The sequence below is a fragment of the Bordetella ansorpii genome (assembly GCF_900078315.1).
Lineage (GTDB): Bacteria > Pseudomonadota > Gammaproteobacteria > Burkholderiales > Burkholderiaceae_B > Bordetella > Bordetella ansorpii.
Map to the genome: position 1 here is coordinate 167,337 of NZ_FKBS01000017.1, position 111,506 is coordinate 278,842.

Consider the following 111,506-nt stretch of genomic DNA (forward strand, 5'->3'; position numbering starts at 1 on the left):
TACCCATCCGGGGCGGATACGGGCGCGGCGCACGCGGCCGGCCTCGCCGGCCACCGGGCGCTGTTTACGGCCGTCGCTTACGCCGTCGCGAACCGTAACACCCGGGGGGGACGTCCCAGAGGGCCGAGCCGTCATCCTTCCACTATCATGACGATTCGGTTTCACCTGGTACGACGAAGGAGCCCCCATGATCCGGAAATTGATTTCCGTCGCGCTGCTGGCCGGTCTGGCCGCTTGCGGCGCCCCCGGCGCGCAGCGCACGAGCGGCACGACCGCCGCTTCCTCCAGCCCATCCGCATCCAGCGCGGCGGCAAGCAATACCCCCACCCCCAGCACAGGCTCCAGCAGCGCCCGGCAGGTATGCGATTCCCAGCGGGTCCAGAACATGGTGGGCCAGACCTACTCCGACAGCGTGGGCAAGTCGCTGCTCGACAGTTCCGGCTCCAAGACCGCCCGCGTGCTCAAGCCGGGCCAGGTCATGACGATGGAATACGACGAAAGCCGCCTGAACGTCATCCTGAACGGCAGCGGCGCCATCGACGCGCTGCGCTGCGGATAAAGCCGCTTTTCCCCTGCCCCATGCCCGCCCGACAGAATCAGGCAAGAATCAGGCAGTAATCGGCATTGCGGTGCAACACGTGGATTTCCTATCCTACCCGGACGGTCGCGGCCCCTGGCCGCCGTCCGGAAAAAGGCCCTCAGGAACAGGAAATCCGCCATGCTCACTCTCGATATCAACGGCAGGACCACGTCGCTGGACGTGCCCGCGCAAATGCCGCTGCTCTGGGCGCTGCGTGACGTCGCGGACCTGACCGGCACCAAGTACGGCTGCGGCGGCGCCCAGTGCGGCGCCTGCACCGTCCACGCGGACGGCCATCCCATCCAATCCTGCGTCACCCCCACGTCCGCCGTGCGCGGCCGGCGCATCGTCACCATCGAAGGCGTCGGCGCCGACAGGGTTGGGCAAGCCGTGCAGCACGCCTGGCGCGAACTGGACGTGGCGCAATGCGGCTTCTGCCAATCCGGCCAGATCATGTCGGCGGTCTCCTTGCTGCGCCGCCACCCCCACCCCTCCGACGCGCAGATCGACCAGGCGATGCGCGGCAATCTGTGCCGCTGCGCCACCTACGTGCGCATCCGGGCAGCCATCCACCACGCCGCCGCGGCACTGGACTGATTCCGCGGCACACCGCGCCTGGTCCGCGGCAGGCAGGTCCCCGCACAGCAGCACAGCACTGCCAGCCGCCCCAGTGGCGGCCCCACCCATTGCCCCAAGGAGCGCGCATGGACAGCGATGTCGTCTTGCCGGAACACTCGATTCACAATGTCAGCCGCCGCCGCTTCATGCCCGCGGCCGGCGGACTGGTGCTGGGCCTGAACATCGGCCAGGCCGGCCCGCGCGAGGCCGCGCAGACCGCCGCCCGCTCGCCGAATGCCTTCGTGCGCGTCGGCAAGGACGGCTGGGTCACCGTGCTGGCCAAGCACCTGGATGCCGACCAGGGCGCGCACACCGGGCTGGCCACGCTGGTGGCGGAAGAGCTGGACGCCGACTGGCGCCAGGTCCGCGTGGAGGGCTCGCCCGCCCAGGCCGGCGCCGGACGCAACGGTTCGATGGCCGAGTCGTATCTGCCGATCCGCCGCGCCGGCGCCATCGCGCGGGCGATGCTGGTGCAGGCCGCCGCGCAGCAATGGCGCGTGCCCGCCGGCGAGATCGTCATCCGCGACGGCATCGTGCGTCACCCGCACAGCCAGCGCCAGGCGGGCATCGGCCACCTGGCCGCGGCCGCCGCCGCCCTGCCCGCGCCGCAGGATCCCGTCCTGAAGGCGCCCGCCGACTTTCAGCTGATCGGCAAGGAAGGCGTCGGCCGAGCCGACAACCCCGCCAAGACCAACGGCACGGCGGTCTTCACGCAGGACTTCAAGCTGCCCGGCATGCTGGTGGCCGTGGCCGCGCGTGCGCCTCGCCCGGGCGCCCGGCTGGCCGGCTACGACGGACAGGCCGCCCGGGGCGTGGCCGGCGTACGCGCCGTGGTCGAGATCCCCGCCACGCCGCAGCATCCCGCCGTGGTCGCCGTGCTGGCCGAGAACACCTGGGCCGCGCGCCTGGGCCGCGACGCCTTGCAGGCGCGATGGCAAGAGGGCTCGCCGCACGAGCAGGCCCTGGCCGATCCGCTGGACGGCTACCGCGCCGCGGTCGGCCAGCCGGGCCTGGCCGTCACGCAGGAAGGCGACGTGGACGCCGCCTTCGCCAGTGCGGCAAGCGTCATCGAAGCCGATTTCCTCCAACCCTTGGCCGTGCAGGCCGCCATGGAGCCGCTCAGTTGCCTGGTCAGGCTGGAGGAACGCCGCTGCGACATCTGGAACGGCGAACCGGTCGACCCCGCCGACCAGGCGGCGATCGCCCGCTACCTCAAGGTACCCGTCGGCGGCGTCACCGTGACCGCGCTGCATGCGGGCGGCAACGCCGGCCCGCGCCGGGGCGCGCAGGCCGGCTACCTGATCGAGGCCGTCGCCCTGGCCAGCGCGGCGCGCCGTCAGGGACTGGACGTGCCCATCAAGCTGACGTGGACGCGGGAAGACGACTTGCATGGCGGACATGTCCGGCCCATGCGCCTGCAGCGCGCGCGCCTGGCGCTGGATGCCGCGGGAACCCCGCTGGCCTGGCATGTGCGACACGCCGGGCTGTCCCGTCAGGCCGACCCGGCGCAGGGCGCGGCTCGCGTCGACCCGCCTTACGCCGCGCCGCACCAGCGCGTCGAGCAATGCTCGCCGCCAGACGGCGACATCCCCGCCTGGTACCGATCCGACGGCCAGGCCCCCGTGGCGTTCGCCGCCGAAACCCTGATAGACCAGGCCGCCCTGGCCGCCGGACGCGATCCGGTGGCCTACCGCGCGGGGCTGCTGGCCGGGCAGCCCCGCCATGCCCGCGCGCTGGCGATGGCCGCGCAACAGGCGGATTGGGGCCGGCCGCTGCCCCGCACCATCCCGAACACCCGGCGCGGCCGTGGCGTGGCGCTGCATGCCGCCTGCGGCACCGTGATGGCGCTGGTGGCCGAGGTCACGGTGCGGCCCTGCGGCACCCTGAAGGTCGACCGCGTGGTGTGCGCGGTAGACTGCGGCGTGGCGATCAACCCCGGTGTGCTGCGCGCCCAGCTGGAAGGCGCCATTGGCGCCGGCCTGGCGAATTGCCTGCACGGACTCTCGTGGGCGGACAGCGAGGCCCAGCAGGACCGTTTCCACGACTCCCCCGTTCTGCGCATGGACGAGATGCCGAGGGTCGAGATGCATATCGTGCCCTCGTCAGAGGCCCCCGCTGCCGGCGTAGGTGCAGTCGCCGCCGCCGCCGTGGCGCCCGCCGTGGGCAACGCGCTGCATGCCGCCACCGCGCAACGCTTGCATACACTGCCCTTCAGTACCAAGATGGACATGCCCGCTCCTGGCGTGGTGCCTTTCATGCCGGCAGCCCCCGCCGTCGCGCGGCAGCAGGCGTACGGCGCCCCCTTGCCTGGCCGTACGGCAAGCCACCGCGGCGCGGACTCCGAAAAACGCCCCCAGGAACTCGAAACCGGCGCCCTCGCCGCGTAAGGACAAAGCTCGATGAGCGCCGAACTGGCCACCCTGCGGCTACCCGCCGCCCACACGCCCACGCTGCCCGCCCTCCAGGAACTGGCGGCCCTGATCGGCCGCCACATGCAGGCCGATGGCTCGTCCCTCACGCCCATCCCCGGGCTGACCTTCCATCGCGCCTCGGCGCCGGCCGAGAAAACGCACGGCGTCGCGCGGCCCGCGCTCGGCGTGCTGGCCCAAGGCGCCAAGCGCGTCGAACTGGGCGACGAGGTGCACGAATACACCACCGAGCGCTATCTGCTGACCTCGGTGGACCTGCCGGTGGCCTCGCGCGTCACCCTGGCCAGCAGCGGCACGCCGTATCTGTCGATGACGCTGGACCTGGACACGCAGCGTATCGCCGACCTGATGACGCAGTTGGGCGCCCCCACGCGCGCCGAGGGCGGACAGGCGCCGCGCGGGATGGCCACCGCACCGATAGAACAGGGCCTGATCTCCACGCTGCTGCGGCTGGTCAGCCTGCTGGATACGCCGGACGACATCCCGATACTGGCGCCGCTGATCGAGCGCGAGATCCACTATCGCCTGCTCAAGGGCGAGCTGGGCCAGCGCCTGTGCCACATCGTGTTGAACCACGGCGCGATGAGCCAGATCTCGCGCGCCATCGACTGGTTGAAGCGCAACTATTGCGAGCCGTTGCGCATCGAGGACCTGGCGCAGCGCGTGAACATGAGCGCCTCCTCGCTGCACCACCACTTCAAGTCGCTGACGGCGATGAGTCCGCTGCAGTATCAGAAGCAGTTGCGGCTGCACGAGGCGCGCCGCCTGATGCTGGCCGAAATGCTGGATGCCGGCACGGCCGCGCATCGGGTGGGATACGAAAGCGCCTCGCAGTTCAGCCGGGAATACAGCCGGCTGTATGGGGCGCCGCCCTTGCGGGACGTGGGCAGGTTGCGCCGGGCGGTATAGGCGCGGCAGCAGGCAGCCCGCTCATTCCTCGCCGCCCCGCCGCGCCTGCGACAGCGCAATGGTCAGTTGCGCCACCTTCTTCTTCAGCGCGTCGCGCTCCTGGGTCAGCTCGGCCACGCGCTGCGCCAGCTTGGTCAACGCCGCCGGATACTCCTCGGCGTTCTCGGGCAACGGCGGCAACTCGGGCGGGTCCGGCAGGGGCTTCGCCGCGGCGGCCAGGGCGCGGGCTTCGCGCGCGGCCTCGCGCAGCGACTTGGCGCCGCCCACCGCCGCCGCGGCCTGGCGCTCGGGGGGCAAGGTGGAGACGGCAGCCGCCGCATTGATCGACAATCCCCCCGACTGCACCGCGCGCAGCACCTCCGGCGCGGCCTGCTTGCGGATTTTCTCGATCTGCCCCAGCGCGATGCTGCTCAGGCGGGCTTCGCGCGCCATGGCCTGGCGCGACGGCACCGGCACGGCAGCGGCCGTGCGGGCGGCCTGCAGGGCATGGGACACGGGCGCGGGGCCGTCGCCCGCGCTCTCTTCCCAAGGGGCGGTCGGGTCGCCCACCGGAGCCTGCGCAACCTCCGCGGCCTGCCCGGCCGGATCCGCGGGCGCTGCCTGCGCCCGCATCTCGAGGATCTCTTTCTTGCGCAGCACCAGCACGCCGCGCTGGAAATCCGAGACGCTGCGGCGGCCCAGATGATTCTCGATCATCCACAGCCGCACGTCGTCCATGCTGCGAAAGCGCTCGTTCTGCACGGTGCGGTACGGGATGCCGTGCTTCGTGCAGATCTCGTAGCGGTTGTGTCCGTCGATCAGCAGGTCGCCCCACAGCACCAGGGCGTCGCGGCAGCCCTCTGCCAGGATGCTGCGCTCCAGCGTGGTGTACTCATCCGGGGTCAGCGGCTCGATATAGGCGCGCAGTTCTTCTTCGATACGTATCGTCGTCATCTTCAGCAAATCAATCGTGTAGGTTCCGCACGACGCGCGGGACCGCTCAGGCGTCGTCGGCCGCCGAGGACAGGCCCTGCAACGCATCCTGGATGGCCCGCAGGCGCGCCACCGGATCGTCCAGGCCCAGCAGGCGCGCCTTCTCGAAAGGCCGCAACTGCAGCAGTTCGGCCCAGCGGTCGGCCACCCAGCCGCACTCGTCCAGCCGGAACGGCGGCGCCAGCGGCATGGAAGCGGCCGGCACGCCGTCGCGCTGCATGCCCGCGATCAGCTGGCCCAGCGCATCGGCGCTGGGCTGCAGTTCGCGGGGCACCTCCGCTTCGGCAGGCTGGGGCAAGGGCTCGGCCTGGCCCATCCACAATCCATACTGCGCCCGCCGCGCCGACACCAGGCGAAAGCGCGTGGTGCCGGTGCATGCCAACTGCAGCAGGGCCGGCATGGGCGCCTCGCACTGGTCGATGCGCGCCATGGTGCCGACCGTGGCCAGCGTCTCGCTGCCTTCGGGCGTACGCACCTCGTTGCCGGCCAGCAGCACCACCACGCCGAATTCGGCGCCCTCGGCCATGCAGCGCCGGATCATGTCGAGGTAGCGCACCTCGAACACGCGCAGGTGCAGCACGCCAGCCGGAAACAGCGCGTTGGAAAGCGGAAACAGGGGAATCTCGGCCATCCCGGAATGATGACATGAAAGCGCCCCCGGGATGGCGTTATCGTTGCAAATCATCGGGTTGCCTTTCACGGCCATGACCCGTCCAACACAGGCAGGCGTGCGCCGCATCCCCCGGCCGCGCCGCAAGAGGGAGACAGGCATGACGCACGGCATCGAAGGCCGCAAACGCTGGTGGGCGCTGACCGTCCTGTGCCTGGGGGTGCTGATGATCGTGCTGGACACGACCATCGTCAACGTGGCCCTGCCCTCCATCCGCGACGACCTGCGCTTCACCGAAACCTCGCTGGTCTGGGTGGTCAATGCGTACATGCTCACCTTCGGCGGCTTCCTGCTGCTGGGCGGACGGCTGGGCGACCTGCTGGGACATCGCCGCGTGTTCCTGGCGGGCCTCACGCTGTTCACCGTGGCGTCGCTGGCCTGTGGCCTGGCCGGCTCGCAGCACATGCTGGTGGCCGCCCGGGCCGTGCAGGGGCTGGGCGGCGCGGTGGTGTCGGCGGTCTCGCTGTCGCTCATCATGACGCTGTTCACCGAACCCGGCGAACGCGCCCGCGCGATGGGTGTGTACGGCTTCGTCTGTGCCGGCGGCGGCAGCATCGGCGTGCTGCTGGGCGGCCTGCTGACCAGCTCGCTCAGCTGGCACTGGATCTTCCTGGTCAACCTGCCCATCGGCGTGGCCGTCTACGCGCTGAGCCTGGTCCTGTTGCCGCGTGCGCCGGGCCAGGCGGCCGGCACGCGGCTGGACGTGGGCGGGGCGATCACCGTCACCGTCGCGCTGATGCTGGCGGTGTACGCCGTGGTCGGCGGCAACGAGGCCGGCTGGACGTCTGCGCAATCCATCGGCCTGCTGGCGGCCGCCGCCGGGCTGTTCGCGGCCTTCCTGGTCATCGAATCCCGCGTGGCCGCGCCGCTGATGCCGCTGTCGCTGTTCAGGCTGCGCAACGTGGCGGCGGCCAACGTCATCGGCGTGCTGTGGGCGGCCGGCATGTTCGCCTGGTTCTTCATATCGGCCCTGTACCTGCAACAGGTGCTGGGCTATGACGCGATGGGCGTGGGCCTGGCCTTCCTGCCCGCCAACCTGATCATGGCGGTATTCTCGCTGGGCCTGTCGGCCAGGCTGGTGATGCGGCTGGGCATCCGCGTGCCCCTGGGCGGCGGGCTGCTGATCGCGGCGGTGGGCCTGCTGCTGTTTGCCCGGGCGCCGGCGGGCGGCGGCTTCGTCATGGACGTGCTGCCGGGGATGCTGCTGCTGGGCCTGGGCGGCGGCATCGCCTTCAATCCCCTGCTGCTGGCCGCGATGAGCGACGTCGACTCCCATGAGTCCGGCCTGGCTTCGGGCGTGGTGAACACCGCATTCATGATGGGCGGGGCGCTGGGCCTGGCGGTGCTGGCCAGCCTGGCCGCGGCCCGCACCGGTCAGGCGCTGGCTGGCGGCGCCGCGCAGACCGTGGCCCTGAACGCGGGCTACCAGCTGGCCTTCGGCGTGGGCGCCGCCTTTGCCGGGCTGGCCGGCGTGCTGGCCCTGGCGCTGGTGCGCACCCGCAATCACATGATGTCATCCCATTCCGGCGGGGCGGCGTAGCGCCGGCCCCGCCTCAACCAGGAGAAGCACGATGGACTACCAAGGCAGCTGTCATTGCGGCGCGATCTCGTTCGACGTCAGCGGCGACATCCAGGGCGCGATGCAATGCAATTGTTCGATCTGCGTGCGCAAGGGCGCGCTGATGTGGTTCGTGCCGAGGCAGGCGCTGCAGGTGCGCGCGGCACCGGATGCAATCGGCACCTACACGTTCAACAAACACGTCATCAAGCACAATTTCTGCAGGACGTGCGGCATCCATCCGTATGGCGAGGGCGCGATGCCGGACGGCACCGCCATGGCGGCGATCAACCTGCGCTGCCTGGAAGGCCTGGACCTGTCGAAAATTCCCGTGCAGCACTACGACGGGCGCGCCGTGTAGTACATGAGGGGCGGGAAGGGAGGCCGCTCACGCGGCGCGGCGTCCCTGCCCCGTGCCTCAACGGCCCGCGGCCTCGCGGATCTTCTTGTCGGTGTTGTACTGGCTGAGCGCATAGACGGCCCACAGCGCCGCGGGGATCCAGCCGATCAGCGTGAGCTGAAGAATCAGGCAGATGACGCCCGCGATCGGACGGCCGATCGTGAAGAAAACCAGAAAGGGCAGGAAAATCGCCAGAAGCAGTCGCATGTCGGAATATCGGCTGAGATAAGGCTGCCGGCGCGCACCGCGAGCCGGCGGGCCTGCGAGGAAGCAGGCACCGCCGCCATGATATCGGAAGGAGGATGCCCGCCAGCGGCGCCTGGACGAAACCCAGCATGGTCCGGACACGCCAGCGAACGTGGCGCCCGCTGCCGACCGCCAGGCCTCAGCGCCCCAGCGGCTCGCGCTGCATCAGGTACTCCGGGCCGACCGTCTGCAACACGCGGAAACCCAGCCGTTCGTACAGCCGGCGCGCGGGGTTGGCGTGCAGCACCGACAGGCGTACGGCCAGGCCGTCCCGGTCGGCGGATTCCAGCAGCACGCCCAGCACGCGGGCGCCCACGCCCTGCCCTTGCCATGCCGGCGCCACCTGCACCTGTTGCACGTACCAGTGATCCGGCTCGCGAAATGCCTTGAACAGGCCCGCGGGCTGGCCATCCAGAAGGATCACCTGGGCGGCGTCCCAATGCAGGCGCAAGCGCGCCAGATGCGCGTCATCGTCGTCGGGCAGGCCCGCCTGGCGCATGTGCGGTCCCATAGTGTGCTTGCGCAGTTCCAGCAGGAACGCGAGGTCTTCTTCGGTGGCCGGGCGCAGGATCAGGGTCTGGGCGGGGTCGGTCATGGGGCGCTGCTCCGGAGCGGTAACGGGGCCGGACCACCCGGACACCCCGGCCGTCATGCTACCCGAGGCGTCCATTCCCCAGGCTGAAACGCATTGCATCACCTTTGCGTGCAGCGACAGGCACAGGCGTCTCCCAGCGCGGTAAAGTGGGCTATCCGCCGGGGCAGACGCGCATTCTCGCCGCCCGCCCCGGCCCAGGAGCCACATCATGCGCACCTCGAAAATTCTCTGCCGCACCGCCATCGCGGCATTGCTCGTCTCTCTCGCCACCCCCGCCCTGGCCGATCGCGGCCATCATGGCGGCGGATGGGGCGGCCGCCATGGCGGCGGTTGGGGCCATCACGGCGGCTACGGCCATCGCTATCACGGCGGCGGCGGCGGTTCCGACGGCTGGTGGATCGGCGGCGCCCTGGCGCTGGTGGCCACGGGCCTGGTGCTGGCCGCGGCCAACAACGATACGCCCGACTATCCGCCGTCGGGCTCGTACTCGTACACGCAGCCGTCGTATGCGCAGCCCGAAACCGGCTTCTACTACGACTCGCCGCCGCCCGTCGCGTACTCGGTGCCGGAAGGCAGCTACACGCGGCCCGTACCCGTGCCGCAGGCCCCGGCGCCGGTGTACACGCCGCCTCCCGTGCAACAGCAATACCAGCAACCTCAGTATCAACAGCCGCAAACGCAGCAGCCGCGCCAACCCGTGGCGGCGCCCCGCACCGTGTCCAATGCGCCGGATCAGTACCAATGCCAGCGCTACGCGGTGAACTACAGCGGTTACGATCCGGCCAGCCCGTCGGCATGGTCGACGGGGGTCGGCGTGGACAGCTACAACCGGGCGCTGCAAAGCTGCCTGGCGGGCGGGCAGCCGGGCTGAGCCGGATTCGAATCGGCCTGGGCTGGGAGCAGATTCGTATTGGCCTGCGTCGATCACGCGCGGACTGCGCTTGAAGAAAGCCGTTCACGTTACAACGCACGGCTTGCGCACCGTCATGCGGGATCCCGCGCCATCCTCGAATGACGCGGGCCGCGTCACTTACGGCTTGCTCACGTCGAACACCTGTTTCTGCTGCGACGGCCCGAACGACAGCCACGTGCCTTGCAGGCCCTGCTGCTCGACCCCGGGCTTGCTCCAGTCGCACACTCCTTCCGGAAAGATCCCTTGCAGGCGCGTCAGTTGCGCACCCGACAGCGCGACTGCGTAATCCGCGGGATCGATCGGCTTCAACTGGCATTTGACGATGTCGTCGGCCAAAGGTCCGCCCGCCACCATGCGCGGCGTGGTGCCGGCCGGATAGAGCGTGTTGCACTGGCCGCCGCCCGAGGGCGTGGACGGCTCCTCGATCTTGGCCCCGCCGGCATCCCAGCACGCATCCACCAGATCGGCCGGCTTGGCGTCGATGATGCGTTGCGCCTTGGTGCTTTCCGGATCGCCTTCCCTGGCCGCCATCAGCCACGTATCCATGATGTCGAACAGATTGACGGGCACCGTGCCCGGTCCGAGCATGACGTGATTGTCGAAGCTGCCGTTGGCCTTCTTCAGGCGTTCCCGCACCGAGTACGAGTGGATCTTGTTGTGGATGTCGCCCCCGACCGCATTGTCGAAATAGTCGCGCCGCTCCAGAATCGCCGTGCCGGCCAGCCCGCCGCCGCCATTGGTGATGCGGCCCGACTGATAGGCGCGCCGGATGGCCGGCAGGTCGCCGGTGGTGCGCTGCGCCGTCGGTTTCAGGTCGGCATCCAGGCCGCCGATGTTCTCGTTCAGATCCAGGAACTCGTCGGCGGTGATCGCCCCCGAATTGAAGGCCAGCAGCCCGTACTGCACGCCCACGTTGTCGATGGGCCGCAGCGCGAAACCGCGCTCGTCCTTGCCGTACACGTTGACAGTGTGGTCGTACACCGTGGCGCGCGACCCCGTGGGATTGTTGACGGGGTCGTACTTCAGCTCGACCGGAAAGTTCGACGGAAAAGACACGACCGGATCCAGGCGGCCCGCGCTGCCGCTCATCGCGGCGATGTTGCCTACCTGCAGGTAGCCCGAAATGGCCTTCTTCTTGTCGTCGCTGTAGGTCAGGCCGCCTGTCCGATTGAAATAGTTGTTCAGCAGCCGGGAATCGAAGACCTTGAACAGCGTGGCCGAGGTCACGTCCGGGAACACCGAATTGACGATGATGCCGTCGAACAGGCCGGGATAGTTGTCCGAGGTCTGGAAGCTCTGGTATGCCCCGCCCGAGCCGCCCGTGCCGATGGTGTAGGTCGGCACGCCATAGGCCTCGATGAAGCGCTCCTTGGTCATGGCCACCGTCTCGGAGGACAGCAGGTCGTTGCAGTTGGAGCCGAAGATGTTCAGCGTGGACGTCACCGCGGCATAGCCGCGCTGCATCCATTGGTCGTCGATCAGCGAACCGAAGGTGGCGCCCTGCGTGTACCACCCGCCCTGGCAGCCGCCGCCCAGCGGATAGATCAGCTTGCCGTTCCAGCCCGCCGAACGCTTGTCGGGGCCGATGGGACCATCCACGAGCGGATCGTGCAACATGGCCGACTGATAGATGCCCCGGTTGATCGTGCCCGTTTCCAGCCGCACCAGATAGGCCACGCGGCGCTCGGTGGGCTTGCCCGCGTCGATGGTCAGGTAGCTCATGTCGGCGGGATGCTGAGTGGGATTGTTCCAGCGCGTATTGCCGCCCGTCGTCTTGCGGTAGAAGTAGTCGATGCGCGTGTTGGCCGAGCAATCGGCATCCAGCGGGCCATCCAGCGTGCCGCCCCCCAGGCGCCCGAACGTGGTCAGCGTGCACGAGAACGGCCGCTGGTGCGGCCCCGAGAACATCGGGCCGGTGATGGGATAGGTGGTCACGGTCAGCGTGCCCGACGCATCCCCCGCCGAGGCCTGCAGCGTGTTGTCGCCCAGGTCCATCGCCTCGACCAGTCCTTGCCAGCGGCCCTGCCCCTGATCGGTGAAGGCCTTCGAGACGTTGTTGCCATTGAGCGTCACGGTCGGCGGGCCGCTCACGCCATCGGGCAACTGCACCTGCACCAACGCGTCGCCGCCGCTGACGTACTCGGGCGGCGACGAGACCGTGGTCAGCGACAAGGACCGGCCGGCGGGCGGCGGCGTGGTCTGGTCGTCGTCATCGTCGTCGCTGCCGCCGCAGCCTGCCGCCAGCACGGCGACGACGCCGGCCAGCAGCACGTTCCTGGCCTGGCCATAGGCCCCGCGTCTTCCTTGGTTCTCGGGCATGTCTTCCTCTTTCTCGTCTTGTGGGTAAAACGGATGCCGGGAATGCGGGCATGCCTGCCGGGCGCGCATGGCGAACCGATGCGCGCGGGCGCGCGCGGCTGCGCTGCCGGCGGCGGCAATGCGCGTGAACGGGCGCATGCCTGCATGATGTCTCCTCCGCACGGCGCCTGCCTGTCGTGGCGGCGCCGGTCCCATTGGCTTGTTCGAATAGTCTGGCCTGGGGATCATGCCCCGCGCGACAGGGCGTCGAGGCGGACGGCATGCCCAGGCTGCGGTTTACTCTAGCGCAAGGTCGCGTGAGCAGATGTTCGAAAATTTTTCAGGCTGAACCAGGATGTCCCGCGCACGAGACGCTACGCGGCGCGCGCGGCCCTGCGCACGGCCTGCGGCGGCTGGCCGTACACGCGCAGGAAGGCGCGCCGCATGCGCTCGGCATCCTCGAAACCCACATGGCGGGCCACGGTTTCGATGGCGGCGCCGCCGTCCTCGATCTGCGCGCGCGCCGCTTCGGCGCGGATGCGCTCCACCGCCTTGGCGGGCGTCTGCCCGGTCTCGGCCTTGAAGGCGCGGATGAACTGGCGCGGGCTGAGGCACGCGACCTCGGCCAGCGTATCCACCGTCAGCGCCGCGGTCAGGTGCGCGCCGATGTAGTCCATCACCGCGCGCATGCGTTCGCTTTGCGGCGCCAGGTCTTGCAGCGTCGAAAACTGCGACTGCCCGCCCGTGCGGCGGTGATACACCACCATCTCGCGCGCCACCGCGCGGGCCAGCTCCGCGCCCAGGTCGGCTTCGACCATGGCCAGCGCCAGGTCGATGCCGGCGCTGATGCCGGCCGACGTCCAGATCCCGCCGTCTCGCACGAAGATGCGGTCGCTGTCCACGCGCAGCGCGGGATAACGGCGCTGCAGCTCCACGGCGTGGCGCCAATGCGTGGTGACGCGCCGCCCGTCCAGCACGCCCGCGGCGGCGAGCAGGAAGGCGCCGGTACACACGCTGCAGAGGCGGCGGCGCGCGGCCATGGCAGCCTGCAGGTGCCGCAGCAACCCTGGTGACGGCGGCGACGTGCGCGTGCCACGGCCGCCCGGCACCATCAGCGTGCCGGCCGCCGAGCCGCGCCAGGATTGCGTGGCCACCTCGACACCGCAGGTGCTGGCAACACGGCCGCCACGCTCGGACACCAGCGTGACCGCGTAGGCCGGTCCGCGCCGCGCGGGCGCCAGATCGGACGCCATGCCGAACACGGACACGGGCCCGGCCATGTCCAGTAGCTGGAAACCAGGAACCAGCAGCACATCGATTGCGCGCGTCATGTCGTTTATCGAGGGAAATATGTCATTTACGTCATAGTGTCCCTGCGTAGAGTCGAGGCTGTCAATCACACCCGGAATCATCTGGCATGTCCGCTTCCACGCTTTCTTCGTCCCCGGGGGCTCCGGGCAGTCCGGCCGGGCCGCGGTCGGCCGGGCCGCAACCGTCCGATCGCGGCCCGACCGAATCCCCCCAAGGAAGACACAATGCCTGGGTGCTGGCCATCTGCCAGGGGCTGTTCACTGCCGCCATCTCCATCGACCTGACCCTGACCGCCCTCACGGGCCACATGCTGGCGCCCGACAAGGCCTTGGCCACCCTGCCCTTCGCGCTGATCACCGTGGCGGGCGCGGTGGTCACCTGGTTCGCTGCCCAACTGATGCAGCGCATCGGGCGGCGCGCGGGTTTCGTGCTGGGCGCGGTGAGCGGCTGCGCGGGCGGCCTGATCTCGGTATGGGCCGTATTCCATTCGTTGTTCTGGGTGTTCTGCGCGGGCACGGCGCTGGTCGGCGTGTTCCAGGCTTTCGCGCAGTACTACCGCCTGGCCGCGGCCGACGCCGTGCCGGCACAGGCCAAGAGCCGCGCCATCTCCACCGTGCTGGCCGGCGGCGTGATCGCCGCGTTGGCCGGACCGGCGCTGGCCGCCTGGAGCAAGGACCTGTTTCCCGTGGCGTTGTTCGCGGGCGCATACCTCATGGTGGCGCTGCTGGGCCTGGCCTCGGCCATGCTGCTGGCGCTGGCCTATCGCGATGGGGAGGCCGCGGCAACGGCCGACGTGGCGGCCGAGCCGGCGCGGCCATTGCGTGAGGTCGCGCGCCAGCCCATCTTCGTGGCCGCCGCCGCCAACAACGTGGTCGGGTCGGTCTCGATGATGTTCATCATGACCGCCGCCCCCTTGGCCGCCGTGGCCTGCCATCACAGCATCGACGATGGCGCGGGCATCATGCAGTGGCATCTGGTCGGCATGTATGCGCCCGCCTTCTTCGCGGGCGCGCTGATCCGCCGCGTGGGACTGGCGCCGGTGCTGGGCACGGGCATGGCGCTGAACGTGGCCTGCTCGCTCATCGCCATGTCCTCGCCGTCGCTGCCGGCGTTCTACGCCGCCCTGTTCTGCCTCGGCGTGGGCTGGAACTTCATGTTCGTGGGCGGCACCACGCTGCTGGCGCAATCCTATCGCCCCGCGGAACGGGCGCGCGCGCAAGGCACGGCCGAGCTGCTGCGCTACGCCTTCACGGCCGCGGCCACGCTCGGCGCGGGGCCGTTGCTGGACCGGTATGGCTGGGAGGCGCTGAACGCCGCCATGCTGCCGGTCGTGGCATTGGCGGCAGCCATGACGGCATGGTGGGTGTGGTCCGAGCGGCGCGCAGGCAGGCGAGTGGCGGCGTAGTGCCCGCAGGCGCGCCGGCAGTCACGGCGCCTGACGCAAACCACATGCGTTGTGCGCGGCCCGGCCGCCTGCGCGAAGCCGTTCGAGGGGATAGCGGCCTCCCTTCGCGAATCATTCACGCACGAATGGAAGCGTGACAGGCCGAAGATCCCCGGAGAGACTGCGTCCGCCCCCCTTTTCAGGAGACCTCTCTTGCCGGACGCTTTCCCTTCCAATCCTTACCTGCTTCAAGATGCTATCATTGATAGCAATCTTTGGAGAACGTACATGGGCAGCCTTATCGTGCGTGGCGTCGACGACGCCCTTATCCAGACGCTGCGCGAGCAAGCCGCGGCCAACGGCCGCAGCGCAGAAGCCGAGCACCGCGACATCCTGGCCCGAGCCCTGCTGCAATCCCCGCGACGCAGCCTGGCCGACGTGCTGGCCGCCATGCCAGACGTGGGCCGAGACGCCGACTTCGCGCGCCACGAAGACCCCGACGGTGCGCCGCATGTATTTGATTGACACCAACGTCATCAGCGAGGCCCGCAAGGGGGCGCGCGCCAATGCGGGGGTCCGGACGTTCCTGAAGACGGCCGCCCAGGCCGACGCCGCGCTGTTCCTGTCGGTGGTCACGGTGGGCGAACTGCGGCGCGGCGTCGATCTGCTGCGTCATCGCGGCGATGCCCCGCAAGCGGCATCGCTCGAAAACTGGCTGGCGCGCCTGTCGGCAGACTTTGCCCGACGCATCTTGCCCGTCGATGCCGACGTGGCCCAGGTGTGGGGCCGGCTGCGCGTGCCGCAGCCTCAGCATGCCCTGGACAAGCTCATCGCCGCCACGGCCCTCATCCACGGGCTTACCGTGGTCACCCGCAACACGGCCGATTTCGACGGCCTGGGGGTGCATGTGCTCGACCCATTCAGCGCCTGAGTGCTCTGGCCGCCATCTGCGGCCAGAGCACTACCCCGCGAAGAAGTGCGGGATCGACGACGCCAGCAGCGCCACGCCCGACAGCGTCAGCAGGCTCAGTACGATGCGGCGAAAGGCCACGTCGCTGATCCCCACATACAGGCGCGCGCCCAGCACGGTCGGAATCAGCATGGCCGGCGCCACGATGGCGAACATCGGCAGCATGTCACGGGTGACCGCGCCCGAGACCAGATAGCCCAGCATCGTGAAGGCCAGGGTGGCCAGGTTGAAGTTCTGGATGATGCTGCGCTGCACGTCCTTGTCGAAGCGGCGCAGCGTGCACCACAGCGTGGGGATGACGCCCGAGAAACCGCCCAACCCGCCCATGACCCCGCCGATCACCCCGACCACGCCGTTGGCCGCCGAGCCGCCCACGGTAATGGGCGGCAGGTGTTTCGAGAACAGCATGATCGGGCACCACACCGCCAGCAATATGCCCAGCGCGGCCTTGAAGACATGCACTTCCAGCAGGGGCAGCACGGCCACGCCTATCGGTATGCCGATCAGGCCGCCCAGCAGAAACGGCCCCAGCAGCCGCATGTCGAAACCACGGCGCATCGACACCGCCGCGATGACCTGTCCCGTCAGCCCCCCGAACACCGCCAACACCGCCGCCAGCTTCGGATCGACCGTCCAGGCCCACAACGACATCGACACCATGCTGAAACCAAACCCCGACAAGCCCTGCACGAAGCCCGCCAGGACGGCGCCCGCCGCCACGGCAAAATAGACCGTATCCATCTCCACCCTACATATTGTTTTTTGCCCCGTGCGCCCAGGGCAACATGTCCGGGCTGCGCGGTGGCCAGCGGGCATTGTACGTAGCTCCGGTTCGGACGGAATCGCCCTGCTGACACACCGCCTTGCTACACTGCCCGCCGCGCGAGACCCCATCCCCAAACCCTGCACGCCCGCGAGCGCCATGAACAGGACCTGGAAAGAGCGTTTCTCGGCCGCGGGATGGATCGTGTCCGGCCTGGTGCTGCTGGCGGTCATCGTCTGGGGCCTGCAACATCGCGGCGCCAAGCCTCGCGAGGTTCGGCCGACCCTGATGGTGACGCTGACGCCGCCCCCACCTGCGCCGCCGCCCGTCCCACGCAAGCCCGAGCCTCAACGCGCCGCCCAGGCCCCCGCCGCGCCGGCGGCCCGGCCCACTGCGCAGCCGCCCAAACCCAAGACCCCGCCCGCGCCCAAGGCCCCGGCGCCCAAGGCGCAGAAGGCCATCGCCATCGACGCGCCGCCGGACACGAATCCCTTCCAGATCGCGCAGGGCCTGCCCAGCGCCGACAGTTTCACCATCGGCGGCGGTGCAGACGGGGGCAGCGGCGACGCGGATGGGGGAGGCGGAGGGGGCGGCGGCTGCAGCACCGCGCTGCAGATCCGTTCCTACCTGAACCTGATCAACGCGCAGGTCTCCGGCGCCTTCAAGAAGAGCAGCCACCTGAACACCCGCAACTTCGATGTGCGGGCACAGTTGTGGTTCGATGCCGCGGGCGGCGTGCGGCGCACGCAGCTGGAAAGATCGACCGGCGATCGCGGCCTGGATGATGACGTCTCCGAGATGCTGCTTGGCGTCAGCATCGGCGAAGGCGTCCCCTCCTGCCTGGAACCCGTGAAGGTGCGGCTGACCGCGCCGTGGACCGGCGTCAGCAAGGCCTTGGGCAAGACCGCCCGGGACAAACCCATGCAGGAAAGCGGGACGCTGATCTGGCAGCGTCCCAGGTAAGCGGACGTCAGTAGGTTTCCAGGTGCAGACGGCCCTGGGTGCGCAGGGCGGCATGCAGCGGCTCCCACGCCTGCCCGGCGGTCTCGGCCACCTCTTTCAGGGCCTGCAGCACGCCCGCTTCCATGCCCTTCAGGCCGCACACGTACAGATAGGTTTCCTCATCCGCCAGCAGCGCGGCCACGTCGGCCGCCCGTTCGCGGATGGCATCCTGCACGTAGCGCCTCGGCTGGTCCGCTTCGCGCGACAGCGCCAGGTTGATGTCGATGAAGTCGCGGGGCAGTTTCATCAACGGCCCGAAATACGGCAGTTCGCGCTCGGTGCGGGCGCCGAAGAACAGCATCAGCTTGCCGTTGACGCCCTGCTCCAGACGGCGGCGGCAGTGCTCGGTCATGGCCCGCATGGGCGCCGCGCCGGTGCCCGTGCAGATCATCACCAGATTGGCGCGGGCGTGATTCGGCATCAGGAAGGTATTGCCGAACGGGCCGATCACCTGGACCTGGTCGCCCTTGGCCACGTCGCACAGATAATTCGAGCACACGCCGCGAAACGGCCGGCCGTCGTGCGTCTCGGTGACGCGTTTCACGGTCAGCGACAGGTTGTTGTAGCCGGGCCGCTCGCCATCGCGCGGGCTGGCCAGCGAGTACTGCCGCGCATGATGCGCGCGGCCCTGCGCATCGGCGCCCGGCGGCAGGATGCCGATGGACTGGCCCTCTAGCACCGGAAACGGCAGCTTGCCGAAATCCAGCACGATGTGATGGATGTCGCTGTCGGTATCGTCGTCCGTCACGCGGTAGTTGCCCACCACCGTGGCGACGATGGGCGTCTTGTGCGAATACAGGTTCACGTAGGGATGCGCCGCCGACCAGGGCGGCACGATGGAGCCCGGGGCCACGTAAACGGCGGCGGGCTCGGCCAGCGCGGCGGCGGCCAGCACATCGGCAGCGGCGTCGGCCGCCGCGGCATCGGCCACGACGCCCTGCGCGGGCAACGGCTTCTCCCCCGGCAACTCGTCCCAGCCGAACTGTTCCTCCAGCGTGTAGGCCTCTTCGCGCACCACCATGCGCCAGTTGTCGATGGACCCGGTCGGGCACGGCGGCACACAGGCCATGCAGCCATTGCAGATGGACGCATCCACCACGTAATTGCGGCCGTCGTGCGTGATGGCGTCGATGGGGCAGGTTTCTTCGCACGTATTGCAGCGGATGCAGATCTCGGGATCGATCAGATGCTGCTTGAGCACTTGCGGCGGCAGGGGCGCGTTCATGGCGGTTTCCCAAGGCTGGGGCCTGTCTGGTCTGGACAAGCCCCGCAGCGGCGGCCGCCCGGGGGCGGCCCGCCAGCTCAGTTGAAACGGACGTACTGGAAGTCGATGGGCTGGCGGTTCACGCCCATGACGGGCGGCGCGATCCAGTTGGCGAACTTGCCCGGCTCGTTGACCCGGCCCATCAGCGACGCGACGAAGGCGCGGTCTTCGGGCGTGGGCAGCCATTTGTCGACGTTGGCCTTCCATTGATCCGGCGTCAGCACGTCGCCCTCGGGCGAGACGCGCACCCCGGCCAGCGTACCGATCTGGCGGTTGAACGCCTTGTGCGGCACGGACAGGCGGAACGGAATGCCGGCCTTCTCGATCACCTTGTTCCAGCGTCCCACGCCGGCCATCGAGTCGCGGATGAAGTCGTCGCGCAGCACCTCGTTGAGCGCATTGAGCATCGGCACCTCGATCTCGCGCAGCTTGCCGCCATCGACCGACAGGATGCGGTAGGTGCCGTCCTTCAACTGATGATCGTCGGTGCGCTTGCCCTCTTCGTAGCGCCCCTTCAGGCCGGCGCTGTAGAAGATGGCGGCATTGGAGGACTGGTCGGCGCCGAACAGGTCGATGGTCACGCTGTAGTGGAAGTTGAGATAGCGCTGGATGGTGGCCAGGTCGATCACGCCGGCCGCGCGGATCGCCGCGGGATCGTCCGTCTTCAGTTCGTTCATCACCTGGCAGGTGCGCTGGATGACGCGCGACACGCCCGATTCGCCCACGAACATGTGATGCGCCTCTTCGGTCAGCATGAACTTCGTGGTGCGGGCCAGCGGGTCGAATCCCGACTCGGCCAACGCGCACAACTGGAACTTACCGTCCCGGTCGGTGAAGTACGTGAACATGTAGAACGCCAGCCAGTCCGGCGTCTTCTCGTTGAAGGCGCCCAGGATGCGCGGATTGTCCGCGTCGCCCGAGGTGCGCTGCAGCAGCGCGTCGGCCTCTTCGCGGCCATCGCGGCCGAAATAGCGGTGCAGCAGGTACACCATGGCCCACAGGTGGCGGCCCTCTTCCACGTTGATCTGGAACAGGTTGCGCAGGTCGTACTGCGATGGCGCGGTCAGGCCCAGGTGGCGTTGCTGCTCGATCGAGGCCGGCTCGGTGTCGCCCTGCGTGACGATGATGCGGCGCAGGTTGGCGCGGTGCTCGCCGGGCACGTCCTGCCACACGTCGCGGCCCATGTTCTCGCCGAAATGGATCTTGCGCTGGCCGTCCTGCGGCGCCAGGAAGATGCCCCAGCGGTAATCGGGCATCTTCACGTGGTCGAAGTGCGCCCAGCCATCGGGCTCGACGCTGACGGCGGTGCGCAGGTAGACGTCGAAGCCATGCGAGCCATCCGGTCCCATGTCCTGCCACCATTGCAGGTAATTGGGCTGCCAGTGCTCCAGCGCGCGTTGCAGCGTGCGGTCGCTGGACAGGTTGACGTTGTTGGGTATCTTCTCGCTGTAGTTGATGCCGGACATGCGTGTCTCCTCGGGGGCCGTCAGGGGAGGCCTGCGGCGCGGGTGTCTGTGCGGATGGACGTGTGGCGACGGGGCCGCTGCGCGAGCAGCGCAGCCCCGGGGCGTCAGACGCGGTTCCAGTCGAATGCGGCCTGCTCGCCCTTGCCGTACAGCTTCAGGGCGCCCTTCTCGCCGGCCGCGTTGGGCCGGTTGAAAATCCAGTTCTGCCAGGCGGTCAGCCGGCCGAAGATGCGCGTTTCCATCGTTTCGACAGGACCGAAGCGCAGGTTGGCCTCCAGGCCCGTCAGCGCGTCGGGCGACAGCGCGCGGCGCTCTTCCAGCGCCATGCGCAATTCGTCTTCCCAGTCGATCTCGTCGGGCGCGAAAGTGACCAGGCCCAGTTGCTCGGCCTCGGCGGGCGACAACGGCTGGCCCGCGGCGCGGCGCACGGCCTCCATCGGCTCGGTTTCCTGGTAGAAACGGCGCTGCAGGCGGGTGAGGCCGTTGACCATGGGATAGGCGCCGAAATTGCACTCGCCCACCGTGATGCGGGCCGGCGTATCGGTCTGGCTGTCGTCCAGCATGTAGATGCGGTCGGCGGCCAGGGCCAGCTCCAGCAGCGTGCCGGCAAAGCACGAGCCCGGCTCGATGCACGCGAACAGCGAGCGCGAGGTCACGTCCAGCCGCGCCAGCGTGCGGCGCAGCATGCCGGCGGTCTCGCGCACGAACCAGTGCTCGCCGTGCGCCTGCAACGCCGCGTCCGCCTTCAACACGGCCTGTGCATCGCCTTCGGTCTTGAACAGCCAGGTGCCGATGTCCAGTTCATTGGTGCGCAGGTACAGGATGGCGTCGTCCAGCTCGCGCGCCATCCGCAGCGGCCACCAGTCGGCGCCCGCGGCCACGATGGCATCGATCTCGGTGGCCACGTCGTCCTGCGGCGCGCGCACCGTCCAGGTGGCCAGGCGCTTCTCGCGGTCGATGCGCACCTCGACATGGCGGTAGGCCACGCCGTCGGGACCGTCGGTGCGCTCCAGGCGCGTCAGCGCCACGCCCCGGGCCTGCGCGGGACGGCGGCTGCCCTCGCCCAGTTCTTGCGCGCGGGCTTGCACGGCGGCGTCGAACTGCGCGGGCTTGATCACATCATCGACCAGGCGCCATGCCTTGGCGCGCTCGCCGCGTACGCCCTCGACCAGGGTGCAGAAGATGTCGGCATGATCGTGCCGTACCTTGCGCTTGTCGGTCACGCGCGTCAGGCCGCCGGTGCCGGGCAGCACTCCCAGCAGCGGCACCTCGGGCAAGGCAACGGCCGATGAGCGGTCATCCACCAGCAGGATCTCGTCGCACGCCAGCGCCAGCTCGTAGCCGCCCCCGGCGCAGGCGCCATTGAGCGCCGCCACGAACTTGATGCCGCTGTGGCGGCTGGAATCTTCGATGCCGTTGCGGGTTTCGTTGGTGAACTTGCAGAAGTTCACCTTCCAGGCATGGCTGGACAGCCCCAGCATGAAGATGTTGGCGCCCGAACAGAAGATGCGCTCCTTCATGCTGGTGACGACCACCGTGCGCACCTGCGGATGCTCGAAGCGGATGCGCTGCAGCGCGTCGTGCAGCTCGATGTCCACGCCCAGGTCGTACGAATTGAGCTTGAGCTTGTAGCCGGGGCGCAGGCCGCCATCTTCGGCCACGTCCATGGCCAGGGTGGCGACGTTGCCTTCGACGCTGAGCCGCCAATGGCGGTATTGATCCGGGGCGGTGCGGAATTCCACCGGCGCGGGGGCGCTGCTGTTCATATAGGTGTCTCCTCTACCAGCAAAATACTGCATTAGATGCATAATAGTGCAGTCAAATGCATGCGTCAACGCGAAAATGCATCAAAGTGCAGTTTCCGGTGTTGCCGACGCCAGCGCAGCGGCAACACGCTTCATGCATGCAGGGAAGAAGAGACGCAGCGGCGGGCCCGCAGGCGAACCCGGACAACGGCCAGCGCGCCCACGGGGCGGGCATGCCGCCCGCGTCGAACAGCCGGGAAGCGGCTACAGCGGCAGCCCACCCGCCTTGCGCACCTGCGTGCGCAGGCCCGCGAAGCACTCCTGCAGTTCCAGGTCGCTGGTGTGCCAGGTCAGGTCGGCCTTGGCGTAGAACGCTTCCCGGCCAGCCAGGATGCGCTTCAGGTCCGCCATGGCCTCGGTGCTGCCCGACATGGGGCGGAAATCGCCCTGGGCCATGACGCGCCCCATGTGCTCTTCGGGCGTGGCGCGCAGCCATACCGTATAGCAGTGCGCCAGCAGCAGGTTGAAGGTGGCCGGTTCGGAGACCAGCCCGCCCGGCGTGGCCAGCACCATTTCGGGATACAGCTGCACGGCCTCTTCCAACGCCCGGCGCTCGTAGCGGCGGTAGGCGTTGGGGCCATACAGATTGTGGATTTCCAGGATGCCGCACCCCGCCACGCGTTCGATCTCGCGGTTCAGCTCGACGAACGGATAGCCCAGGTCTTCGGCCAGCATCTGGCCCAGCGTGGATTTGCCCGCGCCCCGCAGCCCGATCAGCGCGATGCGCTGGAAGCGGTTGGGCCGCTGCCCGCCCGCGCCGAACAACTGCGTCAGCGCCTCGCGGGCGCGCTGCAAGTCGGATTCGCCGCGGCCGCTGAGCAGTTCGCGGATCAGCAGCCATTCCGGGGATTCGGTGGTCACGTCGCCGACCAGTTCGGCCAGCGCGCAATTGAAGGCGCGCGCAATCTGCAGCAGCACCAATACCGAGGCGTTGCCCACCCCGTGTTCCAGATTGGCCAGGTGGCGTTCGGACACGCCGGTCGCCTGTGCCAGGCTTTTCCGCGTCATGCCGCGGATCGCGCGCAGGCGACGGACGCGTTCGCCCAAGGCCACCAGAAAGGCCTCGCGCGGGGGTTCGGCAGGCGCCAGATCAAGCGCTTGAGTCATGGGTGTTCGTTGCTCCGCAATAACCCTTAAATCGCGATTTCATGCACTATAGTGCTTGACGCGCATTCGTCAAAGCACTATTTTTCCATTCAACCGACGTACATCGCACGGCGGGTTGCTCGAAAAGAAGCATTGAAATTCATGCCCCGCAACCCGCGCCACAGTGTAAAGGAGACATCTGTGAGCTCGCCTGAACAGTTCCGAGCGTTGATCCGGGAAGTGACCGACCGCATCGGCGGCGCGCCGCTCGATGCCGCCCTGCAAGACCGGCTGAACCAGGCGTTCGGCCCGGACAGTCCGCAGTACCAGCACCTCTTCCAGACCTGTAAGGCCGCGATCGCCGACGGCTGGATGTGCGATCGCGAAGGCGGAGGCATCCGCTATGGCCGCGTCATCAAGCCCGCCGACGACCTGGGCGGCTATTCGGTGGACGTGGTCGACATGAACGATCTTGCCGGCCCCCACCATTCGCACCCCAATGGCGAGATCGACCTGATCATGCCGCTGGACGACGCCGCGCGCTTCGACGGCCATGGCGCCGGCTGGCTGGTCTACGGGCCCGGCTCGGCGCACCGCCCTACCGTCAGCCGGGGCCGCGCCCTGGTGCTGTACCTGCTGCCGCAAGGCGCCATCGAATTCACCCGCCACTGAGATCCGACGACGCCGCGCCGACGACGCATGACCCCACCGGCTGAACCGGGCGCGCGGGCGCCCTAGAGATAAAAGATCCGGAGACACGCATGAACCACTGCCCCGCCGAACTGAATTTCGCCAGCCACCTGGCCGCGCTGAACGCCGCGCGCGCCGCCAAGACGGCCTACATCGACGACCAGCGCCAGCTCAGCTATGGCGAACTGGCCGAACGCGTGGCGCGCTGCGCCGGCCTCTTGCGCGGCGTGGGCCTGCGCCGCGAAGAACGCGTGCTGCTGCTGCTGCACGACACCGTCGACTGGCCCGTGGCCTTCCTGGGCGCGCTGCATGCCGGCGTGGTGCCGGTGGCGGTGAACACCCTGCTGACGGCCGACGACTACGCCTACATCCTGCAGCACAGCCGTGCGCGCGCCGTGTTCGTGTCCGGCCCGCTCCTGCCGGTGCTGCAGGCGGCCATGGCCCAGGGCGGCCACGATGTCGAGCACGTGGTCGTGTCGCAGCCCGCGGGCACGCCGCCCGCCGACGCGCTGCACCTCGACACCCAACTGGCCGCCTCGCCCACCGTGCCCGCGGTGCGCACGCTGGCCGACGAGATCGCGTTCTGGCTGTACTCGTCGGGGTCCACCGGCAAGCCCAAGGGCGTGGTGCATACGCACGGCAACCTGTGGCATACGGCCGAGCTGTACGCCAAGCCCGTGCTGGGCATCCGCGAGGAGGACGTGGTGTTCTCGGCGGCCAAGCTGTTCTTCGCCTACGGCCTGGGCAATGGCCTGACCTTCCCGCTGTCGGTGGGCGCCACCACCGTGCTGATGGGCGAGCGCCCCACGCCGCAGGCCGTGTTCCAGCGGCTGACCACCCACCGCCCCACCATCTTCTATGGCGTGCCCACGCTGTACGCCGGCATGCTGGCCGCCGCCGACCTGCCGCCGCGCCACCAGGTGGCGCTGCGCGTCTGTACGTCGGCGGGCGAGGCCCTGCCGCGCGACATCGGCGACCGCTTCACGCGCCATTTCGGCTGCGAGATCCTGGACGGCATCGGGTCGACCGAGATGCTGCACATCTTCCTGTCCAACCGCAGCGGCGACCTGCGCTACGGCACCACCGGCAAGCCCGTGCCGGGCTACGAGGTGCAACTGCGCGACGACACCGGCCTGCCCGTGCCCGCCGGCGCCATCGGCGACCTGTACATCAAGGGCCCCAGCACCGCGCTGATGTACTGGAACAACCGCGACAAGACGCGGCAGTGCTTCCAGGGCGACTGGCTGAAAAGCGGCGACAAGTACGTCTGCGATGCCGACGGCTACTACACCTACGCCGGCCGCAGCGACGACATGATAAAGGTCAGCGGCCAGTACGTGTCGCCGGTGGAAGTCGAGAACGTGCTGATCCAGCACGAGGCGGTGCTGGAGGCCGCCGTGATCGGGGTGCCGGACCACGATGGCCTGGTCAAGACCAAGGCCTACGTGGTGCTGCGCCCCGGCTACGAGCCCGACGACCGCACGGGCGCGGCGCTGCAGCAGTACGTCAAGCAACACCTGGCGCCCTTCAAGTATCCGCGCCAGATCGATTTCACCGAAGAGCTGCCCAAGACCGCCACCGGCAAGATCCAGCGGTTCCGCCTGCGGCAGCTGGAAGAGGCTTCGCTATAGACCGCGCCGCCCGGCGCATTCATGAAGAACCCCGCGCAAGACCCGGCCAGAAGTGCCGGCAGCCATACATAAAAACCAGGAGACAACCATGCAACACGCCATACTGCGCGGCGCCATCACCGGCGCCCTGCTCTGCCTCGCGGCAGGGGCCTCGGCCGCCGACAAGATCAAGGTGGGCTTCATGCTGCCCTACAGCGGCACCTACGCCGCCCTGGGCAACGCCATCGAGAACGGCTTCAAGCTGTACGTGGCCGAACAGGGCGGCAAGCTGGGCGGCCGCGAGATCGAGTACTTCAAGGTCGACGACGAATCCAATCCCGCCAAGGCTTCCGAGAACGCCAACCGCCTGATCAAGCGCGACCAGGTCGACGTGCTGGTGGGCACCGTGCATTCAGGCGTGGCCATGGCCCTGGCCAAGGCCGCCAGGGACAGCAACACCACGCTGATCGTGCCCAATGCGGGCGCCGACGCCATCACCGGCCCCATGTGCGGCCCCGGCATCTTCCGCACCTCGTTCACCAACTGGCAGCCGGCCTACGCCATGGGCCCGGTGGCCGCGGCAAAGGGCCACAAGACCGCCATCACCGTCACGTGGAAATACGCGGCGGGCGACGAGGCCGTCAACGGCTTCCAGGAAGGCTTCGAGAAGGCCGGCGGCAAGGTGCAGAAGCACCTGAACGTGCCCTTCCCCAACGTGGAATTCCAGTCGCTGCTGACCGAGATCGCCGCGTCCAGGCCCGACATGGTGTTCGCTTTCTTCGCGGGCGGCGGCGCGGTGAAGTTCGTGCAGGACTACCACGCGGCGGGCCTGGGCAAGACCATTCCGCTATACGGCTCGGGCTTCCTGACCGACGGCACGCTCAAGGCGCAAGGCGATTCCGCGCAGGGCCTGCTGACCACCCTGCACTACGCCGACGGCCTGAACACCCCGCGCGACAACGCCTTCCGCGCGGCCTACAACAAGGCCTACGCCATGCCGCCGGACGTGTACGCCGTGCAGGGCTATGACGCCGCGCAGATGATGCAGGCGGGCCTGGCCGCGGTGAAGGGCGATATCGGCAAGAAAGACGACTTCCGCAAAGCCATGCGCGGCGCCACCATCGACAGCCCGCGTGGCCCGTTCACGCTGTCGGCCGCCGGCAACCCGGTGCAGGACATCTACCTACGCAAAGTCAACGGCCTGGACAACGTGGTGCAGGAAGTGGCCGTGCGCAAGCTGGCCGATCCCGCGCGCGGCTGCCGCCTGTAAGCCGGAGCCAGGATGGATCCCGCCGTCTTCCTCATCCAGTGCCTGAACGCGCTGCAATATGGCCTGCTGCTATTCCTGGTGGCCAGCGGCCTGACGCTGATCTTCGGCATCATGGGCATCATCAACCTGGCCCATGGCAGCTTCTACATGATCGGCGCCTACATGGCGTTCGCGCTGGGACCGTGGGTCGACCGCACGCTGGGCGGCGGGTTCTTCGCCACCGTGATCGTCTGCGTGGCGGCCGCGGCCCTGCTGGGTTACGTGCTGGAAGCCGCGTTCTTCAGCTACCTGTACCGGCGCGACCACCTGCAGCAGGTGCTGATGACGTACGGCCTGATCCTGGTGTTCGAGGAGCTGCGCAGCATCCTGGTGGGCAACGACGTGCACGGCGTGCCGATGCCCGCCTGGCTGCAGGGCTCCCTCTCGCTGGGCGGGGTGATGACCTACCCGGTGTACCGGCTGTTCATCTCGGCCGTCGGGCTGGGCGTGGGGCTGCTGCTGTACCTGGTCATCACCCGCACGCGGCTGGGCATGATGGTGCGCGCCGGCGCCAGCAACCGCGAGATGATCGGCTCGCTGGGCATCGACATCAACCGGCTCTACCGCATGGTGTTCGCCGCGGGCGTGGCGCTGGCCGCGCTGGCGGGCACCATCGCCGCCCCCGTGTCCTCGGTGTATCCGGGCATGGGCCACGGCGTGCTGATCGTGTGTTTCGTGGTGGTGGTGATCGGCGGCATCGGCTCGATCCGCGGCGCCTTCCTGGCCGCGATGCTGGTGGGCGTCGTCGAGACCTTCGGCCAGGTGCTGTTCCCGGCGGCCGCGGGCGTGCTGGTGTACGTGCTGATGGCCGGCATCCTGCTGTGCAAGCCCGAAGGGCTGTTCAAACAAGGCTGAATTCCTTATGCGCAAGGCTGTTTCGCTTTCGTTGTTCGTGCCTGTGCTGGTCCTGCTGGCATTGGCCGTGGTGCCGTCGCTGGCGGGCGGCTACGCCACGGGACTGGCGCTGAAGATCATGATCTACGCGCTGTTCGCCCTCAGCCTGCAGCTGCTGGTGGGCGGCGCGGGCCTGGTCAGCCTGGGGCACGCGGCGTTCTTCGGTATCGGCGCCTACGGCGCCGCGCTGCTGACGCCACAGGCCGGCCCGGCGCTGCTGTGGTGGCTGCTGCCCGCCGCGGTGCTGGGCGCGGGCGTCTACGCGCTGGTCACCGGCGCGCTGGCGCTGCGCACGCGCGGCATCTACTTCATCATGGTCACGCTGGCCTTCTCGCAGATGGCGTACTACGTGTTCCACGACACCAAGGTCGGCGGCGGCAGCGACGGCATCTACCTGTATTTCCGTCCGGAACCCGCGCTGGGCGGCGGGCTGCTGTTCGACCTGTCCAGCGACACCGCCTTCTATTTCTTCGCGCTGGCCTGCCTGGCGCTGGGCTGGCTGTTCATCGGCATGCTGCGGCGCTCGCCCTTCGGCGCGGCGCTGGCCGGCATCCGCATCAGCGAGCAGCGCATGCGCGCGGCCGGCTACGACACGTATCCCTACAAGCTGATGGCCTATGTGCTGGCGGGCATGCTGGCCGGCCTGGCGGGCTTCCTGTATGCCCTGAAGGACGGCTTCGTCACGCCCGAACTGCTGGCCTGGGAGCAGTCCGGCCTGGCCTTGCTGATGGTGATCCTGGGCGGCCTGCGCCGGCCCGGCGGCGCCGTGCTGGGCGCGGCCTCGCTGGTGCTGCTGCAGGAACTGTTCCAGTCCGAGGCCGTGTTCGGCGCGTATGCGCAGCACTGGCACCTGTCGCTGGGGCTGGCCATCATCGCACTGGTGGCGCTGTTGCCGGATGGGCTGATCGGCCTGCCGGCGCGGCTGCGCGGCACGGGCAAAGCGCCGGGCACGCATGCCCTGGCGGACGCCTCCACGCCGGATGACGCGCGCGAGGAGGCGGCCTCGCCCAGCCGCGCCGAGTCCTCGCGAGACGGCGCCGCGCGAAGCGGCCGCCCTACCCTCATCGCTTCCGGAGGCCCCCATGGCTGACGTCATGCTTGCCGCCACCGGCATCACGCGCCGTTTCGGCGGTCTCGTGGCCGTGGACGGCGTCTCGCTCGAACTGCATCGGGGCGCCGTGCATGCCGTCATCGGCACCAACGGCGCGGGCAAGTCCACGCTGATCAACATCCTGTCCGGCGAACTGCCCCCCAGCGGCGGCACCGTACGGCTGGGCAACGAAGACGTCACCGCCTGGCCGCAACCGCGCCGCGCGCGTGCGGGCCTGGGCCGCACCTATCAACGCTCGACCCTCTTTCCGGAACTGACCGTGCACGAGAACTGCCGCCTGGCCGCCCAGGCCGGCCGGCAGCGCTTCTGGCACTGGTGGCGCAGCGCCGAAGGCTGCGCGCACAGCACCGATATGGCGTGCCGGGCCATGGACAGCACCGGCCTGCAGGCGGATGCCCAGCGCCCGGCGGGCCAACTGCCGCACGGCCGCAAACGCCAGTTGGAGATCGCCATGTGCCTGGCCGGGCAGCCCGACGTGCTGCTGCTGGACGAGCCGCTGGCCGGCATGGGACCTGAAGAAACCGACCGCATCCTGGACCTGCTGCAGGCGTTGAAGCGGGAGCACGCCATTCTGCTGGTCGAGCACGACATGGACGCGGTGTTCCGCGTGGCCGAAACCATCACCGTGATGGTCAACGGCTGCGCCATCGCCAGCGGCGATCCGGCCACGATCCGCGCCAACCCGGCGGTGCAGACCGCGTATCTGGGCGAGGACGACACGACCATGCCGGACGTGGCCACGTCGTTTGCCCACGCCGAACCAGGAGCCCGCACATGACCCATGCCCCCACCGTATCGGATGGCCGTAGCGCAGGGCAGCCGCTGGTGCAGGCCCGCAGCCTGCACACCTACTACGGCGCCAGCCACGTGCTGCGCGGGGTGGACCTGGACGTGTCCCCAGGCGAATCCATCGGCCTGGTCGGACGCAACGGCATGGGCAAGACCACGCTGATCCGCACCCTGCTGGGCCTGGTGCGCGCCGAACGGGGCAGCGTGCACGTCGATGGCCGGGATTGCACGCGCGCCGCGCCGCATGCCATCGCGCGGCTGGGCGTGGCCTACGTGCCCGAGGGCCGCGGCATCTTCCCCAACCTGAGCGTGCGCGAGAACCTGATCGTGGCGGCCCGCGCCGGCCGCGGCCAGCGCGCAGGCTGGACGTACGAGCGCGTGCTGGACACCTTTCCCCGCCTGCGCGAACGGCTGGACCATGGCGGCCAGCAGTTGTCCGGCGGCGAGCAACAGATGCTGGCCATCGGCCGGGCCTTGATGACCAACCCTGACCTGTTGGTGCTGGACGAGGCCACCGAGGGCCTGGCGCCGCTGATCGTGGCCGAGATCTGGAACATCGTCGGCCGCATCCGCGCCACCGGCATGTCCACGCTGATCGTCGACCGCAATTTTCGCGCGGTGCTGGCACATACAGACCGCTGCGTGGTCATGGAGAAGGGGCGACTCGTGGAAAGCGGCGACAGCGCGGCTTTCGCGGCGCGGCCGCAGCAGTTGGCGCGGTATCTGGGGGTGTAGGAATGGGGCATGCGCGGCACACGCCACGGCCGCCCGTCACTATGCCCGCCACGGGGCGGCTCGCCGTGGCCACGGCAGAAAGCGTATCCCGCCTGCCGGAAATGATGTAACGCGAACCGACTCACCGGCGCTTCGCCCCGCGTGCGCCGCCGATCCGGCACAGACCGTTTTCATCCGGCAACGGGGCGTTGCATCCACGCCAGCGCGTGGTTGATAGCATGAATGCACGGTAGCAAGGACGCGCCGGCATCCTGCCGGCGCCGCCCCCAGGACCGAGACGACGACCTCTGTCAAGGAGATCCTCCATGCCAGCCAAGTCCCAAGCCCAGCAAAAGGCCGCAGGCGCGGCCCTGTCCGCCAAGAAGGGCGACACCAAGGTCCGCGACCTGAAGGGTGCGTCCAAATCCATGTACGACTCGATGAGCAAGCCGGAACTGGAAGAAATGGCGCACACCTCGCGGGGCGGCAAGCCCCAGCACAAGCACGCTTCCCGCTCGCATCACTAGCGGGCAGGGCGGGCCGCGCCGACGATTCCGGCGCCACGTCCGCCGCTCTTGTCCGCAGTTCCGCCCGCGTCCTTGTCCGGCGGGCTACCCGATCAGCTTTCGTCGGCTGCCTTCGCCTTTTTCGCCGCGCGCGGGCGCTTCACCGCCTTGGCCGGCGCGGCGGCGTCCTTGGTCGCCTTGGCCTTGGTCGTCGCGGCCTTCCTGACAGACTTTCTGGCAGGCTTGGCGGGTGCCTGCGCGGCCTCGGTGACCGCCGCCTTTGGCGTCGCGCCCAGTGGCGAAATCGTCGGAATCGGTACGCCAGCCAAGGCCGATGAAGCGGGTTGGCGCTGGCGCTCGGCTATGGGTGACTGCCGCTCATCCTCCGATTGCGAGCGGTCGCTGACGGAGGGTGCCACGCCTTCCGCGCCCCCCTCTTTCGCAGCCTCCGCACGTGCCCTTGCGCCCCCGCCTCTGCGGGTCTTCGATTGACGATTGCCCTCAACGGCCTCGGCGGCACCACGCGGCGGCGGATTCGTATTGGTGGTTTCCGGCGCGCTTGGTGTGGAAACCGCCGCACCGTTGTCGGTCGCCCGCGTCGGCGGCCCACTGGCCGCGGGCGTCACAGCCGCCGCGTTCGGCGTCTGGCCTGACCCGTTCGGCAATGCCCGATCCTCATTTGACCGGGACTCGGCCGCGTCGGCATGAATATTGGCCTCAGCCGATCTGTTGCGCGCCGCACCGCCTCTACGCCGTCCCGACTGTCCGGCCAGGCCCTGCCGCGCCCCTCTGGGCTTTCGCTCCTCGGTCCGCACCATCAGGTCCGGCGCGGCCGCCCGGCTGACGTAGGTGCCGGACCGCTCGTCGCGTCCCAGCGTCAGCAGTCCGCGCGCCTGCGCCTCTTCCAGCAAGTGTCCGAAGGCCTTGAAGCCGTGATACGACTCGGAAAAATCCGGCTTGCGCCGCTTGATCGCATTCTTCAACGTGGAAGCCCAGATACGCTGGCTGTCGCCCTCTTCCGTCGTCAAGGCGTCGAAGGTCTGCACGATCAGTTCCAGCGCCTGCCGCTTGCGCTTCTCGGCCTCGTCCAGCGTCGGCTGCGCCACGGCCGTGGCGGCGACAGGCGGGGCGGCCACCGGATTGCGCGCTTCGGCCGCCCGGCGGCGCTCACGCTCCAGGTCGTCGTAGAAGATGAACTCGTCGCAATTGGCCACCAGCAGGTCCGACGTCGCGCGCTTGACGCCCACCCCGATCACCCGCTTGGCGTTCTCGCGCAGCTTGGACACCAGCGGCGAGAAATCCGAGTCGCCGCTGATGATGACGAAGGTGTCGACGTGGCTCTTGGTGTAGCAGAGGTCCAGCGCATCCACCACCAGGCGGATGTCGGCGGAATTCTTGCCCGACTGCCGCACGTGCGGGATCTCGATCAGCTCGAAATTGGCCTCGTGCATGCCCTCCTTGAATTCGCGGTAGCGCTCCCAGTTGCAATAGGCTTTCTTGACCACGATGCTGCCCTTGAGCAGCAACCGCTCGAGCACCAGGCGGATATCCAGGCGGGCGTAGTTGGCGTCTCGCACACCCAGCGCAAGATTCTCGAAGTCGCAGAACACCGCCATGCTGGCGCTGTCTTGGGGGGTGGGCATTCGGTGCTCCTGAAAAGAGGTCCGGCATGACGGCCACCGGAATCAATCCCCGATGATCTCACGGGTCAGGAGACCGGCAAATTCCCGCGGTGTGGCTGGCAAAAATAGTGACGCATGAATCTTGCCTCCCGGCCCCGGCGCCGATCGAGCGGCGCACCGGGCCAGCCCCATGCCTCCTCGCGGGGCAAGCCCGGCCGGACGCAACCGGAGGTTAACGGCCAGCAAATCCCAAACCTGAGGTTTTCGGCCTTTTTTCGTTCGATTGGACGCCGCCCCCCCTGGCTAGAATCCTCGGGCCGGATGTCCTCGACCGCGGCGCCCATGCCTGCCGTCCGTCCGCGCGCTTCCCTATCGGGGCTTGAACTTCATGAATCTGTCCACCCTCATCGGCCTGCTGCTGAGCGTCATCACCCTGATCCTGGTCGTCGCCTTTTCGGCGATCGACTCGGTGGCCTACCTGAACCTGCCCGGCCTGGCCATCGTGCTGGGCGGCACCTGCGCGGCCCTGTTCATCGCCTACCCGCTGGCCGAGATCCGCCGCATTCCCCCGTTGGTGCGCACCGTGTTCCATAACGACCGCGGGGACACCCAACGCGACATCGACGAACTGGTCGCCATGTCCCAATTGTGGATGAACAACGACGTGCACAAGGTCGAGGCCGCGCTGAAGAAGGTATCCAATCCCTTCCTGCGCACCGGCGTGCAGCTCATCATCGACAACACGCCCGAGGAACAGATCATCGAGCTGCTGCAGTGGCGCATCGCCCGCATGCGCGCGCGTGAACAGGCCGAGGCCCAGATGTTCCGCACCATGGCCAGCTTCGCGCCGGCCTTCGGCATGCTGGGCACGCTGGTCGGCCTCATCAACCTGATGTCGGTCCTGGGCGATGGCGCCATGGACGCCATCGCGCGCCATCTGGCCGTGGCGCTGATGACCACCTTCTACGGCCTGCTGCTGGCCAACCTGCTGTGCAAACCCGTGGCCGTGAAGCTCGAACGCCGCACCGAGCGCCGCGTCACCCTGCTGAACATGGTGCTGCAAGGCATCTCGATGATGTGCGAGCGCCGCGGCCCGGCCGTGGTGCGCGAGACGCTGAACTCCTTCATGATGCAGGTCGAGGACGAAGTCTACGACGGCGGCCAGCCCGACCTCAAGCCGGCGCCCCGCCGCGTCCCTGCCGCGCCCGCCGCGGCGCCCGTCAAGGCGGCGGCGCGGCAATGAGCGGCGCGGCACGGTCCTCGCTGGCCGACCTGATCGAAGAGCGCCGGCGCGCCGAGCGCAAGCGCGCCTCGCCCATCACGCGCGCCAACCGGAACCACGCGGACCGCTTCGCGCGCTGGCACGTACCCGAAGCGGTCGACCACGAGCCCGACAACTGGCTCATCACCTATCTCGACCTGCTGACGCTGCTGCTGGCCATGCTGGTGGTGATGCTGGGCGTGACGCGCATGTACGGCTGGCACACCACGCACGACCAGCCCATCGCCGTGGTGGGCTCGGTGGCGCGCGGCGGCCTGCCCGCCTACCAGGGCGACCTCGACCGGATCGACGGCCTGCCCACGATCCCCGCCGAATGGGCGCATCTGCCCGCCCCCGCCACCCCGCCCGCGGGCCCGGTGCACGAACCCACCGAAACCGTGGAAGACGGCCCGATGGTGCCTGCTCCCCCGCCCCCGCCGTCCATCGCCGACATGGGCCTGGACGGCCTGGGCGACTCGATCCAGGTGATGGTGAACAGCCAGTCGGTCAGCTTCCGCATCAGCACCGAACTGCTGTTCCCGTCGGGCCAGGCCTCGCTCAGTCCCTCCGGGCTGGGCCTGATCAAGAAGCTGGCCGGCGTGGTCAACCGCAGCAACCATCCCCTGTCGATCGAAGGCCATAGCGACGACGTGCCGATCCAGACGCGCCAGTTCCCGTCCAACTGGGAACTGTCCACCAGCCGCGCCACCAGCGTGCTGCGCGAACTGGTGCGCGACGGCGTGGACGGCAACCGCCTGCGGGCGGTGGGCTACGCGGATACGCATCCGCTGCAGCCCAACGACACCGCCCAGGGCCGCGCCGCGAACCGCCGCGTGGAACTGATCATGCGGACGGCGCCGAAGGAGGGCGAAAATGCCAAGGCGGCATCGGCCCCTGAACCCGCGACCACGGCGGCGTCCGACGCCCAGGCAGCCGCCCCCGCCGCGCCTCACGCCGCCGAGGCACCGCCGGCTCGCGCATCGGGCGCATCCGCGCAATGACACACGGGCTAGCATACGCCAGCCCCGTTCAGGATGCCAACAAGACGGCTCAGTCCGCCGGTACGGCGCCAGCCGCGAACTGCCCCCATTCCGCCACGAACGTATCCCTGAACTCGCGCAGCCACGCCACGCGCGTCTGCGCCAAGCGGCGCGCCGCCTCAGTCTGCATCGACGCCGGCAACCCCGCCAGCTTGCATTCGATGTGATCCAGCGCATAGGCCTGGTCGTTCAGTTCCCGGTCATGCCCCAGTGGATCCGACGGATGCGCGAACGCCGAGCCCATGCGGCCAGCCGTGTAGAACAGCCGCGCCAGGCCCACCGCCCCCAACGCATCCAGCCGATCCGCATCCTGCACGATGGCGGCTTCGATGCTGCGCGGCGCGATGCCGGCGGAGAAGCTGTGCGCCTCGATGGCATGGCACGCCACCGGCAGTTTGTCGGCGGGAAACCCGATGTCGGCCAGCTTGCGGCGGGCCAGTTCGGCGGCCATGCGCGAGGCCTGGGCACGCTCGGGGTGGTTCTTGGGCAGATTGACCAGGTCGTGCAGGTAGCAGGCGGCCTGGACCGCCAGCGCGTCGGCCCCGGGATGCTCGGCCAGCAGCATGGCGGCCACGTTCCAGACACGGTGCAGGTGGTTCAGATCGTGCGCCCCGTCGCCATCGGCCTGCTCGGCGGCGATGGCGATGAAGCGGGAGGTCCAGTCGGGGGAATCGGTGTGCATGGAAGAATTCTGGCCATCCGGACCGGCGTGCCCCATTGGGGGCCGCGCGTCGTCCAGGCCCTATGGCGGCCTGACATCTGTATAAAAACACAGCATACACCGTCCCGCCGATCGGGTTAGGCCCGGGGCCGGACACCTGACGGCGCCCCGGTTACCTCGCGCAACCGCGCCCGCTCGGCATCCAACGCCAGCGCGGTTTGCGCACGCAGCAGCGCCACCTCGGCCTGATGCAAGGCGGCAGCCTGGAAATCGGCATCCCCCATCCGTGCCAGCGCCAGCAAGGACTTGCGCAGGCGCAGTTGCACCTCGATCAACCCGGCGCCATCGCGCGCCAGCGTCAGGAAAGCATCCTCGAACAGATCGGCGGTCAGCAACGGCGCCACGTGCACGCGGGGATACGTGACGTCGGCGTCCGCGATCGTCTGGCCGCCGCTAGCCCAAGCGCCGAGCAACCGCGTGGTCCTGCCGATCACGTCGATCGCCGTCCCCGTGTCGTTGACGGCCGCGGACAAGGCCCGTGAGCCGATCTCGCTCATCACCGCCAGCCCGAAGCGCGGATCCTGGTCGAAGTCGCGCTCGTCGCCAATGGCGAAAGCGGCCAGAAGAGCGTCGTAGGCCGGCTGCGGATCGTCCCCCGCCGGATGCGGTCCCACCCATGCCAGGACGGAGTCCGGATAGACGAATGCGCCCGGATTCAACGGCACGAAAACATCGGCGTCGAGCGTCTGGCCGCACCGCGCCAGCGCCGCCATGTCGATGTGCTGGAGGTAGCCGATGGACTGGGCGTACACGGGCGTCGCCGAGGCCGGCACCTCGTGCTCGGGATCCCGGAGCGGCACGCCGCCCAGGTAGGGTTCCTGCAAGCGCTGCTCGATGGCCCGTTTCGCCGCCTGCTCCACCCGGCTGGTGGTCTCGCCCACGCGTCCGAGCCGCGTCAGGTGGTCGATCCAGCGCAGCAACGAGACGACGATCAGCACGATGATGCCGATGGTGACCACGAACAGGATCGCCCGGCCGCGATCGCCGTAGGCCCCGGTTTTCAGCACCACGATGCCCACGATGCTGAACAGGAACGAACCGATGAACGTGGACAGCACGTTCTGGGTCACCCGGTCTTCCATCAGCAACCGGGTGGCGCGCGGCGTGACGTTGCTGGTGGCCGAACCATACGCCGACACCATGACGCTGAGCGAGAATGTGGTGACGGTCAGCATGCTGGACGCGATGATGGCCAGGATGCTGTCGACCGCGTCGGCGCGGATGGTGCCGGGAATCTCCCAGGGCACATAACGCTGGATGACGGCGGCCAGCACCGCGGTCGCCACGCCCAGGATGCCGATCAGCGTGGCACGCACCCACAAGCGGCGTGTCACGCGCGCCAGCATCCATCCCCATCGCGTCGTCATGACCGGAGTCCCCCGCCTATCGTCGAGAAATGCAGGGGTCCGATGTTAGCAGCGCGCGGCGGGATCCCGGCCTGCGAGCGCTCAGGCGTGCATGTACGCCCAGCCTTCCTGCTGCCGGCGCGCCAGGTGCAGCACGGCGGCGGACACCACCGTCAGCCCTTCCGGCGCCTGCAGGCCGCCCGCGGCCAGCGTGTTCGCGCACACGGCCAGATGCGTATCGGTGGCGTCCGGCTGGGCCAGCGCCGCGGCCACCGCGCCCGCGTTCACCACGATTTCCACCTGTGCCGACGGCTCGGCCTTCAGCAGGTTGGCCGCGTTGCGGCGCGCGCGTTGCAACGCTTCCGGCGTGGAAGCATGGATCAGCAGGCGGATGGGTTGGGGTTCAGGCATTCTGCAGCAGCTCGGTAACGGTCGCGACATCGCGCGCGAAGGACGCACCGACCCGCGAACGTGGCCGCGGCTCGGCGATGTCCAGTGTACCCACCACCGAGGCCGGGTGCCCGCCCAGCACGACCACACGGTCCGCCAGGAACACGGCTTCCTCGATATCGTGCGTGACGAACAGGACGGCCGCGCCCGACGCCTCCCACACGCGGATCAGTTCGGCCTGCAGATTGCGGCGCGTGATGGCGTCGACCGCGCTGAAGGGTTCGTCCATCAGCAGCAGGTCGGGCTTGACGGCCAGGGCGCGGGCGATGCCCACGCGCTGCGCCTGTCCGCCCGACAACTGGTGCGGCCAGCGGCGCTCGAAGGCCGCCATGCCCGTCAGCGCCAGCGCCGCGCGCACGCGTTGCTGGCGGTCCGTCTTGGACAGCTCCAGCCCTTCCAGGCCATAGGCCACGTTGGCATCGACGCGGCGCCACGGCATCAGCCGGCCGTCCTGGAACACCACTGCGCGTGGCCGGCGGTCCGGCGCGCCCGTGCCATGAAAACGCACCGTGCCGCCGCCCGGCTCGGTCAGGCCAGCCGCGGCGCGCAGCAGCGTGGACTTGCCCACGCCCGAGCCGCCCACCACCGCCACGAAGCTGCCCGCCTCGATGTCCAGCGACAGCCCGCGGATCACCGGCGCCTGCGCGCCCGGGTGGGTGTACGAGAAATTCTCGAAAGCCATCACGGACGCCATTGCAGCACCCTCTTCTCGGCTTGCACGAACACCAGGTCGCACAGCGTGTACACCAGCGAAATCGCCAGCATGTAGACCACCACGACGTCATAGGCGCCCACGCCCGCCGCCGCGTTCATTTCCTGGCCCATGCCGGGCACGCCCAGCAGCTCGGCCGCGATCAGCGTCATCCAGGCCTGGCCGATGCCGGCCCGCACGCCCGCCAGCGCGCCCGGCGCGATGGCGGGCAGCGTCACCGTCCAGGCGCGGGCCGCATAGCCGCCATGGCCGAAGGCGCGCGCCAGTTCATAGAAGCGCGGCTCGACGTTGCGGACCGCGGCATAGGTGGCGAAATAGTTCAGCCAGAACACCCCGATGGCGATGACGAAGGCCGCGCCCGCGTGGCTGACCTTGAACCAGGCGATGGCGAACACGACCCAGGCCAGCGGCGGAATCGGCCGCAGCACGCGCACCAGATAGGCCTGCAGCATGTCGAAGCGGTGCAGCGTGGCAGCCGCCAGACCGAAGAAGACGCCCAGCACCGTGCCCAGCGTCAGCCCCCAGAAGTAATGCACCAGGCTGGACATGGCGGCCGGCCACAGGCGGCCCGACTGCCATTCGCGCGCCAGCGCGCCCGGCAGGGCGAAGGGATCCGGCAAGGTGCCGCGCGGGGCCCATTCCCAGGCCAGCGCGGCTTTCCAGAAGGCCACGAACAGCGCGATACCCAGCAGCCCGTAGAGCGCGCGGCGCAGGCCAGGCAGCCTGGGGGCAGCCGTGGCCGGCGCCCGGCTCGCCAGCGTGGCAGCGGCCTGGCTCATTGGACGGCCTTGGCCGCGGCCTCGTAGAAGCGGGTATCGAACAGCTGCGCGATGTCGGCGCGTTCGGCCTGGGTGCCCAGTTCGGCCTGGAAGTCCTGCAGTTGCCCGGTCGGCTTGATGATCACGCGCGGATCGGCCTCGAACTGATCGTGCGAGTTGCGGATGGCCTGCTGCACCAGCGCCGGATCCAGGCGGCCGCCGCCCACGTACTTCTGCACGTAGCCCGATGCCTTGGCTGGATCGTCACGCAGCAGCTTGCTGGCGTCGATCTGCGCGCGCACCAGTTGCTGCACCAGTTCGGGATGCTCGGCAATCAGCGTCTCGCGCACCACCAGCACGGCGCCCGGCTGCTTGGGAAACAGTTGCGAACCACGGGCCACCACGCGCGCCTCGGGCACGCGGCGCTGCACGGTGCTGGTGGTCGGCTCGAGCACCGCGCCGCCATCGATGGCGCCGGTCGTCAGCGACTGCTGGATCTGCGCCTCGCCCTGGTAGATGAAGTCGATGTCGGCCGGATTGGCCTTCAGCGCTTTGCGGATCCAGTGCTGCAGCGCCGCCTCGGGCACGGCGCCCTTGGGATAGCTGGCGATCCTGGCCTTGCGGCCCTTGTCCTTGGCGAAACGCGCAAAAGCCGTCGACGGGTCGCCCGAGGCGAAATACGGCGCCAGTTCGCCCAGCGCCACCACGCTGACCTGCTCGACGATGTTGGACGCCACCACCTTGATGTCGGCGCCCTTGGCCCGCGCCACCAGCGCGGGGCCGATGCCCACGTACGCCACGTCCAGTTGGCCGGCGATCAGGGCCTGCGTCATCGCCGGGCCGCTCTGGAACGACACCAGCCTGGGCGCGGGCGCACCGGCGGGCTGCAGCGTGCCGTTTTCCAGCGCGACGAACAACTGGGCATCCGGCAGGATGGGCAGGTAGCCGATTTCCAGCGCGGGACCGGCGGCCGACGCGGCCAGGGAGACGCTGGACAGCCCTGCGGCCAGCAGCGCGGCGGCGTACAACTTGCGCAACATGATTCTTTTCCTAGTGCGGGAGGTGAGACAGGCCAGTCATGGACGTGGCTCTTGATTTCTTATGATTCTAAGAAAGTTAGAAAAAAGAATTAATAATTTTTAGTTATATGCTTAGGTCGTGATGCTGGCGCAAACTCCCCGGCCCGCGCCGCAAACGCCTCTTGCATCCCTCAGGCCAGGCGGCGTACAACCCGGCAGAGATTCCCGCCACCTGCCGCCTTCCGGCTGGCGCCCCGTTCGTTGGAGCCTTCCATGTCGTACATGCTGCTTATCGTCGAACCCGTCGGCCAGCGCGCCGAACGCACCGAAGAACAAGGCCGCGCCGCCTACGCCGCCATGGTCGAGTATGGCGAGGCCCTGCACGAGCGCGGCAAGCTGGTCGATGCGCGTTCGCTGGCCTCGACCAGCGAGAGCGTGCGCGTGCAATCGCGCGAGGGCCGCGCCACCCTGCTGGACGGCCCCTATGCCGAGGCCAAGGAAATGATCGGCGGCTTCTTCCTGCTGCAGAACGTCACGCGCGAGGAAGCCATCGCCATCGCCCAGGAATGCCCCGCCGCCCAATGGTGCACGGTCGAGGTGCGCAAGCTCGGGCCCTGTTTCGAGTGACGGCGATTAAGGGTTTTCCCTGATTTCATTCCGCACGTGTCGATCTGGCCGCATGCCATCCGTCGTGTCCATGAAAGCCGCGATCCCGCGGCCCTTTCGGATCCCGAGGAGATTGCGACATGCGCTACCTGATCATCGTCAAGGCCAGCCCCGAAAGCGAGGCCGGTCTCATGCCCGAAGAGCCGCTGCTGGCCGCCATGGGCGTCTATCACGACGAACTGGCCCGCGCGGGCGTGCTGCTGGACGCCAGCGGCCTGCGCCGCACCGCCGAAGGCTGGCGCGTGCAATACGACGGCGAGGATCGCCGCCGCGTGATCGACGGCCCCTTCGCCGACAGCAAGGAGTTGATTGCCGGCTACACCCTGATCCAGGTCCGCACGCCCGAAGAGGCCCTGGAATGGAGCAGGCGCTATCCCAACCCGCGCGGCGCGGGCAAGGAGTGCGCCATCGAAGTCCGCCGCGTGTTCGAGCTGGAAGACTTCCTGCCCGGCCCCGCCATCGAGCCGTCCAATCAGATCGACCACGCGCGCGCCTGAGCGCTCCTTTCCTGCAAGCGAGACACACATCATGCCCAAGCAAATCTTCGTCAACCTGCCCGTGGCCGACCTGGACAAGTCCGTCGCCTTCTTCACCGAACTGGGGTTCAGCTTCAACCCGCAGTTCACCGACAAGAACGCCACCTGCATGATAATCGGCGAGAACATCCACGCCATGCTGCTGGTGCGCGACTACTTCAAGACCTTCTGCAGCAAGCCCGTCGCCGACGCCAGCAAAGCCACCGAAGTGCTGATCGCGCTGAACTGCGACAGCCGCGCCGAGGTCGAGGCCATGGTGGAAAAGGCCCTGGCCGCCGGCGCCACCGCGCCGCGCAAGGCGCAGGACCATGGCTTCATGTACCAGCACGGCTTCGACGACCTGGACGGCCATGCGTGGGAAGTGTTCTACATGAATCCGGAGGCCATGGGCGGCGCGCAATGAGCCGGGAAGCTGCCAACCGCGCCATCGAGGCGGTCTGGCGCATCGAGGCCGCGAAGGTCATCGCGGGCGTCGCACGCCTGGTGCGCGACGTCGGCCTGGCCGAGGAACTGGCGCAGGACGCGCTGGTGAGCGCGCTGGAGCACTGGCCGCAAACCGGCGTGCCCGACAACCCCGGAGCCTGGCTGATGACCACCGCCAAGAACCGTGCGCGCGACATGCTGCGCCAGCAGACGCTGCATGCGCGCAAGCACGAGGAACTGGGCCACGACCTGGCGTCGCGCAGCGAGCACGTCGAGCCGGATTTCGTCGAGGCGCTGGACGCGAAGCGGCAGGACGACATCGGCGACGACCTGTTGCGCCTGGTCTTCACCGCGTGCCACCCGGTGCTGTCGGCCGACGCGCGCGTGGCGCTGACGCTGCGGGTGCTGGGCGGGCTGTCCACCGCCGAGATCGCGCGCGCCTTCCTCGCGCCCGAGCCCACCATCGCGCAGCGCATCGTGCGCGCCAAGCGCACGCTGTCGGCCGCCCGCGTGCCTTTCGAAGTGCCGGGCCCGGATGAGCGGGCGGGACGCATGGCCTCGGTGCTGGAAGTGATCTACCTGATCTTCAATGAAGGCTATTCGGCCACGGCGGGCGAGGACTGGACGCGGCCAGCGCTGTGTACCGAGGCGCTGAGGCTGGGCCGGATATTGGCCGGGCTGGCGCCCGAAGACAGCGAGGTGCACGGGCTGTGCGCGCTGATGGAGATCCAGGCCTCGCGCCTGAATGCGCGCACGGATGCGCAAGGCAGGCCCATCCTGCTGATGGAGCAGGACCGCAGCCAGTGGGATCGCCTGCTGATCCGGCGCGGGCTGGCGGCATTGCAACGCGCCGAGGCATTGGGCGGGGCGCATGGCCCGTATGCGCTGCAGGCGGCGCTGGCGGCCTGCCACGCGCGCGCGGCGACGGCGGCGGATACCGATTGGCCGCGCATCGTGGCGCTCTACGATGCGCTGGCGCAGGTGGCGCCATCTCCCGTCGTGGCGTTGAACCGCGCGGTCGCCGTGGGCATGGCGTATGGCCCGCAAGCCGGGCTGGACTGCGTGGACGATCTGGCCGCCGATGCGGCCTTGAAGCACTATCATTGGTTGCCCAGCGTGCGCGCCGATCTGCTGGCCAAGCTGGGCCGCCGCGAGGAAGCGCGCCAGGAGTTCCTGCGCGCCGCGGGCATGACCCGCAATGCCACGGAACAGCAGATGCTGGAGCAGCGCGCGCGCCAGATGCTGCAGTAGGGCCTGTCAACGCCAAAAGGAGCCTGGCACAGGCGGGGTGCGAACGGAAACGCACGCCAGGCTCCTTTTGGCGTTGACAGGCACTAGCTCAGGCGGGCGCGGTCTTCACCGCGCCGCGCCCGCTCCTTGCCCCCGCACGCACGCGGCCCGAACGCCAGGCGATCCAGCCCAGCAACGCCGCCAATCCCAACGCGTAAAGATCGAAGGCCGCCACGGCCCATTGCCCGCGCGCAATGCTGCCGGGCAATCCCAGCCCTCCCGTCGCGGCGTTCAGCACGGGCAAGCCCGCCAGCAGCAGCGCGGCCAGCGCCAGCGGAAGGCGCCACGCCTGCCGGTACGGTCGCACCAGCGCCCACAGCACGCACAGGCCCCACGCGATGAAGAACCCCTGTTCCTCGGCCCCCGCGCGTCCGGCAATGCCGGCGGGCACCAGCCGGTTCATCCAGAAATACGCCGCCACGGCCATCGGCGCGCCGCCCAGGATGCCCGCATTGATCACCTGCACCAGCCGCTGGCCGAAGGTGGGCCGCTTGCCCGATGGCACGCGCTTGTTCACCCATAGCAGTTGGCCGCTGACGACCATCGCCGTCCCCAGCAGGCCACAGAGCCACAACAGATTGCGCAGCAAGGCATCGGCATAGCGGCCGCGGTGCACGGCCTGCAGGCTTTCATAGACGACCACCGCGGCGCCGGGTGGCGCGCCTGCGCTGGCCACGAGCCGTCCCGACGCATCGAACAGCCGTTGATCGTCCGCCTGCACCGGCCCGCCGCCGCGCCGCCGCACATCGAACCTCGCATGCGAGGTATTGGGATCGATCACGACGATGCGCGCCACGCCGTCCTCGCCCCACGCCTGGCGCGCCTGCGCCAGCACGCCCGACAGGGCCTGCTCCAGTGGCACCTGCGTGGCCGCCGCATCGGCCTGCTTCGCATCGGGCGCCGCCATGCGGCCGCGGATGTCGGTGCCGACGACGGGCCCCGGCAACGACGGGTTGGCCCAAGGCATGATGCTGGGTCCGGTCAGCAGCATGCCGCTGAACGCCATCACCAGATAGAACGGCAAGGCCAGCACCGCCGACACCGCGTGCCCGTCCATCCATGAGCGCGCGCCCTTGCCCGGCCGGAACGTGAAGAAGTCGGCGAAGATCTTCTTGTGGATGATGATCCCGCATATCAACGCCACGAACATCACCGCGGCGGCGAAGCCGATCAGCGCGCGCGCCCACAGGCGCGGCATGCCGTACAGGTGCCCATGCAGGTGATAGAAGAAGTCGCCGCCTTCGGTGGCGCGCACGGCCAGCGCCTGGCCCGATCCGGCATCCAGCGTGACGCGGGTGACGGGGCCGCGCGGTTCCTGATTGCGCCAGGCGATCTCCATGCCGCTGTCGCGCGGCCCTGGCAGGTCGATCCACCAGCGCGTGGCCTGCGCCGCCTGCTGCTGCAAGTGCGCCAGTCCCACCGACGCGGCATCGGCGGACTCGGTCACGCGATGCGCCTCGGGATGCATCCACAGCGTGATTTCTTCACGCACGTAGCTCAGCGAGCCCGTGAAGAAGATGATGAACATCAGCCAGCCCAGGATCAGGCCTGACCATGTATGCAGCCAGGCCATCGCCTGCCGCAACCCTTCGCGCTTGCCATCGGCTCTCATGCCGCTACTCGATCCATGCTGGGTCGCCCGGTGGCGATCGAACGGCCCGCACGAAGACCCGCGCAATGCTGCCGCGAGGGAGTGGCGTGCCGCTGCTAGCCGCCCCCTGGACGCTATTGAGACTCGTTGCCATTGATTATTTCATAGTTCCGGTCTTCCGCCGCAGGCAGCGGGCTGGCAAGCCGCGGCAAATCGCGGGCGTTCAGCCCCCCGACAACTCCAGCGCCATCGCCGTGGCCTCTCCGCCACCGATGCACAGCGCCGCCACGCCGCGCGTCAGGCCGCGCTGCCGCAGCGCGTGGATGAGCGTGACGAGCAGCCGCGCGCCGGTCGCGCCGATGGGATGGCCCAGGGCGCACGCCCCGCCATGCACGTTCAGCCGATCGGCGGCAATGCCCAGGTCCTGCGCCGCGGCCATCGCCACCACGGCAAAGGCCTCGTTGATCTCGAAAAGATCCACATCGCCCACCTGCCACCCCGCGCGGTCCAGCACCTTGCGGATCGCGGGAATCGGCGCGGTGGTGTACCACGCGGGTTCCTGGCTGTGCGTGGCGTGCGCCCGGATTTCGGCCAGTATCGGCAACCCATCGCGCACCGCCAGCGAGCGGCGCGTCAGCAGCAGCGCGGCCGCCCCATCGGCATTGGCGGAGGCGCTGGCGGCGGTGATCGTGCCATCGGCGCGGAACGCGGGCCTGAGCGACGGGATTCTGTCCGGTGAGACCCGCAGCGGAATCTCATCCTGCGCGACCAGCGTGTCGCCACCCTTGCCAGGCACGGGCACAGGAACGATCTCTTGCGCGAAGACATTGCCTTGGACGGCGTCACGCGCGCGTTGCAGCGTTCGCATCGCGTAAGCGTCCTGCTGGACGCGGTCGAAGCCATAGGCCTGCGCGGCGGCCTCGCCGAAATCTCCCATGGGGCGGCCAGCCTCGTAGGCATCCTCCAGGCCATCCAGCGCGGCATGGTCATACAGCCTGTCATGTCCGTAGCGATAGCCGCCCCGCGCCTTGGCCAGCAGATACGGCGCATTGCTCATCGATTCCATGCCGCCCGCAAGCACGACGTCGGCGGAGCCCGCGCGCAGCACGTCGTGGGCCAGCATGACGGCCTTCATGCCCGAGCCGCACACCTTGTTGACGGTGGTGGCGCCCGCCGCATCAGGCACGCCCGCCGCGCGCATGGCCTGGCGCGCGGGCGCCTGTCCGGTTCCGGCCGGCAACACACAACCCATGAATCCCTCATCGACCCGAGCGGCATCGATGCCCGCGCGCTGCAACACCTCGCGCAGGGCAAGGGCGCCCAGCGCGGGCGCGGGAACCGGCGCCAGCGCGCCCTGGAAACGGCCCAGCGGGGTACGCGCGGCCGCCACGATCACGATGGGATCTTCATTCGTCATGCTGCACTCCTTGTGAAAAAGGCAATGGGCGAATGCACCGCACAGGTGCGTCGCGATGCATCCCCTTGTTGGGGCGATGTCGGGCACGAAAAATGCTCGGTCCCGATAAATAAATGATGATTATCATCATAAAGACTTGGCATGTGCTCGACAAGCCGCTCGAACGTGGGCTTTGCCAGGCTCCGCACCGTTGCCGGGCATGCCCCGAAGCCGTGCGCTCCCCAGGCTGGGCAGCCCAACTGAGCCGCTCACCAACTGCGTGAAAACCGCCTGATCGCACATATGCAAAGCTTTTTTTCTTCGTTCGCATATGCGCATCGCATCCCTAGAATCGTCGAGGTGTAAGCGCACTTCATCACTTCTGTGAGCCGCTCAACGCAGCGATGAGAAAGCCCCACGGCGATGTCAGACATTCAACTTTCCGCCCTCGACGCCCATGCCGAATCCGATGATTCGGCAGCCTCCCTGAGCGCTGGCGACGATGCCTACGTACGCATCCGCCGCGACGTGCTGTCGTGCCGGTTGCCGCCCGGGGCTTTCGTCACCGAGCCCGAACTGATGGCGCGCTACGGCATCCGCAAGACCAGCTGCCGCATCGCCTTGACGCGCCTGGCGCAGGAAGGCTTCGTGCGGTCGCGGCCGCGCAAGGGGTATCAGGTCTCGCCCATCCTGCTGCGCGACGTCGAAGAGGTCTTCACGCTGCGCGTGCAGTTGGAACCCCTGGCCGCGCGGCTGGCCGCGGGCCGCGCCGACATCGCCAAACTGCGCGAGTTGGAGGCCGCCTGCCGCGTGCAGCACCCGGTGTTGCAACTCACCGACCAGATCGGCGTGTTCATGGATGCCAACAAGGCTTTTCATCTGGCGGTGGCCGAGGCCAGCGGCAATGCGCGGCTGCACCGCACGCTGGGCCAGTTGATGGACGAGATGTCGCGCCTGGTGGCGCTGGGCTTCGGCGTGCAGAAGACCAAGCCCGAGATCAAGCATGACCACAACGCGCTGATCGAGGCGTTGGCGGAGGGAGATGGCAAGCGCGCGGAAACCATTGCGCGCCGCCATATCGAGACATTCCAGGCCATGACCCTGGAAAAACTTTACGCCAGCCTGGCGGAGACCGGCGCGGCGATTCCCGTCAACGGACCAGGAAGCTGGCGATGAATGCACTAGCCGCTCATGCGCAGGCCACGCCTGCCTCCCTTCGCACCCCGACCCCGGCCATGCTGCGTGTCGAAGGCGTCTCCAAGCGTTTCGAGGGCCTCGAAGCCCTGCGCGACATCTCGTTCGATGTCGGCCGCGGCGAGGTCGTCGCCCTGCTGGGCGCATCCGGCTGCGGCAAGAGCACGCTGTTGAACATCATTTCCGGCGTACTGCCGCGTGACGAAGGCACGCTGGAGATCGACGGCCAATCCGCCGAGCGTTTCCGCGACTGGCAGCGCATGGCCTATCTCTTCCAGGAGGACCGCCTGCTGCCCTGGCGCAGCGTGCGCGACAACGTGGCCTTCGGCCTGGAGGCCCAAGGCGTCCTGACGACCGAACGTCACCGCCGGGCGGATGCCGCTCTGGCAATGGTCGGCCTGGCCGGCTTCGAGAAACACTGGCCACACCAATTGTCCGGCGGCATGCGCAGCCGCGTGGCGCTGGCGCGCAGCCTGGTCATCGACCCCGACATCCTGCTGATGGACGAACCCTTCTCCAAGCTGGATCCGCACACGCGCACGCAGATGCATGAAGAACTGCTGCGCATCCAGGCCATCAAGGGTGTGACCGTGCTGTTCGTCACGCACGACGTGGAAGAGGCCGTGGTGCTGGCCGACCGCATCGTGCTGCTGGCGCCCCGGCCGGGCCGAGTGCGCGAGATCGTACCCGTGCCGCTGCCCCGGCCCCGCGTGCCCACCGACCGCGACGTCGCCGAACAGACGCGGCTGCTTCGACTGAAGGTGCAGCCATGACCGCCGCCACGATGACCCACCATCCCGTCGCCCGCATCGGACTGCTGGTCGCCCAGCGCGCCGCTCTGGCCGCCATCTTCCTGCTGATCTGGTTGCTGGCCGCGCAACGCATGCCCGCCTTCGTGCTGCCCGGACCCGAGCGCGTGCTGCAGGCGCTCTGGAACCTGACGCGCACCGACAGCTTCCTGCACGACATCGGCGTGACCATGTCGCGCGTGGTCACCGGCTTCGTGCTGGCCGCGCTGGCCGGCACGCCGCTGGGCCTGGCGCTGGGTTCCAGCCGTGCGCTGGCGCGCTTCTTCGAACCGCTGCTGGCGGTGATGAACACGGTGTCCTCCGCCATCTGGGCCGTGTTCGCCATCATCTGGTTCGGCATCTCCAACGCCACCACGGTCTTCGTGGTGTTCATGACCGCCATGCCGCTGATCCTGACCAACGTATGGCAGGGCTCGCAGAACGTCGACCGCCAGCACGTCGAGCTGGCCCGCAGCTTCCGCATGTCGCGCTCGCAGGTGCTGCGCAAGATCTACCTGCCCAGCATCCTGCCGTACTTCTTCTCGGGCGCGCGCCTGGCCTTCGGCTTCGGCTGGCGCGTGTCGCTGGTGGCCGAGACGCTGGGCTCGTCCGATGGTATCGGCTACCGCCTGCGGCAGGCCGCCGACCTGGTGCAGACCGACCAGGTGTTCGCCTGGACGCTGCTGCTGGTGGTGCTGATGCTGCTGATCGAAAGCGGGATCTTGAAGCCCCTGGAACGCCGCCTGTTCCGCTGGAAACCTCTTTGAAAGCACTGGGAGTGCAGATCATGAAACTGAAGAAGACCCTGTCCGCGGCGCTGGTCGCCGTCGCCGCCCTCGCCTCGGGCGCCGTCCATGCCGCCGATCGCGTGCGCATCGGCTACTGGAGCAGCGGCGTCAGCCTGGGCTTCGGCGCCGTTCTCGAGGCCACCGAGTTTCTCAAGCAACAGAACCTGGACGTCGAGTTCGTGCGCTTTCCCGACGTGAACGCGCCACTGCGCGCACTGGCGTCCGACTCCATCGACCTGGCCTACGGCGCGCCGGCGGCCGGCGTTTTCAGCAGCGCAGCCGAAGGCGTGCCCATCAAGATCTTCGCGGCCACGCAACCCGCCGACGTGCAGTTCGTCGTGCCCGAGGGCTCGCCCATCAAATCGCTGGACGAATTGCGCGGCAAGAAGGTCGCCATGTCGCCCGCCGGCAGCTCGGTGGCGGTGATCGCCGGCGCCGTGCTGGCGGGCAATCACAGCATCAAGGCCGGCGACTTCTCGCTGGTGGGCGGCAATGAATCGCGCCTGGCACAGTTCCTGGCGCAGAAGCAGGTGGACGCCGCCGCCTTGCGTTCGGTCACCGTGGCCCAACTGACCGATCTGAAAGTCACGAAACTCGGCAGCTTCGCCGACGAATGGCGCCGCCTGACCCAGTCCGACTCGGTGCCCTACATCGGCATCGGCGCGGTGCGCAGCGATTTCGTGCAGGCCCACCCCCAGGTGGTCGCCCGCACGATCGCCGGCATGCGCAATGCGCTGGCCTGGGCCCAGAGCCACGACGCGGAAGTGGTGAACATTCTGCAGAAGTCAGCCAATCTGCCCGAAAGCGATGCCAGGGTGTACGCCGGGCAGTGGAACCAGATGTACCGCATTTCGTTCGAGCCGGCCGATCTCGAAACCCTCAAGCGGCAGCATCGGGTATTCGCCGAAAGCGGCCTGATCAAGGGCGAGTTGAAGAGCGACCTGTTCGCCACCGGCCCCTGGCAGCAATCCAAATCCATCAAGTAACGCCCTCACAGACAAGGAATTCCCATGAGCAAGACGATGAAAGCGCTGGTGCTCGACCAGCACGGCGACCTGGACCAACTGCGCGTCGTCACCGACAAGGCTGTGCCCGCCGTCACCGACGGCCACGTGGTGATCCGCGTGCGCGCCTCCTCGTTCAACTACCACGACGTGTTCACCGTGCAGGGCATGCCGGGCATCAAGGTGCCGCTGCCCGTGGTCATCGGCCTGGACATGGCTGGCGAGATCGTCGAGGTGGGCGCGGGCGTCGACGGCTGGAAGGCCGGCGACCGCGTGCTGGTGAATCCGCTGAACAAGGCCAAAGGCCTGATGGGCGAGATGCTGGACGGCGGCATGGCCGAGTACTGCCTGGTGTCGGCCGGCCAGTTGATCGCGCTGCCCGAGAAGGTCGGCTTCGACGACGCGGCCGCCCTGCCCGTGGCCTACGGCACGGCCCACCGCATGCTGATCACGCACAACACCGTCAAGCAGGGCGACCGCGTGCTGATCCTGGGCGCCAGTGGCGGCGTGGGCACCGCGTGCGTCATCCTGGCCAAGCTGCTGGGCGCCGAAGTCATCGCCTGCGCCGGCAGCGACGCCAAGGCGCAGGCCCTGAAGGAACTGGGCGCCGATCACGTCATCAACTATCGCGAGACCGATTTCTCGAAGTGGGCCATCGGCCAGTACGGCAAGCCGCAGCGCCGCAACTACGAGGGCGGCGTGGACGTCGTCATCAACTTCACGGGCGGCGACACCTGGGTGCCGTCGCTGAAGTGCTTGAAGCGCGGCGGCACGCTGCTGGTGTGCGGCGCCACTGCCGGCCACGACCCCAAGGAAGACCTGCGCTACGTCTGGAGCTTCGAGCTGAACATCCGCGGCTCGAACAGCTTCTACGACGACAACCTGAAGGCCCTGCTGGACATGATCGCCGAAGGCACCGTCAAGCCGCTGATCGACCGCGCCGTGCCGCTGGAAGGCGCGGCGGCCGGCCTGGCCCTGATCCGCGACCGCGAAGTCCTGGGCAAAGTCATCGTCAATCCTTGACCCCCCCGAAGCGCTGCGCGCCTCCCCCCAGGGGGCGACGCCGGAGCACCGGGCGCATGCGTCGTGCTTGCCGCTTGGCGGCATGCGTGAACCAGTAATTTATGAAGAGAATTCCATGAGCGAAAACACTGTTCCTTCCACAGAAGACATCCAGGCGCGGCTGACGCGCGGGCCCTATCACCAGTGGCTGGGCATCGAGGTGGTGTCGGTGTCCGAAGGCGAGATCGAGCTGCGCGCGAAGTGGCGCGAAGAGTGGGTGGTGAACCCGGACAAGCGGTATACGCACGGCGGCATCCTGGCGGCGCTGGTGGACCTGACGGCGGATTGGGCGCTGGTGTCGTATACGGGGCGCGGCGTGCCCACCATCGATCTGCGCGTGGATTATCACCGCGCGGCGATGCCGGGGGACCTGACGGCCCGAGGCAAGGTGGTGAAGTTCGGCTCGCAGATTTCGGTGGCCGAGGCCCAGGTGTATGACGCCGACGGCAAGCTGCTGGCCAGCGGCCGCGGCGCCTATTCCACCGCCACGCTCAAGGCCTGAGTCCCCCGGAAACCCAGCACAAGGCAGCACCATGAACCGCGCCCGGAACCTAGGCGATCTCATCGACCGTTCAGCCGACCCCCAACGGGTCGCGCTGATCGGCGTGGACGCCGACCTGAACGAGACTTCCTGCACCTACGCCGAGCTGGACGAGCTGGCCGAAGGCGTGGCGCAGGCCCTGCGGGAAGGCGGGCATCCTCCGGGGGCGCGCATCGCGCTCCTGGCCGCCAACTCGGTGCGCTATGTCGCCGCCGTGCTGGGCATCATGCGCGCCGGACTGGTCGCGGTGCCCGTCAACTTCAAGTTTCCGGCGGCGACCATCGCCTATGTGCTGGCCGACAGCGGCGCGCGTCTGGTGCTGCACGACCCGGCGCGCCAGGACAGCGTGCCGCCGGGGCTGGACGCGGTGCCGCTGGACGGCGACGGCTTCCTGCGGTTCCTGCGGCCCGGCCACCAGCCCGTCCATGCACCGGCGCCGCGGGAAGTGGCGCTGATGCTGTACACCTCGGGGTCCACCGGCAAGCCCAAGGGCGTACTGCTGTCCCATGAAAGCCATCTGTGGACCGTGGACGCGCGCCGCCAGGCCACGCCGCTGGCCGACGAACGCGCGCTGATCGCCGCGCCCCTGTATCACATGAACGCGCTGGCGCTGGCCTTCCTGTCCATCGCCAGCCATGCCACGACCGTGCTGCTGCCGCAGTTCACGGCGCAGGCGTATATCCGCTGCATCGGACGCTATCGCTGCACCTGGCTGACGGCCGTGCCGCCCATGATCGCCATGATGCTGCGCGAGCGCGACCTGCTGGCGCGGACCGACCTGTCCTCCGTCAAGGTCATCCGCATGGGCTCGGCGCCCGTCAGCGCCAGCCTGCTGGCGCAGATCCACGCCATGCTGCCCAATGCCCGCGTCATCAACGCCTATGGCACGACCGAGGGCGGGCCGGTGGTGTTCGGCCCGCATCCCGATGGCCTGCCCACCCCGCCCATGTCGATCGGTTACCCGCATCCTCAAGTATCGGTGCGGCTGTCGCGCGGCGTGGAAGACGGTCCCGGCCAGGGCATGCTGGAAATGAAAAGCCCCGGCCTGATGCTGGGCTATCACCAGCGGCCCGACCTGAAGCCGCCCTTCACCGAGGACGGCCACTACGTCACGGGCGACGTGTTCCGCCGCGACGACGACGGCTTCCATTATTTCGTGGGCCGGCGCGACGACATGTTCGTCAGCGGCGGCGAGAACATCTATCCGGGCGAGGTCGAGAAGATCATCGAGACCCACCCCGGCGTGCAGCAGGCCTGCGTCGTGCCGGTGCCCGATGACATCAAGGGGGCAAAGCCGGTGGCCTTCGTGGTGCCGCGCGCGGGCGCGCATCTGGCCGAGGACGAGATCCGCCAGTACACGCTGGCCAATGCCGCCGCCTACCAGCATCCGCGCCGCGTGTGGATCGTGGATGCGCTGCCGCTGGCTTCCACCAACAAGCTGGACCGCAAGCGCCTGCAGGACGAAGCGCTTGCCCTGGTGAGCGCATCGCCCGCGGCCCGCCCCGGAGAAACCGCATGAGCCCGGCCGGCCATCGGCGGCAACGGCCCGCGCCAGGCGCCCCGCCCGCGGCGCATGCGCATGGCGGTCCCGCGCTTATGCGAAATCCGCACATCCATACAAGCAAGCGTTCCTTCTCGCGATGTCCGCGCACGCTCATCATCGCGGGTCGGCCGCGCAGGCCGCATGCAAGCACCATCCACTGAATCCGAGCACGAACGAATCGAGGCAATCATGATCCACAAACCCTACACCCGCCGCCTGGCCACGCTGGGCGCTGCGCTGCTGCTGGCGGGCACGGGCGTCGCCGCGCAAGCGGCAGACGAGGTCACCGTCGGCCTGGCCATTCCGCTGACCGCCGACAGCGGTGGCGTCTACGCCCTGGGCAATGAACTGGGCTTCTTCAAGGAAGAGGGCCTCTCGGTCAGGACCATCGTGTTCCAGGGCGCGGGCGCGCTGCTGCCGCAGGTGGCGTCCAAGAAGATCACCGTGGGCTTCCCCCTGCCGGAACCCGTGCTGGGCTCGTACGAGACCGGCAAGACGCCGCTGCCCGTCACCTACTTCTACAACGCCACGCCGGCCAACGAGATCGAACTGGCCGTGCGGGAAGACAGCGACATCAAGACCATCGCCGACCTGAAAGGCAAAAAGATCGGCGTGGGCGCGCTGACCTGGGGCACCATCCCCAGCACCCGCGCGCTGCTGCGCACGCAGGGCCTGACGGCAGGCAAGGACGTCGACATCGTCGCCGTGGGCGTGCTGGGCTCGGGCTTCCTGGCGCTGCGCCAGGGCCGTGTCGACGCGCTGAACTACAACAGCATCTGGCACGCCATGCTGGAGCAGACCGGCACCAAGATCCGCCGCCTGCCCTACCCCGACACGTTCCGCCGCATGAACAGCAACGGTTTCGTGGCGCACCAGGACACGCTGAAGAACGATCCGCAGCTGCTGGCCCGCTTCGGCCGGGCCTACACCAAGGCGCTGGTGGCCTGCGACGCCAACCCGACCCTGTGCGTGGAAGCCTTCTGGCGCCTGCAGCCCGAGTCCAGGCCCAAGGACGGCGACGCCGCGAAGAACCTGGAACAGGCCGCCTCGCTGGCCAAGCTGCGCATGTCCAAGGTGTTGCGCACGCCCGAGGGACAGCCGCGCGTGGTGGGCCAGTTCGACCTGCCCGTCATCAAGAACTTCGTGACGGCCATGCATGAAGCGGGCGAGTTCAACACCGACCAGATTCCGGTGGAACGCATCTTCGACAACTCGCTGGTGCCGGAATTCTCGAAGTTCGACGCCGCGGCCGTGCGCGCCAAGGCACAGGCGGCCAAATGACGCAATCCGACCGCGAGGCAGGCGACGCCATGCTCGACACGCAGCGCCTGTCGCTGGTCTACCGCACGCGGCGCGGCGCCATCGAGGCGCTGCGCGACGTGGACCTGCGCATCGGCGCGGGCGAGTTCGTCACGCTGCTGGGCCCGTCGGGCTGCGGCAAGTCCACGCTGCTGAAGATCGCGGCGGGCCTGCTTGCGCCCACCTCGGGCGTCATGGAGATTGCCGGCGAGCCGGTGCGCGGGCCGCGTCCCGACATCGGCATCGCCTTCCAGAAGCCCACGCTGCTGCCCTGGAAGACCGTGCTGGCCAACGTGATCGTGCCGGCCGAGACGCTGGGGCAGGATCTGGACCAGGCCCGGCAGCGGGCCCGCGAACTGCTGGCGCTGATGGGCCTGCAGGCCTTCGCCGACAACTATCCCAACGAGCTGTCGGGCGGCATGCAGCAGCGCGTGGGCCTGGCCCGCATGCTGCTGCGCGATCCGCGCCTGCTGCTGATGGACGAGCCCTTCTCGGCCCTGGACGCGCTGACACGCGAACACCTGATGCTGGAATTGCAGCGCGTGTGGATGCGCGACCAGAAATCGGTGATGTTCATCACGCACAGCATTCCCGAGGCCGTGTTCCTGTCGGACCGCGTGCTGGTGATGTCCGCGCGCCCGGGCCGCATCGTCGAGGACTTCCGCATCCACCTGCCGCGCCCGCGCAGCATGGACACCATGGCCACGGCCGAGTTCGCCCAGGCCTGCCAGCACCTGCGGCAACATTTCTCCCACTGAATCATGCGACGCCTATTGGACCTTACCTATCCCCTGGTCACCCTGGCCGTCATCCTCGTGGTGTGGCACTACGGCGTGATCGCGTTCGACATGCCTGACTACGTGCTGCCCGGCCCCCAGGCCGTGTTCCGCGCACTGGTCGCGGGCTTTGCCGACGGCACGATCTGGCCGCACATCGGCTACACGGTCTACGCCACCCTGCTGGGCTATGCCATCGGCAGCGTGCTGGCGCTGGTCTTCGGCGCGCTGCTGGCCGAATCGCGCACCTTCGAGAAGTTCGTCTATCCCGTGCTGGTGGCGGTGCAGGCCACGCCCAAGGTGGCGCTGGCGCCGCTGATCCTGGTCTGGTTCGGCTTCGGCATCGCCTCGAAGGTGGTGTTGGTGGTGCTGATCTGCTTCTTTCCGCTGTTCGTCAACACCATCGTCGGCATCCGGCGCGTGGACCCGGACCTGATCGATGCCTGCAAGGCCTTCTCGGCCAGCCGCTGGTACCTGTTCCGCCACGTGAAGCTGCCGGCCGCATCGGGCGACATCTTCGCCGGGCTGCAGATCGGCATCTCGCTGGCTCTGATCGGCACGGTGGTGGGTGAACTGGTGTCGTCCGAGGCAGGGCTGGGCTACCTGATCGGCTCGTCGGCGGTCAACATGAACGTCAGTACGATGTTCGCGGCGGTGGTGCTGCTGGCCGTCATCGGCATCATCGGCACCGAGACCGTGCGCCTGGTGCACCGGAAAGTGGTGTTCTGGGAAGCGGAGCGCGCCGAACGGGCGCGGACCTCGCAAAGCTGAGGCTTGCGCCTGCGGGCGGCAGGCTTAGCCGGCCACGGCAAAAAGGGTCTTCAGCTCACGCATGGCCGCGGGCCTGGGCTGGTCGAGGACGTCCGTCTGAATCCGGTAGATCAACGACGCAAATGAAATCGCCCCGGGAGGTTGAACTTCCCGGGGCGATGCACGCCCAAATCCTTCCGAACAAAGTGTCTGCAGTTACGCCCTATCGGCTTGCCAAGACGGCCGCCTCACCGGTCTCGAACGGCCCAACCGCCCCGGAGACCGAGCGCCAATCGTCAGCGCGCCGCCCGCCGCTCCACCGCATCCTTCAGAAAGCGCAGCACGCCCTGCCAGGACTCGGCGTTGGCCTGCGCGTTGGCCTGCGCCGTGCCGCCGCCCGTCAGCACGATGCCGGACACCGCGTGCGGCTTGGCGATCTGTGTGGTGGGCACGTTGGGGGCCTGGATGGCATGGCCCGCTTCCGGATAGTCCAGGTGTTCGACGTGATGCGCATGCCCCGCTGCATGCAGCGACTGCGCCACCTCGCGCGAATAGGCGCTGGACGGCCAGTAACCGTCATCGCCGCCGGAGATCAGCAGCACCGGGCCGGCGATGCGCTCGACGGGAATGCGCGCGCGGGCCACGGCGGACGCATCGCGCTGCGCCTCGACGAAAGCCTGCGCCTGGCGGCGCGGCTCGGGCAGGCTGTCCACCGCCGACCAGTCCTGCGCGGCGTTGTCCTGCCAGACGTGCGCGACGGGCTCGCCGCGCAATATCCACGTGGGCGCGAAGCGGCCCTCGCCCGGACGGCCCGCGTTCAGTACGCCGTGCACCACCGAACTGGGCACGTAGCCGATCACGGCCGAGACCAGTTCAGGAAATGTGGCCCCCAGCAACAGCGACAGCTCGCCGCCGCGCGACTGGCCCGACACGGCGATGAAGCCATGCGCCGGCTTCACGTTGTCGCGCAGCCATTGCAGGCCCTTCTCGAAGTATTCCAGCGGCGTCTGCGAGATGTGCGAAGGCAGGCCCGGGGCGCCGAAATAGCCCAGCGCGAAAGCCGCGTAACCATGCGAAGCCAGCAAGGCCGCGCGGGATTCGTTGATGCCGCCGCCCGAGCCGTTCATCACCACGATGGCAGGGTGCGGTCCGGGCGTGCCCGGCGTATACAGCGAACCGACCAGGCCGTTCTCGCGCACCTCGCGCCGCGTGACGCCCTCGGCGGCATACTGCTGCGTCAGGGTGGCCTGCGCAGAGGCATCGCCCGCCACCGCCTCGATCTGCACGATCACGGCTTCGCCCGGACCGATGGCGTCGGGCAGGGGCGCGGCGGCTGCGGCACGCGTGGTGGTCAGCGGAGATTGGGACCACAGCAGGCCGTTGGTATCCACGCCCTGGTAGCTGCCCGACAGCGGCTCGGCCGCCGACAGATCCAGCGCCCCGTCGGCATCGGTACGGAACACCGCGCCGCTCTGCCACAGGCCGCCATCCGCCTGCCGCGACGTGGCCGTCACCTGGACCTCGGCGCGCGGCGGAAAGCCGGTCAGGGTGATGCGGCGGGAAACGTCTGAAAGCGCAACGGCAGGGGTGATGTGTACGGCGGGCATGATGATCCGGAAATCCTGAAGAGGCGGTGGAACGAGCCACGCCGCATACACGCCGGCAGGATCGGGCGCGCGCGGCGGCGCATCATTGTCCCGCAGCGCATGGCGCGCCACGGACGAAACATCGGACTTTCTGGCTATGAACTCATAGCCAGGAAAGAATACCGCGTACCGCCCCGCCATGACGTATCAGAGCTTTGCGACGGCCACTTCGGTCGCCTTGACGAAGGCCAGCACCTCCGTGCCGACCTGCAGGTCGAGCTCCTTCACGGAACGCGTGGTGATGACGGACGTGACAGTGCCCGCGGGCGTCTCGATGTCCAGCTCGGACAGCACGGGGCCGTGGACGATCTCGCGGATCTTGCCGCGGAACTGGTTGCGGGCGTTGATGACGGGGGTGCTCATGGTGTGCTCCGGGTAAACGTGGGAAAGATTTCAGCAATGGCGCCCTGCCCGCCGCAATGCGGACGAGGCAATGGCCATTACCTGGCCGCGCTCAGCTTGCGCTGGTCGTCGGTCTTGACGAAGCCGGCGAACGATTGCTCGGTCACGGCCAGGAACTCGCGCGAACGGTAGGCCGCCGCGATGTCCTTCACGAAGGGTTTCTCCAGATCGGCGGTGCGCACCGCCACCAGGTTCTGATAGGTGGGCGTGGTGTCTTCGAGCGCCAGGGCCGAGGTCAGCTTCAGGCCCGAGGCCAGCGCGAAGTTGCCATTGATGAACGAGAAATCGGTGTCATCCAGCGAACGCGGCAACTGCGCGGCCTCCAGCGGCACCAGCTTCACCTTCTTGGGGTTCTGCGCCACATCCTTCTCCGACACGGTGATCGGGTCATAGCCCTGGCGCAGCGTGATCCACTTCAGTTGTTCCAGCACCACCAGCGCGCGCGCCTGGTTGGTCGGGTCGTTCGGCAGGGCCACGCTGATGCCTTGCGGCGCGGCCTCGATACTCTTGTATTTCTTGCTGTAGATGGCGATGGGCGCGGTCGGCACCTTCACCAGTTCGGACAGGGCCAGGTTGTTCTTGGCGCTGAAGTTCTTCAGGTAGACCTCGTGCTGGAACGCATTGGCGTCCAGCGAACCTTGCGCCAACGCGAAATTGGGCTGCACATAGTCGTTGAACTCGACGATCTTCACCGTATAGCCCTGCTTTTCGAGAATGGGCTTGATGCCCAGCTTGATCTGGTCGCTGTACGGCCCGGCGGTGGCGCCGAACACGATCTCGCGCTTGTCGGGGTCGGCCGCCATTGCGGTGGCCGCCATCGCCGCCAGCACGCCGGCGGCCAGCAGGGTCTTCAGAAGGGATTGCATGCCATTCTCCGTAGGGCGCCGCCGTCCCGGCGGCAGGAATCATTCATCCACGCTTGTCGATGCGGCGCGCCACCGTGGTGCCGGCGAACTGGAGGATCTGCACCAGCACCACCAGCAGCGCCACGGTGATGACCATCACATCGGTCTGGAAGCGGTAATAGCCGTAGCGGATGGCCAGGTCGCCGATGCCGCCGCCGCCCACCACGCCCGCCACCGCGGAATAGGAAAGAAAACTGACCGACAGCACCGTCAGGGCCAGCACCAGGCCCGAACGCGCCTCGACCACCAGCACGCGCCACACGATCTGCCACTCTGAGGCGCCGGCCGCGTGGGCCGCCTCGATCACGCCGCGCGGCACTTCGCGCAGGCATTGTTCGACCAGCCGGGCGAAGTACGGGATGGCGGCGAACGACAGCGGCACGGCCGCCGCGGTGGGGCCGATGGAGGTGCCCGCGATGATCCGCGTGAACGGCACCAGCGCCACCAGCAGGATGATGAACGGGAAGGAACGCACCACGTTCACCACCCAGCCCACGCCGCGATGCACCAGGGGATGCGCCAGCGATTGCCCCGGGCCGGTCAGGAACAGCAGCACGCCCAGCGGCCCGCCGATCAGGAGGGAGGCCGCCAGCGCGATGCCCAGCATCAGGAAGGTCTGCCCGCAGGCCACGGCCAGTTCGGGCAGCAGTTGCACGAAAGTCTCGACCATTCAGGCCACCTCTTCGTAGGGATGCGCGGCTTCGCGGACCAGTTCCCGGCCAAGTGCGGTATGCAGCGTGACGCCGGCCCGCGAGATCTCGGCCTGCTCCACCACCCTGCCCGCTTCCATCACCGCCACATGGCGGCACAGGGCACGCACGACGGCCAGTTCATGGGTGACGATCACGATGGTCACGCCCAGCCGCTGATTGATGTCGCGCAGCACGCCCAGCACCGAGCGCGTGGTCTCGGGGTCCAGCGCCGAGGTCGGCTCGTCGCACAGCAGCACCGCGGGTTCGCTGACCAGTGCCCGCGCGATCGCCACGCGCTGTTTCTGGCCGCCCGACAACTGCGCGGGGTGGCTGCCGCGCTTGTCTATCAACCCCACGATCTCCAGGCAGCGCGCCACGCGCGCATCGATCCGCTGGCGGTCGCGCACGCCGTGCACCCGCAGCGGAAAGGCCACGTTGTCGAATACCGTCAGGTTCTGCAGCAGGTTGAACTGCTGGAAGATCATGCCGATGGATTGCCGCGCACGGCGTAGTTCGCGCTTGCGCAAGGTGGTCAACTCCGTGCCCGCCACCTGCACGCGCCCGGTGTCTGGCCGCTCCAGCAGGTTGATCAGGCGCAGCAGCGTGGACTTGCCCGCGCCGCTCTTGCCGATGATGCCGAAGGTGTCGGCCGCACGGATCGACAGCGACACGTCGCGCACCGCGTCGAAGCTGCCCTCGCGGCCGACGTAACGCTTGCTGACGCGGTCCAGTTGAATCAGGGGTGGCGGCGCGATCGGGGCGACCGACGGGGCCAGGGACAGGCCGTGTTCATGCATGGGAGGCTCCGGTCTGGGTCAGGTTCAGGAATAGGCCGTGGGCTCGGGCAGCACGCCGTCCAGCGCGTAGCGGCCCAGGTCGCGGATCTTGTAGGCCACCGGATCGTGCAGTGTGTGCACGCGGGCATTGCGCCAGTAGCGGTCGTAGCCGTAGCGGGCCGAGGTCGAGCGGGCGCCCGTGGTCTCGAACAGTTCGGCGCCGATCTTCAGCGCCGCGCGGTGCGCCCACACCTTGGCCTCGGCGCCGGCCACCGCGACCTCGCCGCGTTCCAGGGCGGTGACGGCCTCCCCGCGCGCCAGCGCCGCGTCCAGCCGCGTGCCGGCCACGTCGGCCAACACCTCGGCCGCGCGCACCGCCAGGCGGAACTCGCCGAAGCGCTCCTGCACGTAGGGGTCGTCGGCCTGCCGCGCCACGCCAGATGCGAACCAGGGCCGCGCCTCTTCCTGCACGAAACGCCGCGCCTCGGCCAGCGCGCCTTGCGCGATGCCCAGGTACAGGTTGGTGACGATCAGTTGCGCCACCTGCGAACGCAGCGTGGCCCGGGGTGCGGGCGTGGCGCCCGGCCGCTGGAACACCTGCACGGGGTCCAGGCGCACGTTGTCGAACCGCACGGTGCCGCTGTCGGTCTGGCGCTGGCCGAAGGCGTCCCAGTCCGCTTGCACGCCGATGCCCGGCGTATCGGTCGGCAAGGCGCCGATCAGCGCCGTGCCCGAGGGCTCGTGCCACGCCGACAACGTCAGCACGTCCGAGCCCACGGAACCCGAACTGAAGCGCTTCACGCCATTCAGGCGGAAACCCGCCCCGTCCTCGGACGCGGCCACGCGCCTGTCCAGCGGATTCAGCGCATTGCCCCAGAACTGGCGATCACGCACCGCGACGGGCAGGAAGTGCTGGTGCTGCCCAGGCTGGCCGTACAGCAGCACGCCGGCCACTTGAAGGTGATGGAATCCGAACAGATGCGCCAGGGCGCTGTCGGCCTGCGCCAGCCGGCGGATGGCCCACAGGATGAAGGACCACGGCGCCTCTTGGCCGCCATATTGCCGGGGCACGGACAGCGCCAGCAGGCCGCTGGCGCGGATCAGTTCGCGCTCGTGCACGGCATGGCCGCCCGCCTGGTCGCGTTCGACGGCCGTCTCGGCCAGTTGCCCGGCCAGCGTATCGACCAGAGCGCGCACGGTATCTTGGAAGTCCCGCATCATCGCGCCGCCGCGGCCTTGGGCACCAGCTCGGTCGCCATCACCTCGCCGAACGGACCGGTCAGCACGCCGCTGCCCGCCACCGCGCTCGCCTTGCCCGGCAGCAACGGAAACACCAATTCGGCGAACCGGTAAGACTCCTCCAGATGCGGATAGCCCGAGAAGATGAAGGTCTCGATGCCCAGGTCGGCATATTCCTGGATGCGGGCGGCCACGGTCTGCGGATCCCCCACCAGCGCGGTGCCGGCGCCACCACGCACCAGTCCCACGCCTGCCCACAGGTTGGGCGACACCTCGAGATGCGAGCGCCCGCCCTTGCCATCGTCCAGCTTGCCGCCGTGCAGCGCGGCCATGCGGCGCTGCCCTTCGGAGTCCATCCTGCCGAAGGCCGACTGGGCGGACCTCACGGTGTCTTCGTCCAGATGGCTGATCAGCTCGTCGGCCGCGGCCCAGGCCTGCGCCTGCGTTTCTCGCACGATCACGTGCAGGCGGATGCCGAAGCGCACCTTGCGTCCCAGGCGCTCGGCGCGTTGGCGCACGTCGTCGATCTTGGCGCGCACGGCGTCGGGCGGTTCGCCCCAGGTCAGGTACACGTCCAGTTGCTCGGCCGCCAGCTGATGCGCCGCTTCGGACGAGCCCCCGAAGTACAACGGCGGATACGGCTTCTGCACGGGCGGATACAGCACCTTGGCCCCCTTGGCCGTCAGTTGCTCGCCCTCCAGGCTGTAGTCGCCCGCATGATGGCTGGCTTCCAACACCCCGCGCCAGATGGTGAGGTAATCGCGCGTGATGGCATAGCGCTGGTCGTGATCGACGAAGACGCCGTCGCCCTCCAGCTCGCCCGGGTCGCCCCCCGTCACCACGTTGACCAGCAGGCGGCCTTCCGACAGGCGGTCGAACGTGGCCGCCATGCGCGCCGCCATCTGCGGCGAACTGACGCCCGGCCGCACCGCCACCAGGAACTTCAGCCTGCGCGTGGCGTCGATCAGGCTGGACGCGACCACCCAGGCGTCCTCGCAGGAGCGGCCCGTGGGCAACAGCACGCCGTCGTAGCCCAGCGTGTCGGCAGCCACCGCGATCTGCCGGAAGTAGTCATGGCTGCCCGCGCGCGCGCCGGCCGTTGTGCCCAGGTAGCGCGAATCGCCATGCGTGGGGATGAACCAGAGGATGTCCATGATGTCTCGCTTCTTGCCGTACGGGGCCGCGGCAACGCCGCCGGCCCGGGATTGAGAGGGATCAGATGCCCAGTTGTCCGCCCGCCACCAGGCGGCCCAGGTCGATGGCCTCCTGCGGCGCCTTGGCGGGCGCCAGGTGCAGAACGACGCGATCGACCGCCTCGTCCAGCCGCAGGCGCACGTCTTCGTCGATCAAGGTCTGCCCGTCCTCGGAAAAGTGCACCTGCTTGTCGGTGGCGTAGACCCCTGCCAGGATGTGCCGCGCGCCCAAGGCGGACAGCACGGGTTTCAGGCTGTACTCCAGCGCCAGCAGATGCGCGGGGCTGCCGCCCGTGGCGATGGGCAGCACGATCTTGTCGGCCAGCGACCGCTCGTCCAGCAGGTCCAGCACCGCCTTCAGGCCACCCGAGAAAGATGCCTTGTAGACCGGTGTGGAGACCAGCAGCACATCGGCGGCTTCCACCCGGCGGCGCAGATTGGCGGCGGCCAGGCTGGTGTAGCGGCCTTCGATCAGGTCTTCCGCGGGGATGTCGCGCAAGCCCGCCTCGCGGATCACCTGCCCCCGCTGGGACAGGCGCTCGGCGGCATGGCGCAGCAAGGCGGAGGAACGCGAACGGCTGGACGGGCTGCCGGCCAAAGTCAGGATGCTCATATCAGGAGACAACGTATGAATGGGATAGAAAGACCGGGCCCGCGCGTCAGAACGCGGGTACAAGCGAGCCCTTGAACTCGGTCTCGATGAACTGCCGGACCTCCGGCGATTGATACGCCGCCACCAGGCGCCTGACCCACGGCGCATCCTGGTCCGCGCGGCGCACGGCGATCAGGTTGGCGTACGGACCGGTGGGCGACTCGCGGCCGATGGCGTCCCGCGCAGGCACCAGGCCGGCCTGCGTGGCGTAGTCGTTGTTGATCGAGGCGGCGGTCAGGTCATCCAGAGAGCGCGGCAGTTGGGCCGCATCCAGCGGCACCAGCTTCAGGCGTCGCGGGTTCTCGATCACGTCCTGCGGGGTGGCGGTATTGCCGCTGACGGCCTCGGGCCGGAGCGTGATCAGCTTGTAGGCCTGCAGCAGCAGCAAGGCACGGTTGCCGTTGGAGGGATCGTTCTGCACGCCCACCGACGCCCCCTCGGGCAGGTCCTGCAGCGCCCTGATCTTGCGCGAATAGAAGCCCAGCGGCGCGGTCACCGTCAGGCCGGCGGGCACGATGTCGTAGCCGCGCGTCTTGATCTGGTTGTCCAGGAAAGGCTTGTGCTGGAAGGCATTGGCGTCCAGGTCGCCGGCGGCCAGCGCCGCGTTGGGCAACTGATAGTCGTTGAACACGACCACGTCGATCTTCAGGCCCTCGCGCTGCGCCACCCGCTTGACCACCTCGAAGATCTTCTCGCCCGAACCGACCGACACGCCGACCTTGATGACGGTCTTGTCTGCCGCGATGGCCGTTGCGGACAACACGGAAAAAACGGCCACCGCACCCACCATCCTGCGCATGAACTTATGCATCGAGAACCCTTCGTTCCTGGTATTGGATCGAAGGGATTCTGCACCGCGTCTTTCATGCCGAAAAATACTTAGTCGGCATGTCGTTATGTGCCGCGCGGCATCAGAAGACCTTGCCTTCCTCCAGGTGCTGCGTGGTGCCGTTCAGGTGGTAATCGCCCAGCACGCGCGTCTTGTGCGACAACGGATTGTGGCTGGCGATCGTGCGCAGATTGCGCCAATGGCGGTCGAAGTTGTACCGCTTCGCCGTCATCGACGCGCCGCCCGCATCGAACAGCCGCTCGCCCGCGCGCAGCGCCAACTGCGACACGATCAACTGCGTCTTGGCCGTTATCAGCGCGCTGTCAAGCACCAGCGCCTGGGCATCGGGCGCGTGGGCCGCGATCGCATCGGCGGAGCGGTCCAGCGCGCGGGCGTTCTCGCGCACCAGCGTGTCGATGGCCAGGCTCTGCGCCGACAGTTCGCCCACCACCTGCTGCACGAAGGCATCCTCGCGCGCCGTGGCGGCCGGGCTATGCTGCACGGGCCTGCCGTGCGCCAGCACGTAATCGCGCGCATCGCGGAAGATGCGCCGCACGATGCCCGCCGCGACCGCCACCAGATGCAATTGCCGCAATGCGCCGGTATGCCGGCCCAGCAGGCTGCCGGGCACGCGCGGCAGCACTTCATGGGCGTCCACGCGCACATTGTCCAGCTCCAGCGTGCCGCTGGCCGTCATGCGCTGGCCCATGCCGTCCCAATCGTCCAGCACGCGCACGCCCTCGCGCGCCACCGGGATGAAAGCCACCACGTTCTCGCCCTGCTCGTCACGCAGATTGATCCGCGCATAGTCGGCGAAGAGCGTGCCCGTGGAGTAGTACTTGCGGCCCGTGACGCGGTAGTGGTCGCCATCGCGGACCAGCACCGTCTCGATCACGCCCGGCCGCGCCGTGCCCAGTTCGGTGGCCGCGCCGCCGTAGACCGCGCCTTCCAGCACGCGCTGCACCTGCAGATCGGTATGCGCCGAGCGCGCGCCCAACAGCAGCGTCTCCGTCACGTCGAAGTGCAGCCGCAGCGCGTGCGCCACGTTGGACTCTTCGGCGGCCAGGGTGGCGATCACCTCGAACACGTCCTGCAACGAACCGCCCAGCCCACCCAGCTCCGCCGGGATGCGCAGCGCGCCCAGGCCCGAATCGCGGAACAGCACGAAGGCGAAATAAGGCAGTTCGCGCCGTGCCTCGCGCGCCACGGCCTCTTCGCCGATGCGGCGGGCCAGTTCGGGCAGTTGCGCCAGCGCGGCGTGCCGGCGGGTGTCGCCCTCGACGCCCAGAATCGTATCCATGTCCGTACGGCCTCCTTGCCGATGCGATGAAAACTGCGGGCAGTGTGGAGCATCGGCCGCGGCAGCACGACGAAGAAAAACGCGATTGCTTATGCCGCCCGGAAAGCGCGCATGAACCGTGCGCGGGCCGCGGCGATATGCCGCCGCGCGCGCCCAGGCCCTAGGGAAAAGCCCCTCGTCAAGTCCGGGCAATGCGCCGATAATACGGCCCGGTTCCGACCCGTCCCCGCCCATCATGCCGCTGCTGTCCCGCCTGCGCCTGCCTCCGTCGTCCCCCTCGCGACGCCGTCCGCCCGACCTGGTCTACGCGGCCGACGAGCGCCCCGGCACGGGCGCCCTGCTGGGCCTCGCACTGCAGCATGCGGCCACCGCGCTGGGCCTGATCGCCTATGTGCTGGCCAGCGCCCGCATCGCCGGCCTGTCCGTGCAGGACACCAGCAGCCTGGTCACGGCCACCGTGCTGGGCATGGGGCTGGCCACCTTCCTGCAGGCCTGGGGCAGCCGCACGGGCGCGGGCGCGCTGATCGTGCACATGCCCGACGCCATCATCGTGATGATCGCGGGCACGCTGCTGGTGCAGTACGGGCCGGGCGGCCTGGTGCTGGCCGGCATCGTCAACGGCCTGGTGGGCCTGTTCATCGGGCAGGTCATTCCCCGGCTGCGCGCCCTGTTCCCACCGACCGTGGCGGGGGTGGTGGTCTGCGTGACCGGCTTGTCGCTGATCGCGCCGGCCCTGCAGCACACCGCGGGGCTCCAGGGCGACGAATTCGACGGCGGCAGCCTGCTGGTGGGCGGCGTCACGCTGGCCGTCATCGTGGTGCTGTCGGTCTGGGGCACGCGCCGCATGAAGCTGTTCGCGCTGCTGGCGGGCGTGCTGGCCGGCGTGGCGCTGTCGGGCGCGCTGGGGCAGTTGCACGGCGGCGAAGAACTGGCCGCGGCCCCGCTGTTCGCGCTGCCCTCGCTGGTGACGCCGGTGTTCGGCGTGGACCCCGGCCTGCTGGTCGCCGTGGCGCTGCTGTCGGTGATGGTGCAGCTGGACACGCTGGGCACCGCAGTGCTGCTGGACAAGATGGACGACGCGGACTGGCGACGCGCCGACATGCGCATGGTGGGCCGCGGCATGCGCGCGGGTTCGCTGGCCAACATCGCCGCCGGCTTCTTCGGCGGCTATCCCAGCGTCACCTCGTCGGCCAACATCGCCCTGGCCCACATCAGCCGCTCCACCTCACGCTACGTCGGCCTGGCCGCCGGCGCCCTGCTGGCCCTGGCCGCGCTGGTGCCGAAATCCATGCTGGCGCTGACGCTGATCCCCACCCCGGTGATCGGGGCCGTCGAAATCTATGCCGCGGCCTACCTCATCGTCTCGGGCGTCGAACTGATCGCCTCGCGCGCCATCGACGCGCGCGGCACCTTCATGGTGGGCCTGTCCTTCGTGGCCGGCGTGGGCGTGATGCTGGTGCCCGGCCTGCCCGGCCACTTCCCGGCGTCGATGCGCTTCCTGGTGGAAAGCAGCGTCATCGTGTCGGGGCTGACCGCCATCGTGCTGAACCTGATGTTCCGCCTGGGCACCTCGCGCCGCGCCGAGCGCGATCTGGCCGCGCTGCCGGACGACACGGCCCGGCACGCGCCGCATCCCGCGGCGGGCGGGCTGGCCGGCGCCCTGGTCGATTTCGTCGAGACCCAGGGCGCGGCCTGGGGCGCGCGCCGGGACGTGGTGCGCCGCGCCGCGGCCGCCACGCTGGAAGCCGCCGAGGCCATTGCCGCCGCGGGCGGAGATCGTCACGTGGCGCGCATCCGCGGCAGCTTCGACGAATACAACCTGGACATCGAACTGCTGCACAGCGGCGCGCCGCTGCAACTGGCCGGCCACGCCCCTGCCCCGGCCGACCTGCTCGACCAGGACGACGACGCCTTCCAGGCCGCGCTGGACCGCGTCCTGCCCGGCGTTTCCGCCGTCCTGCTGCAACGCCTGGCCGACCGCCTGAGCGCGGGCCAGCGCAACGGACAGGCCTATTTCCGCCTGCATTTCGACCATTGAGCGCGCACCCGCAGCCCTGGGGCTTGCCGATACCACAGCGCACCTAGTAGAATCCCTAAGCCCATTTACCGGGCAGGTGCGCTGATTTCTTCAGGCTCCGCGCCGATTTCCTCAATTTTCACCAGGAGGCGTTTCATGCTCATCGTACGACCCGCCTCCCCACATCCCATGCCGCGGCGCTAGGTCCGACCCTACCCGGTCTTCCCCCTCCCGCCCCGCAGTCCGGGCTGCCGCGATCCACCGCGCCAGCCCATGCAATTCCAGCCTGTTTGCCCACGCCGCCCACGCGGCCGTGTTCGTTTTTTCGCTCAAGGGAACCCCAATGGCGCACAACGCCGGCCGGGGCGCAGTCATGACTCGCAAAAAACTCGATTTCCGCGGACAAGTCTTCAAGGACGTCCTTGGTTTTACCTTCCGCCACTGGCTGCGGCAGCCGCTGCGCATCGCCGCCATTGCCTCGCTGATGCTGCTGGCGGCCTTGTCCGACGTGATGACGCCGTTGTATGCCGGCCGCCTGATCGATGCGCTGGCCTCGGGCGCCAGCGGCGAAACGGTCGCCTGGAACGCCGCCATCGCCGCGTTCTGGGCGCTGACGGCGCTCGGCCTGGCCGGCACCGTGCTGCGCCAGTTCGTCTACATGAACATCATCAGCCTGACGCTGCGCATGATGAGCGACATCGCGCGCAACGCCTTCCACAAGGTGCAGCGTTTCTCCACCGACTGGCACGCCAACAGCTTCGCCGGATCGACCGTGCGCAAGATCACGCGCGGCATGTGGGCGCTGGACCTGCTCAACGACACGCTGCTGGTGGCGCTGCTGCCCTCGGTCGCCATGCTGGTCGGCGCCACCGTGCTGCTGGGCTGGCACTGGCCGGTGATGGGCCTGGTGGTGGGCATCGGTTCCGTGCTGTACATCGGCATCACCTGCGCGGTGTCGCTGGGCTTCGTCGCGCCGTCGGCGCGCCTGGCCAATGCCTGGGACACCCGCATGGGCGGCGCGCTGGCCGACGCCATCAGCTGCAATCCCGTGGTCAAGGCCTTCGGCGCCGAACAGCGCGAGGAAGAACGGCTGGACCGCGTCATCGGCAAATGGCGCAGCCGCACGCGCCGCACCTGGCGGCGCGGCACGTTGAACGGCGGCCTGCAAGGCCTGATGCTGACCGCCATGCAGGTCGCCATCCTGGGCGTGGCGCTGCTGCTGTGGGTCCGCAAGGAAGCCACGGTCGGCGACATCACCTTCGCGCTCACCATGTTTTTCATCCTCGAAGGCTATCTGCGCGAAGTCGGCATGCACATCCGCAACCTGCAGCGCTCGGTCAACGACATGGAGGAACTGGTGTCGCTGGACGCCCAGCCCCTGGGGATCGAGGATGCGCCCGGCGCGCCCGCCATCCGCATCGGGCAAGGCGAGATCCGCTTCGACCACGTCACGTTCCGCTACGGCAATCATGCGCGGCCGCTGTACGACGACTTCTCGATCCGCATCGCGCCGGGCGAGCGCGTGGGCCTGGTGGGCCATTCGGGTTCGGGAAAGACGACCTTCATCAAGCTGATCCAGCGCCTGTACGACATCAATGGCGGCGCCATCACCATCGACGGCCAGGACATCGCGCGCGTGCGCCAGGAGTCGCTGCGCAGCCAGATCGCCATCGTGCAGCAGGAGCCGGTGCTGTTCCATCGCACGCTGGCCGACAACATTGCCTATGCCCGGCCCGGCGCCTCGCGCGCCGAGATCGAAGCGGCGGCGCGGCTGGCCAGCGCCCACGAGTTCATCGAGGCGCTGCCCAAGGGCTACGACACACTGGTGGGAGAGCGCGGCATCAAGCTGTCGGGCGGCGAACGCCAACGCGTGGCGATCGCGCGCGCCTTCCTGGCCGACGCGCCCATCCTGATCCTGGACGAGGCGACCTCCAGCCTGGACAGCGAAAGCGAGGTGCTGATTCAGCAAGCCATGGAGCGGCTGATGGTCGGCCGGACCACGCTGGTCGTGGCGCACCGCCTTTCCACCGTGCGCGCGCTGGACAGGCTCTTGGTGCTGGACCACGGGGAAGTCGTCGAGGAAGGCAGCCACGAATCGCTGATCCGGCTGCCCGATGGCCTGTACCGCCGCCTGTTCGAGCGCCAGGCGCTCGAACTGACGCGCGGCCTGACGCTGGACGACGGCGCGCAGCCGGTCCCTGCCCGCGCCGAGGCCGATTACGAGGACGATACGCCGGGCCTGCCTGCGTGACGGGCGGGCGGCCTGCGCCGCGCCGAGCCGGCCCGCATGCGGGCCGGCCGACGGAAAGTCTGCGGCGCGCCACGGCTACTTGGCGCTGTCACCGACCTTCTTCTGCAGTTCACGGCCCATGTTCAGGTGCTCCTGCAGGGCCGGCAGCGTCTTGGCCGCGAAGGCCTTCACGTCGGCATCCTTGGCTTCCTTCGAGGCCTTGGTGAACAGCTCGACAGCGTCCTCGTGCGCCGACACGCCGATCGAATCGGCATAGGCCTTGTCGAAACTTTCGTCACGCACGTCCAGCGTCTTCAATTTGGCCCTCTGCATCATCGAAGGCTCCGTGGGCGGCGTGTAGCCCTTGCTCTTGGCCAGCGCATCCAGTTCCTGCCCCACCTTGCCGTGATCGGCGATCATTTTCTCGGCGAATGCCTTCACGTCCGCCGACTTGGCCTTGGTGGCGGCCAGCTTGCTGCCTTCGACTTCCAGGTGGCCGGCCTGCGCGGCGTTTTCCAGGAAGTCGCGGTCCGCGCTGTCGAGCTTCTGCGTGCCCGCGGGGCTTTCGGCGGGCGCGGGCGTGGTGGGCGCCTTCTGTGCGAAAGCGGGTTGCGCCAGGGCCAGGGTCGTGCCCGCCAGGATGCTCATCGCCAGGGTTTGCATTTTCATCGTATTTCCTCCGAAAGGTCTGCCGGAACACCATCGGGGCCGTCGGGCCACCGCAGCCGGTGATGGATTCCTAGCAACTGCCGTGCCCAGCCCCTGCGGCGCAAGCCGCCCGCGCAAGGCATGTTTTTTTGCCGCCGGGCCGCCCCAAGGCAAAAAAGCCCCCTTGGGGGGCAGCAAGCCGAAGGCGCGGCGTGGGGGCTTTTTTTGCACGCCGCGGCAGCGCGTGGCATCCTGTCGCCCTGCCCATCCCCGCCGGCCGCCGCGCGCCGGCCCTGCACCGGAGTGTTCGCTCATGCTGTCGCGCCTGGCCAAGGAAGAAACCCTGCTGTGGATCGCGGCGCTCTGCGCGGGCCTGGCCTATCTGTTCGAAGGACGAATGGTGCATGGCGGCACGGCGACGGCCGCGTTGGCCACCGTCCTGCTGGTCGCCGCCATCATCTGCGCCTCGCTGCGGGTGGCCGCGCACGCCGAGCACATCGCCCAACGCGTGGGAGATCCCTACGGCACCATGGTGCTGACGCTGTCGGCCGTGCTGGTCGAAGTGGTGGTGCTGGGCATCGTCATGTCCAGCCAGAATTCGCCCACGCTGGTGCGCGACACGATCTACGCCGCCGTCATGCTGGACATCAACGGCATCCTGGGCCTGGCCGCGCTGATGGGCGGCATCAAGTACGGCGAGCAGTCGCACAACGACGATTCCGGCCGCACCTACGGCGTGATGATCCTGACCGCCGTCACCGTCTCCATGGTCGTGCCCGAGTTCATTCCCGAGCATGCCTGGCACGTGTACTCCCTCTTCACCATCGTGGCGATGGTGACGCTGTATGCCGTCTTCCTGCGCATGCAGACCGGGCCACACAGCTATTTCTTCAGCTACAGCTATCCCGACAAGCCCCGTCGGCGCGCCAGGCCCGCCGCGGGCGGCGCGATCGATGCGCCCCAGCCGCCGCTGCCCGTGCGCGCCTCGGCGGCCATCCTGGCGGCGGGCCTGCTGGTGATCGGCGCGCTGTCGGAAGTGATGGCGCAGACGCTGGGCGCCACCCTGCAAGGCATCACCGCCCCGCCCGCCTTGCCCGCGTTGGTGGTGGCGGTCATCTCGGCCAGCCCCGAGATCCTGACCGCGCTGCGCGCCGCCCTGGCCAACCGCATGCAGTCGGTGGTCAACATCGCCATGGGGGCCTCGCTGGCGACGGTCATCCTGACCGTGCCGTTGATGGAAGCGCTGGCCCTCTACAACGGACAGCCGTTCCAGATGGCCATGTCGCCCCTGCAGACGGTCATGATGCTGGTCACCCTGATCGTGGCCGCCATCAACCTGAACGACGGCCAGACCAACGCCATCGAGGGCATGACCCATTTCATCCTGTTCGCCACCTTCGTCGTGCTGGCGCTGATGGGGCTCTAGGGCTTGACCGCCCCCGCCAGAGGGGGAAAATCAGCGGGAAAACTCCTTTCTCATTCCCGAGGCCTCGATGAATGGACAGCACCGATTCGCTCGCGGAACCGGCGGCGCGGCCCCGGATACGGCGTCACGGCCCCCCGGCAGTTGGCTACGCCTCGGGCGATTCATCATGAAGCACCGCGTCAGCCTGGCGGACCTGGGTGTGCTGGCGATGGTGATCGTGGTGCTCGGCTACTTCTGCTACGAATTCGACCTGTTCCTGGCCGAGGCGCGCACCGATCCGGCGGAACAGGTCGTCGAGCTGGACGAGGCGGTGCTGGTCGGCGGCATGCTGATGCTGGGCCTGCTGCTGTTCTCGCTGCGCCGCTACTACGAGCAGAAGCGCGAGATCGCGCGGCGCCAGCACGCCGAGCGCCAGGCCCGCGAACTGGCCTACCAGGATCCCCTGACCGGTCTGCCCAACCGCCGCCTGTTCGAGGAGGCGCTGCGCGTGGCGGTCGCCTCGCCGCCGTCGGCCGGCGCGGTGCACGCCATCCTGCTGCTGGATCTCAACGGTTTCAAACAGGTCAACGACGTGCGCGGCCACGACGTGGGCGATGCGGTGCTGGTCGTGGTGGCGCAGCGCCTGCTCGGCGCGGTGCGCGCGGACGAGATGGTGGCGCGGCTGGGCGGCGACGAGTTCGTCATCCTGGCCCAGCACCTGACCGGGCCGGACTCGGCCTCGGGCATCGCGCTGCGCGTGATCCACGGGCTGGCCGAACCGCTGGTGGCGGGCGGCAGCACGCACAGCATCGGCGTGGGCATCGGCATCACCCTGCTGCCCGGCAATGCCGCCACCGCCGAAGAGGCCGTGCGCAAGGCCGACGTGGCGCTGTATCGCGCCAAGGCCGAACGGCGCTCGGCGTTCCGCTTCTTCGAGGAAGAGATGGACCGGCTGGTGCAGGAGCGCGCGCAACTGGAACGCCTGCTCAAGGACGCCATCCTGGACGGCCGGGTGCAGCCGCGTTTCATTCCCGCCCACGACCTGCAAAGCGGCCGGATCGTGGGTTTCGAGGCCACGCCCTGCTGGATCGCGGAGGACGGCGAGGAACTGCCGCCCGAGCGCTTCCTGCCCATCGCCGAGGAAACCGGCCTGGTCCACCTGCTGGCCGAACGGCTGCTGGAGCAGGCCTGCGAAGTGGCGCTGCAATGGCCTGGCGATGTCACGCTGGCCATCAACATCCTGCCGGGCCAGTTGAAAGACCTGCAACTGGCCGATGGCATCCTGCAGCGCCTGCGCCACGCCGACCTGCCGCCTTCGCGGCTGCAGGTCGATATTGCCGAGAACATGATCGTGCAGGATCCGGGGGCCGCGCGCAACCTGATCGACCCGCTGCGGCAGGCCGGGGTCCGCATCGCGCTGGACCACTTCGGCACGGGCTATTCCAACCTGTACCACATGCGCGAATTCCGCTTCGACAAGGTCAAGATCGACCGCCGCCTGGTCGAACACATGGATGACGAGTCCAATGCCCGCCTGGTGCGCGCGCTGGTCGGCCTGGGCCAGGGCCTGGGCACGGTGGTCTGCGCGGACGGTGTCGGCGCCGCCGCGCCCGACCTGCTGGATTCCGGCGTGCAGGAAGGCCAGGCCGGCGGCCTGTCCGTCAATGCCGGACGCACGCTGGACTATTTCCGGGCCGCCTGAGGCAGACGGTGCTTTCATGGCGGGTTCAGCGCCACGCGTTATCCTGAAAAAGGATCCCCGCGCCGCGCCGGCCGGCTGCGCCTTGCCATCACGAACGGCGCGGCGCGGCGCGCGTCTTCCTTCCTCCCCTCTTCATCCGTCAGGAGTACACGCATGCAGAAGCGCCCCTTGGGAAAGACCGGCCTGGACATCGCCCCGCTGGTATTCGGCGGCAACGTCTTCGGCTGGACCATCGACGAAGCCGCCAGCTTCGATGTGCTGGACGCCTTCGTCGACCATGGGTTCAACGCCATCGACACCGCCGACGTCTATTCGCGCTGGGCCCCCGGCAACCAGGGCGGCGAATCGGAAACCATCATCGGCAGATGGCTGAAGGCGCGCCCAGGCATGCGCGACCGCGTCGTCATTTTCACCAAGGTAGGCGCCGACATGGGCCAGCCCGGCCACAAAGGCCTGAAGGCCGGGTGGATCGAACGCGCCGTGGAAGACTCGCTGGCGCGCCTGGGCATCGAGACCATCGACCTGTACTTCTCGCACTGGCCCGATCCCGGCACCCCTCACGAAGAAACCCTGGGCGCCTACGACAAACTGCTGCGCGCGGGCAAGATCCGCGCCATCGGCACGTCCAACTACGATGCCGGACTGCTGTTCAGCGCCCAGGAGACCGCGCGCCAGCACGGCCTGCCCGCCTACCAGGTGCTGCAGCCCGAGTACAACCTGTACGACCGCGCCTCGTTCGACGGCGCGCTGCGCGACCTGTGCATCCGCGAGGGCCTGGGCGTGGTCACCTACTACAGCCTGGCCTCGGGCTTCCTGTCGGGCAAATACCGCGGCAAGGAAGACCTGTCGCAAAGCGCGCGCGGCGCCGGCATCGAGAAGAAGTACCTCAACCCGCGCGGCATGGCGGTCCTGGACGCGCTGCAACAGGTAGCATCGGGCCAGAACGCCAAGCCGGCCGAAGTGGCGCTGGCCTGGCTGATGGCCCGCGAAGGCGTCACCGCCCCGATCGCCAGCGCCACGCGCCGCGACCAGGTCGAGAGCTTCGCCCGCGCCGCCGCGCTGACGCTGTCGCCCGCCGACATGGCCGCGCTGGAAAAGGCCAGCGCCCCGGCCTGATGCGAAGACGGCACTTTGACCGCTGATCGCAAGGGGCCACAATGAGGGCATTGCGCCGCTACGTCAGGAGACTGGCATGACCGCTCGCGTATCCGCTTTCTGCGCCCTGGCGCTATCCGCCTTGCTGGCCGGCTGTGCCGGCCAGGACTTCTCCCACCCTGGCCCGCCGCATCCCGGCGCGGCCAATCCCTACAGCAACGGCGGCTTCAGCGATCCCGGCCCCAATTACCCGGCCACCGGCCACTGATCCGCTTCGTCGCCACGCGGCACGATAATTGCTGGAGCCTCCGGCATCCGACGGACATGATGCCGAGCCAGGGCGGGATGGCGCTCGTCGCGCCTGCTGCCGTGCCCGACGCGACGTCTGTCGCACCCCCGCGGTGACGATTTGCCACAACCGGATGCGGCCCCTGATACTTGGGGCTGGTGCCCGCAGCGTAATCGGGCCGTCGGCTGATTTTTGCTCCACAAAAGGTTTTACTGTCTATGTCCGCCTTCCCTGTCACCGTACGTGGCACCACGCTGTTCCTGGACGACACCGCCGAGCAGCGCCGCCACAAACTGGCCCGCATCGTCCTCGATAGCCTGACCCAGTTCGCAGGCGTGCTCGATCCACAGGGCAATGTGCTGGATATCAATCCCGCCGCCATGCAGGAGGCCGGCATCGCGCTGGACGAAATCTCCGGCAAGCCCTTCTGGAATACCTGCTGGTGGCAAGGCGCGGAAGGCATCCGGGACAGCTGGCGCGACGCCATCGGGCGTGCCGCCCGGGGCGAGACCGTCCGCTGGGATACCCACCTTTGCGTCAAGGCCGGCAACACGGCCCTGCGCGACGTGGACGTCACCCTCACCCCCGTCAGCGACGACCAGGGAACGGTGCAATTGCTGATCGTCGAGGCGCGTGACATCTCGGGCCAGAAGATGCACGAGCGCGAGGCTTCGCGCCGGCAGGCGGCCCTCGCCCAGTTGCAGGACCTGGCCGCGCTGCCGGACCCCGACACCGGCCAGGTCGACCCCGACCGCGAGCACACCGCGCAGGTGCTGCAACGGGTCATCGAGCGCCAGGCCCAGATGAACCAGTCGCTGGAAGCCATGGTGGCCGAGCGCACGGCCAGCCTGGAAGCCGCCAATACCCGGCTGCGCGACGAGGCCTACGAACGCGCCCAGATGGAATACGCGCTGCGCCAGTCGCAGAAGATGGAAGCCATCGGCAAGCTGACCGGCGGCGTCGCGCACGACTTCAACAACCTGCTCCAGGTCATCGGCGGCAACCTGCAACTGCTGGTGAAGGAAATCTCCGCCAGCGGCAACGAGCGCGCCCAGACCCGCCTGCGCAATGCGCTGAACGGCGTGTCGCGCGGTTCCAAGCTGGCATCGCAACTGTTGTCCTTCGGCCGGCGCCAGCCCTTGGCTCCCACCGTGGTCAACCTGGGACGCTTCGTGCGCGGCATGGACGACATGCTGCGCCGCGCCCTGGGCGAAGGCATCGAGGTCGAAACCGCGGCCGCCGCCGGCCTGTGGAACACCCTGGCCGATACGTCGCAGATCGAGAACGCCGTGCTGAACCTGGCGATCAACGCGCGCGACGCCATGGAAGGCCACGGCAAGCTGACCATCGAGGCCGGCAATGCCTCGCTCACCGACGTCTACGCCGCGCGCCATGCCGACATCGATCCGGGCGAGTACGTGATGCTGGCCATCTCGGACACCGGCCCCGGCATGCCGCCCGAAGTGCTTGAACACGTCTTCGAGCCCTTCTTCACCACCAAGCCCGAGGGCCAGGGCACCGGCCTGGGCCTGAGCATGGTGTATGGCTTCGTCAAGCAGTCCAACGGCCACATCAAGATCTACAGCGAGCCCGGCGAAGGCACCACGGTGCGCATCTATCTGCCACGTGCCGAACAGGCCGAGGACACCACGCCAGAACCCGAGCTGGGCCCGGTGGTGGGCGGCACCGAAACCATCCTGGTGGTGGAGGACGACGAACAGGTGCGCGAGACCGTCGTGGCCATGCTGTCCGACCTGGGCTACGGCATTCTCAAGGCCAAGGACGCCGTCAGCGCCCTGGCCATCGTCGAGAGCGGCGCGCCGGTCGACCTGCTGTTCACCGACGTGGTCATGCCGGGTCCGCTGCGCAGCCCCGACCTGGCCCGCCAGACGCGCCAGCACCTGCCCGACGTGGCGGTGCTGTTCACCTCGGGCTACACCGAGAACGCCATCGTCCACGCCGGCCGGCTGGACGCGGGCGTCGAACTGCTCAGCAAGCCCTACACGCGCGAAGCGCTGGCCCGCAAGGTGCGCCATGTGCTGCGCAATCAGCAGCAGCGCAACCTGGCGCGGGGCCAGGGGCCTGCCGCCAAGGGCTGAGCCCTCCCGCGCCCCCTGTCCCGCAGCCGTGGGGCCTGATGCCGCACCGCGCGGCCTGGCCCCGCTACCTATAATGGCCGGCACTTCCCCCGATTCGCCACGCAAAGGATCACCGCGCCATGTTCGACATGCCCGCCGATGCCACGCAAGTCCTGCAGGAACACTTCACCCCGCAGCAGGTCCAGGCCGTCACCCGGGCGCTGGTGCCTGCCATCATGCTGCAACCCGCCAAACAGAACGCGGCGCAGCCTGGCGCCACCCGTCTGGGCGGCACGCCCGACATGCCCGCGGACGCCCAATGGCCGCGCCCGGCGCCCCCCGAGGATCCCGAAGCGATCGCCAAACGCGGCAACGACGCCGCCGCCGCCGAGATGCGCGCCCACCTCAAGGCCAACCTGCCCTATGCCTTCATGGGCCAGATCGACCTGGACGAAGCCCACGCGCTGGGCGACGTCGCCCGCCCGCTGCCCCCGCATGGCCGGCTGCTGTTCTTCTACGATCTGGCCGTCGGCCCCTGGGAAACCGGCATGCGGCCGGCACGCGTGCTGTGGGACCAGACCCCGAGAGAGGCCCTGAAGCCGCTGGCCATGCCGCCCGATCTCGCGCGGGCCATGCAGCAACAGCAGCGCGAACTGCGCGACATGATCGTCCGCTACCGCGATAAGCCGTCCGAAGCCCTGTCCACCAACTACGGCGCGCCCGCGCACTTCATGACGCTGAAGTACGCCCTGCGGCTTCCGCATCCTGAAGCGCTGGAAGCCGAGCCGTTGATGAAAAGCCAGAACGCGGAAGACGGCACGGATTTCTCCGACACCTACATGGACGCGCTGGACCAGTTGGGCGAGTACTACCCCGACCCCGGCTGGAAGCGCCATCAGCTGCTGGGCAGCCCGCTGCCCGAGCAGAGCGACCCGCGCTATGACGCCGTGGTCGTCACCAGCTTCGGCAAGCAGCACCTGAGCCGCGAGGAATGGCAGTCGCACGCCGAGCGCATCCAGATGCTGGCCCGGCAATGGCGCCTGCTGTGGCAGGTCGACCTGTCCGACTGGGGCGGCGAACTGAGCGAAGGCACCGTGTATTTCCTGATCCGCGACAGCGACCTGGCCGAACGGCGTTTCGACCAGGTAGTCGCGGTGTACCAGCAGACCTGAATTCCACGCCGTTCCCGGCGCCCTTTTTTCATCACCGGAAGCAACCGCTTGAACACCACCGCCTACGATCCCGCCCCCGCCGCCGAACTGCTGGCCACCGCCTGGCGCGGCGCGCCGCAACTGAAGGAACTGCCCGCCGACCAGCGCCCGGCCGACCTCGACCAGGGTTACCAACTGCAGGACCGCTTCATCGCCGCCCTGGACACCCCCACGGCCGGCTGGAAGCTCGGCCTGGGCAGCCCCGCCAGCCTGCGGGCCGCGAACCTGCGGCGTCCGCTGATCGGCCGCCTGCTGAAGGCGCGCGTGCACGCCGACGGCGCCACCGTGCGCCTGACCCGTCCCGACACGCCGTTCACCGTGGAGTTCGAGATCGCCTTCGTGCTCGCGCGCGACATCGCCCCCGGCGAGGCGCCCGCCAACGTGCTGGACGCCATCGCCAGCACGCACACGGCCTTCGAACTGGTGCAGTCTCGCTACCTCGACCGCCGCGCCGTGGGCCTGCCCAGCTTCGTGGGCGATGGCGTGGGCTTCGACGCCTTCGTGCTGGGCGCGGAAATTGCTGCCACGTCCATCGACGACGTGATTCCCAGCGCCCGCATCGAGGTCGACGGCGTCGAACACGCCGTGGCGCTCAGCGGCGACGACCTGTCGTATCCGCTGGACTCGCTGCGCTATCTGTTCGACTTCGCCCGCGAACGCGGCATCACGCTGCGCCAGGGCGAAATCGTCACCGCCGGCGCCATCGCCAAGCCCTTCGACCTGCCGCGCGCGGGTGTCACGGTGGTGGGTCACTACGCAGGCGGCGCCACGCGCGTCACGCTGGCCGCGACACGGAATATGTCCCGCTAGGCAACGACAGCGGCTGGCAACGGTGGTCAGCGCGTTGGTCTGGCGTGGATACGAGGACTACCCTTTCCCCACCCGATAGGACGTCGGCGGCGCGGTGCCGTTCACCGCGTACGCCCCCACTTGCCGCTCGCGATAGATGCGCGGATTGTGCGACGAGATCGTGCGCGCGTTGCGCCAGTACCGGTCCAGCCCCTCGGTACGCAGCGTCGCCGACGCGCCCAGGGCATCGAACAGATCGGTGCTGGCATCCAGCACGAGCCGGGTGATGACGGACACCGACTGATCGACCTCGACATGGGCCAGCGTATCCGCACGACGGCGTTGCACCTCGCCGGCGGCAGGATCCTCATGCGCATCATGGCTGCCCTGGATGGCGCGGGCCGCCTGCAAGGCAATCGCCCGGGCGGCATAAGCGGCGCTACGCGCCCGTCCCACCACTTGCAGGATCTGCGGATCCTCCGATACGCGCGCCGCGTTGCCGTGGCTGTAGACGCGGTCGCGCTGGCGCACCCGCTGCGCCACGTCATCGGCCAGCGCGCGCCCGATGCCGGCGATCGACGCCAGATGCACCAATTGATAGAACGGCACCGCGTAGGGAAACCGCTCCGCCGATGGACGCAACCAGTCCGGCTGGATCGCCACGTCCGTGAAGCGCGCCGTGCCGCTGGCCGTCAGGGCCTGGCCGAAGCCGTCCCAATCGTCCAGCACCTCCACGCCGGGCGCCGTGCGCGGCACCTGGAGATAGACTGTGGCGTCGCCTTCCTGCGCGGCCACGCCGATCCAGTCCGCGAACAGCGAACCCGTGGTGTAGAACTTCTGGCCATTCAGCCGTGCGCCGTCGGCCGTGCGCGTCAGGTGGGTGGAAAACGTGCCGACCTTGGCGCTGCCTGCTTCGGACAGCCCTGCGCCGATCAGCGTGCCCGTGGCCAGGCGGTCCAGCCAGCGCGCCCGCCACGGTGCTTCGCGTGAATTCAACACGTCCTCGACGAAGCCCAGATGGGCCCGCAGGGCGTTGACCACGTTGGTATCCGCCGCGCCCAGTTCCACGAGCAGGGCGAACAGTTCGGGCAGGGTCGCGCCCGCTCCGCCAAACTCGCGCGGCAGGCGCACGCGAGCGAAGCCGGCCTCGCGCAACCAGGCGATCTCTTCGTGCGGCAGGCGATGGTGTACATCGCGCTCGACGGCGCTTGCGCGGATGCGGGCGAAGAGGGGCCGCCACGCCTGCGCCAGGGACTCATAGCGCGCGCTGGGCGCGGCGCCCCAGGCGCCGGAATCCGCAGGACTGTCGAACGTAGCGGCGGCCGGTGCGGACAGGCCCTCCGCATGGACAGTCCCCGTCGATGTGAAAGCGCGCGTGGAATCCGTCATGCCATGCTCGCTTCTTCGGTAGGTTGCGACGCGCGCACCGGCGCCGCGTACGGCCATGCCGGCCGCTGCAATCCGAGATGCTCACGCAGGGTACGCCCCTCGTACTCCGTGCGGAACAACCCGCGCCGACGCAGTTCGGGCAGCACCAGTTCGATGAAATCGCGCAGTCCCCCCGGAAAGTACGGCGCCATGATGTTGAACCCGTCCGCCCCGCCTTCCTCGAACCACTGCTGCAGCTGATCCGCGATGCTGGCCGGCGTGCCCACTACCTGCTGATGGCCGCGCGCCCCGGCGATGTGCAGGTACAACTGCCGGATCGACAGCTTGTCCCTCCGAGCCGCTTCCACCAACAGGTTCTGCCGGCTCTTGGGACCATTGGTCTCGGGCAGTTCCGGAATCGGCCCGTCCACGTCCAGGCCCGAAAGATCCACGCCGCCCAGCACGGTGGACAGCAGCGCCACGCCCACCACCGGATCCACCAGCGATTGCAACTGCTCGAACTTCTCGTCGGCCTCGGCCTGCGTGCGCCCGACCACGGGAAAGATGCCTGGCATGATCTTCACGTCGTCCGGATGCCGTCCGTACGCGGGCAGCCGCCCCTTGATGTCGGCGTAGAACTCACGTGCTTCGTCGAAGGTCTGGTGCGCCACGAAGATGACTTCGGCCGTGCGCGCGGCCAGGTCACGGCCCGCGGGCGAGGCTCCTGCCTGCACCACCACCGGATGGCCCTGCGGCGAACGCGCCACGTTCAGCGGCCCACGCACCCGGAAGTGCTGGCCATGATGATCCAGCACGTGCAGCTTCGCCGGATCCAGATGGATGCCGCTGCCCTTGTCGCGCGGGAAGCTGTCGTCCTCCCACGAATCCCACAGGCCGCGCACCACGTCGTGGAACTCGGCCGCGCGCGCGTAACGCTGCGCATGATCCGGCAAGGCCTCGAAATTGAAGTTCTGCGCCTCGGCCGTACTGCTGGACGTCACCAGGTTCCACCCAGCGCGCCCGCCCGAGATCTGGTCCAGCGAAGCGAACTTGCGCGCCACGTTGTAGGGCTCGTGGAACGAGGTGGACACCGTGGCGATCAACCCGATGCGCTCGGTCACGGCAGCCAGTGCCGACAGCAGCGTCAGGGGCTCGAAGAAGGCGGCGCGCGAGGTGCGCGCCAGCGACGCCAGGTCGGTGCTGCGCACGCCCGACGAATCGGCCAGGAACACGGCGTCGAACTTGGCGGCCTCGGCCAACTGGGCCAGCTCGGCGAAATGACGGAAATTGGTGCCCGCGTCGGCCTGCGCATCCGGATGCCGCCAGCCGGCGATGTGGTGGCCGGTCTGCATCAGGAAGGCGCCCAGGCTGAACTGGCGTCGGGATCGTGTCATGGTCATCCTTTGTGGGCTTGGGGAACGGGCAGGCCCAGGTGCTCGCGCAGCGTGCTGCCCTCGTAATCGGTGCGGAACAGGCCGCGCTTCTGCAGAATGGGCACGACGCCATCCACGAAATCCTTCAACCCGCTGGGCAACAGGCCGGGCATCAGATTGAAGCCGTCCGCCGCGCCGCCCTTGAACCAATGCTCGATGTCGTCGGCGATCTGCTCGGGCGTGCCCACGATCTCGCGGTGCCCGCCGCCGCCGGCCATTTCGGCCAGCAGCTCGCGCAGGGTGTAGTGGTGCAGCCGCGAACGGGCCAGGATGGCGTGGAAGAACGTGTGTCCGCCATTGCCGCCATTGGGCAGCGGCAGGTCCTGCGGCAAGGGCTTGTCCAGGTCCAGCAGGTCGGGCGGCACGCCCAGCCGGCCCGCCAGCCGCCGCAGCGCATGCTCCGGGGGCACCAGCTCGATCAACTCGCGGTGCTTGCGCCGGGCCTCGGCCTCGGTGCCGCCCACGAAGGTGCCCAAACCCGGGAACACCTTGATGCCGTTCGGGTCACGACCCAGCGCCTGCGCGGCGCGCTTCAGTCCCTGGGCATACGCCACCGCCTCGTCGAACGACTGCGACGCCGAGAACACCGCCTCGGCATGCCGCGCGGCCAGCGCCTGCCCGTCCGCCGAGCCGCCCGCCTGCAACAGCACCGGATGCCCCTGCGGCGAACGTGGCTGGTTCAGCACGCCGTCCACGCGGAAGAACTCGCCGCGATGCGCCACGGCATGCAGCCGGCGGGTGTCGACGAAGCGCCCCGAGGCCGGATCGGCGATCAGCGCGTCGTCCTGCCAGCTGTTCCAAAGCGCCTTGACGATGCCGGTGAATTCACCGGCGCGCCGGTAACGCGTGGCGTGATCCGGCACGGTCTCCTGGCCGAAGGCCCGGGCCGAGCCCGCGTCGGCGGTCGTCACCACGTTCCACCCTGCCCGGCCGCCGCTGATCAGGTCCAGCGAGGCGAAACGGCGCGCGATGTTGTAGGGCTCGTTGTAGCTGGTGGATGCCGTGGCGATCAGGCCAACGCGCGAGGTCGCCATCGCCACCGCCGTCAGGATCAGCGTGGGTTCCAGCGCCGTGACCGGTCCCGTGGCCAGGCCATCGGTGGCCACCGAGTCGGCCAGGAAGATGGCATCCAGCTTGCCGGCCTCGGCCACCTGGGCCACGCGCACGTAGTGCCGCACATCGATGAAGCCCAGCGGATCGTTCTCCGGCACGCGCCAGGCCGAAGGCGCGAAGCCCTGCAGCCAGGCATTGACGTTCAGGTGCAGTCGGCGGGGAGCAGCGGCAGCCATGTCACGGCACCAGTTTGGCTTGCACCGGCACGATGAAGCCCTTGTAGTGGTCGGTGATGTATTGCGCCACCTCCGGCCCCGTCAGGTAGTCGGCCAACAGGCGCACGCGCGGATCGCCGACCAGCTCCTGCCGCGTGGTCAGCACATTGGCGTAGGGATTGTTCGCCTTGTCTTCGAGCGACAGCGCCGCGCGCGGGTCCACGTCGTTGGTCAGGGCGATGTCGCCGTTGATGAACGAGGCCTCCACGTCGGGCAGCGACTTGGCGCGCAGGCGCGTCTCCGTCGGCACGAAGCGGAATTTGCGCGGATTGGCGACGATGCTCTTCTCGTCGATCGCCACGGCCGCGGCCGACCCGTCCGACTTGCCGTGGTTCAGCTGGATCAGGCCTTCGTTCTGCAGGATGAACAACGCGCGCGGCAGGTTGGTCTGCTCGTTGGGCACCAGGAACGAGGCGCCTTCGGGAATGTCCTTCACCGACTTGTACTTGGCGGAGTACAGCCCGAACACATTGACCAGCACCGTGGCCACGTTCACCAGCTTGCCGCGGGCCTCGGGATGCGCGGCGATCCACGAATCGAAGTACGGGCGATGCTGCGTCAGGTTGGCCTCGACGTCGCCCTTGAACAGCAGCACGTTCGAGTCCAGCCCCTGGCTGCTTTCGATCACCTTCAGCTTCAGGCCACGGCCGTCCTTGTCGGCCAGCTTCTGCACGAAGCGCAGCACGTCGCCTTGCGGCGTGGGCGTGGCGTAGATGCGCAGCGGCTCGCTCGGCACGGCGGCGCCCTGCGCGGCCAGGCTGTTGCCGGCGGCCAGCACGCCCAGCGCGCAGGCGGCGGCCAGGACGAATTGCCTTTTCCGGCGGTCGGGGGCATGCGGCATGATGACTTCCTTTCTTATCTCGTTGAATGACAGGGGAAATGAAACGGATGGCGTCAGCGCTTGTGCCGCCGCAGGCGGATCCACGCGTCGCCGGAAATCTGGATGAACTGCACGATGGCCACCATCGCCACCACGGCGATCACGATCAGTTCGGTGAACCAACGCTGGTAGCCGAAGGTCATGGCGAAGTCGCCCACGCCGCCCGCGCCGATGGCGCCGGCCACCGCCGTGCCTTCCACCAGGCCCACCAGGATGATCGTGGCCGAGCCGATGATTCCGGACAGCGATTCCGGCAACAGGATGCGGAAGATGAATTGCGGCGTGGTCACGCCGATCGCCCGGGCCGCGTCGATGCGGCCCTGGTCCAGTTCACGCAGGTTCGCCTCGATCAGCCGCGAGAAGAACGGCGTGAAGCCGATGGTCAGCGGCACCAGCGCGGCGGCCGGCCCCAGCGGGGTGCCGATCACCATGCGCGTCACCGGGATCAGGATGACGATGAGAATGATGAAAGGGATCGAACGCCCGGTGTTCACCACCGTGTTCACCGCGTGGTACAGCACGGGCCGCGGCCGCCACGAGCCCGGCGCGCTCAGGTACAGCAGCAGGCCTGTCGCGATGCCCAGCGTGATCACGAACACGCCGGCCAGCGAGGTCATGTACAAGGTCTGTCCCAGCGCTTCCCAGAAGTCCGGCAGATACTGTTTCCAGTCCCGATTGCCCATCACGCCACCTTGCCCAGCACGATGCTCTTCTCGCGCAGGATGGACGACAACGCCTCGCGCGCCGTCGCGGCCTTGCCGCGCAGGTCGAAATCCACCTTGAAACGCGCCGCCTCCACACCGCCCAGCCGCTCCACGCCGCCCGACACCACTGCCGCCGTCACGTCCAGCCGCCGCGCGGCCTCGGAGAAGAACGTGCTTTGCTCGCGCACGTCGGCCAGGATCACGTCGTAGCGCACCCAGCCCTCTTGGGGCCCAAGGCCCAGGTCGGGCGCGGGCAGCAATTGCCGGCCCAGGTACGAGTCGGCGTCATGCAGCAGATCGCGCACGCGCCCCGTTTCCACGGTCCTGCCATGCTGGATCAGCGTGACCGCGTCGGCCGCGTGCCGCACCACATCCCACGAATGCGTGATCAGCACGATGGTCAGGCCCAACTGCTGCTTCAACGACAACAGCAGGTCCAGGATCACCGTCGTGGTTTCGGAGTCCAGCGCGCTGGTGGCTTCATCGCACAGCAACACCTGCGCGTCCGACACCAACGCGCGGGCGATGCCCACGCGCTGCTTCTGCCCGCCCGACAACTGCGACGGATAGGCGCCCTGCTTGCCACGCAGCCCCACCAGTTCGATCAACGCCTCGGCCTTGCGGCGGCGCGCCTGGCGCGACACGCCGCGCACCGCCAGCGGAAACTCCACGTTCTCCAGCACGGTCTTGCCATGGAACAGATTGAAGTGCTGGAAGATCGTGGCGACCTGGCTCAGGTACTGGCGCGCCGCGCCGCCCTTCAGGCCATCGAGCCGCGTGTCCCGAAACCAGATCGAACCGCGGGTCGGCGTCTCCAGCAGGTTCAGCAGGCGCAGCAACGTGCTCTTGCCCGCGCCCGATGTGCCGACGATGCCGAAGAACGCCCCCGAGGGAATATTCAGCGAGACGTTGTCCAATGCATGGATGGTGTCGGCGCCACGCGAGAACGTCTTCGATACGTTCTCCAGTTTGAAGATGGAGTTCATCGGTGCTGCAATGCCTCAGCGGCGAAACGGGCGATGAAAAATACGTTGAGGCACGGTGCCACGGCGCTTGGCGCCGGTCATGTCGAAGGGGATATTCATATTTCAGAAAGCTTGGGTTTCTCGGGGTCTTGATCAGGTTTTTTTGATTATTGGCCCGAGGCGCGTAGCGCCAAACGAATAAATTTCCATATTGATATCGCATGCGCGCCAGCGGTTTTTCGCGGCATATCGATAGTTGGAATAGGTCGTTTCTGCCGGCGAAAACGGCCGGTAGACGCGCGCGCGGAAACCCGCGGCGCTATGATTCAACGGTCAGACGAGGCATGCCCATGACGACGAAAAAAACTGCTGAGGAAGTCTGCGCGGCACAACTTATAGATGGCCGCATCCAGGAACTGGACGACTGGCGCGGCCAGGCGCTGGCGCGCGTGCGCGCGCTGATCCATCAGGCGTTGCCCGACGTGGTGGAAGAATGGAAATGGCGGGTGCCGGTGTGGTCGCACGGCGGCATCCTGTGCACCGGTGAAGCCTATAAGCGCGCGGTGAAACTGACGTTCGCGCACGGCGCGGCGCTGCCCGATCCCGCCGGGCTGTTCAATGCCAGCCTGGACGGCAACACGCGCCGCGCCATCGATATTCCCGAGGGCGGCGCGCTGGATGAAACCGCATTCAAGGCGCTGATGCAGGCCGCCGCGGCCTGGAACGCCGAAAGAAGGAAATGACGCTCGAGCGGCTTACGCGTCGGCCCGCTCGGATATCTCGATCAGATTCAGATCCGGATCGCGCAGGTAGATGGAACGGATCGGATAATTCGCGCCCGTGCGGCGCACCGGCCCCTCGATGATCGTGGCGCCACGCGCCTTCAGCGTCTCGATGACCTTGTCCAACGGCTCCGAAGCGATGAAGCACAGGTCCAGCGCGCCCGGCACCGGCAGATGCGCCTTGGGCTCGAACTCCGATCCCTTCACGTGCAGGTTGATCTTCTGCTGGCCGAACTTGAAGGCGCGGCGCCCCTGGCCGAAGGTTTCCAGCGTCATGCCCAGCAGGCCCACATAGAAATCGACGCAGGCCTGCTCGTCGGTGGTGGTCAGAACCAGGTGGTCGAGATGATCGATCATCGGAAGGCGTCCTCGTTGTCTGAAAAGCGCGCGGCAAGTATGCCGCAATCCTGCCCGCCGTGCCCAGGCAGACTCATGCGGCGATGAAGACCTCGGGGGAAGCGGCCTGGCGCGCCTTGGCCCGCATCAACTCACGGATCTTCATGGCATCCGCTTCGTCCGCGGGGTGGTAGACCAGCATCGCCAGATCCGGCCGGCCGTCCACCGAGAAGGATGAATACTCCAGCGCGATCGTGCCCAGCACGGGATGACGCAGCCGCTTCACGCCCTCGCCGAAGCTGCGCACGTCGTTGTCGCGCCACATGGCGGCGAACTCAGGACTGTCGCGGCACAGCTCGTCCACCATCGGCTGCACCATCTGCGCCGCGCCCGCACGCGCCGCATCGCCGCGAAACACGCCCACCACGAAGCGCGCCACCGCCTCCCAGTCGAAGTTGATCTCGCGCGCCCGGGGATTCAGGAAAATCTGCCGCAGCACGTTGCGGCGTTCCGGCGGCATGGCGCCGTAATCGCTCAGCACCACCGTGGCCGCCAGGTTCCAGGCCACGATGTCCCAGGTGGCGGTGCGTATCATCGCCGGGCAGGCATCCATGGCATCCAGCACGCGCTGCAGCCTGGGCGTGACGCCCTCGGCGGGCCGATACCGCACTTCGGGGGGCCGCCCCAGTCCCAGCAGGAACAGATGCTCGCGCTCGACCTCGGTCAGCATCAGCGCCTGCGCGATGCGGTCGAGCACCTGCGCAGACGGCGCGCCGCCCCGGCCCTGCTCCAGCCAGCTGTACCAGGTCGGGCTGATGTTGGCGCGCTGCGCGACCTCTTCGCGCCGCAGTCCGGGCGTACGCCGCCGTCCGGCGGGATAGCCCAATGCCGCGGGATCGAGGCGGATGCGCCGCTCGCGCAAGTAAGCGCCCAGTGTGGAATCGTGGGTCATGGGCCGATCCTGTTGAGTTTTATACCTGGATAATCTCTCGTCTTTAACAGGATGATAAACCCGCCCACACTGCCTCTGCACACAGAAACAGGAGGTGCATATGCGTGTATTCGTCACGGGCGCCACGGGCTGGGTCGGCTCGCGGGTGGTCAAGGAACTGCTAGATGCCGGACACCAGGTGCTGGGCCTGTCCCGCTCGGAAGAGAAAGCGGCGCGGCTGGCGCAGGCCGGCGCCCAGGTGCTGCGCGCCACGCTGGACGACCTGGACCAACTGGCTGACGCGGCCAGCGGGTCGGACGCCGTCATCCACACCGCGTTCAACCACGACTTCTCGACATTCGCCGACAACGCCAGGCAGGACCAGCGCGCCATCGAGGCGCTGGGCGAGGCCTTGGCGGGCACGGACAAGCCGCTGCTGGTGACCTCCGGCGTGGCGCTGCTGGCGCCCGGCCGCGTGGCGACCGAGACCGACCTGCCGCCGACATCCCACGCCGATTACCCCCGTCGCTCCGAGGCCGCGGCCATCGCTCTGGCCCAGCGCGGCCTGCGCGCGGCCGCCGTGCGGCTGGCGCCTTCGGTGCATGGCGTGGGCGACCATGGATTCATCCCCATCCTGATCGGCCTGGCGCGCCAGACAGGCGTGTCGGCCTATATCGGCGAGGGCGTCAACCGCTGGCCGGCGGTGCATGTGTCGGACGCGAGCCGCCTGTACCGCCTGGCGCTGGAAAGCGGCGTGACCGAACCCGTGTATCACGCCATCGCGGAAGAAGGCATCGCCATGCGCGACATCGCACAGGCCATCGGCAAACGCCTGGGCGTGCCGGTCGAGTCCCGCGACCGGGCGCATTTCGGCTGGTTCGCGGCGTTTGCTGGCGCGGACATGCCCGCCGCGAGCCGCCACACGCGTGACGTGCTGGGCTGGCGACCCGCGGGACCGGAACTGCTGGCGGACATCGATCATCCCGATTACTGCGGCGCCTGAAAACCGCGGGGCGGTGGTCTTTCCAGCCCCGCGCCGCAAGCGATACTCGGCTGGCGGCGATGCGTGCGCCACGGGCAATCGGCACGCAGGGCGCCCCCTTTCATCTCACGCGCTGCCAGACGATGTAGACCCGGCTGCCTTCGGGGCGCTGGAAATGCTCCGTCATCCGGTCGCCCTCCACGATCAGGCGCAGCTCCTTGCGGGTTCGCGTGCTGCCGACCCAATTGGGAAAGGTCGAGCCGGTGACCCGGTTGCCGCTGAACTCACCGTTCTCGTCCACGGTGTAGGTGCCGAAGAACCCGATGCTGCCCGCCATCGCCGCCTGGTTCTCCCGCGCCGTGCCCTGCCCGCGCGCGCTGGAGGCGAACCTGGGAAGGCTCGCATCGGTCAGCACTTCGACGAAATGCATGTCCTCTGTGAAGACCAGCATGCCATTGGGCTGCGCGCCGTAAGCGGGCTGCGCCCTGCCCTCCTGCTCGATCCGGGCCGACACCATGCGCCACGTGCCCAGCACCTGGTTGGGCGCCTGGGCCCAGGCCAGCGCGGGGAAGACCAGCACTGCCGCAGCCAGGCATTGCCTTGTTCCGAACATCGTCATGCTCCTCTGTCTGGAAGGGAATGGCTAGCCTCACGCCAGCCGGTACGCACGCGCTGGCCGCCCTGCGGCATCACGGACAACGCCACGTCGCGTTGGGCCTGGACGGCGTCCAGGCGCTGCGCAAGGGCCTTGCGGATCGACTCATAGGCCGACTGCCCCAGCGCCAGCCGCAGCGGCGGGTTCGGCGCATCCATCACGGGAATCATCGCGTCCACCGTCTTGGCGGCATCGCCGAAGGCCGCGAAATCGCCCGTCGCGATGGCTCGCCGCACCGCGCCCGACGGCGTATGGGCATAGCAAGCCATCGGCTCGGCCTGATCCAGGTTCGCACCGAAGTTCGTATGCGTGGGCCCCGGCTCGACGATCAGGAAATCGATGCCGAACGGCGCCACCTCCTGCGCCACCGACTCGACGAAGCCCTCGATGCCCCATTTGGTGGCGTGGTACAGGCTGAAGTTGGGATACGCGATCTGCCCGCCTTCGGACGACACCTGCACGATGCGCCCGCCTCCTTGTCCGCGCAGGTGCGGCAGCGCCGCGCGGATCAACTGGATGGATCCCGCCAGGTTGGTCGCGATCTGCCTGGCGATCTGCGCGTCCGTCAGTTCCTCGGCCGCGCCGAACAGGCCGTAGGCCGCGTTGCTGACCACCACGTCGATGCGGCCCATGGCCTGGAAGGCCTGGTCCACGCCCGCGCGGATCGCCTGCGTGTCCGTCACGTCCAGCTTCAACACGCGCAGCGCGCCGCCGTGCCGGGATCGGAGATCGTCCAGCGCGCCTTCGCGCCGCAGCGTGGCCACGACCCGGTCGCCGCGCGCCAGCAGGCGCTCCGTCAGCAACCTGCCCAACCCCGCCGATGCGCCGGTGATGAACCACGTCTTGCTCATGATTGACTCCTGGTTTGATTTGCCTGAAGCCATGGTAGGGGTGGCCAACTGGTTCGAGAACCCCATTTATCCAGCATGAATCGGTGAGTAAACTAGACCAATGAAATCGCCTACGCTGACCGACCTCAATGCCTTCGTCGCCGTGGCCGCGCACCGCAGCTTTCGCCGCGCCGCGGACGTCATGGGCGTCTCCCACTCCGCGCTCAGCCTGGCCATGCGCGGCCTGGAAGCCAGCCTGGGCGTGCGCCTGCTGAACCGCACCACGCGCAGCGTGTCGTTGACGCAGGAGGGCGAGCGCCTGCTGGCGCGCCTTACGCCCGTCCTGGCCGACCTGGACGCCGCGCTTTCCGACGCCACGGCGGCGGCCGGACAGCCCGGCGGCGTGGTGCGCATCAACGGCAGCGAGGGCGCGATCCGGCTGCTGCTGCAGACCGTCGTGCCGCGCCTGCGATCGCTCTACCCGCGCGTCGAACTCGACCTGTCCGCTGAAGGCCAGTTGGTCGACATCGTGGAACGCGGTTTCGACGCGGGCATCCGCCTGGCAGAGGCCGTACCCAAGGACATGGTGGCCGTGCGCATGGGCCCGGACCTGCGCTTCCTGGCCGTCGCGGCGCCGGCCTATCTGGCCAGCCATCCCGCGCCACGCACGCCCGACGGCCTGAGCCGCCATCAATGCATCCGCCAGCGCCTGCCCAGCGGCAAGCGCTACCGCTGGGAATTCAAGAAGCGCGATCAAGAGGTGATGGTCGATGTTCCCGGCGCCCTGACGCTGGACAACAGCCAGTTGATGGTCGAGGCCGCGGCGGCCGGACTGGGTATCGCCTACGTTCCCGAACCTTATGCCGCGCCCCTGCTGAAGACGAAGCAACTGGTGGCCATCCTGAAGGACTGGAGCCCGCCGATTCCCGGGCTGTTCCTGTACTTCCCCGCCAACCGGCATGTGCCGCCCGCCCTGCGGGCGCTGATCGACGCCGTGAAGGCGGTACAGTAGCGCATGGCCGCCTCCGACCCCACGCAGCAGTTCTGGCGCGATCCCGCGTTGCCTTATGTGGACAGCCGCCGCGCTTGCCACAGCCGGGCGTGCTACCGCCCGCACAGCCATCCCACCTATTCCATCGGCGCCGTGGACGAGGGCGCCAGCGTGTTCACCGGCGCGCCCGACGGACCGATGCGGCTGGCGCCCGGCACGCTGGTCTTCGTTCCCGCCGCGCGCGTGCATGCCTGCAATCCCTCGCCCGGCCTGGCGTGGAGCTACCAGATGCTGCATCTGGACGCGGACTGGCTGCGGTCGGTGCGGCACGAGCGCCCCGGAATGGACACACGGGGCGAGCCGCAGGAAGCGGATGAACCGGTACGCATCGTCAACGACCCTGCCCTGTACGCGCGATTCACCCGACTGAACGCCTTGCTGTTCTCGCAAGCCGATGCGCGCGGCAAGGAAGAAGCCTTGATCGCATTTCTCGGCGACGCCGATACCTCACGGGCGCGGCAGGTCGATACGCCCGCCATGCCGGCCGGCTTGGCCAAGCAGTTGCGGCCCGTCCTCGATGCGTTGCGCCGCGATTACACCGGCCAGTTGCCCCTGGATGCGCTTGCCCGGCTGGCCGGCATGAGCCGCTATCAACTGATCCGTGCCGTACGCGTCGCCACGGGCATGACGCCGCACGCCTGGCAACTGAACGAGCGCGTCAATGCCGCCCGGCGACGGCTGCGCGCAGGCGACGGCATCGCCAGAGTGGCTCACGACCTGGGCTTCGCGGACCAGGCGCATCTGCAGCGCGTGTTCAAGGCCCACGCGGCGGTCACGCCGGGCCAGTTCCGCGCCTGAACCCTCCGCGTTCAACGACAGCCGGCCGCCATCCGGCGACGCCCGCCTGACCCTGCAATTTCCTTCAATACAGCACGTGCTCGCATCGCCACACTGGACATCTCTCCCCCTGCCGTGTCCACGATGCAGCAATTCCTCGTCATTGCCGTAGCGCATTTCCTGGCGCTGCTGTCCCCCGGCCCCGACTTTTTCCTGATCGCCCGCACCTCGCTGGCCGCCGGATGGCGTACCGCCACCGGCGCGTGCGTGGGCATCGCGCTGGCCAACGGCGTCTTCATCGCCGCCGCCTTCGCGGGCACGGCCATCCTGCGGCAGGACAGCCTGGCGTTCACGGCGGTGCAACTGGCCGGCGTCGCCTATCTGCTTTGCATGGGGGTGCTGTTCGTGCGGCACGCGGGAAAGACGCCCGTGGACGGCATCCCGGATCTCCGCCAGCCCTCCCCCTCGGCCGCCGCGGGCGCGGCATGGCGGCGCGCCTGCGGCATGGGCTTCCTGTCGGGCATCCTGAATCCGAAGAATGCCCTGTTCTACGCCAGCCTGGCCGCCATGCTGACGGGACCGCAGGCCAGCGCGGGCTGGAAAATGTTCTATGGCGCATGGATGTTCTGCGTGGTGCTGGGATGGGACATGTCGATCGCCATGGCGATCGGCCATCCCCTGGTGCTGCGCCGTTTCTCGCGGCTGCTGCCCTCGCTGGAGAAGGCGACAGGCATGCTGCTGATTGCCCTGGCGCTGGGCCTGCTGTGGGCGCTGCACCGGGCGGATCAGACCGCCCAGCCCAGCCTGCGCTCCAGCGCCCACCGGCCGCTGCCGCGCGCAACCATGTATAGCGCCAGGAACCCCATCAGCACCGGATACTCGATGCCGCGATCGATCCAGGGCCAGGTCGGCCCCAGGGCATAGCTGATGGCGATCATCTCGGCCACGATCAACAGCGCCATCAGGCGCGTCCAGAATCCGACGGCCAGCATGATGGCGCCCGCGCTTTCCAGCAGCATCACCAGGAAGGCGAGCTGGGGCGCGAACGGCAGGCCCATCACGTTCTGGATCAGGTTGATGGAACCGGCCATGGGATCGGCCATCGAGCCATGCGAAGCCCCCATGACCTTGGGCAGGCCGTGGGTCAGCATGATGATGCCGAAGGCGGCGCGCAGCAGCGCGTAGAAATGCGGTTCGGCGCGGGCGCACCACGCGCCGAACACCGGAAACAACAGGCCTTGATCCCCGGCGAACGTATGCCGGGCAGACGATGCGGATGAGGTGCGCGAGGCTTCCATGTCGGTGATCCTTGAAGTGGATGTGCGGCAAGGCACTGAAAATGCGGAAAGCGCGGCGGCCCGTATGCCGCCGCATGGCGCGTGACGTCAGTGCGCGGCGCCGTGGTGAATGCGCTTCTGCAAGGCGTGGGCCAGATACGCGGCTACCGCCCCCAGCGTGGCCGCCGTGGCCAGCATGCCGAAGGCCGACAGCGACGCGGGCTGGTGCGAGGCAAAATACGCCACCAACCCCAGGAAGATCCCCAGCAGATTGTTGAAGACCGGCGCCCGGCCCAAGGACAGCACGATGATCGTGATCGCGAACACCACCGCGGTGATCGCGTAGCTGCCCAGCCACGGCGCCAATGCCGCCATGAAGTGCGCCGCGCCCATGCCCAGCAGCACGCCGATCATCACGCAGGCCAGGTTGATCGCCCCTTGCCGCAGGTTCAGGCCGCGGGTGAAGAAAGAGATCCAGCCGACGAACATGGCCCAGACAGGCACTTCCAGCGCCATCACGCTAAGAGTGGCGGCCGACGAAGCGATGACCGACTCGCCGACCACGACCTTCAGATGTCTGACATCAACGGCCATGAGTGGCTCCCTGGTTGGCAACGGCCTGGCGCGGCGACAGCAGATCGGCCAGGCCGATGCGCCGCAGGAATTCGGCGCGGACGCGGTCCGCCACCGCGTTGACCACCTCGCAACCGTCATCCGAAGGATCGACATGCACCCGGAACGGCCGGCTGCCGTGGGGACTGCCGACGATCTCGACCATGGCCTGGGCCACCGTGGCCACATCGGCGTCCGGCGGCTCGCAAGCGGCAAGGCCCGTCAGCACCTCTTGCTCGAACCCCGCATACGCCTGCTGCGCATAGGCCTGTTCCCGTTCGGTATCGGCGGGACGGCCGCTGTGCGCGAAATGGTTCGTGCCCTTGGTGAAGGCGCCCGGCACGAGAATGCTGGTCTCGATTCCCCAGCGCGCCAGCTCGCCCGCATAGCTGACGGCCAGGGCATCCATCGCGGCCTTGGCGGCGAAGTATGGTCCCAGATAAGGCGGCGTACCGCCCCGATGGCTGCTGCTGCCGACCCACAGCACCAGGCCCTGACCCTGCGTGCGCAGGTGCGGCAAGGCCGCGCGATTGACGCGCTGCGTGCCCAGCACGTTCACGTCATAGAGTTGCGCCAACTGTTCCGGCGTGAAGGCCTCGGAAGGACCGAACACCATGTGCCCGGCATTGTGGACCAGCACGTCCAGCCGGCCCTGCCGCGCGATGATGTGGTCGATGGCGGCCCGCGCCGACGCCTCGGACTGCACGTCCAGCTCGATCGCATTCAAGGCCACGTGATGCTGGAGGGCATGGTCCTGCAAGGCGGCAACCTGCGGTGCATTGCGCCCCTGCGTATCGCGCATGCCGGCGTAAACGACGTGGCCCGCGGCGGCCAGCGCACGCGCGCTGAGCGCGCCGAAACCGCTGGACGCGCCGGTGATCAGGATGATCTGACTCATGATGTCTCTCCTGGAAAGGGCCGGCCCGCGCTCAGGCGAAGCCGCCGTTGGCGCGCAGCACCTGGCCGTTGATCCAGCCGCCATCGGCACCCAGCAGGAAGGACACGGCCCCGGCGATGTCCTCGGGCCGGCCCAGGCGTTCCAGCGGCGGCACCTTGCTCAACTGGGCGATCTGCTCGTCGGACTTGCCTTCCAGGAACAGCTCGGTGGCCACCGGGCCGGGCGCCACGGCATTGACCGAGACGCCACGGCCGCGCATTTCGTTGGCCAGCACGCGCACCAGCCCTTCCACGCCTGCCTTGGCGGCGATGTAGGGCCCGTACTGCGGGAAGGACTTGGCAATCACGCTGGTGGACAGCGCCACGATGCGGCCACCCGAGCGCACCTGCTGGGCGGCATGCGCCAGCACCACGAACGCGCCGCGCAGATTGGTCTGCACCATGCGGTCGAAAATGTCGAGGCTTTCCGGCGCGATGGGGGCCAGCGACATCACGCCGGCGCTGTGCACCACCGCGTCCACGCCGCCGAAGGCGTCCTGCGCGGCGCTAAAGAGCGCCTGGACCTGATCGTCCTGCGCCACGTCGGCCTGCACGGCAATCGCCTGGCCGCCGGCGCGTTCGATCTCGGCCACGACCTCCCGCGCACGGGCGGTGTTGCCGGCATAGTTGACGACGACCCGGTAGCCATCGGCCGCCAGGCGCAGGGCGATGGTGCGGCCGATGCCCCGGGAGGCGCCCGTGACGATGGCGGTCGACGGCGACGATGAATGCGTGGAGTTCATGATGGTTTCCTCGAAAAGAAGGCGTGGAAGCGGAAGGCCCGGCGCCCCCGGTTGCCGCGGGCGCTGCCATGGACACCATCATGCTCGTTGACGTTGGATGGATAAATGCCAGAGAATTGCCTTGTTAATTCAATATCCATCAACAATTAAAGCGCGATGGACCGTCTCGACGCCCTGCATCTCTTCACCCGCATCGTGGAACTCGGCAGTTTCACCGACGCCGCCAACGTGCTGGACATCCCGCGCGCCACCGCCACCCATGCCATCAAGGCATTGGAGAAACGGCTGGGGGCCCGGCTGCTGGACCGCACCACGCGCCAGGTCACGCCCACGCTGGACGGACAGGCCTTCTACGAGCGCAGCAAGCGCATCCTGGCCGAACTGGAAGACGCCGAAACCTCGCTGAGCACCCAGGTCGCCAATCCGCACGGCACGCTGCGGCTCGATCTGCACGGCGTGCACGCCACCGTGATCATCCTGCCCCGCATCGTCGAATTCCGGGATCGCTATCCGCGCATCGACGTCGTGATCAGCAGCGGCGACCGCCTGGTGGACCTGGTCAAGGAAGGCATCGACTGCGTCGTGCGGGCCGGGCAGCCGCGCGATTCGTCACTGGTGGTGCGCAAGCTGGCCGACATGCCGGAGATCCTCTGCGCCAGTCCCGAATACCTGGCCCGCCACGGCACGCCGCGCCATCCGAGCGAGCTGGCGCAGCATCAAGGCATCGGTTTCTTCTCGCGCGGCAACGACAGCCGCTATCCGTTCACCGTCGTCATGGACGGCCAGGTCGTGGCGTTCCCCGCCAATGGCTGGCTGTCCGTCAGCGATGCCGAGTGCTACACCAGCGCGGCCCTGTCCGGCTGCGGGCTGATCCAGGTGCCGCGCTTCCGCCTGGAAGATCACCTGCAGGCGGGCCGCCTGGTGCAGGTCCTGCCCGAATGGGAATGCCCCGCGCTGCCGGTCAGCGCGCTGTATCCGTTCCACCGCCAGTTGTCGCCCCGGGTTCGCGTGTTCATCGACTGGGCGCGCGGGCTGTATGCCGAGCGGTTCGGGCCGCTGGCCGACTCTGCCCGAGCCTGAGACGGCAGGCGTCTTGAAGAAGCCGCCGGATTCGCCCGTCAATGACCCCGGCTCGCTACCCTGCGAGCCGGGTCACCACGAACGCGGTCACCGCATAGATTCCGATCCCCATGTGGAATGCGCGGATGCCGTTCGAGATCTTCCTCAGCCGGGCGTAATCGGGAAATGCCTCCGCGATCTGGGGCGGCGGCACGGGATGCCGATAGATATAGTTCACGAAGCCATAACGGCAGCGGGACATATCGAATACGAAATACAGGTCCGAAATGTATCCCGTCTGGTCCAACAGCTCCGGCCGGTCCCGGAAATAATCCAGGAGCTCCGACAGCGCGGACTGCCCGTAGATGGCGACGATGACGTAAACCATCGCCAGCCCGATCATGATGTAGCCCAGTACTTCCATCTATCAGAACCCTCAGGACACTTGTCCCATCCCGTTTGGCGGCGGCATGGCAAGGCTCCAACCGAATCGAGCTTCCTCCCCCCGAAGCCAAGGCCCAGGCCCGCCGAGTAGCCCCGATCATAGATCGATCATCGCCCCCACCGACCCGGTCTGCCTTAGCCCCCCCTTCCGCGCAACTGCTCCAGCAACGCCACCGCCCGGTCCGTGCGCACGTCGTGCTCGGCCGCCATCTGCCTGGCCACGGCGTCGATCTCATCGCCCACCGCGCCCGCCACCAACGCAATGTTGCGCGCATGCAGCGCCATGTGCCCGCGCTGGATGCCTTCGGTGGCCAGCGCCCGCAATGCGCCCAGGTTCTGCGCCAGCCCCACCGCCACCGAGATCTCGCCCAGCTCCTGCGCCGTGTTCACGCCCATGATCTTCAAGGACAGCTGCGCCAGCGGATGCGTCTTGGTCGCCCCGCCCACCAGGCCCACGGGCATGGGCATCTCGATGGTGCCGACCAGCGCGCCCGACGCGTCCTTCTCCCACGTGCTCAACGAGGTATAACGGCCGCCACGGCACGCCCAGGCATGCGCGCCCGCCTCCACCGCGCGCCAGTCGTTGCCCGTGGCGACGATGATGGGGTCGATGCCGTTCATGATGCCCTTGTTGTGCGTGGCCGCGCGGTACGGATCCACCGCCGCGAAGGTATAGGCGTCGATCACGCCTTCCACGATCTCCTGGCCGCTGCGCTCCTTGGTCTTCAGCGTCTCGGGCGTCAGGCGCACCCGGGCGCGCGCCAGGCGCAGGTCGGCCAGATTGGACAGGATGCGCAGCCGCACCTGCCCGCCCGTCAGCTTCTCCACCAGGGGCGATACTGATTCGGCCATGGTGTTGACGGTATTGGCGCCCATGGCGTCGCGCACGTCCACGATCAGGTGCATCACCACCATGGCGCCGCGCGGCGTGTCCGGAAACACGTGGATCTCGATGTCGCGGCAGCCGCCGCCCAGGCCGATCAACACCTTGTCGCGGCTGTTGGCCAGCGCCAGGATCTCGTCGCGGTGCTTCAGCAAGGCCAGGCGTGCGCCGTATGGATCCTGCACGCCCAGGATCTGCACCTGGGCGCGCATGATGGGGCCGGTGCTGGAAGTCTCGAAGCCGCCGGTGTCGCGCGCCAGCTTGGCCATGAACGAGGCGGCGGCCACGATGGACGGCTCTTCCACCGCCATGGGCACCAGCACGTCGCGGCCATTGACCCGGAAGTTGCCCGCCACGGCGAACGGCAGTTCGAAGGTGCCGACGACGTTCTCGATCATGCCGTCGGCGCGCGAGACCGGCAAGGCGCCGGGCAGGGCCAGCAAAGAGACTTCATCGTCGTTCAGCGATACCGCGTTGGCGATGTGCTTCAGGCGTTCGGCGGGCGTCAGGGCACGGAAATTGGGCAGGCGCGAGTCGGCCATGAAATGTCTCCAATAAAAGGTTCGTTTGATCGGGAATGACGGCGGCAGCGCCGTACAGGTGATGCAGAAAAGGTCATGAAGCCTTGCGGGACAGGAAGCGGCGCAGGCCTTCCCTGGCTTCGTCGCAAGTGAACGCGCGCTGGCCCAGCGCGGCCTCGCGATGGAAGGCCTCGTCCAGGGGCAGATGGGTCAGCGTCAGCGCGGCTTCCTTTATCACCGACACGGCCACCCGGCCTTGCCGGGCGATGGCCTGCGCCACACGCAGCGCCTCGGATTCCAGCTGGTCCGCGGGCACGACGCGATTCAACAGGCCGATCTGCGCCAACCGCGCAGCCGATACGCGCTCGGACATCAGCATCAGTTCCATGGCCTGCGCATAGGGAATCTGCCGCACCAGCCGCACCAGCGTGCCGCCCGCGGGCACGAAGCCCAGCGCGGCCTCGGGCAAGGCGAACGACGCCGTCTCCGACGCGATACGGATGTCGGTGGCCAGCATGATCTCGAAGCCGCCGCCCAGGCACAGCCCGTTGATGGCAGCCACCACGGGTTTGTAGAAACCGTTCCGCTTGAGGTGTGCGCCATCCCATTCCGAGATGTCGAATCGACCTTCGGCCAGCGCGGGGATCGACTCGCCCAGGTCGGCCCCCACGCAGAAGGCCCGGTCGCCATGGGCGCCCAGCAGGATCACCCGGACCTCCGCGTCCTCGTTGGCCCGCAGGAAAGCGCCGCCCAGGTCCTCGTACATCGCCAAGGTCAGCGCGTTGAGCTTCTCCGGCCGGTTGAAGCGGACGTGCGCGATGCCCTCGCGCACCTCGTAGGTGATGCCCATCAGATCACTCCTTCGGCCACGAAGCGCTCGTAATCCGCCGCTTCCACGCCCAACCAGCCTTTGAGCACCACCTCGTTGTGCTGGCCGAAGCCCGGCGCCGCGCCACGCGCCTGCACGGGTGTGCGCGACAGCTTCATGGGGCTGCCGAAGGCCTGCACCTGGGCGCCATCCACCTGTACCGGCACGAACATGTCGCGCGCTTGCAGATGCGGATCGGCCACCACCTCGGCCATGGTCTTGATGGGCGTGACGGGGATGGCGTCGCCGGCCAGGGCCTCCAGCTCGGCCTTGGTGCGAGAAGCGCACCAGCGCTGCACGATGGGCAGCACCCGCTTCTGATAGACAGTCTCTTCGAAGCGCTTGGCCATGGTGTCGATCTCGGGATCGTGGATCAGCTCCGGTTCACCGAACAGCCGGCACGCCTCGGCCCAGAACTTGTCCGTGTACGCGCCGAAGAACACGAACCCGTCCTTGCAGGCGTACTGGCCGTAGGGCCGCACGAAGGGATGATCGTTACCCAATGGCTCGCCGACGATACCGTCCACCGTGTAGTTGACGACAGCGTGCTCGGTCAGCGTCACCACCGAATCCTGCTGGGCCACGTCCACCAGTTGGCCCAGGCCGGTCTGGCGCATCTCGATCACCGCGGCCAGCGCGGCGATGGCCGCGTAGAACGAGGCCGACAGGTCACCGATGATGGTGCCCACGCGCAGCGGCGCCTTGCCCTTTTCGCCATTGATCGACCACAGGCCGCCCGTGGCCTGCGCGCTGTTGTCGTAGGCCGGCCGGCGGGTATTGGGGCCGGTCTGGCCGAAACCGCTGATCGACACGTAGATCAATCGGGGATTCGCTTCCTTCAACGTGTCGTAGCCCAGGCCCATGCGCGCCATCGTGCCAGGACGGAAATTCTCCACCAGCAGATCGGCGCGGCCCACCAGTTCGCGCAGCAAGGCGCGGCCCTGTTCGGACTTCAGGTCCAGGCTGACGCCCAGCTTGTGGCGGTTGTACTGGGCGAAGAACGCGCTGGCCTGGCCGGCCTCGCCCTGCACGAAGGGCGGAAACGTGCGCACGTAATCGGGCTCGGCGGGATTCTCGACCTTTATCACCGTGGCCCCCAGGTCGGCCAGCATCATGGTGCAATAGGGCCCGGCGACCACGCGCGTCACGTCGATCACCACCAAGCCCCGCAAGGGGCCCTCTCCCATCGGCAATTGCGTCAGATCAGGATTCACTTCGTCGTCTCCGGTGTAGCGTATTCAGGCAGGATCGCTTCGCGCACGGCCTGTAGCGCATGATCGGCATGCGCCATCGCCGTGGGCCGCGCCAGTTCCACATGGCCGCGCTCGATATACAAGGTGCGGCTCTGCACGTCTTCCAGCAGCGAGGCGTTGGACTCCGTCACCACCACGCACAGGTGCGGATGCGAAGCCCGCAGGGCGCGCAGCGACTCGCCGTACTGGATCGCCAGCGCGGGCGCCAGGCCCTGGAACGGCTCGTCCAGCAGCACGAAACGCGTGCCCACCATCAGCGCGCGCGCCAGCGCCACGATCTTTCCCTGGCCGCCCGACAGCGCGGCCCCCGAGCGTGGCAGCAGCGCCTTCAACTGCGGCACGCTGCCCAGCACGGCGTCCATCCGCTGCTGGATTTCCCTGGCCGGCACGCGCAGCACGTCGCACGGCAAGGTGATGTTCTGCCGCACGGTCAGCGTGGGCAGGATCACGCGGTCTTCCGGCGCATAGCCGAATCCCGCCGCCGCGCGCCGCGCCGCGGGCCGCCTGGCCAGGTCGTCGCCGTCCAGCAGCAACTGCCCCGACCGCAGCGTCACCAGGCCCATGATGCTGCGAAGCAACGTGGTCTTGCCCGCACCGTTGCGGCCGATCACGGCCACCGTCTGGCCGGGCTCGACCGTGATGTCCACGTTGCGCAGCACGGCATGCCCGGCCAGGTCGACGTTCATTCCCTGGATGTGCAGCATCAACGTTCCCCCAGCACTTCGCGGCGCACGACCGGATCGGCGAAGACCGATTGCGGCGTGCCGTCGGCCGCGATGCGGCCATCGATCCAGGCGGCGACCCGCGTGGCGTACTTCAGGACGATGTCCACGTCGTGCTCGACGAACCAACTGGTCACCTTGCGCGACTCCAGCGCCCGCATCAGCGTCTGCATCACGCCGTGCTTGTCCTCGGACGACACCCCGCTGGTGGGCTCGTCCATGATCACCAGCTTGGGTTCCAGCATCAGTGCGATGCCCACGTCCAGCAGTTTTCGGCGCCCCTCCGGCAACGAGGTCGTGGGATGGTCGGCATACTGTTCCAGTTCGACCAAGGCCAGCATCTCGGCCACCGCCTTGGCATCGGCGGCGCGCGACAGCGACACCCAGCGCGACAGCGTGCCTTGCCGGCTGACCGACGCCAGTTCCAGGCATTGCCGCACCGTGTGGTCCAGGAACAGCTGCGGCAGCTGGAACGAGCGCCCCACGCCCAGCCGCGCGATCTGGCGCGGCCCCTTGCGCGTGATGTCCGCGCCCTCCAGGAAGACCTTGCCGCTGGACGGTTTCAGGTAGCCGGTGCAGATGTTGATGAAGGTGGTCTTGCCAGCGCCATTGGCGCCGATCACCGCCAGGTGCTCGCCCTGATGCAGGGCGAAGTCGATGCCGTCGGCCGCGTTCACCCCGCCGAACCGCAGCGTCAGGCCTTCCGTGCGCAGCAGCTCGGTGCGTGCCGCCGTCATGACGCGTCTCCCAGGGCGGGCCGCGCGCGGGTGCGACGCAGCCAACCGACAATCCCCGTGGGCGCGAAGAAGATGACCGCCACCAGCGTCACGCCCAGCAGCATCTGCCACGCATTGGTGAAGTACATGGCCGCAACCTGCTTGATGGCCTCGAACACGGCCGCGCCCAGGAACGCGCCGATGGCGTGCCCGGAACCGCCCAGGATGGCGATGAACACATACTCGCCCGAGCGGATCCAGTAGCCGCTTTCCGGCGTGACCAGGCCCTGCTCCAGGCTCAACAGCGCCCCCGACAGCCCCACCAGGCCGGCCGACAGCACATAGCCCTGCGCCAGCGTGGCCCGCGCCGACACGCCGATGTATTCCAGTCGCGTCTCGTTGGTGCGGATCGCCAGCATGACCTGACCGGCCGACGACATGAAGTAACGCTGCACCAGCCCGCCCAGCACCACGGCCAGACCCAGCACGATCACCAGCACCGCCAGTTCGAACTCGCCGCGATCCAGCGTCATGCCCAGCAAGGCCGGCCGCTCGAAACGCAGGCCGTCCGTGCCGCCGGTGTACGCATACAGCTTGCCGGCCAGCGCGAACAGCACCATCGAGATGCCCAGGTTCAGCATGCCGAAGAAGATGCCGCGATAGCGCGATACGAACGCCGCCACGATGGCGCCGAAGCACAGGCTGGCCAGCACACCCGCGCCCACCGCCACCAGCGCATCCACGCCGGGCACGTAGCGCGCCGTGAAGGCCGTGCCGTAGCCGCCGATGGCCGCGTACATCGCATGGCCGAAGGACACCTGCCCCGCCCGCATCAGCACCGTCAGGCCCAGGGCCGCCAGGCCATAGCAAAGGAAAATGGTCACCGGCACGCGCGACCCCGGCAGCCACCACCCCGCCGCCAGCAGCGCCGCCACCGCCACGAGTATCAACCCGCGCGACATCAGATCCTCCGGGCCGCCGTGGCGGAAAAGAGTCCATACGGGCGGACCAGCAGCACCGCCACCATCATCAGATACGGCATCACGACTTCCAGCTCGGGTTGCGTATAGACCGCCAGCGCACGGGCCAGGCCGATCAGCACGGCCGCCACCAGCGCCCCCGCGATCTGCCCCAGGCCCGCCGTGGCGATCACCGCGAACGAGGTCACGATCATCTCCGCGCCCAGGCCCGGCGTGAACGACGTCAACGGTATCGACAGCGCGCCGCCCAGGGCGCCCAATGCGCCCGCCAAGGCGAAAGTCAGCGTGCCGACCCGCGCCGCGTTGATGCCCAGCGCCGTGGCCACCTCGCGGTGATGGATCACCGCCACGATCTGCCGTCCGGCGATCGAGCGCTTCAGCAGGCACTGCAACCCCGCGTAGGCCGCCAGCGCGATCGCCGGAAGAAAGACCAGTTGATAGTTCATGAAGGTCACGCCCACCAGTTCGGTCGTGCCCATGCGGCCGACCAGCTCGCCCGCGTTCATCGGGGTGGAGCCCCAGATCATGCGTTGCAGGTCCTCCAGGAACATGAAGGCCGCGAAGGTCACCAGCAGTTGCAGCACGGGATCACGGTCCTGGAAGAAGCGCAGCAGGCCGCGTTCCAGCAACATGCCCAGCGCGCCGCCCACGACGGCGGCGGACAGGAACAACGCCAGCACCATCACTGGCGTGGACGTGTTGTGCGGCATCAGCCACGTCAGCACCGTGGCCGCGCTGTAGCCGCCGAAGGCGTACAGGCTGCCGTGGGCGACGTTGATCACGCCGAACACGCCGCAGATCAACGTCAGGCCCAGCGAGATGAGGAACAGCAGGCTGGCGTAGGACAGGCCGTCCACGCCGGCCAGCAGGAACAGATTCAGATCCATGACGGGTCCGGGCGGCTCAGTGGCCGACTCGCTTGGCCTGGCTGTTCTGCAGCAGATCGGGCTTGAGCGTCTTCACCCAGTCCACCGACTTCTGCCCCACCGGCGGGGTCAGGTGCTCGGCGGGGTAGAACACCAGGTCGCCCACCACCGGGAAGGACTGCGAGCTGTCCTTGCGGGTGATGCCGTACAGCTGGCCTTGCAGCGCCTGGCCGTCCTCGCGCATGCGGATCGGGCGCGACAGGCCGCGGTACTCGGAGGTGCGCAGGGCGGCGGCCACCTGTTCCGCCGTCGGCCACTTGCCGCCATTGGCCGCGATGGCCTTTTTGTAGGCGCCCGTCGAGGCCTTCAGCGCCTGGATCATGTGATAGACCGCGAAGTTGGGATAAGCGCCGGTTTTCTGCTTGAACTTCCGCACGAAGGCACTGGTTTCCGGATCCTGGGCGAACTCGGGGTCGGCGAAATAGCCATCGCCCACGAATCCCACGATCACGCCCGGCGGCACCGCATCGCCCAGGCGCTCCAGCGAGGAATCCGCCAGCGGCAGCACGAACTGCGAGTTCTTCAGCAGCCCGCGCTGCGAGGCCTGGCGCAGGAAGGTGTCCAGGTCGCCGCCCCAGGCCGTGGACAGCACCACGTCCGGACGCAGAGCCTGCAGGCGCGTCACCTCGGTCGAGAAGTCCGGCGCGCCGAACTTCGGAAACAGCTCGGCCACGATCTTCACGTCGGGCTTCAACGCCTGCAACGTGTACTTGAAGATCTCCCACGAATCGCGGCCCCAGGCGTAGTCCTGGTTCACCACCGCCAGCGTCTTGAAATCCGGCTTGGTCTTCAGCAAGTGCAGCACGGCGGCCACCATCTCCATGGTGCCGTTGGGGCCGGTGCGGAACACGTAGTGGTAACGGCGTTCCTCCAGCACCTTTTCGCTGGAGCATTCCCACAGGATGTTCACCACCTTCAGGTCTTCCGCCACCGGCGCCAGCGCGTTGCAGTAGCCGCTGGAGATGGCCGACAGCATCAGCTTCTCGCCGGGCTCCTGCGCCAGGCGCCGATACTCCGACAGGAACTTGTCCGCGCCCTGCCCTTCGTCGATCCACGTCGGCTTGAGCTTCACGCCGTCGATGCCGCCGGCGGCATTGAACGCCTCGATCCACATGTCGGCGGCCGCCTTGGCCGGCGCGCCCAGCACCGAGGCCGAGCCGGTCATGAAGGTGCTCATGCCAAGCTTCAATTCGGCCGGACGGGGCTGCTGCTGGGCGTAAGCAGCGGTGGACAGGGCGAGCAGGGCCGCACCTACACCCAGGATTCTGGTGAGCGATTTCACAGGTCTGTCTCCTCAGCCTTTGGACTGATAATGTGTTTTAGTAGGTGCATGGTGCCGCCTGAAGCAGCGAATGAATATGGTTCATGCCTCCACTAATTCGCCGCTCTTGTGTGGCCTATCCACATAGGCCTGGGCGGCGGCTCGCGGTATCAAGGGTTTTCACTGAACGCGTCGACAGTACGCGGGGGAGACAGACTGTGTTGACGACACAAGACGCCGTCACGGCGGTGCACACTGATGGCCCGGCTTTGGTATTGGAGAATCCTGGCGCGCTGCAGGCCGGGCTGCTGAGCATGCTGCAGCGCAACGCCGCCATGCGCGAATACGACGACCTGCTGTCGCGCGTCGATACCGACGTTCCAGACCCGGCCTTGCGTTGCGTGCTGACCGGCAGCATCCGCGCCGCGCTGGCCATCTGCGAACAGCAGATGCTGCAGCAGCAACGCGAACGCAGCCTGGCCGTGGTGCTGGAGACCGCGCAGGACCTGACCGCCATCCGTGACCTGGACATGGTGCTGGGCGCCATCGTGCGGCGGGCGCGGCAGATATTCGGCTCGCACATCGGCTACCTGACCAACTTCGACCGGCTGCGCAACGACTTCTACATCCGCGCTACCGACGGCGCGATCTCCGAGCGCTTCAAGAACGTGCGCGTGCCGATCGACCACGGCATCTGCGGCCATGTGCTCAAGCACAAGACGCCCTATCACAGCAGCGATTACCTGCTGGACGCAGGGTTTGCGCACGATCAGGGCATCGACCTGGCGATCCGCGACGAAGGCGTGCGGTCGCTGCTGGGCGCTCCCTTGATGGTGGGCAATCATTGCATCGGCATGCTGTGCATCTGCGACCGCCATCCGCGCCGGCACGAACCTTGGGAGGTGGCGCTGCTGTCGACGCTGGCGGCGCAAGCCGCGATCGCCATCGAGAACGCCAGGCTGTTCCAGGAAGCGCAGGTCGCCCTGCAGCGGGCCAGCGAAGCGAACGCCTCGCTGCACCGGCAGGCGGAAGAGATCGAGGCCGCGGCGGACGCGCAGGAGCAGATGACCAAGCTGGTGGCGCGCGGCTGCACGATGCTGGACCTGATGGAAATGGTGGGCCAACTGCTGGACGGGCACGTCGTGCTGCTGGACGAAGCGGAGCAACTGACGCAGCAGACGCAGGCCCGGCGGCTCGCAAGCGATGCGGCTGAGGACAAGGCCGGCGATGACGGCGGAGCGCGCGGCAATCCTCTGCCCGTGTTGTTGCAGTCCATGCCCGTGCAGGATGCCGTGCATCAAGCCCTGGGCGCAGGCCGCAGATCCGGACGGTCACAGGAAGTCGAGTGCGATTCCAATGGCGTACACATCCGCGTCGCCGCGCTCATGGGTGCAGACCGGCTGCTGGGCGCGCTGCTGATCGCGTCGAATCACCTCATCACCCCCACGCGGATCCGGACGTTCGAGCGCGGCGCGCTGGTCGCGGGCGTCGTGCTGCTGTCGCAGGAACGCAGTGAACTGGTCGTCAGCAATGAATCCGCCGCCGCCATCCGTGCGCTGGTGAGCTGGCAGCAGGAAGGCCTGTCGGCGCTGCAATCGCGCACCAAACCGTTCGGACTGAGCCTGGCCGATCCGCTGCGCATGGCCGTGATCAGCGTCGAGGGCCGCGATATCGAGTACGCGTTACGCCGCATGCGCGCGGGCGTGCCCCGAGACACGCTGATGGAAGAATTCGAAGGGCTGATCGTGGCCCTCTGCGCCGATACATCGGCTGCCCAATTGGACCAGGCACTGCATGACACGCTGCTGGCGGACGAGCGGCTGACGCCGCTGGGCGTGCTGTCCGGGCCGTTATCCCGGGTGGATGCTCTGCCCTCGTGCTTCCGCGCGCTGAAGCGGGGCATCGACATCCTGCGCGCCCTGGGCCGCTCGCGCGAGGTCGCGCCCGAGGCCATGCTGTCGATGTATTCCCTGCTGTTCGAACAGCGGCAGGTCGTGGATGTGTCCGGCTTCATCGATGCGACGCTCGGCAGGCTCGTGTCGCATGACCAGCGGCGCAACACCGACCTGACGGGAACGCTACTGGCCTACCTGGAGCACGCGCAGAACGCCAAGGCCACGGCCGATGCGCTGGGCATACACGTCAACACGCTGCGGCAGCGGCTGGAAACCGTGGATGATCTGCTCAAGGGATGGCGCCAGGACGGAAGATTTCTGGAGCTGCACGTAGCGCTCAGGCTGCAATCGCTGCGATCGGGATTGCAACGGCCGGCGGGCGACGCGCACTGAGCCCCGTCCGCCAGCGCGGCAGGCGGCTACGACGCGTCCCGTCGTACGCCGCCTCTGCGAGCAGCTCCGGATCAGAACGCCACGCTGGCCGACAGGCTCAACGTCCGCGACGTCCCCAACGCAAATGCGCCGTACTGCGACACGCCGGACCAGTACGACTTGTTGAACACATTCTGCAGATTGAGCTGGAACGTCACGTCCCGGCCCTGCAGGGCGGTGACGTAGCGGGCCCCGACGTCGACGCGCGTCCAGGCCGGCAGGTAGGCGTTGTTCTGCTGATTGACGTACTGCCTGGCCGAATGGATCACGCCCGACGTCAGGGTCACGCCGCGCATCCCGGGCAGATCCCACTCCGCACCCAGCGTGGCATGCCAATTGGGTACGCCGATCGGATGATTGCCGCGCAAGGCGGGGTCGGACGTCCGGGTCAGCTCGGCATCCAGCCACGTCATGCCGCCCAGCAGCCGCACGCCCTTCACCGGTTCGCCCTGCAGGCTCAACTCCACCCCCCGATTGCGTTGCTTGCCGTTGGCGCCGAACACGCCGTTCTCGACGAAGGCGCTGGGCTTGACGATCTGGAACAGGCTGACGGTCGCCATCACGCGGTCGAAGTCCGCCTTGAACCCGACCTCATACTGACGCGATTTGTAGGGTGCCAGCATCTCGCCCTCGTTGCTTGCCGTCTGCGGCGCCACGTCACCGCGCGACAGGCCTTCGATGTAGCTCGTGTACAGCATGGTGGAAGGACTGGGCCGGTAGATCAGGCCCAGGGCGGGCGTCCACGCCTGATCGCTGTACTGGCTGGTGCGCGCGCCCGTGACGCGGTCCCAGTTGTCCGCGTCGATCTGCACGTAGCGCGCACCGGCGATCAGCTGTACCCGGTCGTCCAGCATCGACAAGGTATCCGACAGGGCCAGGCTGTTCAGCCGCGAATTCGCCACGCGAGGCAGGTTGCCAGGCTTGGCGACATCCTGTTCCGGATAGCGCACCGGCGAATACAGGTTCGACGTAAGGCGGGTTCCGTCGGCCGAGTTCTGATAGTTGGTCACCTCCAGAGCCGTGGCCTGGATAGTGGCCGTGTGGCGGATCGCGCCCGTCTCGAAGCCAAGCCGCGCCCCGGCCGATGCCGTGTTGCGTTCGACCTTGAAAATGCCGTAGCGCGGCGTGCTCGAGAAATCGCCCGCGCTGTTCGAGAACACCATCTGCTGGTCGAACAACCGGTCGACCTTGGATTCGCCATGGCCGGCGTTGCCGAAGAACGTCAGCCGGTCGTTGACGCGGTATTCGAGATCCAGCAGGGCCGAGCGGTCCTCCAGCTTGGACCATCCCCATGACTGCGCCGCATTGCGGTGTCCGTTCGGCGCATCGGGCACGGCGATGCCCGCCCCCACCGAGAACACGCGTGACGGTGCATCCCAGTCTTCGTTCTGCTGCACCAGGTCCAGACTGGCGGAGAGCTTTTCATCGCGGTAATCCAGGCCCAATGCCCCGACGGTTACCTTGCGATGCTGGTTGTCGACGGACGTATCGCCCTGTTCGTGGCTGCCGTTGACGCGCACGCCCCACTGCTGCTCATCCCCGAAGCGGCGGCCCACGTCGGCCTGCACGCCAGCCACCGACCTCAGCCCATAATTGGCGCTCAGCCGCGTGATGGGCTCGTCCGCCGCACGCTTGGGCACCACGTTGATGACGCCCCCCACGCCCCCGTCCGGCGATATGCCGTACAGCAAGCCCGTCGCCCCCTTCAACACCTCGACCCGCTCGACGTAAGGCGTGAAGGCCCGATAGTTGGGCGCCACGCCATAGACTCCATTGAAGGCCGTCTCACCCACGTTGCCTTCGGCAATCGGAAATCCCCGGATCGAGTAGGAATCGACCATGCCTCCGGTCTGGCTGACCATGACCGAAGGGTCGTAAGCCACCGCGTCCGCGATCGTCTTGGCGCTATTGGCGCGCAAAAAGCTCTCCGTGTAGCTGGACATGCTGTAGGGCAGATCCATCACATCCTGATTGCCCAGCAACCCCGCACGGCCGCCGCGCGCCGTTTGCCCACCGGCATAGGTCTGCGGCAAGCCACCCGACAACGCGCGGTCGCCGATCACCGTGACCTGTTGCAACGTCGTGGTCTCGCCCACCGGCGCCAGTTTGCGCAAGGTGTACTCCCCATTGGATTCGACGACGGGATCCAGGCCGGTGCCCTGCAGCAGGCGCCGCAGTGCCTGCAAAGTGGTGTAGCGTCCGGACAGCCCATTGCTGCCCAGGCCTGCCGTCATGGCCGCATCCACCGAGATGACCGCGCCCGACTGGCGCCCGAGGGCACCCAGGGCCTGGTCCAGCGTTGCCGCCGGAATGTCGAACTGATGAACCCCCTGGGCGCTGGCCGCCGCCCGCGTCGTCGACGGCGCGGCGGCAGCGACCGCGGCCATGCCCAGCCACAGGCAGAACAGCGTGGAGCCCGCCGGCGCGCGGCGCGGCGGCGTGCCCCGCAACTTGGTGGCCGGGGCCATACACATGTGAGAACGTTTGAAGGTACGAGAGAAAACGGCCATGGGATTCCTGTGCGGATGCGGATCACGGGTTCAAGCACCCTGGAGCCCGCAGACCCGTTCAGTGCTTTCTTCCTGGGTAGGCCGCACGAACCACGAAAACCTGCCGAAAAATTTGTAACGGTGAAGACCGGCCCCGTCAGCGGGGCCCCACGCTGACCCAATACCGCGTCATCCGGCTGACCTTGACGGGCAAGCGGCGCTGCATGGACTCGAGGATCGCGTCCGTGGCATGCTCGCCTCGCAGCGGCCAGGACCCGGTGATACGCAAACCGGCCACCTCGTCGGACCATCGCAACACGCCCGGGCGATAGTGGCTCAGTTGCGCGAGAAACTGGTCGAGCCTCATGCCCTCCGCGACGAACGTGCCGTCCATCCAGGCCAGGCTGGCTTCGTCCACCGCCGACTGTGGCGCCATGCCGCCGCGCGTGAAGCGCAACTGCTGTCCAGCCTGTACGCGCGCGGACGCTGCGGGTCCGTCGTGCGGCCGTACGTCCACGGCGCCTTCGATCACGGCCAGCGTGGTGCTGGCATCCGCCCCCTCGCCAGCCTCGTGCCGAACGACGAATCGCGTGCCCACCGGCGTCAGGGTGCCTTCGGCGGTGACCACCTCGAACGGCCTGCCGGCAGCATCGCGCCCGGTCGTCAGCAGAATCTCGCCCGCGTGCAACAGGATCCGCCGCTGCCGCGCATCGAAGCGCACGTCGATGGCGCTGGCGGTATTGAGCATGACGCGGGTGCCATCCTCGAGCGTCAAGGTGCGCTGCTCGCCCTTGCCCGTGCGTACGTCGGCCAGCAGATACCCGAAAGGCATGTGCCGCAAGGCCGGCTGCTGCACCAGATACCAGGCGGTTCCACCCGCGCCGACCAAGGCAAGCGCCTTGAGCGCCCGGCGCCGTCCGCCGGCCGTGGCCGCCCGTTGCAACGTGACGTGCGCCACGCCGGGCGTCAGCATCTGGGCGCCGTTGCGCAGCCGCCCTCCCATCTCCTGCATGTATCGCCATGCCCGCGCGTGGTCGGGATGCGCTTGGTGCCATTGATCGAAAGCCTGCTCGTCCTGGGCGCTTTGCGTGCCAGACGCCATGCGCACATACCAGGAGATGGCCTGCTGGCGGACCTGCTCCGACAGCGGCTGAACACCGCCGCGAATACGGCTGCCTGTCGAAGCCGCCACTTGGTCGGCACCACGCGCCTCAGTCATGAGACCCGGAATCTTCTCCATGGCCCGGCGTCAGTCCTCGCCCAGCAGAATCTCGAAGCAATGGCTCACCGCGCGCGTCATGTCTTTCTGGACCACGTTCACGGTAAGCCCCAGATGCTCGGCAATCTGCGGGTACGTCAGGCCGTCCAGCTGGCAGAGCAGGAACACGTCCCGGCAACGCCTGGGCAGGCCGTCCAGCATGCGCGCGATGCGCTCCAGCACCTCGAGAATGATCGCCCGGTCTTCCACCGACGGCACGACGGCTTGCGGTTGCGCGGCCAGGGTCTCGAGCCAGGCGCGTTCCAGGTCGCGCCTGCGCCAGTGGCTGACGACCAGGCCGTTCGCTATGGTGGCCAGGTAGGCGCGAGGTTCGCGGATGGATTCACGCTGTCCACGTCCCAGCACCCGCAGGAAGGTGTCATGGGCAAGATCCGCCGCGTCGAACGAATTGCCCAGGCGCTGCCGCAGCCAGCCCTGCAGCCATCCGTGATGATCGCAATAAAGTTCGTGAACGCGCGCGGCCGGCGAATGCGGGTGCATGAATAGGCAATCTGGCCTTCATGGACCAGCACAATGAATGAGAACAACTATCAATTATGCTGCGCACCAGGACGGTTTAGCAATACACCCCGCTGCAAAGATCCAGAGCCTGCCCCACTCGATACGGACGGGCCCCTTGCGTGAAAGCGGCCGGTGTGGCTTTCGAGCAACC

Annotated in this window: 106 protein-coding genes and 3 pseudogenes; 52 read left to right on the top strand and 57 right to left on the bottom strand. The window is 68.3% G+C overall.

Translation table 11 applies throughout. The features are described from left to right. Positions 1 to 187 precede the first annotated feature (187 nt). The 4 genes from A7W11_RS15750 (at position 188) to A7W11_RS15765 (ending at position 4,536) form a co-directional block, all read left to right on the top strand. Positions 188 to 559 carry an I78 family peptidase inhibitor gene (locus A7W11_RS15750; RefSeq protein WP_066414901.1) on the top strand — a complete coding sequence of 124 codons (372 nt, stop codon included), beginning with the start codon at positions 188 to 190 and terminating at the stop codon, positions 557 to 559. A 159-nt stretch (positions 560 to 718) separates the two neighbouring features. After that, positions 719 to 1,177: a (2Fe-2S)-binding protein gene (locus A7W11_RS15755; RefSeq protein WP_066414905.1), complete on the top strand. Its 459-nt coding sequence runs from the start codon at positions 719 to 721 to the stop codon at positions 1,175 to 1,177. Positions 1,178 to 1,284: 107 nt separating this feature from the next. Beyond that, positions 1,285 to 3,585 carry a xanthine dehydrogenase family protein molybdopterin-binding subunit gene (locus tag A7W11_RS15760; RefSeq protein ID WP_066414908.1) on the top strand — a complete coding sequence of 767 codons (2,301 nt, stop codon included), beginning with the start codon at positions 1,285 to 1,287 and terminating at the stop codon, positions 3,583 to 3,585. 12 nt (positions 3,586 to 3,597) lie between these two features. Continuing rightward, positions 3,598 to 4,536, top strand: coding sequence for an AraC family transcriptional regulator (locus A7W11_RS15765; RefSeq protein ID WP_066414911.1), 939 nt, complete (start codon positions 3,598 to 3,600; stop codon positions 4,534 to 4,536). A 21-nt stretch (positions 4,537 to 4,557) separates the two neighbouring features. Here A7W11_RS15765 and A7W11_RS15770 read toward each other — a convergent pair whose 3' ends face one another. Together A7W11_RS15770 and A7W11_RS15775 are read right to left on the bottom strand one after the other, a co-directional pair. Next, complete coding sequence (locus A7W11_RS15770; protein ID WP_066416074.1) at positions 4,558 to 5,469, bottom strand: ParB N-terminal domain-containing protein; 912 nt, start codon at positions 5,467 to 5,469, stop codon at positions 4,558 to 4,560. Between the two features lie 46 nt (positions 5,470 to 5,515). Next, the gene (locus A7W11_RS15775) at positions 5,516 to 6,139 is read right to left on the bottom strand and encodes an LON peptidase substrate-binding domain-containing protein (RefSeq protein WP_066414914.1); all 624 of its coding nucleotides are present in this window, start codon (positions 6,137 to 6,139) and stop codon (positions 5,516 to 5,518) included. Between the two features lie 139 nt (positions 6,140 to 6,278). Here A7W11_RS15775 and A7W11_RS15780 point away from each other — a divergent pair, with 139 nt between their 5' ends. After that, positions 6,279 to 7,718, top strand: a complete 1,440-nt coding sequence (locus tag A7W11_RS15780; RefSeq protein WP_066414916.1) for a DHA2 family efflux MFS transporter permease subunit — start codon at positions 6,279 to 6,281, stop codon at positions 7,716 to 7,718. A gap of 31 nt (positions 7,719 to 7,749) precedes the next feature. After that, complete coding sequence (locus tag A7W11_RS15785; RefSeq protein WP_066414918.1) at positions 7,750 to 8,097, top strand: GFA family protein; 348 nt, start codon at positions 7,750 to 7,752, stop codon at positions 8,095 to 8,097. Positions 8,098 to 8,154: 57 nt separating this feature from the next. Here A7W11_RS15785 and A7W11_RS15790 read toward each other — a convergent pair whose 3' ends face one another. After that, a complete protein-coding gene (locus tag A7W11_RS15790) occupies positions 8,155 to 8,343 on the bottom strand; it encodes a YqaE/Pmp3 family membrane protein (RefSeq protein ID WP_066414921.1) in 189 nt (62 codons plus the stop codon). 178 nt (positions 8,344 to 8,521) lie between these two features. Then, on the bottom strand, positions 8,522 to 8,977 hold the full coding sequence (locus A7W11_RS28795) for a GNAT family N-acetyltransferase (protein ID WP_066414928.1): 456 nt from the start codon (positions 8,975 to 8,977) through the stop codon (positions 8,522 to 8,524). A 208-nt stretch (positions 8,978 to 9,185) separates the two neighbouring features. Between A7W11_RS28795 and A7W11_RS15800 the strand changes: the two genes are divergently transcribed. Further along, positions 9,186 to 9,848 carry a hypothetical protein gene (locus A7W11_RS15800; RefSeq protein ID WP_066414930.1) on the top strand — a complete coding sequence of 221 codons (663 nt, stop codon included), beginning with the start codon at positions 9,186 to 9,188 and terminating at the stop codon, positions 9,846 to 9,848. Between the two features lie 159 nt (positions 9,849 to 10,007). Here A7W11_RS15800 and A7W11_RS15805 read toward each other — a convergent pair whose 3' ends face one another. Next, positions 10,008 to 12,209 (bottom strand): DUF6351 family protein, encoded by a 2,202-nt coding sequence (locus tag A7W11_RS15805; RefSeq protein ID WP_156523113.1) that lies wholly within the window; start codon positions 12,207 to 12,209, stop codon positions 10,008 to 10,010. A 353-nt stretch (positions 12,210 to 12,562) separates the two neighbouring features. Continuing rightward, on the bottom strand, positions 12,563 to 13,519 hold the full coding sequence (locus tag A7W11_RS15810) for a GlxA family transcriptional regulator (RefSeq protein WP_066414932.1): 957 nt from the start codon (positions 13,517 to 13,519) through the stop codon (positions 12,563 to 12,565). Between the two features lie 86 nt (positions 13,520 to 13,605). Between A7W11_RS15810 and A7W11_RS15815 the strand changes: the two genes are divergently transcribed. From A7W11_RS15815 to A7W11_RS15825, 3 genes are all read left to right on the top strand, one after another. Next, positions 13,606 to 14,904 carry an MFS transporter gene (locus tag A7W11_RS15815; protein WP_082887277.1) on the top strand — a complete coding sequence of 433 codons (1,299 nt, stop codon included), beginning with the start codon at positions 13,606 to 13,608 and terminating at the stop codon, positions 14,902 to 14,904. A gap of 267 nt (positions 14,905 to 15,171) precedes the next feature. Further along, entirely contained in the window at positions 15,172 to 15,408 is a 237-nt protein-coding gene (locus A7W11_RS15820; RefSeq protein WP_066416089.1) for a FitA-like ribbon-helix-helix domain-containing protein, read from the top strand. Beyond that, positions 15,395 to 15,814: a type II toxin-antitoxin system VapC family toxin gene (locus tag A7W11_RS15825; protein WP_066414935.1), complete on the top strand. Its 420-nt coding sequence runs from the start codon at positions 15,395 to 15,397 to the stop codon at positions 15,812 to 15,814. Before A7W11_RS15820 ends, A7W11_RS15825 begins: the two co-directional genes overlap by 14 nt. Before the next feature lie 30 nt (positions 15,815 to 15,844). On the opposite strand, the gene A7W11_RS15830 is transcribed toward A7W11_RS15825, so the two are convergent. Continuing rightward, positions 15,845 to 16,594, bottom strand: coding sequence for a sulfite exporter TauE/SafE family protein (locus A7W11_RS15830; RefSeq protein ID WP_066414938.1), 750 nt, complete (start codon positions 16,592 to 16,594; stop codon positions 15,845 to 15,847). 181 nt (positions 16,595 to 16,775) lie between these two features. Between A7W11_RS15830 and A7W11_RS15835 the strand changes: the two genes are divergently transcribed. Continuing rightward, positions 16,776 to 17,579, top strand: a complete 804-nt coding sequence (locus A7W11_RS15835; RefSeq protein ID WP_066414941.1) for a hypothetical protein — start codon at positions 16,776 to 16,778, stop codon at positions 17,577 to 17,579. A 7-nt stretch (positions 17,580 to 17,586) separates the two neighbouring features. Here A7W11_RS15835 and boxA read toward each other — a convergent pair whose 3' ends face one another. From boxA to A7W11_RS15855, 4 genes are all read right to left on the bottom strand, one after another. Next, entirely contained in the window at positions 17,587 to 18,843 is a 1,257-nt protein-coding gene (gene boxA / locus A7W11_RS15840; protein WP_066414944.1) for a benzoyl-CoA 2,3-epoxidase subunit BoxA, read from the bottom strand. Positions 18,844 to 18,920: 77 nt separating this feature from the next. Next, on the bottom strand, positions 18,921 to 20,348 hold the full coding sequence (gene boxB / locus A7W11_RS15845) for a benzoyl-CoA 2,3-epoxidase subunit BoxB (protein ID WP_066414948.1): 1,428 nt from the start codon (positions 20,346 to 20,348) through the stop codon (positions 18,921 to 18,923). 104 nt (positions 20,349 to 20,452) lie between these two features. Beyond that, complete coding sequence (gene boxC / locus A7W11_RS15850; protein ID WP_066414953.1) at positions 20,453 to 22,114, bottom strand: 2,3-epoxybenzoyl-CoA dihydrolase; 1,662 nt, start codon at positions 22,112 to 22,114, stop codon at positions 20,453 to 20,455. 243 nt (positions 22,115 to 22,357) lie between these two features. Next, positions 22,358 to 23,260: a helix-turn-helix transcriptional regulator gene (locus A7W11_RS15855; RefSeq protein ID WP_066130025.1), complete on the bottom strand. Its 903-nt coding sequence runs from the start codon at positions 23,258 to 23,260 to the stop codon at positions 22,358 to 22,360. A gap of 180 nt (positions 23,261 to 23,440) precedes the next feature. On the opposite strand from A7W11_RS15855, the gene A7W11_RS15860 reads away from it, so the two are divergent. The 8 genes from A7W11_RS15860 (at position 23,441) to A7W11_RS15895 (ending at position 30,883) form a co-directional block, all read left to right on the top strand. Next, positions 23,441 to 23,911 carry a DUF4863 family protein gene (locus A7W11_RS15860; RefSeq protein ID WP_066414956.1) on the top strand — a complete coding sequence of 157 codons (471 nt, stop codon included), beginning with the start codon at positions 23,441 to 23,443 and terminating at the stop codon, positions 23,909 to 23,911. Between the two features lie 89 nt (positions 23,912 to 24,000). Continuing rightward, complete coding sequence (locus tag A7W11_RS15865; protein ID WP_066414958.1) at positions 24,001 to 25,560, top strand: benzoate-CoA ligase family protein; 1,560 nt, start codon at positions 24,001 to 24,003, stop codon at positions 25,558 to 25,560. Positions 25,561 to 25,648: 88 nt separating this feature from the next. Then, entirely contained in the window at positions 25,649 to 26,809 is a 1,161-nt protein-coding gene (locus A7W11_RS15870; RefSeq protein ID WP_066414960.1) for an ABC transporter substrate-binding protein, read from the top strand. Between the two features lie 12 nt (positions 26,810 to 26,821). Then, on the top strand, positions 26,822 to 27,703 hold the full coding sequence (locus tag A7W11_RS15875) for a branched-chain amino acid ABC transporter permease (RefSeq protein ID WP_066414962.1): 882 nt from the start codon (positions 26,822 to 26,824) through the stop codon (positions 27,701 to 27,703). 7 nt (positions 27,704 to 27,710) lie between these two features. Beyond that, a complete protein-coding gene (locus A7W11_RS15880) occupies positions 27,711 to 28,832 on the top strand; it encodes a branched-chain amino acid ABC transporter permease (protein ID WP_066414965.1) in 1,122 nt (373 codons plus the stop codon). Then, on the top strand, positions 28,825 to 29,631 hold the full coding sequence (locus A7W11_RS15885; protein WP_066414970.1) for an ABC transporter ATP-binding protein: 807 nt from the start codon (positions 28,825 to 28,827) through the stop codon (positions 29,629 to 29,631). The genes A7W11_RS15880 and A7W11_RS15885 overlap by 8 nt, the downstream gene beginning before the upstream one ends. Continuing rightward, the gene (locus tag A7W11_RS15890) at positions 29,628 to 30,377 is read left to right on the top strand and encodes an ABC transporter ATP-binding protein (RefSeq protein ID WP_066414972.1); all 750 of its coding nucleotides are present in this window, start codon (positions 29,628 to 29,630) and stop codon (positions 30,375 to 30,377) included. Before A7W11_RS15885 ends, A7W11_RS15890 begins: the two co-directional genes overlap by 4 nt. Positions 30,378 to 30,682: 305 nt before the next feature. Next, positions 30,683 to 30,883 carry a DUF3008 family protein gene (locus A7W11_RS15895; protein WP_066414974.1) on the top strand — a complete coding sequence of 67 codons (201 nt, stop codon included), beginning with the start codon at positions 30,683 to 30,685 and terminating at the stop codon, positions 30,881 to 30,883. A 92-nt stretch (positions 30,884 to 30,975) separates the two neighbouring features. Here A7W11_RS15895 and A7W11_RS15900 read toward each other — a convergent pair whose 3' ends face one another. Beyond that, positions 30,976 to 32,505 carry an NYN domain-containing protein gene (locus A7W11_RS15900; RefSeq protein ID WP_066414977.1) on the bottom strand — a complete coding sequence of 510 codons (1,530 nt, stop codon included), beginning with the start codon at positions 32,503 to 32,505 and terminating at the stop codon, positions 30,976 to 30,978. A gap of 367 nt (positions 32,506 to 32,872) precedes the next feature. Between A7W11_RS15900 and A7W11_RS15905 the strand changes: the two genes are divergently transcribed. Continuing rightward, positions 32,873 to 33,727, top strand: a complete 855-nt coding sequence (locus A7W11_RS15905; protein ID WP_066414979.1) for a motility protein A — start codon at positions 32,873 to 32,875, stop codon at positions 33,725 to 33,727. Beyond that, positions 33,724 to 34,746: an OmpA/MotB family protein gene (locus A7W11_RS15910; protein WP_066414983.1), complete on the top strand. Its 1,023-nt coding sequence runs from the start codon at positions 33,724 to 33,726 to the stop codon at positions 34,744 to 34,746. Before A7W11_RS15905 ends, A7W11_RS15910 begins: the two co-directional genes overlap by 4 nt. Before the next feature lie 49 nt (positions 34,747 to 34,795). Here the strand turns inward: A7W11_RS15910 and A7W11_RS15915 are convergent, their stop codons facing one another. From A7W11_RS15915 to A7W11_RS15940, 6 genes are all read right to left on the bottom strand, one after another. Further along, on the bottom strand, positions 34,796 to 35,467 hold the full coding sequence (locus tag A7W11_RS15915) for an HD domain-containing protein (RefSeq protein WP_156523114.1): 672 nt from the start codon (positions 35,465 to 35,467) through the stop codon (positions 34,796 to 34,798). A 116-nt stretch (positions 35,468 to 35,583) separates the two neighbouring features. Continuing rightward, positions 35,584 to 36,873 carry a DUF2254 domain-containing protein gene (locus A7W11_RS15920; protein ID WP_173678823.1) on the bottom strand — a complete coding sequence of 430 codons (1,290 nt, stop codon included), beginning with the start codon at positions 36,871 to 36,873 and terminating at the stop codon, positions 35,584 to 35,586. A gap of 81 nt (positions 36,874 to 36,954) precedes the next feature. Beyond that, positions 36,955 to 37,263 (bottom strand): DsrE family protein, encoded by a 309-nt coding sequence (locus tag A7W11_RS15925; RefSeq protein ID WP_066414987.1) that lies wholly within the window; start codon positions 37,261 to 37,263, stop codon positions 36,955 to 36,957. Then, positions 37,256 to 37,984, bottom strand: coding sequence for an ABC transporter ATP-binding protein (locus tag A7W11_RS15930; protein ID WP_412778733.1), 729 nt, complete (start codon positions 37,982 to 37,984; stop codon positions 37,256 to 37,258). Before A7W11_RS15930 ends, A7W11_RS15925 begins: the two co-directional genes overlap by 8 nt. Beyond that, complete coding sequence (locus A7W11_RS15935) at positions 37,984 to 38,793, bottom strand: ABC transporter permease (protein WP_082887278.1); 810 nt, start codon at positions 38,791 to 38,793, stop codon at positions 37,984 to 37,986. Before A7W11_RS15935 ends, A7W11_RS15930 begins: the two co-directional genes overlap by 1 nt. Then, positions 38,790 to 39,812, bottom strand: coding sequence for an ABC transporter substrate-binding protein (locus A7W11_RS15940; RefSeq protein WP_066414998.1), 1,023 nt, complete (start codon positions 39,810 to 39,812; stop codon positions 38,790 to 38,792). The genes A7W11_RS15935 and A7W11_RS15940 overlap by 4 nt, the downstream gene beginning before the upstream one ends. Positions 39,813 to 40,064: 252 nt before the next feature. Between A7W11_RS15940 and A7W11_RS15945 the strand changes: the two genes are divergently transcribed. The 4 genes from A7W11_RS15945 to A7W11_RS15960 all read left to right on the top strand — a co-directional run bounded on the left by A7W11_RS15945 (position 40,065) and on the right by A7W11_RS15960 (position 42,667). Continuing rightward, a complete protein-coding gene (locus A7W11_RS15945) occupies positions 40,065 to 40,418 on the top strand; it encodes a YciI family protein (RefSeq protein WP_066415001.1) in 354 nt (117 codons plus the stop codon). Between the two features lie 119 nt (positions 40,419 to 40,537). After that, positions 40,538 to 40,954: a YciI family protein gene (locus tag A7W11_RS15950; protein ID WP_066415003.1), complete on the top strand. Its 417-nt coding sequence runs from the start codon at positions 40,538 to 40,540 to the stop codon at positions 40,952 to 40,954. Between the two features lie 31 nt (positions 40,955 to 40,985). Next, entirely contained in the window at positions 40,986 to 41,396 is a 411-nt protein-coding gene (locus A7W11_RS15955) for a VOC family protein (protein ID WP_066415008.1), read from the top strand. Continuing rightward, the gene (locus tag A7W11_RS15960) at positions 41,393 to 42,667 is read left to right on the top strand and encodes an RNA polymerase sigma factor (RefSeq protein ID WP_066415011.1); all 1,275 of its coding nucleotides are present in this window, start codon (positions 41,393 to 41,395) and stop codon (positions 42,665 to 42,667) included. The genes A7W11_RS15955 and A7W11_RS15960 overlap by 4 nt, the downstream gene beginning before the upstream one ends. An 88-nt stretch (positions 42,668 to 42,755) precedes the next feature. Here the strand turns inward: A7W11_RS15960 and A7W11_RS15965 are convergent, their stop codons facing one another. Both A7W11_RS15965 and A7W11_RS15970 read right to left on the bottom strand, forming a co-directional pair. Continuing rightward, positions 42,756 to 44,318, bottom strand: coding sequence for a PepSY-associated TM helix domain-containing protein (locus tag A7W11_RS15965; protein WP_066415013.1), 1,563 nt, complete (start codon positions 44,316 to 44,318; stop codon positions 42,756 to 42,758). A 202-nt stretch (positions 44,319 to 44,520) separates the two neighbouring features. Beyond that, the gene (locus tag A7W11_RS15970) at positions 44,521 to 45,714 is read right to left on the bottom strand and encodes an acetyl-CoA C-acyltransferase (RefSeq protein WP_066415022.1); all 1,194 of its coding nucleotides are present in this window, start codon (positions 45,712 to 45,714) and stop codon (positions 44,521 to 44,523) included. Between the two features lie 402 nt (positions 45,715 to 46,116). On the opposite strand from A7W11_RS15970, the gene A7W11_RS15975 reads away from it, so the two are divergent. The 10 genes from A7W11_RS15975 (at position 46,117) to A7W11_RS16020 (ending at position 55,459) form a co-directional block, all read left to right on the top strand. Further along, on the top strand, positions 46,117 to 46,869 hold the full coding sequence (locus A7W11_RS15975; RefSeq protein WP_066415033.1) for a GntR family transcriptional regulator: 753 nt from the start codon (positions 46,117 to 46,119) through the stop codon (positions 46,867 to 46,869). Next, the gene (locus A7W11_RS15980) at positions 46,866 to 47,660 is read left to right on the top strand and encodes an ABC transporter ATP-binding protein (protein WP_066415038.1); all 795 of its coding nucleotides are present in this window, start codon (positions 46,866 to 46,868) and stop codon (positions 47,658 to 47,660) included. The genes A7W11_RS15975 and A7W11_RS15980 overlap by 4 nt, the downstream gene beginning before the upstream one ends. After that, a complete protein-coding gene (locus tag A7W11_RS15985) occupies positions 47,657 to 48,442 on the top strand; it encodes an ABC transporter permease (RefSeq protein ID WP_066415041.1) in 786 nt (261 codons plus the stop codon). Before A7W11_RS15980 ends, A7W11_RS15985 begins: the two co-directional genes overlap by 4 nt. A 20-nt stretch (positions 48,443 to 48,462) precedes the next feature. After that, positions 48,463 to 49,449, top strand: a complete 987-nt coding sequence (locus tag A7W11_RS15990; RefSeq protein ID WP_066416098.1) for an ABC transporter substrate-binding protein — start codon at positions 48,463 to 48,465, stop codon at positions 49,447 to 49,449. A gap of 36 nt (positions 49,450 to 49,485) precedes the next feature. Next, entirely contained in the window at positions 49,486 to 50,490 is a 1,005-nt protein-coding gene (locus A7W11_RS15995; protein WP_218188610.1) for a zinc-binding dehydrogenase, read from the top strand. A 115-nt stretch (positions 50,491 to 50,605) separates the two neighbouring features. After that, positions 50,606 to 51,031: a PaaI family thioesterase gene (locus A7W11_RS16000; RefSeq protein WP_066415048.1), complete on the top strand. Its 426-nt coding sequence runs from the start codon at positions 50,606 to 50,608 to the stop codon at positions 51,029 to 51,031. Between the two features lie 31 nt (positions 51,032 to 51,062). Beyond that, entirely contained in the window at positions 51,063 to 52,589 is a 1,527-nt protein-coding gene (locus A7W11_RS16005) for a class I adenylate-forming enzyme family protein (protein ID WP_066415054.1), read from the top strand. Positions 52,590 to 52,802: 213 nt separating this feature from the next. Beyond that, positions 52,803 to 53,894, top strand: coding sequence for an ABC transporter substrate-binding protein (locus A7W11_RS16010; protein WP_066415058.1), 1,092 nt, complete (start codon positions 52,803 to 52,805; stop codon positions 53,892 to 53,894). After that, the gene (locus A7W11_RS16015) at positions 53,891 to 54,670 is read left to right on the top strand and encodes an ABC transporter ATP-binding protein (RefSeq protein ID WP_066415061.1); all 780 of its coding nucleotides are present in this window, start codon (positions 53,891 to 53,893) and stop codon (positions 54,668 to 54,670) included. The genes A7W11_RS16010 and A7W11_RS16015 overlap by 4 nt, the downstream gene beginning before the upstream one ends. A 3-nt stretch (positions 54,671 to 54,673) precedes the next feature. Continuing rightward, complete coding sequence (locus tag A7W11_RS16020; protein WP_066415064.1) at positions 54,674 to 55,459, top strand: ABC transporter permease; 786 nt, start codon at positions 54,674 to 54,676, stop codon at positions 55,457 to 55,459. Positions 55,460 to 55,734: 275 nt separating this feature from the next. Here the strand turns inward: A7W11_RS16020 and A7W11_RS16025 are convergent, their stop codons facing one another. From A7W11_RS16025 to A7W11_RS16070, 10 genes are all read right to left on the bottom strand, one after another. Continuing rightward, positions 55,735 to 57,045 carry an acyl-CoA thioesterase/bile acid-CoA:amino acid N-acyltransferase family protein gene (locus A7W11_RS16025; protein ID WP_066416101.1) on the bottom strand — a complete coding sequence of 437 codons (1,311 nt, stop codon included), beginning with the start codon at positions 57,043 to 57,045 and terminating at the stop codon, positions 55,735 to 55,737. A 186-nt stretch (positions 57,046 to 57,231) separates the two neighbouring features. Beyond that, positions 57,232 to 57,447, bottom strand: coding sequence for a TOBE domain-containing protein (locus A7W11_RS16030; RefSeq protein WP_066415066.1), 216 nt, complete (start codon positions 57,445 to 57,447; stop codon positions 57,232 to 57,234). 77 nt (positions 57,448 to 57,524) lie between these two features. Then, entirely contained in the window at positions 57,525 to 58,352 is an 828-nt protein-coding gene (locus tag A7W11_RS16035; RefSeq protein WP_066415068.1) for a MetQ/NlpA family ABC transporter substrate-binding protein, read from the bottom strand. A gap of 43 nt (positions 58,353 to 58,395) precedes the next feature. Beyond that, positions 58,396 to 59,061, bottom strand: coding sequence for a methionine ABC transporter permease (locus A7W11_RS16040; RefSeq protein WP_066415070.1), 666 nt, complete (start codon positions 59,059 to 59,061; stop codon positions 58,396 to 58,398). Further along, positions 59,062 to 59,880, bottom strand: coding sequence for a methionine ABC transporter ATP-binding protein (locus tag A7W11_RS16045; protein WP_066415073.1), 819 nt, complete (start codon positions 59,878 to 59,880; stop codon positions 59,062 to 59,064). A 24-nt stretch (positions 59,881 to 59,904) separates the two neighbouring features. Next, a complete protein-coding gene (locus A7W11_RS16050; RefSeq protein WP_066415076.1) occupies positions 59,905 to 61,080 on the bottom strand; it encodes an acyl-CoA dehydrogenase family protein in 1,176 nt (391 codons plus the stop codon). After that, positions 61,077 to 62,252 carry an FMNH2-dependent alkanesulfonate monooxygenase gene (gene ssuD / locus A7W11_RS16055; RefSeq protein WP_066415078.1) on the bottom strand — a complete coding sequence of 392 codons (1,176 nt, stop codon included), beginning with the start codon at positions 62,250 to 62,252 and terminating at the stop codon, positions 61,077 to 61,079. The genes A7W11_RS16050 and ssuD overlap by 4 nt, the downstream gene beginning before the upstream one ends. A 61-nt stretch (positions 62,253 to 62,313) precedes the next feature. Further along, positions 62,314 to 62,904 (bottom strand): NADPH-dependent FMN reductase, encoded by a 591-nt coding sequence (gene ssuE / locus A7W11_RS16060; protein WP_066415080.1) that lies wholly within the window; start codon positions 62,902 to 62,904, stop codon positions 62,314 to 62,316. 46 nt (positions 62,905 to 62,950) lie between these two features. Continuing rightward, positions 62,951 to 63,754 carry a MetQ/NlpA family ABC transporter substrate-binding protein gene (locus tag A7W11_RS16065; RefSeq protein WP_066415081.1) on the bottom strand — a complete coding sequence of 268 codons (804 nt, stop codon included), beginning with the start codon at positions 63,752 to 63,754 and terminating at the stop codon, positions 62,951 to 62,953. A 100-nt stretch (positions 63,755 to 63,854) separates the two neighbouring features. Then, on the bottom strand, positions 63,855 to 65,072 hold the full coding sequence (locus A7W11_RS16070) for an acyl-CoA dehydrogenase family protein (RefSeq protein ID WP_066415082.1): 1,218 nt from the start codon (positions 65,070 to 65,072) through the stop codon (positions 63,855 to 63,857). Between the two features lie 235 nt (positions 65,073 to 65,307). On the opposite strand from A7W11_RS16070, the gene A7W11_RS16075 reads away from it, so the two are divergent. Beyond that, complete coding sequence (locus A7W11_RS16075) at positions 65,308 to 67,110, top strand: uracil-xanthine permease family protein (protein ID WP_066415084.1); 1,803 nt, start codon at positions 65,308 to 65,310, stop codon at positions 67,108 to 67,110. A 352-nt stretch (positions 67,111 to 67,462) separates the two neighbouring features. Then, complete coding sequence (locus tag A7W11_RS16080) at positions 67,463 to 69,340, top strand: ABC transporter ATP-binding protein (protein WP_066416104.1); 1,878 nt, start codon at positions 67,463 to 67,465, stop codon at positions 69,338 to 69,340. Between the two features lie 75 nt (positions 69,341 to 69,415). Here the strand turns inward: A7W11_RS16080 and A7W11_RS16085 are convergent, their stop codons facing one another. Beyond that, positions 69,416 to 69,988 carry a DUF4142 domain-containing protein gene (locus A7W11_RS16085; RefSeq protein WP_066415088.1) on the bottom strand — a complete coding sequence of 191 codons (573 nt, stop codon included), beginning with the start codon at positions 69,986 to 69,988 and terminating at the stop codon, positions 69,416 to 69,418. A 292-nt stretch (positions 69,989 to 70,280) separates the two neighbouring features. On the opposite strand from A7W11_RS16085, the gene A7W11_RS16090 reads away from it, so the two are divergent. The 8 genes and pseudogenes from A7W11_RS16090 (at position 70,281) to A7W11_RS16115 (ending at position 78,557) form a co-directional block, all read left to right on the top strand. Continuing rightward, entirely contained in the window at positions 70,281 to 71,393 is a 1,113-nt protein-coding gene (locus tag A7W11_RS16090; RefSeq protein ID WP_066415091.1) for a calcium:cation antiporter, read from the top strand. Between the two features lie 166 nt (positions 71,394 to 71,559). Then, complete coding sequence (locus tag A7W11_RS16095) at positions 71,560 to 73,074, top strand: putative bifunctional diguanylate cyclase/phosphodiesterase (RefSeq protein ID WP_066415100.1); 1,515 nt, start codon at positions 71,560 to 71,562, stop codon at positions 73,072 to 73,074. Between the two features lie 153 nt (positions 73,075 to 73,227). Next, positions 73,228 to 74,190, top strand: a complete 963-nt coding sequence (locus A7W11_RS16100; protein ID WP_066415103.1) for an aldo/keto reductase — start codon at positions 73,228 to 73,230, stop codon at positions 74,188 to 74,190. 76 nt (positions 74,191 to 74,266) lie between these two features. Beyond that, the gene (locus A7W11_RS28360; RefSeq protein ID WP_173678824.1) at positions 74,267 to 74,437 is read left to right on the top strand and encodes a hypothetical protein; all 171 of its coding nucleotides are present in this window, start codon (positions 74,267 to 74,269) and stop codon (positions 74,435 to 74,437) included. A gap of 239 nt (positions 74,438 to 74,676) precedes the next feature. Beyond that, positions 74,677 to 75,114 (top strand): annotated as a pseudogene (locus A7W11_RS29140) (PAS domain-containing protein); the annotation flags it as partial. Between the two features lie 246 nt (positions 75,115 to 75,360). Beyond that, positions 75,361 to 76,518: pseudogene (locus tag A7W11_RS29145) on the top strand (ATP-binding protein); the annotation flags it as partial. A gap of 158 nt (positions 76,519 to 76,676) precedes the next feature. Next, a complete protein-coding gene (locus A7W11_RS16110) occupies positions 76,677 to 77,708 on the top strand; it encodes a DUF1963 domain-containing protein (RefSeq protein ID WP_066415106.1) in 1,032 nt (343 codons plus the stop codon). Positions 77,709 to 77,756: 48 nt separating this feature from the next. Next, positions 77,757 to 78,557, top strand: coding sequence for a 2-keto-4-pentenoate hydratase (locus tag A7W11_RS16115; protein ID WP_066415110.1), 801 nt, complete (start codon positions 77,757 to 77,759; stop codon positions 78,555 to 78,557). Between the two features lie 57 nt (positions 78,558 to 78,614). Here the strand turns inward: A7W11_RS16115 and A7W11_RS16120 are convergent, their stop codons facing one another. The 6 genes from A7W11_RS16120 to A7W11_RS16145 are packed head-to-tail and all read right to left on the bottom strand — an operon-like array spanning position 78,615 to position 85,235. Continuing rightward, positions 78,615 to 79,925: an acyl-CoA dehydrogenase family protein gene (locus tag A7W11_RS16120; protein ID WP_082887281.1), complete on the bottom strand. Its 1,311-nt coding sequence runs from the start codon at positions 79,923 to 79,925 to the stop codon at positions 78,615 to 78,617. Beyond that, positions 79,922 to 81,298 carry an LLM class flavin-dependent oxidoreductase gene (locus A7W11_RS16125; protein ID WP_066415113.1) on the bottom strand — a complete coding sequence of 459 codons (1,377 nt, stop codon included), beginning with the start codon at positions 81,296 to 81,298 and terminating at the stop codon, positions 79,922 to 79,924. The genes A7W11_RS16120 and A7W11_RS16125 overlap by 4 nt, the downstream gene beginning before the upstream one ends. A gap of 2 nt (positions 81,299 to 81,300) precedes the next feature. Beyond that, positions 81,301 to 82,626, bottom strand: a complete 1,326-nt coding sequence (locus A7W11_RS16130; RefSeq protein ID WP_066415116.1) for an LLM class flavin-dependent oxidoreductase — start codon at positions 82,624 to 82,626, stop codon at positions 81,301 to 81,303. 1 nt (position 82,627) lies between these two features. After that, positions 82,628 to 83,506, bottom strand: a complete 879-nt coding sequence (locus A7W11_RS16135; RefSeq protein WP_082887282.1) for a MetQ/NlpA family ABC transporter substrate-binding protein — start codon at positions 83,504 to 83,506, stop codon at positions 82,628 to 82,630. A gap of 53 nt (positions 83,507 to 83,559) precedes the next feature. Further along, positions 83,560 to 84,228, bottom strand: a complete 669-nt coding sequence (locus tag A7W11_RS16140) for a methionine ABC transporter permease (protein ID WP_066415118.1) — start codon at positions 84,226 to 84,228, stop codon at positions 83,560 to 83,562. Further along, the gene (locus tag A7W11_RS16145) at positions 84,228 to 85,235 is read right to left on the bottom strand and encodes a methionine ABC transporter ATP-binding protein (RefSeq protein WP_218188605.1); all 1,008 of its coding nucleotides are present in this window, start codon (positions 85,233 to 85,235) and stop codon (positions 84,228 to 84,230) included. The genes A7W11_RS16140 and A7W11_RS16145 overlap by 1 nt, the downstream gene beginning before the upstream one ends. 329 nt (positions 85,236 to 85,564) lie before the next feature. Here A7W11_RS16145 and A7W11_RS16150 point away from each other — a divergent pair, with 329 nt between their 5' ends. Next, entirely contained in the window at positions 85,565 to 85,957 is a 393-nt protein-coding gene (locus A7W11_RS16150; RefSeq protein ID WP_412778735.1) for a DUF1801 domain-containing protein, read from the top strand. Positions 85,958 to 85,969: 12 nt separating this feature from the next. Here the strand turns inward: A7W11_RS16150 and A7W11_RS16155 are convergent, their stop codons facing one another. Both A7W11_RS16155 and A7W11_RS16160 read right to left on the bottom strand, forming a co-directional pair. Then, complete coding sequence (locus A7W11_RS16155; RefSeq protein ID WP_066415125.1) at positions 85,970 to 86,353, bottom strand: VOC family protein; 384 nt, start codon at positions 86,351 to 86,353, stop codon at positions 85,970 to 85,972. Between the two features lie 73 nt (positions 86,354 to 86,426). Continuing rightward, positions 86,427 to 87,284, bottom strand: coding sequence for a helix-turn-helix transcriptional regulator (locus A7W11_RS16160; RefSeq protein WP_066415129.1), 858 nt, complete (start codon positions 87,282 to 87,284; stop codon positions 86,427 to 86,429). Between the two features lie 100 nt (positions 87,285 to 87,384). Between A7W11_RS16160 and A7W11_RS16165 the strand changes: the two genes are divergently transcribed. After that, entirely contained in the window at positions 87,385 to 88,266 is an 882-nt protein-coding gene (locus tag A7W11_RS16165) for an SDR family oxidoreductase (RefSeq protein WP_066415132.1), read from the top strand. A 100-nt stretch (positions 88,267 to 88,366) separates the two neighbouring features. Here the strand turns inward: A7W11_RS16165 and A7W11_RS16170 are convergent, their stop codons facing one another. Both A7W11_RS16170 and A7W11_RS16175 read right to left on the bottom strand, forming a co-directional pair. Then, on the bottom strand, positions 88,367 to 88,858 hold the full coding sequence (locus A7W11_RS16170; RefSeq protein WP_066415134.1) for a lipocalin-like domain-containing protein: 492 nt from the start codon (positions 88,856 to 88,858) through the stop codon (positions 88,367 to 88,369). A 2-nt stretch (positions 88,859 to 88,860) separates the two neighbouring features. Then, positions 88,861 to 89,751, bottom strand: coding sequence for an SDR family oxidoreductase (locus tag A7W11_RS16175; protein WP_082887283.1), 891 nt, complete (start codon positions 89,749 to 89,751; stop codon positions 88,861 to 88,863). 100 nt (positions 89,752 to 89,851) lie between these two features. Here A7W11_RS16175 and A7W11_RS16180 point away from each other — a divergent pair, with 100 nt between their 5' ends. The 3 genes and pseudogenes from A7W11_RS16180 to A7W11_RS16190 all read left to right on the top strand — a co-directional run. After that, entirely contained in the window at positions 89,852 to 90,742 is an 891-nt protein-coding gene (locus tag A7W11_RS16180; RefSeq protein ID WP_066415136.1) for a LysR family transcriptional regulator, read from the top strand. Between the two features lie 3 nt (positions 90,743 to 90,745). Then, the gene (locus tag A7W11_RS16185; RefSeq protein WP_066415138.1) at positions 90,746 to 91,579 is read left to right on the top strand and encodes an AraC family transcriptional regulator; all 834 of its coding nucleotides are present in this window, start codon (positions 90,746 to 90,748) and stop codon (positions 91,577 to 91,579) included. Between the two features lie 123 nt (positions 91,580 to 91,702). Beyond that, positions 91,703 to 92,311: pseudogene (locus A7W11_RS16190) on the top strand (LysE family translocator); the annotation flags it as partial. Positions 92,312 to 92,343: 32 nt separating this feature from the next. On the opposite strand, the gene A7W11_RS27520 reads toward A7W11_RS16190, so the two are convergent. The 4 genes from A7W11_RS27520 to A7W11_RS16210 form a co-directional block, all read right to left on the bottom strand. Next, positions 92,344 to 92,856, bottom strand: coding sequence for a DoxX family protein (locus A7W11_RS27520; RefSeq protein WP_082887284.1), 513 nt, complete (start codon positions 92,854 to 92,856; stop codon positions 92,344 to 92,346). Positions 92,857 to 92,943: 87 nt separating this feature from the next. Then, positions 92,944 to 93,429, bottom strand: a complete 486-nt coding sequence (locus A7W11_RS16200; protein ID WP_066415149.1) for a DUF1097 domain-containing protein — start codon at positions 93,427 to 93,429, stop codon at positions 92,944 to 92,946. Continuing rightward, the gene (locus tag A7W11_RS16205; RefSeq protein WP_066415153.1) at positions 93,419 to 94,345 is read right to left on the bottom strand and encodes an SDR family NAD(P)-dependent oxidoreductase; all 927 of its coding nucleotides are present in this window, start codon (positions 94,343 to 94,345) and stop codon (positions 93,419 to 93,421) included. The genes A7W11_RS16200 and A7W11_RS16205 overlap by 11 nt, the downstream gene beginning before the upstream one ends. A 31-nt stretch (positions 94,346 to 94,376) precedes the next feature. Then, the gene (locus tag A7W11_RS16210) at positions 94,377 to 95,126 is read right to left on the bottom strand and encodes an SDR family oxidoreductase (RefSeq protein WP_066415155.1); all 750 of its coding nucleotides are present in this window, start codon (positions 95,124 to 95,126) and stop codon (positions 94,377 to 94,379) included. 156 nt (positions 95,127 to 95,282) lie between these two features. On the opposite strand from A7W11_RS16210, the gene A7W11_RS16215 reads away from it, so the two are divergent. Beyond that, positions 95,283 to 96,206, top strand: a complete 924-nt coding sequence (locus tag A7W11_RS16215; protein ID WP_066415158.1) for a LysR family transcriptional regulator — start codon at positions 95,283 to 95,285, stop codon at positions 96,204 to 96,206. Between the two features lie 55 nt (positions 96,207 to 96,261). Here the strand turns inward: A7W11_RS16215 and A7W11_RS16220 are convergent, their stop codons facing one another. The 9 genes from A7W11_RS16220 to A7W11_RS16260 form a co-directional block, all read right to left on the bottom strand. Further along, the gene (locus A7W11_RS16220) at positions 96,262 to 96,609 is read right to left on the bottom strand and encodes a hypothetical protein (RefSeq protein WP_066415161.1); all 348 of its coding nucleotides are present in this window, start codon (positions 96,607 to 96,609) and stop codon (positions 96,262 to 96,264) included. 155 nt (positions 96,610 to 96,764) lie between these two features. Further along, positions 96,765 to 98,054 carry a hydroxymethylglutaryl-CoA reductase, degradative gene (locus tag A7W11_RS16225; RefSeq protein ID WP_066415163.1) on the bottom strand — a complete coding sequence of 430 codons (1,290 nt, stop codon included), beginning with the start codon at positions 98,052 to 98,054 and terminating at the stop codon, positions 96,765 to 96,767. A 73-nt stretch (positions 98,055 to 98,127) separates the two neighbouring features. Continuing rightward, positions 98,128 to 98,883, bottom strand: a complete 756-nt coding sequence (locus A7W11_RS16230) for an enoyl-CoA hydratase/isomerase family protein (RefSeq protein ID WP_066415164.1) — start codon at positions 98,881 to 98,883, stop codon at positions 98,128 to 98,130. Further along, positions 98,883 to 100,115 (bottom strand): CaiB/BaiF CoA transferase family protein, encoded by a 1,233-nt coding sequence (locus A7W11_RS16235; RefSeq protein ID WP_235816891.1) that lies wholly within the window; start codon positions 100,113 to 100,115, stop codon positions 98,883 to 98,885. Before A7W11_RS16235 ends, A7W11_RS16230 begins: the two co-directional genes overlap by 1 nt. After that, the gene (locus tag A7W11_RS16240) at positions 100,112 to 100,858 is read right to left on the bottom strand and encodes an ATP-binding cassette domain-containing protein (RefSeq protein WP_082887285.1); all 747 of its coding nucleotides are present in this window, start codon (positions 100,856 to 100,858) and stop codon (positions 100,112 to 100,114) included. The genes A7W11_RS16235 and A7W11_RS16240 overlap by 4 nt, the downstream gene beginning before the upstream one ends. Then, complete coding sequence (locus A7W11_RS16245; protein ID WP_066415166.1) at positions 100,858 to 101,613, bottom strand: ABC transporter ATP-binding protein; 756 nt, start codon at positions 101,611 to 101,613, stop codon at positions 100,858 to 100,860. The genes A7W11_RS16240 and A7W11_RS16245 overlap by 1 nt, the downstream gene beginning before the upstream one ends. Then, positions 101,610 to 102,554, bottom strand: a complete 945-nt coding sequence (locus A7W11_RS16250; RefSeq protein WP_066415169.1) for a branched-chain amino acid ABC transporter permease — start codon at positions 102,552 to 102,554, stop codon at positions 101,610 to 101,612. The genes A7W11_RS16245 and A7W11_RS16250 overlap by 4 nt, the downstream gene beginning before the upstream one ends. Then, positions 102,554 to 103,459: a branched-chain amino acid ABC transporter permease gene (locus tag A7W11_RS16255; RefSeq protein ID WP_066415172.1), complete on the bottom strand. Its 906-nt coding sequence runs from the start codon at positions 103,457 to 103,459 to the stop codon at positions 102,554 to 102,556. Before A7W11_RS16255 ends, A7W11_RS16250 begins: the two co-directional genes overlap by 1 nt. Before the next feature lie 16 nt (positions 103,460 to 103,475). Beyond that, positions 103,476 to 104,780, bottom strand: a complete 1,305-nt coding sequence (locus A7W11_RS16260; RefSeq protein ID WP_066415180.1) for an ABC transporter substrate-binding protein — start codon at positions 104,778 to 104,780, stop codon at positions 103,476 to 103,478. A gap of 200 nt (positions 104,781 to 104,980) precedes the next feature. On the opposite strand from A7W11_RS16260, the gene A7W11_RS16265 reads away from it, so the two are divergent. Further along, on the top strand, positions 104,981 to 107,047 hold the full coding sequence (locus tag A7W11_RS16265) for a helix-turn-helix domain-containing protein (protein ID WP_162270281.1): 2,067 nt from the start codon (positions 104,981 to 104,983) through the stop codon (positions 107,045 to 107,047). 71 nt (positions 107,048 to 107,118) lie between these two features. Here the strand turns inward: A7W11_RS16265 and A7W11_RS16270 are convergent, their stop codons facing one another. The 3 genes from A7W11_RS16270 to A7W11_RS16280 all read right to left on the bottom strand — a co-directional run bounded on the left by A7W11_RS16270 (position 107,119) and on the right by A7W11_RS16280 (position 111,334). After that, positions 107,119 to 109,560 (bottom strand): TonB-dependent receptor, encoded by a 2,442-nt coding sequence (locus A7W11_RS16270; RefSeq protein ID WP_218188606.1) that lies wholly within the window; start codon positions 109,558 to 109,560, stop codon positions 107,119 to 107,121. Between the two features lie 172 nt (positions 109,561 to 109,732). Continuing rightward, the gene (locus A7W11_RS16275) at positions 109,733 to 110,794 is read right to left on the bottom strand and encodes a FecR domain-containing protein (RefSeq protein WP_066415189.1); all 1,062 of its coding nucleotides are present in this window, start codon (positions 110,792 to 110,794) and stop codon (positions 109,733 to 109,735) included. A 30-nt stretch (positions 110,795 to 110,824) separates the two neighbouring features. Beyond that, the gene (locus A7W11_RS16280) at positions 110,825 to 111,334 is read right to left on the bottom strand and encodes a sigma-70 family RNA polymerase sigma factor (protein WP_066415192.1); all 510 of its coding nucleotides are present in this window, start codon (positions 111,332 to 111,334) and stop codon (positions 110,825 to 110,827) included. Between the last annotated feature and the right edge of the window lie 172 nt (positions 111,335 to 111,506).

Bases quoted from the DNA above. Each gene is read 5' to 3' on its own strand.
- A7W11_RS15895 (WP_066414974.1), top strand. From the start codon at position 30,683: ATGCCAGCCAAGTCCCAAGCCCAGCAAAAGGCCGCAGGCGCGGCCCTG.
- boxA (WP_066414944.1), bottom strand. From the start codon at position 18,843: ATGAACGCGCCCCTGCCGCCGCAAGTGCTCAAGCAGCATCTGATCGAT.
- A7W11_RS16275 (WP_066415189.1), bottom strand. From the start codon at position 110,794: ATGACTGAGGCGCGTGGTGCCGACCAAGTGGCGGCTTCGACAGGCAGC.
- A7W11_RS16150 (WP_412778735.1), top strand. From the start codon at position 85,565: ATGACGACGAAAAAAACTGCTGAGGAAGTCTGCGCGGCACAACTTATA.
- A7W11_RS16255 (WP_066415172.1), bottom strand. From the start codon at position 103,459: ATGGATCTGAATCTGTTCCTGCTGGCCGGCGTGGACGGCCTGTCCTAC.
- A7W11_RS16015 (WP_066415061.1), top strand. From the start codon at position 53,891: ATGACGCAATCCGACCGCGAGGCAGGCGACGCCATGCTCGACACGCAG.
- A7W11_RS16155 (WP_066415125.1), bottom strand. From the start codon at position 86,353: ATGATCGATCATCTCGACCACCTGGTTCTGACCACCACCGACGAGCAG.
- A7W11_RS16070 (WP_066415082.1), bottom strand. From the start codon at position 65,072: ATGGATACGATTCTGGGCGTCGAGGGCGACACCCGCCGGCACGCCGCG.
- A7W11_RS15885 (WP_066414970.1), top strand. From the start codon at position 28,825: ATGGCTGACGTCATGCTTGCCGCCACCGGCATCACGCGCCGTTTCGGC.
- A7W11_RS15880 (WP_066414965.1), top strand. From the start codon at position 27,711: ATGCGCAAGGCTGTTTCGCTTTCGTTGTTCGTGCCTGTGCTGGTCCTG.
- A7W11_RS16165 (WP_066415132.1), top strand. From the start codon at position 87,385: ATGCGTGTATTCGTCACGGGCGCCACGGGCTGGGTCGGCTCGCGGGTG.
- A7W11_RS16130 (WP_066415116.1), bottom strand. From the start codon at position 82,626: ATGGCTGCCGCTGCTCCCCGCCGACTGCACCTGAACGTCAATGCCTGG.
- A7W11_RS16225 (WP_066415163.1), bottom strand. From the start codon at position 98,054: ATGGCCGACTCGCGCCTGCCCAATTTCCGTGCCCTGACGCCCGCCGAA.
- A7W11_RS15930 (WP_412778733.1), bottom strand. From the start codon at position 37,984: ATGGCTTTCGAGAATTTCTCGTACACCCACCCGGGCGCGCAGGCGCCG.
- A7W11_RS15890 (WP_066414972.1), top strand. From the start codon at position 29,628: ATGACCCATGCCCCCACCGTATCGGATGGCCGTAGCGCAGGGCAGCCG.
- A7W11_RS28795 (WP_066414928.1), bottom strand. From the start codon at position 8,977: ATGACCGACCCCGCCCAGACCCTGATCCTGCGCCCGGCCACCGAAGAA.
- A7W11_RS16025 (WP_066416101.1), bottom strand. From the start codon at position 57,045: ATGCCCGCCGTACACATCACCCCTGCCGTTGCGCTTTCAGACGTTTCC.
- A7W11_RS15770 (WP_066416074.1), bottom strand. From the start codon at position 5,469: ATGACGACGATACGTATCGAAGAAGAACTGCGCGCCTATATCGAGCCG.
- A7W11_RS15960 (WP_066415011.1), top strand. From the start codon at position 41,393: ATGAGCCGGGAAGCTGCCAACCGCGCCATCGAGGCGGTCTGGCGCATC.
- A7W11_RS16095 (WP_066415100.1), top strand. From the start codon at position 71,560: ATGAAGCACCGCGTCAGCCTGGCGGACCTGGGTGTGCTGGCGATGGTG.
- A7W11_RS16175 (WP_082887283.1), bottom strand. From the start codon at position 89,751: ATGAGCAAGACGTGGTTCATCACCGGCGCATCGGCGGGGTTGGGCAGG.
- A7W11_RS15815 (WP_082887277.1), top strand. From the start codon at position 13,606: ATGTCCGCTTCCACGCTTTCTTCGTCCCCGGGGGCTCCGGGCAGTCCG.
- A7W11_RS15830 (WP_066414938.1), bottom strand. From the start codon at position 16,594: ATGGATACGGTCTATTTTGCCGTGGCGGCGGGCGCCGTCCTGGCGGGC.
- A7W11_RS16180 (WP_066415136.1), top strand. From the start codon at position 89,852: ATGAAATCGCCTACGCTGACCGACCTCAATGCCTTCGTCGCCGTGGCC.
- A7W11_RS16230 (WP_066415164.1), bottom strand. From the start codon at position 98,883: ATGGGCATCACCTACGAGGTGCGCGAGGGCATCGCGCACGTCCGCTTC.
- A7W11_RS15835 (WP_066414941.1), top strand. From the start codon at position 16,776: ATGAACAGGACCTGGAAAGAGCGTTTCTCGGCCGCGGGATGGATCGTG.
- A7W11_RS27520 (WP_082887284.1), bottom strand. From the start codon at position 92,856: ATGGAAGCCTCGCGCACCTCATCCGCATCGTCTGCCCGGCATACGTTC.
- A7W11_RS16160 (WP_066415129.1), bottom strand. From the start codon at position 87,284: ATGACCCACGATTCCACACTGGGCGCTTACTTGCGCGAGCGGCGCATC.
- A7W11_RS16075 (WP_066415084.1), top strand. From the start codon at position 65,308: ATGCCGCTGCTGTCCCGCCTGCGCCTGCCTCCGTCGTCCCCCTCGCGA.
- A7W11_RS16065 (WP_066415081.1), bottom strand. From the start codon at position 63,754: ATGCATAAGTTCATGCGCAGGATGGTGGGTGCGGTGGCCGTTTTTTCC.
- A7W11_RS15935 (WP_082887278.1), bottom strand. From the start codon at position 38,793: ATGAGCCAGGCCGCTGCCACGCTGGCGAGCCGGGCGCCGGCCACGGCT.
- A7W11_RS16250 (WP_066415169.1), bottom strand. From the start codon at position 102,554: ATGTCGCGCGGGTTGATACTCGTGGCGGTGGCGGCGCTGCTGGCGGCG.
- A7W11_RS15870 (WP_066414960.1), top strand. From the start codon at position 25,649: ATGCAACACGCCATACTGCGCGGCGCCATCACCGGCGCCCTGCTCTGC.
- A7W11_RS16220 (WP_066415161.1), bottom strand. From the start codon at position 96,609: ATGGAAGTACTGGGCTACATCATGATCGGGCTGGCGATGGTTTACGTC.
- A7W11_RS15750 (WP_066414901.1), top strand. From the start codon at position 188: ATGATCCGGAAATTGATTTCCGTCGCGCTGCTGGCCGGTCTGGCCGCT.
- A7W11_RS15760 (WP_066414908.1), top strand. From the start codon at position 1,285: ATGGACAGCGATGTCGTCTTGCCGGAACACTCGATTCACAATGTCAGC.
- A7W11_RS16140 (WP_066415118.1), bottom strand. From the start codon at position 84,228: ATGGGCAATCGGGACTGGAAACAGTATCTGCCGGACTTCTGGGAAGCG.
- A7W11_RS16080 (WP_066416104.1), top strand. From the start codon at position 67,463: ATGACTCGCAAAAAACTCGATTTCCGCGGACAAGTCTTCAAGGACGTC.
- A7W11_RS15910 (WP_066414983.1), top strand. From the start codon at position 33,724: ATGAGCGGCGCGGCACGGTCCTCGCTGGCCGACCTGATCGAAGAGCGC.
- A7W11_RS16200 (WP_066415149.1), bottom strand. From the start codon at position 93,429: ATGGCCGTTGATGTCAGACATCTGAAGGTCGTGGTCGGCGAGTCGGTC.
- A7W11_RS16120 (WP_082887281.1), bottom strand. From the start codon at position 79,925: ATGACGGATTCCACGCGCGCTTTCACATCGACGGGGACTGTCCATGCG.
- A7W11_RS15800 (WP_066414930.1), top strand. From the start codon at position 9,186: ATGCGCACCTCGAAAATTCTCTGCCGCACCGCCATCGCGGCATTGCTC.
- A7W11_RS16010 (WP_066415058.1), top strand. From the start codon at position 52,803: ATGATCCACAAACCCTACACCCGCCGCCTGGCCACGCTGGGCGCTGCG.
- A7W11_RS16245 (WP_066415166.1), bottom strand. From the start codon at position 101,613: ATGACGGCGGCACGCACCGAGCTGCTGCGCACGGAAGGCCTGACGCTG.
- A7W11_RS16270 (WP_218188606.1), bottom strand. From the start codon at position 109,560: ATGTGTATGGCCCCGGCCACCAAGTTGCGGGGCACGCCGCCGCGCCGC.
- A7W11_RS15985 (WP_066415041.1), top strand. From the start codon at position 47,657: ATGACCGCCGCCACGATGACCCACCATCCCGTCGCCCGCATCGGACTG.
- A7W11_RS15990 (WP_066416098.1), top strand. From the start codon at position 48,463: ATGAAACTGAAGAAGACCCTGTCCGCGGCGCTGGTCGCCGTCGCCGCC.
- A7W11_RS16090 (WP_066415091.1), top strand. From the start codon at position 70,281: ATGCTGTCGCGCCTGGCCAAGGAAGAAACCCTGCTGTGGATCGCGGCG.
- A7W11_RS15810 (WP_066414932.1), bottom strand. From the start codon at position 13,519: ATGACGCGCGCAATCGATGTGCTGCTGGTTCCTGGTTTCCAGCTACTG.
- A7W11_RS16030 (WP_066415066.1), bottom strand. From the start codon at position 57,447: ATGAGCACCCCCGTCATCAACGCCCGCAACCAGTTCCGCGGCAAGATC.
- A7W11_RS16280 (WP_066415192.1), bottom strand. From the start codon at position 111,334: ATGCACCCGCATTCGCCGGCCGCGCGCGTTCACGAACTTTATTGCGAT.
- A7W11_RS16040 (WP_066415070.1), bottom strand. From the start codon at position 59,061: ATGGTCGAGACTTTCGTGCAACTGCTGCCCGAACTGGCCGTGGCCTGC.
- A7W11_RS16100 (WP_066415103.1), top strand. From the start codon at position 73,228: ATGCAGAAGCGCCCCTTGGGAAAGACCGGCCTGGACATCGCCCCGCTG.
- boxB (WP_066414948.1), bottom strand. From the start codon at position 20,348: ATGTCCGGCATCAACTACAGCGAGAAGATACCCAACAACGTCAACCTG.
- A7W11_RS16035 (WP_066415068.1), bottom strand. From the start codon at position 58,352: ATGCAATCCCTTCTGAAGACCCTGCTGGCCGCCGGCGTGCTGGCGGCG.
- A7W11_RS15855 (WP_066130025.1), bottom strand. From the start codon at position 23,260: ATGACTCAAGCGCTTGATCTGGCGCCTGCCGAACCCCCGCGCGAGGCC.
- A7W11_RS15805 (WP_156523113.1), bottom strand. From the start codon at position 12,209: ATGCCCGAGAACCAAGGAAGACGCGGGGCCTATGGCCAGGCCAGGAAC.
- A7W11_RS28360 (WP_173678824.1), top strand. From the start codon at position 74,267: ATGACCGCTCGCGTATCCGCTTTCTGCGCCCTGGCGCTATCCGCCTTG.
- A7W11_RS15965 (WP_066415013.1), bottom strand. From the start codon at position 44,318: ATGAGAGCCGATGGCAAGCGCGAAGGGTTGCGGCAGGCGATGGCCTGG.
- A7W11_RS15755 (WP_066414905.1), top strand. From the start codon at position 719: ATGCTCACTCTCGATATCAACGGCAGGACCACGTCGCTGGACGTGCCC.
- A7W11_RS15905 (WP_066414979.1), top strand. From the start codon at position 32,873: ATGAATCTGTCCACCCTCATCGGCCTGCTGCTGAGCGTCATCACCCTG.
- A7W11_RS16210 (WP_066415155.1), bottom strand. From the start codon at position 95,126: ATGAACTCCACGCATTCATCGTCGCCGTCGACCGCCATCGTCACGGGC.
- A7W11_RS15970 (WP_066415022.1), bottom strand. From the start codon at position 45,714: ATGACGAATGAAGATCCCATCGTGATCGTGGCGGCCGCGCGTACCCCG.
- A7W11_RS16240 (WP_082887285.1), bottom strand. From the start codon at position 100,858: ATGCTGCACATCCAGGGAATGAACGTCGACCTGGCCGGGCATGCCGTG.
- A7W11_RS15995 (WP_218188610.1), top strand. From the start codon at position 49,486: ATGAAAGCGCTGGTGCTCGACCAGCACGGCGACCTGGACCAACTGCGC.
- A7W11_RS16145 (WP_218188605.1), bottom strand. From the start codon at position 85,235: ATGAACTCCATCTTCAAACTGGAGAACGTATCGAAGACGTTCTCGCGT.
- A7W11_RS16045 (WP_066415073.1), bottom strand. From the start codon at position 59,880: ATGCATGAACACGGCCTGTCCCTGGCCCCGTCGGTCGCCCCGATCGCG.
- A7W11_RS16125 (WP_066415113.1), bottom strand. From the start codon at position 81,298: ATGACACGATCCCGACGCCAGTTCAGCCTGGGCGCCTTCCTGATGCAG.
- A7W11_RS16205 (WP_066415153.1), bottom strand. From the start codon at position 94,345: ATGAGTCAGATCATCCTGATCACCGGCGCGTCCAGCGGTTTCGGCGCG.
- A7W11_RS15900 (WP_066414977.1), bottom strand. From the start codon at position 32,505: ATGCCCACCCCCCAAGACAGCGCCAGCATGGCGGTGTTCTGCGACTTC.
- A7W11_RS15775 (WP_066414914.1), bottom strand. From the start codon at position 6,139: ATGGCCGAGATTCCCCTGTTTCCGCTTTCCAACGCGCTGTTTCCGGCT.
- A7W11_RS16000 (WP_066415048.1), top strand. From the start codon at position 50,606: ATGAGCGAAAACACTGTTCCTTCCACAGAAGACATCCAGGCGCGGCTG.
- A7W11_RS15820 (WP_066416089.1), top strand. From the start codon at position 15,172: ATGGGCAGCCTTATCGTGCGTGGCGTCGACGACGCCCTTATCCAGACG.
- A7W11_RS15915 (WP_156523114.1), bottom strand. From the start codon at position 35,467: ATGCACACCGATTCCCCCGACTGGACCTCCCGCTTCATCGCCATCGCC.
- A7W11_RS16050 (WP_066415076.1), bottom strand. From the start codon at position 61,080: ATGATGCGGGACTTCCAAGATACCGTGCGCGCTCTGGTCGATACGCTG.
- A7W11_RS15875 (WP_066414962.1), top strand. From the start codon at position 26,822: ATGGATCCCGCCGTCTTCCTCATCCAGTGCCTGAACGCGCTGCAATAT.
- A7W11_RS15765 (WP_066414911.1), top strand. From the start codon at position 3,598: ATGAGCGCCGAACTGGCCACCCTGCGGCTACCCGCCGCCCACACGCCC.
- A7W11_RS16005 (WP_066415054.1), top strand. From the start codon at position 51,063: ATGAACCGCGCCCGGAACCTAGGCGATCTCATCGACCGTTCAGCCGAC.
- A7W11_RS15940 (WP_066414998.1), bottom strand. From the start codon at position 39,812: ATGTTGCGCAAGTTGTACGCCGCCGCGCTGCTGGCCGCAGGGCTGTCC.
- A7W11_RS15920 (WP_173678823.1), bottom strand. From the start codon at position 36,873: ATGACGACGCGATGGGGATGGATGCTGGCGCGCGTGACACGCCGCTTG.
- A7W11_RS15925 (WP_066414987.1), bottom strand. From the start codon at position 37,263: ATGCCTGAACCCCAACCCATCCGCCTGCTGATCCATGCTTCCACGCCG.
- A7W11_RS16135 (WP_082887282.1), bottom strand. From the start codon at position 83,506: ATGCCGCATGCCCCCGACCGCCGGAAAAGGCAATTCGTCCTGGCCGCC.
- A7W11_RS16110 (WP_066415106.1), top strand. From the start codon at position 76,677: ATGTTCGACATGCCCGCCGATGCCACGCAAGTCCTGCAGGAACACTTC.
- A7W11_RS16170 (WP_066415134.1), bottom strand. From the start codon at position 88,858: ATGTTCGGAACAAGGCAATGCCTGGCTGCGGCAGTGCTGGTCTTCCCC.
- A7W11_RS15975 (WP_066415033.1), top strand. From the start codon at position 46,117: ATGTCAGACATTCAACTTTCCGCCCTCGACGCCCATGCCGAATCCGAT.
- A7W11_RS15780 (WP_066414916.1), top strand. From the start codon at position 6,279: ATGACGCACGGCATCGAAGGCCGCAAACGCTGGTGGGCGCTGACCGTC.
- A7W11_RS15945 (WP_066415001.1), top strand. From the start codon at position 40,065: ATGTCGTACATGCTGCTTATCGTCGAACCCGTCGGCCAGCGCGCCGAA.
- A7W11_RS15950 (WP_066415003.1), top strand. From the start codon at position 40,538: ATGCGCTACCTGATCATCGTCAAGGCCAGCCCCGAAAGCGAGGCCGGT.
- boxC (WP_066414953.1), bottom strand. From the start codon at position 22,114: ATGAACAGCAGCGCCCCCGCGCCGGTGGAATTCCGCACCGCCCCGGAT.
- ssuE (WP_066415080.1), bottom strand. From the start codon at position 62,904: ATGAGCATCCTGACTTTGGCCGGCAGCCCGTCCAGCCGTTCGCGTTCC.
- A7W11_RS15825 (WP_066414935.1), top strand. From the start codon at position 15,395: ATGTATTTGATTGACACCAACGTCATCAGCGAGGCCCGCAAGGGGGCG.
- A7W11_RS16185 (WP_066415138.1), top strand. From the start codon at position 90,746: ATGGCCGCCTCCGACCCCACGCAGCAGTTCTGGCGCGATCCCGCGTTG.
- A7W11_RS16085 (WP_066415088.1), bottom strand. From the start codon at position 69,988: ATGAAAATGCAAACCCTGGCGATGAGCATCCTGGCGGGCACGACCCTG.
- A7W11_RS15980 (WP_066415038.1), top strand. From the start codon at position 46,866: ATGAATGCACTAGCCGCTCATGCGCAGGCCACGCCTGCCTCCCTTCGC.
- A7W11_RS16215 (WP_066415158.1), top strand. From the start codon at position 95,283: ATGGACCGTCTCGACGCCCTGCATCTCTTCACCCGCATCGTGGAACTC.
- A7W11_RS15865 (WP_066414958.1), top strand. From the start codon at position 24,001: ATGAACCACTGCCCCGCCGAACTGAATTTCGCCAGCCACCTGGCCGCG.
- A7W11_RS16020 (WP_066415064.1), top strand. From the start codon at position 54,674: ATGCGACGCCTATTGGACCTTACCTATCCCCTGGTCACCCTGGCCGTC.
- A7W11_RS15955 (WP_066415008.1), top strand. From the start codon at position 40,986: ATGCCCAAGCAAATCTTCGTCAACCTGCCCGTGGCCGACCTGGACAAG.
- A7W11_RS15790 (WP_066414921.1), bottom strand. From the start codon at position 8,343: ATGCGACTGCTTCTGGCGATTTTCCTGCCCTTTCTGGTTTTCTTCACG.
- ssuD (WP_066415078.1), bottom strand. From the start codon at position 62,252: ATGGACATCCTCTGGTTCATCCCCACGCATGGCGATTCGCGCTACCTG.
- A7W11_RS15785 (WP_066414918.1), top strand. From the start codon at position 7,750: ATGGACTACCAAGGCAGCTGTCATTGCGGCGCGATCTCGTTCGACGTC.